The organism is Lentisalinibacter salinarum, from assembly GCF_040706555.1.
Classification (GTDB): Bacteria; Pseudomonadota; Gammaproteobacteria; order Steroidobacterales; family Woeseiaceae; genus Lentisalinibacter; species Lentisalinibacter salinarum.
In genome coordinates this window covers 622,496-737,838 of sequence record NZ_JAPDRH010000003.1, presented here as the reverse complement: position 1 = coordinate 737,838, position 115,343 = coordinate 622,496, and the positions used below count along the sequence as shown (strand labels likewise).

Sequence of the window (115,343 nt, the reverse complement as noted above, 5' to 3'; positions counted from 1 at the left end):
AGATCCGCGGCATCGGCGAGCGCAGTCAGTACGAGGGAGCGCCGAACCCCTCCGTCGGCTTCCTCATCGACGACATCGACTTCTCCGGCATCGGCGGCATCGCGCTCACCTGGGACGTGGCCCAGGTGGAGGTGCTGCGCGGTCCACAGGGCACCCGCTACGGCGCGAACGCGCTGGCCGGCCTCATCAACGTGCGCTCGGTGGAGCCGGGCCCGCAGACCGAGGGGCGTTTCCGCGTGCTCGCCGGCGGCGACGATGCCCGCGGCGCCAGCGCGGCTTTCGGCGGGGCGCTCACCGGCGCGTCGAGTTTCCGCGTCAGCGCCAACCACTACGAGAGCAATGGCTTCCGCGACAACGCATATCTCGGCCGCGACGACACGAACGGCCGCGACGAGACCGACGGCCGGGCGCGCTTCCGCTGGCAGCCGGCCGACGACCTGCAGGTGGACCTGAATCTGCTCTACGTGGACGTGGACAACGGCTACGACGCCTTCGCCGTCGACAACGGCTACACCACCTATTCCGACGAGCCGGGCCGCGATGCCCAGCGCAGCCGGGGCGGCGCGCTGAAGGTGCGGAAGGACTTCGGCGAGACCGCCAGCCTGACCAGCATCACCTCGGCGGCGCGCTCGGACATCACCTTCAGCTTCGACGCCGACTGGGGGAATCCGGACTTCTGGGCACCCTACACCTACGACTTCGTGACCCGCTTCCTGCGCGACCGGGAAACGATCAGCCAGGAGTTCCGGCTGATGTCCGGTCCGGACGGCGGCCTCGCCGACGGCGTCGTCTCCTGGCTGGCCGGCGTCTATGCGCTGCGTCTCTCCGAAGGCAACAGGGAGGACAGCACGGGCCTGTACGTCGATCCGGCCTTCGGCGCTTTCCCCCTGGAGAAGGACCTGCGCTCGGATTACGAGGCGCTCAGCACCGCCGCTTTCGGCCAGCTGGACTGGACGCCGGCCGACCGCCACGAAATCTCCCTGGGGCTGCGGGTGGAGCACCGGGGCGCCGACTACGTGGACACACTGGACGGCTCACGCCGCAACGACCTCACCGACAGCGAGACGATGCTGGGCGGGCAGCTGAGCTACCGCTACGCGCTCGGCGAGCGCCACGGCACCTACGTGAGCCTGTCCCGCGGCTACAAGGCCGGCGGCTTCAATCTGGGCAGCGTGCCGAGCGAGGACGAGCGCTACTTCGGTCCCGAGTCGCTGTGGAACCTGGAGACCGGTATCCGCTCCGAGTGGCGACCGGGCATCCTCGAATCCAGTCTGACACTGTTCGTCTCCCGCCGGGAGGACCAGCAGATCGGCACCTCGACTCAGCTGGTGCCGGGGGATCCTTCCTCGTTCATCTTCTTCACGGACAACGCCGCCAGCGGCCGCAGCATCGGCCTGGAAGGCGAGGTGCGCTGGGCGCCCCGCGGCGACCTCGAGCTCTGGGCCCGACTCGGCCTGATGCGTGTCGAGTTCGACGAGTACGCCACGCCGGACGGCCTGGACCTCTCCGGCCGCGAGCAGGCGCATGCGCCGAGCTACTCCTTCGCGCTCGGCGCGAGCTGGGAGCACCCGGCCGGCTGGTTCGCCCGGGCCGACGTCACCGGCAAGGACGAGTTCTATTTCTCCGACAGCCACGACCAGAGGTCCGACCCGTATCAACTCGTGAATCTGCGTCTCGGCTACGCGAAAGCCGGCTGGACAGCCAGCGTGTGGGCCCGCAATCTATTCGACGAGCGCTATGCGGTGCGCGGCTTCTTCTTCGGCAACGAGCCGCCGGACTTCCCGAACGAGCGTTACGTGCGGCTCGGCGACCCGCGGCAGATCGGCTTCACCCTGGAATACGGATTTTGAGCATGCAGACCACCATCGACGTGAGCCTCTATCCGCTGGCCGACGAGTTCATCCCGGCCATCGACGAATTCATCGCCCGGCTGAACGCCCGGCCGGAACTCGCCGTGCACACCAACCCCGTGAGCACCCGCGTCAGCGGTGACTACGACGCGGTCTGGGATGCGCTGAAGGCCGAGATACGCGGCACCTTCGAACGCGAGGGCAAGGCCGTGTTCGTGCTGAAGGTGCTGAACGCGGGCGGGGCGGACGCCGGGGCGTGAGCGGCTTCGTCGAGAGACTCGCCGCGCAGGCCGCCTCCATGTCGCCGGTGGAGGCTCTGGCGGTCGCGCTGGCAATCGGTTATCTCGTGCTCGCGGTGCGCCAGAACATCTGGTGCTGGGCCTGCGCCTTCGTCAGCACCGGGCTCTATATCTGGCTGTTCCATGGCGCGGCGCTGTTCATGGAATCCGCACTGAACGTGTTCTACCTGGTGATGGCTGTGTACGGCTGGTACGAATGGCGCTACGGAGGCGCCCGGCATGCCGGCCTGCCCGTCACCGTGTGGCCCCCGGCGCGCCATGGCGCCGCGCTCGGCGTGATTGCCGCGCTCACGGTCGCCAGCGGCGCCTGGCTGGCAGCGAACACGGCTGCGGCCTTTCCGTACCTGGACTCGCTGACGACCTGGTCCGCCGTGTGGGCCACCTTCCTGGTGGCGCGCAAGGTGTTGGAGAACTGGGTGTACTGGTTCGTGATCGACGGCCTCTCGGTGTACCTGTATCTCTCCCGGGGCCTGCCGCTCACCGCGCTTCTGTTCTGCTTCTACCTGGTGCTCATCCCCGTCGGCTTCCTGAGCTGGCGGAAGGACTATGCGAGGACCCGGGATGCTCTCGCGGCCGCCTGAACGGCTGCTGCAGCGCGTGCCGCTGTGGCGGGGAGCGCGCTCGCTCGAGTGCCGGCCCCTGACCGGCGGGCATTCCAACGAGAGCTGGCTGGTGGTGGCCGACGGGGAGGCGGTCGTGCTCCGCCGCGACCGGGAGCGCGTGCCGTCGCCGGTCGTGGATCGGCGCAGGGAGCTGGCGGTGCTCCGCTCGGCGGCCGCGGCGGGGCTCGCGCCGGAGATGCTGTACGCCGACCCCGCGGCGGGGATACTGGTCACCCGCTACCTGGAAGGCGAGAAGCCCGGTCCGGCGCAGATCGGCAGGCCCGAGGTCCTGACGGAGATTGCGGCGCTGCTGCGCCGGGTTCACGCGCTGCCCGATCCGGGGGTGACGTACGGGCTGGCAGAGGCCGGCGAGGTGTACCTGGCCTCCACCCGCAATCCGGCCTTGCGCCGGCGCGGAATGGAGCTGGCAGAGCAACTCGCCGAGCTGCCGGTCGTGCCGCCGGCCGAACGCCGTCTCTGCCACATGGACCCCGTCGCCGGCAACCTGATCCGCACGGCGGACGGGCTGCGGCTGATCGACTGGGAGTTCGCCGTGGCCGGCGATCCCCTGTTCGACCTGGCCGCGGTCATCGCCTATCACGACCTGGGTCCCGCCGCGGCGCTGCATTTGTTGCGGGCGTGGTCCGGGCGGGTGTCGCCGCGCCGTCGGCAGCGGCTGGCAGAACTCATCCGGGCCCACGACGCGCTGCACTGGCTGTGGCTGGCCGCCGGCGGCGACGGACCGAGGGAGCGTGAGAGGGTGGAGCGCCGTCTCGCCGCGGAACCACTGCCCTAGCCACCGCCCTAGCCACCGCCATGGCCACTGCCATGACCGGGGAGGGGCTGCCGGCGCGCGTAGGACTGCGCTCCCGCAGGCGGTAACATCCGCGTGTGAGCGCCTTCTACTGGATACTGGGTAGCGGCATCCTGATGAGCCTGATCGCGCTCGTCGGATCGTTGACGCTCGTGCTCAGCGAGGAGACGCTGCAGCGGCTGCTGCTGCCGCTGGTGGCGCTGGCCGCTGGTTCGCTGATCGGCGGCGCGTTCTTCCACATGCTGCCGGCCGGTCTTGCGCAGGCGGACTCCGTCGAGAGCGTGTTCGTTGCCGCCATTGCCGGATTCACGAGTTTCTTCCTGCTGGAACAGCTGCTGCACTGGCATCACTGTCACCGGGCGAGTTCGGAATGCCGGGCGCCGGTGACCTACCTGATCCTGATCGGCGACGGGCTGCACAATTTCATCGGCGGCCTGGCGGTGGCGAGCACCTTCCTGATCGATATCCGCCTCGGCATTACGGCCTGGATCGCGGCGGCCATGCACGAGGTGCCTCAGGAACTGGGCGACTTCGGCGTGCTGGTGCACGGCGGCTGGCCGAGACGCCGGGCGCTGCTCGTGAATCTGCTGTCGGGACTCGCGTTCCTGGCAGGCGGGCTCGTGACCTGGTTCGCCTCGTTCCGGATCGACGTGTCGCTGCTGGTGCCGTTCGCGGCGGGCAACTTCCTCTACATCGGCGCCGCCGATCTGATTCCCGAGGTCAACCGCCATGCCGTGACACGGTCCAACCTGGTCCACGTGGGCGCGTTCCTCACGGGTATCGCACTGCTTTGGACGGCGAGTCTGCTCAAGTGAGCGACGGACGCAAGGGCGGAGAGCCCGCATGAACGGCATCGTCTCTGCGCTGGTGCCGGTGCTGGTGCTGATCCTCGCCGGCTACGGACTCCGGCGGCTGGCATTCCTGCCCGATGGTGCCTGGGCGGGGATCGAACGGCTCACGTATTTCGTCCTGTTCCCGGCCTTGCTGATCCGCACTCTCGGCGGCCAGCGTCTCGAGGGTGCGCCCTGGCCCGAGGTCATGGCCGTGGTCGTGCCGACCGTGCTGGCGGCGGCCGTCATGCTCCTCGCCTGGCGCCGGCTGCGGCCGGCGACGCCGGGGCCCACGTTCACCTCGGTGTTCCAGGGCGGCGTGCGCTTCAACACCTATATCGCGCTGGCTGTGGCCCAGGCCTACTACGGCGAGGCCGGCCTGGCCATGGGCGCACTGGCCGCCGGGTTCATGATCGTGCTGATCAACCTGCTGTGTGTGACGACGCTGGCCGCGTGGGGAGCCGGAAGCGGCGGACCCGGCCGCCTCCTCCGTCTCGTGCGGGATGTCGCCGGGAACCCCCTGATCGTGGCCTGCGCGGTCGGCTGGTTCCTGAGTCTGAGCGGCATCGGCCTGCCGGGGCTCGCCGCGGACGTGCTCGAGGTGCCCGGCCGCGCCGCGCTGCCGCTGGGACTGCTGGCCGTCGGCGCTGCGCTGCGGCCGGCGGCGGTCCGCGGTCACGTCCGCCACGTCACGGTGGCCTCGGTCGTTCAGTTCGCCGTGAAACCGGCGCTGGCCTTCGCACTGGTCTCCCTGACGGGACTCGCAGGCGCCGCGGCCGGCGCCGTGCAGATCGCGCTCATGTCGCCCACTGCGCCGTCCGCCTACATCCTGGCGGGACAGCTCGGCGGCGACCGGGAGACCATGGCCTCGATCATCACCGCGCAGACGGTACTCGCGTTTCCCGTGATGCTCCTGCTGTCCGGCTTGCTGCCCGGCTGAGCCCTACCAGCTGTTCCTGAGTTCGCGGAGCTTCAGGAATACCTCTTTCGGCGAGGGTTCCGTGGGCAGGTCCGGGAACGCCTCGCGCAGGCGGTCGATGACCGTGCGGCTGCGCAGGCGGAAAAACGTATTGATCTCCTTCTCCTGCGCGAGGTCGGTGACCAGGGCGTCGGCCGGATCCATGTCCTCGACCTCCTGCAGCAGAGCGGCGGCGGCCTCGTTGTCGGGTTCCCTGTCGAGCGTGAAGCGCAGGTTGTTGATCAGATACTCGTGGCCCGGATAGACCCGAGTGCCCTCGTCCAGCCGGTCCAGCTGATTGACGAAGGTCTCGTAGAGTTCTTCCGGATGCCCGCCGTTGTGGCAGTTGCCGGCCCCGGCATTGAACAGCGTGTCGCCGCTGAACAGTGCGGGTGCGTCGGCATGCGCCAGCAGGCAGATGTGGCTCATGGTGTGGCCCGGCGTGTCCAGGCATTCCAGCTCCACGGTCCGGCCCACCCGGATGACGTCGCCGGCGCCGACGCCCCGGTCCATGCCGGGGATGCGGTCGGCGGCGTTGCGATGGGCGATTACTTTCGCGCCGGTGGCGGAGACCAGGCCCTTGTTGCCGCCGATATGGTCCGGGTGCTCGTGGGTATTCAGGAGCTGGGTGATCTCCCAGCCGCGCTCCCGCGCCCGGTCGAGGCACTGGCGGAACTCCAGTGGGTCCACGGCCAGGGCTTCGCCGGTCTCGGGGCAGGCGATCAGATAGTTGAAATTCCGGTAGGCGTTGCCGGTCCAGATCTGTTCGATAATCATCGCGGTCTTCCTTGCCGGCGGTATTGCCGCGGCGTGGGGTGTGGCTCGCCGCCGGCGGCCGGCTACGTCGAAAAGCGGATTGGTTCCCGGTACCATATCGCATTTGCCGCGCGCCATCCCAGGCGCACCGCCGCAGCGGGCGCGGTGCTATCACCGGTACGGAGATACTCGATGAAGAAATGGGGGCTGCTGACCCTGGCGGTCTGGCTGTCTTTCGGTTGCCAGGCATCCGTGGACGTGGAGACCAGCGAGAGCGCCGCCGCGCAGGGGCCCGCTCCCGTGAACGCCGCGGAGACGGGCGACGACGATCGCATCTTCGATCGGCCCTACCTCATGCGGGATCTGGAAAACGGCCTGCGCGTGATCATCGTGCCCACCGACTACCCCGACGTGGTTTCGCTGCAGATCCCGGTGCAGACCGGATCCCGCAACGAGGTGGAGCCCGGCAAGTCCGGCTTCGCCCATTTCTTCGAGCACATGATGTTCCGCGGCACGGAGCGTTTCCCGGCCGAAAGCTACCAGGAGATCCTGAAGAGCGCCGGCGCGGACCAGAACGCCTACACAACGGACGACTACACCAACTACCACGTCACCTTCACGAAGCAGGATCTGGAGACGCTGATCGAGCTGGAGGCCGACCGTTTCCGCAACCTGAGCTATTCGGAAGCGGACTTCCGCACCGAGGCTCTGGCGGTAAAGGGCGAGTACCTGAAGAATTACTCGAATCCCACCCAGAAGTTCTACGAGCGAACCCGCGCGCTCGCGTTCCAGCGCCACACCTACCGGCATACGACCATGGGCTTTTTCGAGGACATCGAGATGATGCCCGAGCAGAAGGAGTACGCCGATCTGTTCTTCGACCGGTGGTACCGGCCCGAGAAGACTTCCATCATCCTGGTCGGCGATCTGGACCCGGACGCCACCTTCGAGCTGGTGGAGAAATACTGGGGCGGCTGGGAGCGCGGGGACTACCAGGCCGAGATCCCGGTCGAGCCGCCGCTGGACGGCCCCGTCTACGAGCACATCACCTGGGAAGCTCAGACCCAGCCCTGGCTGGTAATGTCTTTCCGCGGGCCGGCCTTCGTGCCCACCGAGAAGGACATGCCGGCGCTGGACCTGGCTTCCATGCTGTATTTCTCGGAGTCGTCGGACCTGTATCAGCAGCTGGTCATCGAGGATCAGGTGGTCGACGAATTCTGGACCTACTTCCCCGACCGCAGGGACCCCAACCTGCTGATGATCGCGGCCCGCCTTACCGACGAGAGCCACGCGGCGGCCGTGCGCGACGCCATCGCCGACACGCTGGCCCGGGCGCGCAGCCGGACACCGTCGGCGGAGGAGGTGGACGAGGCCAAGTCGCGCCTGCGCTATTCCTTCGCCTCCGGCATGGACGACTCCGAGGGCATCGCCTCCATCCTGGCGAGCTACGTGCAGTTCGAGCGCACGCCGGAGACCATCAACAAGACCTTCCGCACCTATGCATCGCTGCAGCCGGAAGACGTGAGGCGCATGGCCGACCGTTACTTCACCGATGCCAACCGGGTGCTCGTGACGCTGGCCAGCGATGCCTCGCTGCCGGGCATCGACGGCAGCTTCTCGGTGGACGAGCGTGCGGCGGCGATGGCGCAGGCGGAGGCTCCTCCGGTCAGCCTGCTCGAGCGGCGCTCGGAGACCTCACCGCTGGTGGATGTCTCGTTCCTGTTCGCGACCGGCGCTGCCGACGACCCGCCGGGCAAGAAGGGTCTCGCCGCGCTGACCGCAGCCATGCTCGCCGACGGCGGCTCCCGCTCACGCACCATCCAGGAGATCAATCGCGCCATGTATCCGATGGCGGCCGGTCTCGAGGCCCAGGTGGACAAGGAGATGGTGCGGCTCGCCGGCACCGTGCACAGGGAGAAACTGGACGACTGGTACGAGCTCGCGAGCGCCCAGGTGCTGCAGCCCGGCTTTCGCGAGTCGGACCTGGAGCGGCTGCGCACCCGCGCCATCAACGCCATCCGTACGGGCCTGGTCGGCAACAACGACGAGGAGCTCGGCAAGGAGCTGCTGTATGCGGAGATCTACGGTCCCGAACATCCCTACGGGTCGCTGAACCAGGGCGATATCAGCGACATCGAGTCGATCACGCTGGAAGACGTCCGCGCCTTCTACCGCGACCACTACACGGTCGCCAACCTGACCGTCGGCCTCGCCGGCGGCTATCCGGAGGACTTCGCCGCCCGGGTGTCCGACGACATGGCGCGGCTACCCGCCGGCGAGCCGGATGCGGTCGAGGTGGCGGCGGCGCCGGCGCGGGACGACCGGCGCGCCGTGATCGTGCAGAAGGAGACGCCTGCGGTGGCGGTGTCCTTCGGCTTCCCGATAGACGTCCGCCGCGGCGACCCGGACTGGGTCGCCCTGTGGCTCGTACGCTCCTGGCTGGGCGAGCACCGGTCCGTGTACAGCCACCTGTACCAGCGCATCCGGGAAGCCCGCGGCATGAACTACGGCGACTACGCCTACATCGAGTACTTCCCGCGCGGCATGTTCCAGTTCCAGCCGGACGCCAACCTCGGCCGCCAGCAGCAGATTTTCCAGGTGTGGATCCGGCCGCTGCGGGACAACAACGATGCCCTGTTCGCCACCCGGACGGCGCTGTGGGAGATGGACCGGCTCATCGAACAGGGCATGAGCGAGACCGACTTCGAGGCCACCCGCGAGTTCCTCGGCAAATACGTCGCGCTGCTCGCCAGAAACCAGTCCCGCCGCCTGGGCTACGCCCTCGACAGCCGCTACTACGGCATCGACGAGTTCTCCGATTACGTACGTCGGGGCCTTGCCGAACTCACGCTGGACGACGTCAATCGGGTGATCCGGGAGCATCTCAGCACCGACGACGTGCAGTTCGTGTTCGTCTCGGCCGACGCCGCCGGCCTGGCGGAGGCCATCGCGGCCAATGCGCCGTCGCCCATGACCTACAACAGCGAGAAGCCCGAAGGGCTGTTGGCCGAGGACGAGATGATCGAGGCGCTGCCGCTCGGCATGAAGGCGGAGGACATCCGCATCATCGACGCCTCCGAGGTCTTCGAATGAGAGGCGCGGCAGGCGCGGGTGCGGCATGAGCCGGCTCTACGTCGTCAGGCACGGCCAGGCCCGCTTCTTCACGGACGATTACGATCGTTTGTCGGAGAAGGGTGAAGCCCAGTGCGCGGCGCTGGCTCGTCACTGGCTGGAGCAGGGTCTCGAGTTCCATGCGGCCTGGTGCGGCAGCCTGGTACGGCAGCGGCGATCCGGCGAAACGGTACGGGAGGTGTACCGGGAGGCAGGCCGGGACTTCCCGGAGATTGGCTGCATCCCGACTCTCGACGAGTATCCCGCCGACGACATCATGGACACGTTGCTGCCGCTGTTGCGCGAGAGTGTCCCATCCATCGACGACCTGGCGCGGGCCTTCGAGGCGGCGCGGGACGACCGGGAACGCTATCGCGGATTCCACCGCCTGCTCGAGGCGGTGATGGAGCGCTGGATCGCGCGCGCGTACCCGGACGAGGGCAGCGAGGGGCTCCTGCCCTGGGACGAATTCAGCGGGGGTGTGCGTGCGGCCTTGCGCGACATCATGGCGGACGCGGGCTCCGGCGAGAACGTCGCCGTGTTCACCTCCGGCGGCCCGGTGGGGATCAGCGTGCAGACGGTCCTGGGTGCCCCCGACCGGGCGGCGGCCGAGCTCAACTGGCGCGTGCACAACGGCAGCGTCACCTGCTTCACCTTCAGCGGATCGCGGGTCAGCCTGGATTGCTTCAATGCCACCGATCACCTGCAGGCGGAACTGCTGACGTATCGATGAGCATTGTCTATATTTTGTAGATATACGATTTGGTCATTAAGTTGACGAGGTGGCGTCGCACGGGCATGCTGGTTCGCGAGTGGAGTCGAATTCTCGCAGTCCCCCATACCTCGCTGGACGGCTCCACTCGTATGTCCCCAACCCGCCTCTTCCGCTGGAAGAGTGCACTGGCCGGCGGCGAGAGTCGCCGGCTTTTTTTTTGCCGGGGCGGGTGGCAAGCTTCCATGACGTTCGACAAAGAGGTAGCAACATGTCTGACAAGACCGAAACCGGGCGGCTTACGAACCGCCGTGCCTTTCTTCGCATGACGGCCACCGGGTTGCTCGCCATCCCGGCGGCGGCGCTGCTGCGCCCGGCGCCGGCGGCAGCACAGGAAATGCCGAAGCTCTCGCTGGACAACCCCCAGGCGAAGGCGCTGGGTTACGTTCACGACGCCGCCAACGTCGACAAGAGCAAGCAACCGCGTTACCAGGACGGCCAGAACTGTGCCAATTGCGCCCTGTTCCAGGCCAAGGGTGACGAGGAGTGGGCCGGCTGCTCCATCTTCCCGGGCAAGGCGGTCAACGCGGCCGGCTGGTGCAGCGCTTACGCACCGAAGGGCTGAGCGCCATCTGTCGGGCTTTCTGACCGGCAGGGCAGTCAGTCCATTGTCCGGCTGCAGAGCCGGATGCGTACGGGGCCGCGTGCGGTGGAGCCATCCACGACGCGGCCCTTCTGCGTTATCTCCACCCGGCCGCGGGCGGCGAGCCGTCTCGCGGCCGCGCGGCTCTGCTCCATCAGGGGTTTCCAGTCGTCCCCGCCGACCCGGCGCGCCGGCTCCGAGGGGCAGATGGTCTTGCCGCGGCCCCGGCCCTCCAGCAGCCCGAGGATGGCTGACTCGAGACGATCGTCCGTCGGCGTCAGTCGACGCGCGCGGCAGGCGCGCGAGCAGTAACGAACGTTCTCCCAGTCCCGAGCCCATTTCCGCCGCCATTCGATGCGGCGCCCGCATACGGCGCAGAATTTCTCGCGGGCATCACTCATCGCGCGGTGACGCGCCGGACGTTCGCGCGAGCGCAATCACCCGCGCGGCGGCGGCGATGCCGGACAGCCACGCGTTCTCCACCCGCGATTCGCCGGCACACCAGTCCCCGCACAGGACCAGCGAACGCGGTTCGTCGACCAGTGCGCCCGTCTTCCGCGGGGCGGAGGTCCGGGCGTAGCGCCAGCGGTGGAATACGGCCGTGGCGCGGTCCAGCGTGATGTCGGTCAGCGCCTCGAAACGGCCGCAGAGGGCGTCGATGGCTGCTGCAGGCTCGAGGTCGACGCTGGCCGCAGACCATTCGGCCGTGCCGTGCAGCACCCAGGTGGGACGGCCGGTGCGGCCCGGCTTGCTGTGGTCGGCTGCAGTCCAGGCGAGCACCTCGTCCGCGACGAAGGCCGCATCGAACGCTGCCCGCTCTTTGCCGACGGGGCTGGCCGCGACCGCCAGGCAGGGCGAGAACGGCACCGCCGCGGCCTGCCGCGCCAGTTCCGGAGACACCGGCCGGACAAGGTCCGCAGCCTGGGGTGCCGGTGCGCTGACGATCAGCGCATCGTACAGCGCGTCGTACTGACCGGTGTCCTGATCGCCATCGCCATGCAGGCGCCAGCCGCCGTCGGCATGCTCCAGCCCCTCGATCCGCGTGCGGAAACGCACGTCGAGGCCTGCGCCGAGATGCCCTGCCAGCGCATTCATGCCCGGGATCGCCACCAGGCGCTCGCCGCCGGATGCGGTCGTCAGGCAACCGTCGGCGGCGATATGGCCGAGGCGAGCGGCCCACGGCCCGACCACGCCGTCGTGCCGCCAGGAGCGGACGTGGCGGCGGAAAGCCGCGTCCCGCGACGTGAAATACTGCGCCCCGTGGTCGAAGCGTCTTTCTGCCTCGCGCCGGGTTGCCGTGCGGCCGCCGGGACCGCGGGCCTTCTCGAACACGGTCACGGCGTGGCCGGCGTCGGCCAGATTGCGGGCGGCCGCGAGCCCGGCGATACCGGCGCCGACGACCGCGACGCGGAGCCGCCGCCCGGAGGCCGGGCGATCGATGCGACGGGCGCAGGCCGCCAGATCCAGCCGGCGGGCGTGCGATTCAGTGTCCCTGGCACGGATACGGCCGAGCACCGCGCGCTCGGGACTGAAGGGGCGGTCCAGCGCGCCGAGTGCCCAGAGCAGGCCGCCGTAGGAGTTCGGGTCGTTGCCGTCCAGGGCGTAGCGGTGGTTGAGATCGATCAACGCCGCCATCGCGGTCTCCGGGGTGCGCGTCCAGAGCGGGATAGCCTTGGCCCAGGTCATGCGCAGATTGTTGTGCAGCTCTCCGTGGCGCAGCAGCGAGGCTTGTGCCGTGTCCCAGAGGGCGTCGCCCGAGCGGCCGCGGGCCAGCGTCTCCAGGGAGAAATCCCGGGCGCGCGGGTCTTGCCGGCGGGCTTCCAGCGTCGCCCGCGCCCAGCGGGGCAGTGCGTCCAGGGTCTCCAGCACCTCGCGGTGGTAGCAGAAGTTGTGCGCCAGCTCCCGCCAGACGAGCAATTCGTCCAGGAATTTGTCTGCGCCCTTACCGCCCTTCGCGGCGGCGTCCCGCGCCATCCGGAACGGCGATATCTGTCCGTAATGGAGATAGGCACTCATGCGCGAGACGCCGTGGGGCGGCTCGATGGCGGCATCGTTGCGCAGCGTGTCGTAGTCGTCCAGTCCCTGGTCGAGGAACCGCCGCCACCGTTCGGCCGCCGCCGTGGCGCCGCCGCGCGTGTGGAAGACGGGCCAGACGCCGTGATCGATGTCGCAGCCGGCGATCACTTCGAGCAGCTCCCGGTCGTCCCGGTCGGCGAGGCCGTCGATGCCGGCAATATCGCGGCAATCGGCGTCGGCGAGCCCGACGCTCGGCGCCGCCTTGCCCGGCCACGGTGCCTCGGCCCGGGCCGCCTGTTCCCGGCCCACCGCTTCGCGGAAGCGGAAGGCCCGGTCGAAGGGCCGCCCGACCAGCCGCATCGGGTACACGCAGCGACTGTCGACGGCCCATGCGGCGCAACCGCTCCGCGCCGCCAGCGCTGGTTGCCAGCGGTCGAACGGCGGCACTGGCATTTCCTCGAAGATGACCGCCGCCGCATGCCGGCAAAGCACCGGCAGCGGGGAAGTGGCGCCGGCCTGCCGGGGCAGATGGAAGACGTAGCGGATGCCGCGCCCGGCCAGGGCGCGGGCGACGTCCCGCGCCCCCTGCAGGATGAACAGGTGGTGCCGGTCGGAGTTGTAGCGGTGGCGGCCGGCCAGGCCCTGATAGACGAGGACCGGCAGCCCGTGCGCCGCGCCGACGGCCAGCGCCGCCTCCAGGGCCGGGTTCTCCGCGGCGCGCATGGCGTGATGCATCCAGTACAGGACGTAGCGCCCGCGGCGGACCGGGGCCGCGTTCAGCGCGCGCCGTCTTTCCTCGAGATAGGCCGGCAGCGCCGGCGCGTCGGGCTCCATGGGTATCTCCGTATGGGGAGGAGCGGGCAGGGAAGGCTAGCCGCAGGGCCCATCCGCTACAATCTCCCGGACGGCGGACGACGGCCGTGCCGAGCCTGTGACCAAGAATCCACCTCGGATGGGAAGGAGATGACGTGCATATAACCGCAGAAGACCTGGTCGGCGCCTGGAAACTCGAGCGCTGGGAGATCAGCTATCCTGCCACCGGCCGTGTGACCCGGCCTTTCGGCGAGGATGCCACCGGGATGATCCTGTACACGCCGGACGGCTACATGTCGGCCGTGCTGGCCGAGCGCGACCGGGGCTCGTTCTCCACCCCGGTCGTGCCGAAAGCGCCGGACGCGGAGAAGGTGCGGGCCTTCGACGGTTACATGCACTACGCGGGCCGCTACTTCGTGGTGCAGGGCGACGTCCACCACGAGGTCGAGTTCGCGCTGAACATGGACCTGATCGGCACCACCCAGATCCGCGAGGCCGAGCTCGACGGCGACCGTCTCACGCTGTCCGCCGAGGAGCCGCTGCAGGGCGGTGAGATGCGCCGCCACCGTCTGCAGTGGATCCGCGCCTCCATGGCCGGTGGACTGCCCGGGTGAGGATCGCGAGCTTCCGCCACCGGGGCCGGCCGAGCTACGGTGTCGTGCGCGCCGGCGGGATCGTGGATGCCGGCAGGAAGCTCGGCGTGGAGCTTCCCGACCTGAGAAGCGTCCTGGCTGCCGATGCTATCGACGAACTCCACGCGCTGGCCGCGGACGCCGAACCGGACCTGGCCCTGGCCGAGGTGGAATTGCTGCCCGTGATCACCGACCCGGACAAGATCCTCTGCGTCGGCATCAACTACCGGCCCCACGTGGAGGAGACCGGCCGCGACGCGCCGGAACACCCGGTACTCTTCACCCGCTTCCCCGGCTCCCAGGTCGGTCACGGCCAGCCGCTGGTGCGGCCGTCGGTGTCGCACAAGTTCGACTACGAGGGCGAGCTGGCCGTCATCATCGGGCGCCGCGGGCGCCATATCGCCCCGGAGGGGGCGCTGCGCCACGTAGCCGGTTACTCCTGTTTCAACGACGGCAGTGTGCGCGACTTCCAGCGCCACAGCTCCCAGTTCACCGCCGGCAAGAACTTCGCGCGCAGCGGCGGCTTCGGGCCCTGGCTCACCACGGCCGACGAGATCGGCGATCCGGCCCGGCTGACGCTGGAGACCCGGCTGAACGGGGCGGTGATGCAGTCCGCCGACGTGGCGGATCTCATCTTCGATGTGCCGGCGCTGATCGGCTACTGCTCCACCTTCACCGAGCTGCTGCCGGGGGACGTGATCGTCACCGGCACCCCGGGCGGCGTGGGCTACGTGCGCAAGCCGCCCGTCTATCTGCAGCCGGGCGACGTCGTGGAGGTCGATATCCCCGGCGTCGGCGTGCTGCGTAACGGCGTCGTGGACGAAGTCGACGTCCTCAGCGGCAGGGAACCCGACTGATCAGCCGAGGTGGCGTTTGAGGAAGTCGGTGGTCCGCCCGAAAGCGAGACACGCCGCCTCCGGGTCGTAGTCGCCGCGTTGGTCGCAGTTGAAGCCGTGCCCGACCCCCTCGTAGACGTGCACGACGGCCTCCGGGTTGGCCGCCCGCACCTGCTCCACCTGCTCCATGGGGATGTGGGCATCGCGTTCGCCGTAGTGGAGCATCACCGGGCAGGCGGGCGAGAGGTCGGTCATGTTGTGGATGCCGCCGCCGTAGTAGCCCACCGCCGCTGCCACCGGCAGCTCGGCAGCGCAGCGGTAGGCCTGTGCGCCGCCCCAGCAGAAACCGACCACGCCCACCTTGCCGCCGCGGGTCGCCTGCTCGAGGCCGGCGGCCAGGTCCAGGATGGTCTGACGCGGGTCCAGGCGCCCGACCAGCTCCCGCCCGCGTTCGACGTCCGAATAATCGACGGTGATGTCCTTGCCGAGCCGGTCGAATACCGCCGGCGCGACGGCCAGGAAGCCGGCCTCGGCGAACTGGTCGCACACGTCGCGGATGTGGCTGTTGACGCCGAAGATCTCCTGGATGACGAGCACTCCGCCGATGGGCGAGCCTCCCGGCGGTGCGATGGCCGCACCGAGAGCGTGACCGTCGGCGGCCGTCAGCTCGATGTCGTGCGCCATGCTCAGGCCTCCACGATCTTCTGGTCGATGGCGCCGAAGATGCTGTTGCCGTCGGCGTCGAACATCTCGATGCGGACCCGGTCGCCGAAGCGCAGGAAGGGCGTCTTCGGAGCGCCGTCCTCGATGGTCTCCAGCATGCGCCGCTCGGCGATGCAGCTGGAGCCGCGGCTGCGGTCGTAGTTCGAGATGGTGCCGGAACCGATGATGGTGCCCGCGCCGAGACGGCGGGTCTTCGTCACGTGCTCGATCAGCTGCAGGAAGTTGAAAGTCATGTCCACGCCGCACTCCGGCCGGCCGAATTCCTCGTCGTTCAGGGTGGTCACCAGCGGCAGGTTGAAGGTGCCGTCCTGCCAGGCCTCGCCCAGTTCGTCCGGCGTGACCGCCACCGGCGAGAAGGCGGTCGAGGGCTTGGACTGGTAGAAGCCGAAGCCCTTGGCCAGCTCGCCCGGTATCAGGTTGCGCAGAGAGACATCGTTCACCAGCATCAGCAGCCTGATGTGGCCCGCCGCCTCGTCGGCGCCGGTGCCCATCGGCACGTCGTCGGTGATCACCGCCGTCTCGGCCTCCATGTCGATGCCGTAGTCCTCGTCCGGCACCGGAACGTCTTCCAGCGGTCCGAGGAAGTCGTCGGAGCCGCCCTGATAGACGAGCGGGTCGTGCCAGAAACTCTCCGGCATCTCCGCGCCCCGCGCCTTGCGCACCAGTTCGACGTGATTGACGTAGGCGCTGCCGTCCACCCAGTGGTAGGCCCGCGGCAGCGGCGCGGCGAGGTCGGCCATATCCAGGTCGAAGGCGCCGTCTGCGCTGTCTTCGTGCAGCGCGTCGGAGAGCGCCTGCAGTCGCGGCGCCGTGGCCGCCCAGTCGTCCAGTGCGGCCTGGAGGGTGGCGGCGATGCCATCGGCTGCGACGGCCCGTTTCAGGTCGCGGCTGACGACGATCAACCGGCCGTCGCGTCCGCTCCTGAGGCTGGCGAGTTTCATGCTATTCCCCTGTCAGTCTGTAGCGTGATCGGTGTGTGTCGAATTGTCCGATTCGGGCGAAGCATGGTAGACAGGAAGCGGGACAGTCGCAATTGGATCACAACTTGCACCACAACCGGACGCCATGAGCAGACAGGACGCGCCCTGGATCGTGGGCTGGCGCGAATATCTCGATCTCCCGGATCTGGGCCTCACCCGCGTCAAGGCCAAGGTGGACACGGGTGCGCGCACCTCTTCCCTGCACGCGGTGGACATCGAGCACTATCACGAGGACGGCCGCGAGCGCGTGCGCTTCCTCGTGCATCCGCAGCATCGTTCGGACGATCTGGAAGTGGTCTGCAGCGCGAATGTGGTCGATCGCCGCGGTGTGCGCAGTTCCATCGGTCATCGCCAGCACCGCGTCGTGATCGAGACCACACTGCAGCTCTCGCCGGAACTCGTCTGGCCCATCGAGGTGACGCTGACCTCGCGTTCCGACATGCGTTTCCGTATGTTGTTGGGCAGGACGGCGCTGCGCGGGCATATGCTCGTCGACCCCGGACGCTCCTACCTCACCGGCGGGCGTCCTCCGCGGCTCGACGCAGCGCGGCGGCACCGAAAGAAAAGTTGAAGTGGCCGCAGGGGGCTGCCCCGGCGGCGGAGGAGGATCCGTATCTTGAAGATCGCAATACTCTCGCGCAGACGCTCGATCTACTCCACGCGACGGCTCGTGGAAGCGGGTGAGGAGCGTGGCCACGAGATGCAGGTCATAGATCACCAGCGCTGCTACATGGACATCACCTCGCACAAGCCGGCAGTGCATTACAAAGGCAACTCGCTGAAGGGATTCGATGCGGTGATACCACGCATCGGCGCCTCGGTGACGTTCTACGGCACCGCGGTGCTGCGCCAGTTCGAGATGATGGGCGTCTTCCCGCTGAACGAGTCGGTGGCGATCAGCCGCTCCCGGGACAAGCTGCGTTCCCTGCAGTTGCTGTCGCGGCGCGGTATCGGCCTGCCGGTCACCGGCTTCGCCAATTCGCCGGACGACACCGAGGATGTGCTGAAAATGACCGGCGGCGCGCCGGTGGTCATCAAGCTGCTCGAAGGCACCCAGGGCGTGGGCGTGGTGCTGGCGGAGACTCGCAAGGCGGCCACCAGTGTAATCGAGGCGTTTCGCGGACTGAACGCGAACTTCCTCGTGCAGGAGTTCATCGCCGAGGCGGGCGGTGCGGACATCCGTTGCCTCGTGGTGGGCGGCAAGGTGGTCGCGTCGATGAAGCGCCAGGGCAAGGAGGGCGAGTTCCGCTCCAACCTGCACAGGGGGGGCTCCGCCTCGCTGGTGCGTATCACGCCGGAGGAGCGCTCCACCGCCGTGCGTTCCGCGAAGATCATGGGGCTGAACGTCGCCGGCGTGGATATCCTGCGTTCCAACCACGGCCCGGTGGTGATGGAGGTGAACTCCTCGCCGGGTCTGGAAGGCATCGAAGCGGCAACCGGCAAGGACGTGGCCGGCCTGATCATCGGCTTCATCGAGAACAACGCGAAGCCCGGCAAGACGAAGACCAAAGGTGTCGGCTGAGCGGAGCGGGGCGGGCGGCCGTCCCATTGAGATCGGCGGCCATACCGTGCGTCCGGGCGAACGGGCGAGCATCGACCTGCCGGCGGCGGATCTCTACACCCACACGGAGATGACCATGCCCGTGCAGGTCATCAACGGCCGGCGGGCAGGACCCGTACTGTTCGTCTCGGCGGCAGTGCACGGCGACGAGATCAACGGGGTGGAGATCATCCGCCGCCTGCTGAAGCTGCGCACGCTGCGCAGCCTCCGGGGCACACTGCTGGCGGTGCCGGTGGTCAACGTGCTCGGTTTCCTGAACATGTCGCGCTACCTGCCGGACCGCCGCGATCTGAACCGCTCCTTCCCGGGCAGCGAGAGAGGGTCGGCGGCGGCGCGCCTCGCGAACCTCTTCGTCACCGAGATCGTCGACAAGGCCGACTACGGCATCGATCTGCATACGGGCGCCATCCATCGCGCCAACCTGCCGCAGATCCGTGCCGACCTGGATCACGAGGAGACCCGGGGACTCGCCAGCGCCTTCGGCGTACCGGTGATGGTCAACGCGTCGGTGCGGGAGGGTTCCCTGCGCGAGCTGGCGGCAAGCAGGGGCGTGCCCCTGCTCCTGTACGAGGCGGGCGAGGCGCTGCGCTTCGACGAGCTCGCCATCCGCGCCGGCGTGCGCGGCATCCAGCAGGTGATGCGCCGCCTCGGGATGCTGCCGGCCGGCAAGTCGAAGCGCCGCGAATCCAGACCGGTTACCGCACTCGACAGCGGCTGGATCCGCTCGCCCCAGAGCGGCATCGTGCACGCCGCCGTGCGCCTCGGCGACTACGTGAAGAAAGGCGACGTCATCGCCAACGTTCGCGATCCTCTCGGCTCCTCGGACACCGTCATCCGCGCGGCCGACGACGGGGTGGTCATCGGGCTGTCGAAACTGCCGCTGGCACACGAAGGCGACGCCATCGTGCACGTCGCGGCCTTCGATCAGCCCACGCGGGTCGCCCGCAGCGTGGAGGAGTTTCACCGCGGTCACGGGGGCGACGAATCGGCGACCGGGTGACCGACGGACGGGGTGCCGGCGTAGGTCGATTATGTTGCACTGCCGCGACAGAAATACGTCATTCTGTCCCTGAAATTTGACACTCCGTGGGGTTTCTGCCACCTTTCAAATTCCGACAATTTGATCGACCGTCGCGTGCCGGGTATACGACCTTCAGGTAAACACTGGGGCGGGGGAACACGATGCACTGATCCCGTCACGACGATGGACACCGCGGCCCCACTGGGGCCGCTTTTTTGTGGCGGAACGCGAACGGCCGCCAGGCCGCCAGGCCACCACCCACTCGATAGCGGCAGGCTGCTTCCTGACAGCGGATCGCCGCCCATTTGAATTGCCGCCGGCCGCAGCGCAGAATCCCGCGGATCGACGTCGGCAGCAAAGGGAGCAGGGGATGGGCAAATTCGGCACCGGACAGGCAATCAGGCGTGTCGAGGATCAGCGTTTCCTCACCGGTACCGGCCGTTACCTCGACGACGTGGTACCTGCGGATGCGGCCGTGCTGTATTTCCTGCGTTCGCCTTTTCCGCACGGCGTCATCAGCGAACTCGATCTGGACGAGGCGCGCGAGGCGCCGGGCGTGCTGGCGGTCTATACCGCCGCAGATCTGGCGGACGCCGGCTTCGGCGATCTGCCGGGATCGTCAGTGCCGAAGAGCGACGGGCATCCCGGACACGCCGCGGTGCAGCAGCCTCCGCTCGCGCGCGAGGTGGTGCGTTACGTCGGCGAACCCGTGGTCGCCATCGTGGCCGAGACTCTCGCCGCAGCCAAAGACGCCGCCGACCTGATCCTGTTCGACGTCGACGAACTCCCCGCGGTCACCGGCCTGGCCGATGCGCTGGCCGACGGCGCGCCGCGCGTGCACGACGACGTGGACGACAACCTGCTCGGCATCATGACCCACGGCAATGCGGCGGCCACGGACGAGGCGTTCGCCGGCGCCGAACACGTGGTCGAACTGGAACTCGTCAACAACCGGCTCGCGCCGACGGCCATGGAGCCGAGGGGCTGCGTGGCCGTGTACGACGGCGGCGAGGATGCCTACACGCTGTATCAGGGCTGCCAGGGCGTGCACAACCTGCGCAAGCACGTGAGGGCGGCCACCGGCATCCCGGAGGACCGGCTGCGCGTCGTCTCGCCGGACGTGGGCGGCGGCTTCGGCCTGAAGATGTTCCTGCAGTGCGAGACCGTTGCCGCGCTGCACGCGACGAAGGATCTCGGTCGGCCCGTGAAGTGGCTGGCGGAGCGCTCCGAGAGCTTTCTGTCCGACCTGCACGGCCGCGATCAGGTGTCCCGCGCCGAACTCGCCCTGGACGGCGAGGGTCGCTTCCTCGCCATGCGGGTGCGGACCGACGGCAACGTGGGCGCGTACACCTCCCAGGCGGGCGCGTTCATCCCGTGGTTCGGCGCGGTCATGCTTACCGGTGCCTATGCCATCCCGGCGGCTTACGCCGAGATCCGCCTGGCGGTGACGAATACCGTCCCGGTGGATGCCTACCGGGGCGCCGGCCGCCCCGAGGCGATCTACCTGGTCGAGCGCTTGGTGGACAAGGCGGCGCGTGAACTCGGCATCGATCCCGCCGATATCCGGCGGCGTAACTTCATCCCTCCCGAGGCCTTCCCGTACCAGACCGTGACGGGACAGGTGTACGACTCGGGCGAATACGCGCGTCTGCTGGATGCCGCGCTCGAGCGTGCCGACCGGGCGGGCTTCGAAGAGCGGCGCAAGGCCTCCGCGGCGAAGGGCCTGCTGCGGGGGATCGGACTCAGCTATTACGTCGAGATCTGCTCGGCCATGGGCGGGGAGGACACCCATGTGCGCTTCGAGGAGGACGGCACGGTGACCGTGCTCATGGGCACCCAGTCCACCGGTCAGGGCCACGAGACCAGCTACGGTCAGATGGTGGCGGCGGGGCTGGGCGTGCCGCTCGAGAGCATCCGCGTGCTGCAGGGCGACACGAAGACCATTCCCACGGGCCAGGGCACCGGCGGGTCACGATCCATGGCGATAGGCGGCTCGGCGCTGACGCGCACGGTGGAGACCGTGGTCGAGTCCGGCAGGAAGATCGCGGCAGGGCTGCTGGAGGCGGACGCCGAGGACATCGAGTTCGAGGACGGCGATTACCGGATCGTCGGCACCGATCGGGTGGTGGCGCTGCCGGAGGTGGCCAGCGCGTCGTTCGACGACGCGGCGCGGCCGGAAGACGCCCGGCCCGGTCTCGCCTCCAGCGAGCATTTCACGCCCGAGGCCGGCACGTTCCCGAACGGTTGCCACGTCTGCGAGCTCGAGGTGGATCCGGAGACCGGGATGATCGGGATCCTGCGCTACACCGTGGAGGACGACGTCGGCAACGTGATCAACCCGCTGATCCTGGAAGGACAGATCATGGGCGGCATCGCGCAGGGGCTCGGCCAGGCCCTGTTCGAGGAGGCCGTCTACGACCAGGACACCGGCCAGCTGCAGACGGCCACTTTCATGGACTACACGATGCCCCGCGCCGACCGACTGCCGGGCATCGATTTCCACTACACCGAGGTACCGTCGCCGCGCAATCCGCTGGGCGTGAAGGGAGCGGGGGAGGCCGGCACCATCGGCGCGCCGCCGGCCCTTGTGAACGCCGTGATCGACGCGCTGGCCCCTTACGGTATCGAGCATCTCGACATGCCGCTCACGCCCATGAAGGTGTGGCGGGCAATCCGGGCGGCGCGGCCGGCGGCGTGATAAGCCTGAGGTGATGCGGCGACCTTTGCGATGCGGCCTGTGGTATTTTCCACTTGGAAAGCGGGCGATCCCTGCCCGCTCCAAGGGAGAGAAGCGATGAGAACGATAAGAAAAGCACTCGGCGTTGCGGCACTCTGCGCCGCGTCCATGACCATGGCCACCGGTGCCTGGGCCGCCGAAGAGTGGCCGTTCACCTCGGGCGACTACTGGGAAGTGACGGGCATCGACATCAAGGACGGCGGCGGCTACAAGTATGCCAAGTGGCTCGCGAGCGAGTGGCGGGAGAATCTGGAATTCTCCAAGTCCAAGGGCTGGATCAAGGACTATATGATCCTTGCCAACGTGTACGAGCGCAGCGGCGAGCCGACGATCTATCTCATCCGCGTCATGGAGGACGTACCGACGGGCGCCGAGGGCGAGCAGCGCCAGAAGGAATACATGGCCTGGCGCAAGAAGAGTATCGAACAGATGCAGGGGGAGAGCGGTAATCGCGCCGAGTACCGCGAGGTCATGAGCACTTCGCTGCTGCAGGAACTGAATTTCCGGAACTAATCTCCGGCGCACGGGGCTCCCGGTCTGCGGGTCGGGAGCCCCGCTGCGTTGTGGCGGCCGGCAATGCCGCAGTGGCTAGTCTCCTGTGAGCTTCACGCGGCCCGGAAAATCGTTAGACTATCCGGATGCTTCGCCTCCGCGCACGATTCCTGGCCCGCTGCACGGCGATCGCGCTGGTCGCGATCCTGGCCGGGCAGTTTGCCGTCGCCGGTCATGCCGCGGTCGCCGATCACGGCATCGGCGAGCAGTGCGACGTCTGCGTCGGCGGCGATCGACTCGCCCATGGCTTGTCGGATACGCCGGCCGGGTCGCCGGCGGTCCATGCGTCCCCGGTGGTTCCCGTACCGGCGGTCGCCGGACACCCGGAATTCCCGCCCAGGCACGGTCACGCCCGCGCACCTCCCCGCCTCTGATCACAGTCGACCGACTATTGCTCGACCGTAGCCGTGTCGTCCAGCGACGGGCCGGCGCGGCATCTGCTGATCCGATCAGAGGAACGAGACATGCGAATTTCGCAACTGACTGCGGCGCTGACCGCAGCGATATTGTGTGCCGGAGCCCTGCAGGCGCAGGAAGCGGCTGACGAAGCGATCGAGGAGATCGTGGTTACCGCGGCGCCCCTCGGCGACGTGCTGCAGCCCACCAGCGTCTTCAAGGGCGACGAACTGCTCACCGACCGCGCGCCCACCCTTGGCGAGACCCTCGCCGCACAGCCCGGCGTGAGCTCCAGTTACTTCGGGCCGGCATCGTCCCGGCCTATCATCCGCGGCCTGGGCGGCTCCCAGGTCATCATGCTTTCCGACGGTATCTCGTCGCTGGATGCGGCGGACGTCAGCGCGGACCACGCCGTCAGCATCGAGCCGCTGCTGGCGGAGGCCATCGAGATTATCCGAGGCCCGACGACGCTGCTGTACGGCAATTCGGCCGCCGGCGGCGTGGTGAACGTGATCGACAACCGGATCCCGCGGCGTCCCGCGGAGGCGCCAGTCTCCGGCGCCGTCGAGGCCCGCGCGGATACGGCCGCCGGGGAGCGGGCCCTGGTCGGGCGCCTGGACGGTGGCGCCGGCGGCTTCGCCTGGCACCTCGATGCCTACACACGGGAGACCGACGACGTGGAGATCGACGGCTTCGCAACGGCCGATCCTGACGACCGGGAGCCCGACGAGGCGGCCGGGGTCCTGCCGAACAGCTACTCCGAATCCGACGGTTACTCCGCGGGCGCTTCCTGGGTGGGCGAGCGGGGCTTTCTCGGCTTCTCCTGGAGCGGCTCCGACATGACCTACGGCCTGCCCGGGCACAGCCACGAAGAGGAGCATGGCGAGGAGGAGCATGCCGGCGAGGAAGAGGGCGGTCCGTTCATCGACCTGGAGCAGTCGCGGTTCGACGTGCGCGGGGAATACGCGCTGAACGGCCAGTACTTCGAGGCCGTGAAATTCTCCTGGGGTATCAACGACTACGAGCACGCCGAGATCGAGCCATCCGGCGAGGTCGGTACCCTGTTCGAGAACGACGCCTGGCAGGCAAGGGTGGAGGCCATACATGCGCCGATCGCCGGGTGGCGGGGCGCCTTCGGCCTGCAGCTCGACGACCGGGATTTCTCCGCCGCGGGCGAGGAAGCTTTCATCTCGCCGACGAAGACCGAGTCGCTCGGCGTGTTCCTGGTGGAGGAGCGGGACTACGACTGGGGTCACGCGCACCTGGGCGGACGCGTGGAGTTCCTGGAGCACGACAACGAGCTTTCGGCGGATTTCGACGATACCTCCCTGTCGCTGGCCGCCGGCGTCGACTTCGAGATTGCGCCTGACTACACGCTGATGCTGAACGTCTCGCGCACGGAACGGCTGCCGGCAGCGGAGGAGCTCTACGCCAACGGTCCTCATCTCGCGACCGGCCAGTTCGAACTCGGTCTTGCCGTACTCGGCGCCGCGCCCGACAAGGAGGTCTCGGTGAACTACGACATCGGGCTCTCCGGCGGCGGGGAGCGTCTGCGCTGGGACGTCCACGTCTTCTACAACCGCATCGGGGACTACATCTTCCAGAACCTGACCGGCGCGGAAGAAGACGGCCTGCCGGTGGCGGAGTACGGCCAGGCCGACGCGGACTTCTATGGGGTCGAGGCCGAGGCCACGCTGATGCTGGGCCGCTTCGGCGGCTTCGAAGCGGAGCTCGGGCTGCTCGGCGATTTCGTCCATGCGGAACTGGAGGATGGCCGCTACCTGCCCCGCATACCGCCGATGCGCGTAGGCACGGGGCTCACGCTGCGAAATGATGCGCTGACCACGTCACTGGACGTTCTCTGGCATGCAGAGCAGGACAACATCGCCTCGTTCCGGACCGACAGCTACACCATGGTGGACCTGTCGGCGATCTATGCCATGACGCTGCAGGAGACCCGGCTCGACGTGTTCGTCCGCGGCACCAATCTGCTCGACGAGGCGGCGCGCCGGAGCACTTCATTCCTGGCGCCCTATGCGCCGCTGCCGGGCCGCTCGTTCCACGCGGGCGCGCGCCTGCGCTTCTGACCGGCGAGGGCCGCGCCGCCTGCGTGCGGCGCGGCCTTTCGCCGCCGGCGTCCTGCGCAGCCAGGCGTATCGTGTATATTGCCGGTCAGGGCAAGGAGACTTTTTCATGCAGCAACTGACCGGCCTCGACGCCTCTTTCCTCTATCTCGAAACGGCTGCCACGCCCATGCACGTGGGCAGTCTCTGCATCTACGACCAGTCGACGGCGGCCGGCGGCCACGTCACCTTCAAGCAGATCATCCGCTTCTTCGAGGAGCGCCTGCACAAGGCGAAGACCTTCCGGCGCCGACTGGCGAACGTGCCGCTCGGCCTGGCCCGTCCCTACTGGATCGAGGACCCGGAGTTCGATCTGGAATTTCACCTGCGCCACATCGCGCTGCCGAAGCCGGGCGACTGGCGTCAGCTCTGCATCCTGACCGCGCGGCTGCTTGCCCGTCCGCTGGACCTGAACCGCCCCCTGTGGGAGGCCTGGGTGATAGAAGGACTGGACAACGTCGACGGCATCCCGCCGGGCAGCTTCGGCCTCGTGACCAAGATCCACCACTCGGCCATCGACGGGATCTCCGGCGCCGAGATCGCCGCCGCGATCCACAGCCTGACTCCTCACGACCAGCCGGAGCCGCCTCCGCGGCCCTGGACGGCGGAGCGCGAACCCACCGACGTGGAGCTGCTCGCCCGCAGCGCCGCGGGCATGGCGGGCACGCCGCTGAAGATCGGCAAGCTGGTGCGCCACGTCGCGCCCACGCTGCCGAAGCTGGCCACGGGCCTGGTGCGGCGCGACATCAGCCTGCCCCGGTCGGTGCCGCGCACTCGTTTCAACGCCAATGTCTCGGCGCACCGGGTCTTCGATGCGCGCACCTTCGCGCTGGACGAGATCCGCGGTATGAAGGGTTTCGTGGAAGGCGCCACGGTGAACGACGTGATCGTCAGCGTCTGCGGCGGCGCGCTGCGCAAGTACCTCGAGGCGAAGGACGAGCTGCCCGACGAATCGCTGATCGCGATGGCGCCGATGAGCGTGCGCTCGGACCAGCAGCGCGGCGCGGAGGGCAACCGGGTCAGCGCCATGCGCCTGCCGGTGGGCAGCGACATCGAGGACCCTCTCGAGCGGCTGCGCGCCGTCCACGCGGCGAGCGACGAGGCCAAGCGGTTCACGCGCACCGCGGGTCCGGAGCTCAACATGGAGCTGGCGGAGTTCCTGCCCACGACCACCTCCGGGCTCATGGCCAAGGCCTATGGCCGCTGGCATATGGCCGAGCGCCTGCCGCCGGTCTTCAATACGGTGATCACGAACGTGCCCATCAGCAATCATCCGCTGTACTCCATGGGCACGAAGATGGTCGCCTATTACGGACTCGGGCCGGTGGTCCACGGCGTCGGTCTGTTCCAGCCGGTGATCGGCTATGACGGCAAGATCACCGTCAGCGCCATCTCCTGTCGCGAGATGATGCCGGACCCCGCGTTCTACTGTGAGTGCCTGCAGGAATCCTTCGACGAGCTGAAGGCGATGACCATCGCTACCGCAGGCAAGCGCGCGAAAGCCGTGATGGGTGACGGCGCGGAGGCGTCCTCGGAGGCCGCCGGCAAGAAGACGGCAGGGAAAAAGCCTGCCGGCAAGAAGTCCGCCGCGAAGAAGGCCGCCAGGAAGAAGAGCAAGCGCAAGAAGAAGACAGCGACGACGACGTCGCCGTCGGAGCCGCAGGCCGACTAGCGCTCCAGTGTCGGCACCAGTCCGGGGCGGAGGATGGCACGGGTCGCCTGCTCCAGGGCGTAGGCATAGCCGATCAGCTGCGGCTCGGACCACGGGCGGCCGAACAGGGTCACGCCCACGGGCAGACCGTGGACGCTCCCCGCCGGCAATGTCACCGCGGGATAGCCGGATACCGCGCCAAGCCGGGAGCTGGAGATCGAGTGGTTGTCGCCGGCGACGAAGTCGATGGGCCAGGCCGGCGAGTTCGTCGGCGCGATGATCGCATCCAGGGCGTGTTCGTTCATCACCGCGTCGATGAGTCGGCGCAGCGCCGGCCCGCTGTTCTCCCGTGCTTTCAGGTAGGCCTCGTCCGTCAGCGATCCCCGGGACTCGGCCTGCTCGAAGATCTCCTGGCCGAACCAGGGCATGGTCTCGTCGGCGCGCAGCTCGTTGTAACGAATCAGCGCGGCCAGGCTGCCCCTGTCGCCTTCCATGCCGGCGTTGCCGAGGTAGCGGTTCAGCCCGTCCCTGAACTCGTACAGGAGCACCTCGTATTCGGCCTCGCCGACGTCTGCGGGGATCTCGAGGCCGATCGGATCCACGATCTCGGCGCCGAGTTCGTCGAGCCGGGCGATCGTGGCGTCGAGGACGGCCTCCACCCGGGGATCCGAGCCGGCGCCGTAATACTGCCGCCAGACGCCGATGCGCGCGCCTTCGAGCGCGCCCGTGCCCAGCGCGGCGAGATAGTCCCGCGGCCCCGGGTGCGCCTGGGCCGCGGGGTCCGCATTATCCGGCGCCGCCATCGCGGCGAGCAGCAGCGCCGCGTCGCGGACGCTGCGCGCCATCGGGCCGGCCGTGTCCTGGCTGAGTGCGATGGGGATGATGCCGTCCCGGCTGACCAGCCCGATCGTGGGTTTGATGCCGACGACGCCGTTGGCGCCGGCGGGACAGACGATTGAGCCGTCGGTCTCGGTGCCGACCGCGAGCACGGCCAGCCCGGCAGCGACGGCCACCGCCGACCCGCTGGACGAGCCGCAGGGGTTGCGATCGAGCACGTGCGGATTGCGGGTCTGCCCGCCGATGCTGCTCCACCCGCTTACCGACCGGGTAGAGCGGAAATTCGCCCATTCGCTGAGGTTGGCCTTGCCCAGGATGACGGCGCCGGCTCGCCGGAGCGCGGCGACGTGGAAGGCGTCGTCCGGCGCGCGATGCAGTGCCAGCGCCACCGAGCCTGCGGAGGTGGCCATGCGGTCGCCCGTGTCGATGTTGGCTTTCAGGACCACGGGTATGCCGTGCAGGGGTCCGCGCTTCTCGCCGACGGCGCGTTCCTGATCCAGGTCCCGCGCGATCTCGATGGCGTCCGGATTCACCTCGATGATGGCGTTCAGCGTGGGGCCGGCGTCGTCCACGGCTTCGATGCGGTCGAGGAACAGACGTACCAGCTGTTCCGAGGTGAGGTCGCCCCGATCCATACGTTCCTGGAGGGCGGCCGTATCCGCGTAGTGCAGCACGGCTGCCGCATTGTCTGCGGGATCCGCGGCGGCGCAGGCTGCGCCCCCGGGCGGCAGGCCGGGGAACAGGCAGATCAGACTGAGGGTGAGCGTGCGAGTGAGTTCTCGCGGCAGGTAATGCGGCATGGAAGGCGCCCCGGCATGGTATGGCTGCCTATTGTACGGTTTCGGCCGCGATTGAGATGACTACAGGGCTGGTAGCCTCCGTCCGGTCAGGCGCTGCCGAATGCGCGACCGGCGGCGCGGGCGCTGCTGCCGTCGGCACCGTAGACCGGCGCGGTGCCTTCCGGCGCCCCGCGCAGCACGTCGAGCGCACGCCCGATCTGCCGCTGGCGCAGATGGACGATGGCCCCGTTGGCCGCATTCGCGTCCCGGCAGCGTCCGGCGACGTCGCCGAGTTGCCGCCACAGACCGTCCAGCGGATGCGCGGGCGCGCAGTCCGCGAGCACCGCCTCGACGCCGCCCTGATCCGGTGGGTAGCCATGGTTGGCGAGCAGGCGACGGCGTCTTTCGTCCAGACCATCGAGCCGGGACAGATGTTTCTGCTTGCCGGCGCCGGCGTTCTGCAACCCCTCGGCGTCCCGCTGCTCCAGCGCTGCGCGCTCGGCGGCGAGCGCCGACTCCAGCCGCTGCGTGATCGCGAGCGCCTCACGGATCACGGTCTCGAGTGCACCTGCGCAGGCTGTCGCGTCCGCCCGGCTCATGAGTCGCTGCCCAGGCTCCTCTCGAACATCATCAGACGCGCGGCGATCTTCTCCGCATCGATCTCGTAATCGCCGTTGGCGATGGACTCCATGATGGCGTCCAGGCGCTGGTTCTGCATTTCGAGACTTTCCAGCATCGAGCTCATGCGCTCCATCATCTGGGCGCCGCTGGTGAGCCGTACGGTCTCGCCGCCCGGTACCGTCACTTCCTTAGCCTGACCGGTGCGCTGCGCCGCCCCCGCGGTCGGCCGGCTGCCACCGACCCCGTTCGGGCCGATCGACTGCCCCTGATTCGTTCCGTCAATCTTATTGGACATAACTGGCTACCTCAGACATGAGTCTGTGTTATCCCGTGTATCGGCGATTCCGCGCGAAACTTTAGTGTCGGGCGACAATTTTTTTACCATGCCGTATATGGTCAATTCATCCTAATTTCAACGACTTCAGGGGACCTTACGACCCCCTCGACGACTCGCCGCGAGGAGACGTTCTCCACCCGGATGCGCTGGTCCAGGGCACCGTCGGACAGGGCGCGTCCCGCCATGCGGATCTGCATGCCGCCGTTGTCCACTACCAGGGTCACCTTCTGGCCTCGCCGCACGATCTGCTCGGCGTCCACCATGTTGTGGGTAAGCGGCGTGCCGGCGAGGACGGGCCGTTTCAGCCGCCGTCCCGGCAACTGGCGCAGGCTGCCCGCATAGGTTTTCAGGTGACTGGACAGGTCGCGCCTCTCCGTATGCACGTCTCCCGTTGTCAGCACGTGGCCGCGGGGCAGCGAGCGCGAGACCACCAGCACGTCGGCGTAGCGGGCGATTCGTACCGGCACGAAGAGCTTCCAGGGCTTCGTGCCCTCGCAGCGCACGCCCACCACCAGGCGGTTGCCGTTGCCCATCCCGTTCGGCAGGAAGCCGGACAGCGGCACGTCGCAGCGGTTCATCCGCAGGCGGGTGTCCAGCTCGCCTGCCTCCACGCGGACGTCGTCACCGTCCGCGCCCAGCTGGCTTGCCGCGTAGCGGGCTGCCGTCTCGCGGATGGACTCGACCGGCTGCCAGTCCGCCGCGGTGGCGCCGCCGGCGAACAGGACGAGGACCGGGACGAGGACGAGCGCGAGCGCGGCCGGTGCGGACAATCCGCGCCGGATTTCAGTCGCTGCCGTCAATGTCCCGTCACTCTGCATACGTGTTCCTGGTCATCCGGAAACCGGCCCGGAGGCCCCGGATACGCGCCGTGCGGCGTTTCGCCGGTTCGCGGTGCGACCGCTGCCGCCCTGGCTCCGTTTCCGCTCGCCTTCCTCTTGCCCTCCACTGATGCAAAAGCCGTGCCAGTGATTAGGCGGATCGCCGGGCCGTTTGGCTGCGCGCGGGACCTCACCCTTGCCGTCTCCGGCTGCAGTCCATTGCCGCCGGCAGCGGCAGCGCTTTGCCGCCCTGACGCATGCGTCGGGGCGACATACAGGAATATCAGTCACTTGCAGAGTTGGCACGGCATTTGCTGTGAATCCGGCGGAAGCGGGCAAAGTGCCTGCGAACCAGAGAGACACGATGAAGATCGACCCTTTCGGACAGCACGCACTCGCACTGAAGCTGCGCTCGATGCGCACCGAGGTGCTGGCGACAAACATCGCGAATGCGGACACGCCCAACTACAAGGCGCGTGATCTGGATTTCGGTGCGGCGCTGGAACGCGCGCAGTCCGGGCGGGTCGCCATGGCGAAGACCCACGCCGGCCATGTCGATGCGAGCAGCGGACCGGCGGGGGCCGAACTGAAATACCGGCTGCCGTATCAGCCGTCCCAGGACGGCAACACGGTGCAGCCGGACGTGGAACAGGCGGAGTTCGCCGAGAACGTGCTGCGCTACCGCGCCAGCCTCATGTTCCTGGACGGCAAGGTCCGCACGCTGAAGCTCGCGATCAAGGGGAGTGAGTGATGTCGATGTTCCGGATATTCGATACCGCGGGTAGCGCCATGAACGCGCAGTCCCTGCGCCTGAACACCACGGCCAGCAACCTGGCAAACGCTGAGAGCGTCAGCGGCGACCCGAACAAGGTCTATCGCGCCCGGCACCCGGTATTCGCCACGGCCATGCAGGAGGCCGCGGGCGCCGGCGAGAGTCATGCGGCGGGAGTCCGCGTGCTCGGCATCGTCGAGAGCCAGGCGCCGCTGACCGTCCAGCACCGGCCGGAACACCCGGAGGCCGACGAGAACGGCAAGGTGTATCTCAGCAACGTCAACGCGGTGGAGGAGATGGTCAACATGATGTCGGCCTCTCGTTCCTATCAGAACAACATCGAGATCCTGAAGACCACGCGCGACCTGATGCTGCAGACCCTGCAGCTCGGCCGCTAGCACCCGTCACCAGAGCCGGTAAGCCGGAGGAGAGCACATGGATTCCATCAACGGTTTCGAGGATCTGGGCAGCCTGGGGATAGCCACCCGGCGCGAGTCCCAGCCCACCACGGCAAAGGACGAGCTGGGCCAGGAGCAGTTCCTCGAGCTGATGATCGCCCAGTTCCGCAACCAGGATCCCATGGAGCCGATGAGTAACGGCGAGTTCCTGAGTCAGCTGGCCCAGTTCGGCACGGTGTCGGGCATCGGCGATCTGCAGAACTCGTTCAGCGCGCTGTCCGAGTCCATCTACTCGGACCAGGCGCTGCAGGCCGCAGGGCTCGTCGGTCACCAGGTGCTGGCCCGCACTGACCAGGGCCATCTGGCCGAGGGCGGGACGCTGAACGGCGCCGTCAATCTGTCGGCGGGCGCCTCCGCCGTGACCGTGGAGATCACCGACCAGACCGGCCAGCTGGTGCGCCGGCTCGAGCTGGGCGGCCGGGGTTCCGGCCTGACCCAGTGGCAGTGGGACGGCATGAACACCGAGGGCGAGCCGGCCGCGCCGGGCAATTACCGGGTGTCGACCATCGTCAGCCGGGGCAACCAGGTAGAGAACGCGCAGACGCTGGTCGGCGCCACCATCGAGAGCGTGACCCTGGGCCGTAACGGTCAGGGGCTGACGCTGAATATCGCGGGAGAGGGTTCGCTCAGGCTGAGCGAAGTCGACCGCATCCTCTGATTCGCTTAGCCATACGCATAGCCATTCGCACAGTCACCGTTATCGGGTTTTGGATTAAGGAGACAGCACCATGCCTTTTCGCATCGCACTCAGCGGCCTGAATGCCGCATCGGCTGACCTGGGGGTCACCGCCAACAACATCGCCAACGTGAACACCACGGGCTTCAAGGGCTCGCGGGCCGAGTTCGCCGAGGTCTTCGCCGTCGGCACCCAGAGCACCGGTTCCTCGGCGGTCGGCTCGGGCGTGCGCCTGTCGAACATCTCCCAGCAGTTCGCCCAGGGCAACGTGGACTTCACGGACAACGCACTGGACCTCGCCATCGGCGGCGAGGGCTTCTTCGTGCTCAGCGACAACGGCTCGCGGGTCTATACCCGCGCCGGCAACTTCAGCGTGGACAACAACGGCTTTGTGGTGAACCCCGCCGGCAAGCGCCTGCAGGCCTATCCGCCCTCCGGCGACGGCAACTTCAACACCGGCTCGCTGAACGACGTGCAGCTCAGCACCGGCGCGAATCCGCCCCAGTCCACCACGGCGATCGACTACGGCGTGAACCTGCCCGCGGATGCCGAGGTGCCGACGATCGTGCCCTTCGACCCCGCAGATCCGAATACCTTCAATCACACGACCTCGGTCACCATCTACGACTCGCTGGGCGCGGCCCACACCGGCACGCTGTACTTTCTGAAGGATGCCGCCACCAACACGTGGAACACCCAGTTCACCGTGGACGGCAACGTCGTGGGTGCCGGCGACCAGCTGGTGTTCGGCAACGACGGTCAGCTGCAGTCGCCGGCTGGCGGCGTGATCAGCCTGCCGGCGTACTCGCCGAGCAACGGCGCGGCGGACATCACCATGTCCCTGAATCTGGACGGAGCGACCCAGTTCGGCAGCAACTTCGGCGTGAACTCGCTGTCCCAGGACGGCTTCGCGACCGGCCGGCTGACAGGCATCGAGGTGACCTCCGAAGGCATCCTGTTCGCCCGCTTCACCAACGGCCAGTCGACGGAGCTCGGCAAGATCGCGCTGGCGGACTTCGCCAACCCGGGTGGCCTGCAGCAGCTTGAGGATACGGCCTGGGGCGAGAGCTTCACCTCTGGTGACGCGCGTCTCGGCGAGGCCGGTACCTCGAGCTTCGGCCTGATCCAGTCCGGCGCCCTGGAGGCGAGCAACGTGGATCTCACGGAGCAGCTGGTGAACATGATCACGGCGCAGCGCAACTTCCAGGCTAACTCGCAGATGATCTCCACGGCTGACACGGTGACCCAGACGGTCATCAACATCCGCTGATGACGAACATCGACCGACCGAATCCCGAACGATGGACATGAGCAATGGATGATCTCGTCTACGTGGCGATGACCGGCGCGAAGCAGACCGAACTCGCGCAGTCCGTCAACAGCCACAACCTGGCCAACGCCAGCACTACCGGTTTCCGGGCCGATCTGCACGCGTTCAGCGCGCTGCCGATCCAGGGCTTCGGCGAACCGACCCGGGTGAATGCCGTCGCCGAGAACTACGGTACGGATTACCGCCAGGGCGCGACGATGAGCACCGGCCGGGACCTTGACGTGGCCGTGCAGGGGGACGGATTCATCGCGGTGCAGGCGCCGGACGGTAGCGAGGCCTACACGCGGGCCGGCGACCTCCGGGTCAACTCGGTGGGCGTCATGACCAACGGCGCGGGCCATCCGGTGATGGGCAACGGCGGCCCCGTGGCCGTGCCGCCCCATGCCAGCATCACGGTCGGCGCCGACGGCACCATCTCCATCCGGCCCCTGGGACAGGGGCCGGAGACGCTGGCCACGGTGGACCGCATCAAGCTGGTGCGGCCGGACACCGGGCAGTTCGAGAAGGGCGCCGACGGTCTGCTGCGGCCGAAGGACGGCGCGGTGGCCGAGGCCGATGCGGAGGTGCGCCTGACCTCGGGCGCGCTCGAGTCCAGCAACGTCAACGTGGCGGAGACGCTGGTGAACATGATCGATCTGGCGCGCCGCTACGAGCTGCAGGTGAAGGTGATGACCACTGCCGCCGAGGATGCGGACAAGGCCGCGCAACTGCTCAGCATGAGCGGATGACAGCACAGGAAATCAGGAGCTAAACGATGAATCAGTCACTCTGGATCGCCAAGACGGGCCTGGACGCGCAGCAGACGCGCATGTCCGTGGTCTCCAACAACCTGGCGAACGTGAACACCACCGGCTTCAAGAAAGGCCGCGCGGTGTTCGAGGATCTCATGTACCAGAACGTGCGCCAGGCGGGCGGCCAGACCTCCCAGGACACCGAGCTGCCCTCGGGCATGATGCTCGGCACCGGCGTGCGGGTGGTGGCGACCGAGAAACTGTTCACCCAGGGCAACGTGCTGCAGAACGGCAATGCGCTCGACACGGCCATCCAGGGCCGCGGTTTCTTCCAGGTGCAGCTGCCGGACGGCACCACCTCCTATACCCGTGACGGCAGCTTCAAGCGCAACGCTCAGGGCGAGCTGGTGACGGCGAGCGGCTACCTGCTGCAGCCGGGCATCACCATCCCGGATGCGGCGCAGAGCATCACCATCGGTTCCGACGGCACGGTCTCCGTGCAGCTCGCCGGGCAGGCGTCGCCCGTCCAGGTGGGCACGCTGCAGCTGGTGGACTTCATCAATCCGGCAGGCCTGCAGCCCCGCGGCGAGAACCAGTATCTGGAGACCGCAGCCAGCGGTTCGCCCCAGCCGGGTACACCCGGACTGAACGGTCTGGGCACGGTGATCCAGGGCGCGCTCGAGGGATCGAACGTCAACGTGGTTGAGGAGCTGGTCAACATGATCGAGACCCAGCGCGCCTACGAGATGAATTCCAAGGCCATCTCGACCAGCGACCAGATGATGCAGTACGTGAACAACAACCTCTGAGCCTGAATGAACCCGGGCCCGGAGCCAGGACCAAGAGCGATCCCATGGATGCACTGAAACGAATCAAGACCGTCGCCGCCGTCGCCGCCGTGGCGGCGCTGCTGGCGGCCTGCGGCAGCGCGCCCCGATACCCGGAGAGCTATGCGCCGCCGCAACCGGTGCCGGCGCCGCAGCCCGCCGAGCCGGACGGCTCCATTTACCAGGCCGGCAGCGACGTGCGGCTGTTCGAGGATCTGCGCGCCGGGCGCGTGGGCGACATCCTCACCGTCCGGCTGGACGAGCAGACCGCGGCGAGCAAGAACGCGCAGACCTCGACGGACAAGAACACCAGCGCCGATTACTCGGGCCCCACGGTGTTCGGCCGACCGGTCACGAAGGACGGGGTGCCGATCCTCTCCGGTGCGCTGGACGGCAGCTCGGAGTTCTCGGGCGAGGGCGCCAGCAGCCAGTCGAACAGCCTGCAGGGCGACATCACGGTGACCGTGGTGGAGCGCATGGCCAACGGCAACCTGATGGTGAGGGGCGAGAAGTGGGTGACGCTGAACCAGGGCGAGGAGTTCATCCGCCTGTCCGGGATCATCCGGCCCTACGACATCGAGCCGGACAACTCGGTGTCCTCCCGCAAGGTGGCGGACGCCCGCATCACCTACTCCAGCAAGGGCGTGCTGGCTGCCGCGAACCGCATGGGGCTGCTGTCCCGGTTCTTCAACTCCATCCTGAATCCCTACTGAGGACGCCCCGCCATGAATAACCGCAACCGGTTTCCGACTATCCGCCAGGCAGCGGCCGCGGCGGCGGCCTGCGTCCTCGTGCTCGCGGCCGGCGCCGCCCAGGCCGAGCGGGTCAAGGACCTCGCCTCCGTCGCCGGCGTGCGTAACAACCAGATCGTCGGCTACGGCCTGGTGGTGGGCCTCGACGGCAGCGGCGACCAGACCAGCCAGACGCCGTTCACCGTGCAGAGCCTGAAGAACATGCTCACCCAGTTCGGCATCACCGTGCCGCCGAACGTAAACCCGCAGCTGAAGAACGTGGCGGCCGTGTCGGTGCATGCCGACCTGCCCCCCTTCGTGAAGCCGGGCCAGACCATCGACGTGACCGTCTCTTCCATCGGCAATGCCAAGAGCCTGCGCGGCGGCAGTCTGCTGATGACGCCGCTGCGCGGCGCCGACGGCCAGGTCTACGCCGTCGCCCAGGGCAACCTGGTGGTGGGCGGCTTCGGCGCGTCGGGCCGCGACGGCTCCAGCGTGACGGTGAACGTGCCGAGCGCGGGCCGTATCCCGAACGGCGCCACCGTCGAGCGCGAGGTGGCCACCGCCTTCGACCAGGGCGATGCCATCATGCTGAACCTGCATTCGCCGGACTTCACCACCGCCCACCGGCTGGCCGACGGCATCAACGAGCGGCTCGGTGCCGACATGGCGCGGGCCATCGACGCGGTCTCGGTGCGCGTACGCGCGCCGCAGGATGCGTCCCAGCGCACCTCCTTCGTCTCGGTGCTCGAGAACTTCGAGGTGGAGCCGGGGCAGGCGCCGGCGCGGGTGATCATCAACTCGCGCACCGGCACCGTCGTGATCGGCTCTCACGTGCGGGTGCGTCCGGCGGCCGTCTCCCACGGCTCGCTGGTGGTGACCATCAGCGAACAGCCCTTCGCCAGCCAGCCGCAGCCCTTCAGCGATGGCGAGACGGTGGTACTGCCGGACTCCGAGGTGGAGATCACCCAGGAGGCGAACCGCATGTTCCTGTTCCAGCCCGGCACCAGCCTGAACGAGATCGTGCAGGCGGTGAACCGGGTGGGCGCGGCACCGGGCGACCTGGTGGCCATCCTCGAGGCCCTGAAGCAGGCGGGCGCGCTGCGCGCCGAGCTGCTGGTCATCTGAGGCCGGAGCCATGAAGCCCGTCGTCACCGACTTCCAGCAATTCACGGCGCTGCGCACCGAGGCGCGCGGCGGCGGGGATGCCGCGCTGCGCGAGGCCGCCAATCAGTTCGAGGCGATCTTCCTGCAGACCATGCTGAAGTCCATGCGAGATGCCAGCATGGGCGACCCGATCTTCGGCGACAGCAATGCGTCGGAGACGTATCAGGACCTCTTCGACAAGCAGATGGCCATGGAGATCTCCGGCGGGCGGGGCCTCGGCTTCGCCGATCTGCTGGTGCGCCAGCTGGGTGGCAGGCAGCGTGCCGGCGGTGATGCGGACGAACCGGGCATCGGCAGAGAGCTGGGCAGGGCCATGGACCAGGCGCCGGCGCCGGCCATTGGCCGTCGGGTGCCCGTTGAAGGCAGCACCGAGCGGCCGTTGTGGCAGAGCCCGGCTGAGTTCGTGCGCAAGCTCTGGCCCTATGCGAGCCGGGCGGCGGACAGGCTGAACGTCGATCCCCGGGCCCTGATCGCCCAGGCCGCACTGGAGACGGGCTGGGGCAAACATGTCACCGCCGACGAGAACGGTCGCAGCTCGCTCAACCTCTTCGGCATCAAGGCCAGCGGCGGCTGGCAGGGCGATGCGGTCAGCGTGCGCACCATCGAATACCGGGGCGGGGCGGCCCGGCCGGAGGTGGCGAGCTTCCGGGCGTATCCCTCGCTGGCGGCCGGATTCGACGATTACGCCCGGCTGCTCGGCTCGAATCCGCGCTACGAGAACGTGCTGAACCGGGGCGACGACGTGGCGGGCTATGCCGAGGCGCTGCAGGCCTCCGGCTACGCCACCGACCCCGCCTATGCCGACAAGATCAAGTCGCTGCTCGGCTCCGAGACCATGGGCCGGGCGCTGGAATCACTCAAGTTCGGCGGATTGATGCCGATAGACAGGGAACGCTTCTCCTTCTGACGAGAGCGTGCTGACGAGGGACCATGTCGAATATCCTCTCCACAAGCGTCTCCGCCCTGCTGTCGTTCCAGCGCGGCATAGAGACCACCGGCCACAATATCGCCAACGCGAGTACGCCGGGCTACAGCCGCCAGCGGGTCGACCTGGAGACCCGTCAGCCCGGCCTGATCGGCAATCAGTACATCGGCTCCGGCGTCAACGTGGCGAACGTGCGCCGGATCTACGACGAGTTCCTCGGTAACGAGCTGTCGGCTGCGACCACCTCCCAGGCGCGGCTCGACACGCTGGCCGGGCTCTCCGGGCAGGTGGACAACCTGCTCTCGGACCCCAGCGTGGGACTCGCCCCGGCCATCCAGAATTTCTTCAACGCGGTGCAGGATGCGGCCGGCGATCCGGCGTCCGTGCCGGCGCGCCAGGCCCTGGTGAGTCAGGCGGATACGCTGGCCTCGAGCTTCGACTTCCTCGACGGCCGCCTGCAGTCGCTGGAGAAGGACATCAACGGGCGTCTGCGCCAATCGGTGACGGACGTCAACGAGTTCGCAACCGCGATTGCGGAGCTGAACCGCCGCATCGCCAGCGCCGAGGCGGGCGTCTCCGGCCAGCCGAACGACCTGCTGGACCAGCGCGATCTGTTGATCCGCAGGCTCTCCGAGCAGGTGGCGGTGACCACCGTGGCCCAGGGCGACGGCGCCCTCAACGTGTTCATCGGCAACGGCCAGACGCTGGTCACCGGCAGCCAGGCCCGGCAGCTCGCCACGCAGCCGAGCGAATTCGATCCGCGTCGCCTGGAAGTGGTCTACCAGGGCGACGCGGGCACCGGTGCCCTCGGCGGCGATCTGTCCGGCGGCGCTATCGGCGGCATGATGGACTTCCGCCGTCTGGTGCTCGACCCGACCCGCACGGCCATCGGCGAGACCGCGGTGGCGCTGGCCACGGCGTTCAACGAACAGCATGCGGCCGGCATGGACCTGAATGGCCGCCTCGGTGGCGAATTCTTCGGCATTGGAGATCCGGCGGTGCTGGTGTCGTCGCGCAACACCGGCACGGCCGATGTGGACGCGGTGGTCGCCGACGTGGCCGGCCTGCAGAGCGCCGATTACGTGATGAGCTACGACGGCAGCGCCTGGTCGCTGACCCGCGCCGACAACGGCCAGGCCATCCCGATGACCGGCAGCGGCACCGCGGGCGATCCGTTCCTGGCCGGCGGACTGGAAATCACGGCCGGCCCCGGCGCGGCCGCCGGCGACCGATACCTCATCCAGCCGGCGAAGGGCGCGGCGGGCACGCTCACCCGCACCGTCGCCGACGCCCAGTCAGTGGCGCTGGCGGCGCCCGTGCGCACCGCCACCGGCACGGACAACATCGGCGATGCGCAATTCTCGGCGGGCGAGGTGATCGATCCGGGCGATCCGGATCTGCTCGGCGGCGCGGTCATAGAGTTCACGGCACCGGATACCTATACCATCGACGGCGCCGGCTCCTTCGCCTATGCGAGCGGCGACGCCATCGACGTCAACGGCACCCGGGTGGTCATCAGCGGTACGCCCGCGGCCGGGGACGTCTTCCGCATCGAGGCCAATGCCGGCGGCACGGGCGACAACCGCAACGCGCTCGGCCTCGCCGAGGTGCAGACGCGGGGCCTGCTGGCCGGTGGCACGGTCGCGGTCTCCGAGAGCTACGGTCGTCTGGTCGCCGAGGTGGGCACCGTCAGCCGCCAGGCGCAGATCGGCCTCGATGCCCAGACCGTGGTCCGCGACGATGCCGAGCAGGCGCTGAGCAACAAGTCCGGGGTGAACCTGGACGAGGAGGCCGCCAACCTGATGCGTTATCAGCAGGCCTATCAGGCGGCCGCCCAGCTTATCGGCGTGACCAATACCCTGTTCGAGACCCTGATCGGGGCGTTCCGCCGCTAGGAGGCGAGACTGATGCGCATATCCACCGCAGGGATGTTCCGGGCGAGTCTCGCGCAGATGCAGGAGCTGCAGTCTGCGCTCGCCCGCACCCAGGAGCAGATCGCCAGCGGCAAGCGGCTGCTCGCGCCATCGGACGATGCGATCGGCGCGGCGCGCAGCATCGAGCTGCGTGAGCTGTCCTCGCGCATCGAGCAGTTCGACCGCAACGGCAACCTGGCGCGGAGCCGCCTGTCGGTGGAGGAGCAGGCGCTCGCGAGCGCCGGCGATCTGCTGCAGCGTGCCCGCGAACTCGCCGTGCAGGCGAGCAACGGCACCCAGAGCAACGAGACCCGCGCGTTCATCGCCACCGAGATCCGTCAGCTCAAGGATCAGATGATCCAGATCGCCAACACGCAGGACACCACCGGGCGTTATCTCTTCTCCGGCTACAGCGACAAGGTGCAGCCTTTCAGCGCCACCGCCGACGGTGCCCTGTACAACGGGGACGAAGGCCAGCGCTTCGTCGAGATCGCGGAAGGCCGGCGCATCGCCGACGGCGACTCCGGCGCGCGGGTGTTCCAGCGCATCTCTCGTGGCAACGGCACGTTCACGACCGTCGCGGCCGCCGGCAACGGCGGCTCCGGCATCATCGACTCCGGCGCGGTGACGAATCCTGTCGCCTGGAGCCGGGACACTTACACCGTCAGCTTCGTCGCCGACGATGCCTGGGAGGTGACCGACGGTTCCGGCGCCGTCCTGGCCTCCGGCGGCTTCGAGCCGGGTTCTGCCATCGAGTTCGCCGGCGTCGTCGTCAGCATCAGCGGCTCTCCGGCGGCGGGCGACGAGTTCACCGTCGAGCCCAGTCGTGACCAGAGCGTATTCGCGACGCTGGACCGGCTCGCCGACGCGCTGGAACGCCCGACCAATAACGACACCAGCCGGGCGGCCCTGACCAACGATCTGAACTCGAGCATGAGCGATCTCGACCAGGCCATCGGCAACCTGCTCGACGTGCGCGCGACCGTCGGCTCCCGCCTGGCGGCGATCGAGGACCAGCGCGATGCGAACGAGGGCTTCGCTATTACCGTGGAGCAGACCATCTCCGAGATCGAGGACCTGGACTACACCGAGGCGCTGACCCGCCTCGCCGAGCAGATCAACAGCCTGGAGGCGGCGCAGAAGTCCTTCGTGCGCATCCAGTCGCTGTCCCTGTTCAGCGTCCTGTAAACGTCCGCGGCGTCTTCCGGAGCCCCGTTTCGCTGTGCCGAAACGGGGCTTTTCTGTGCCGAATCGGTGGCCGATTTCATGGCGCTTTCTCCGGCCATCCCCGGAGTCTCTACGCAAAAGTGTGGACTGCTTCACGTCTGCGGGAATTTATGCCCGCAAATGGCGTCCAGGGCTCAAGTAAGGCCCGCTCCGACCGATAAAGAAGCTGTACTGCGGTGAGGCAGAGCCCGGACATGGTGTGCGGGAAGCTGAGCGGCAGACCAGCAAATATCGGAAGGAGTGTACGTAATGACACAGTCGATCAACACTAACGTTGCCTCGCTCAATGCGCAGCGCAACCTCAGCCAGTCGCAGGGTCTGCTGAACACGTCGCTGGAGCGGCTGTCCACGGGCCTCCGGATCAACAGCGCCAAAGACGACGCTGCCGGCCTTGCGATCTCCGAGCGTTTCACCACGCAGATCCGCGGCCTGAACCAGGCCGTGCGTAACGCGAGTGACGGCATCTCCCTGGCCCAGACCACGGAGAGCGCACTGGGTGAGCTCACCAACAACCTGCAGCGCATCCGCGAGCTGGCAGTGCAGTCGGCCAACGCCAGCAACTCCGCCTCCGACCGTGCGGCGCTGAACGCCGAGGTGGCAGAGCGCATCGCCGAGGTCGACCGCATCGCCAAGCAGACCAACTTCAACGGTCTGAAGGTGCTGGACGGTTCCTTTGGTTCGGCCACGTTCCAGGTGGGCGCCAACGTCGGTGAGACGATCAGCGTGAGCCTGAATACGGATGTCACCGCCAATGCGATTGGTACAGTCAATACGGTTGCCGGCGGCGGCTTCACGGACCTGACTGCTGATGTCACGCTGACGTTCACGGATGCATCAGCCGCCACTATCGGAACCGTGGATGTTGCTACGGGAGCGACGATTCAGGAGACTGTTGACGCTATCAACAGCGCCAACCTGGACGGTGTTGCTGCTTTCGTGAACGACGGCGGCACGATCCAGATTCTCTCGGACGAGGCGGGTGTGACGGTTGCCGATAGCGGCACCAACGAGACGGGCCTCGATGCTGCGGCCACCGTCGCTGAGACCGCATCCGCTGCGGCCTCCATTTCGGCAGCTGACGTCAGCACGGTCGCCGGCGCCAACTTCGCCATCGCCCGTGTCGACTCCGCTCTGACGGACGTGAACGGCCTCCGGGCGAATCTGGGTGCCATCCAGAACCGCTTCGAGTCCACCATTACCAACCTGCAGACGGTGAGCGAGAACCTGGCTGCTTCCCGCGGCCGGATTCTGGACGCCGACTTCGCTGCCGAGACCGCCAACCTGACCAAGGCGCAGGTCCTGCAGCAGGCCGGTGTGGCCGTGCTCGCACAGGCGAACGCGCAGCCCCAGCTGGCGCTGAGCCTCCTGCAGTAAGCGAGAGCCGGAGCGATAGCACCAGCGATCGCACTGGCAATCGGAGCATGGGGGAGGGGCGGCCGCGTGCCGCCCCTTCCTTCTCTCCTCCCGGACGGCGACTTCACGAACGAATGGGGCAAGCATGAGAACGCATGACGCCGGCTACCAGACTCATCCCGTCATCCGGCCGGCAGCGGCCGGCGAGGCGGATCTTCACGGCGGCAACGAGACGCCGGCGGCTGGCACGACCTTGCCGTTTTCTGCGCCCCGCGACGTGCGGCGTCAGCTGGAACTCGCCGTACATCAGCTGAACAGCGGCAGCATCCGCTCCGGGATGTATCTGCGCTTCGCCGTCGACTACAGCGAAAATCCCGCAACCGTGCGGGTTACGGATTCGAAAACCGGCGATCTGGTCCGCTCCATCCCCTGGGGGGAGCTGCTGCCGGAGCTGGACCGCTCGTCCAACGACAGCCGCGCCTGAAATGGCACGCTTCTTGGATTGCAGTAGCTGAGCTGCAGTGGGCCGGAGCGAGCCGGGCCGCCGGATACGAACCAAACAGCAGGAACGGGTAGCGACGAATATGGCGAGCATCACCTCCACGGGCATAGGATCGGGACTGGACGTCGGCGGCATCGTCGAGCAGCTGGTCGCGGCCGAAGGCCAGCCGGCCCGGCAGCGCTTCGCGCGGCAGGAGGCGCGGGCGCAGTCCGAGCTGTCCGCGTACGGCACGCTCAAGTCCGCACTGTCCGATTTCCGCGACCAGCTCGACGGCATGAAGTCGCTGAACTCGCTGCTGACCCGGAAGGCGAGCTCCGGCAACGAGGAGCTGTTCGCGGTGGTACCGGACGAGACCGCTATACCCGCGAGCTACTCCGTCGAGGTGGTGCAGCTGGCCCAGGCGGCGAAACTTACCTCCGGTGCCTTCGCCGACTCCGATGCCTTGGTGGGCACCGGCACGCTCACGATCGGCGTGGGCGCACTGAGCTTCGACATCGAGATCACCGAAGAGAACAACACGCTGGCCGGCATCCGCGACGCCATCAACGATGCGGTGGACAACGCCGGCGTCAGCGCGACGATAGTGAACGCCGATGCGGGCAGCTACCTGATCCTCTCGGGCACCAGGACGGGCGCGTCCCGCGAGGTATCGGTGAGCCAGGCCGGCGGCGACGGCGGCCTCGCGGCACTCACCTACGACGCCGTCGCCGGCACGGGCTCGCTGACCCTGTCCCAGGCGGCCCAGGACGCTCACGTGCGCATCGACGGCTTCGACGTCTACAGCGAGACCAATACGGTCACCGGGGCCATCGACGGCGTCTCCATCGATTTGCTCGACGCCGCGCCGGGCGAGACGAACGACGCGGTCATCGAATACGACGTGGCCGCGGTCCGCTCCACGATCACGGACTTCGTCGAGAGCTACAACGAGCTGGTCGATACGGTCGGTTCGCTGACCAGCTACAACCAGGAGACGCAGCAGGGGGGCCCGCTGCTCGGCGACGCCACGCTGCGCGGGCTCGAGGCACAGCTGCGCCGCGAGTTCTCCACTCCCGCCGGCAACAGCCAGAGTCCGTTCGGTACGCTCGCGGAGATCGGCGTGAGCCTGCAGATCGACGGCAAGCTCGCCGTCGACGACACCCGGCTGGACGAGGCGCTGGGTGCCAATTTCCAGGACGTCGGCCGATTGTTCGCTGCCGAGGACGGATTCGCGGTGCGACTGTTCGACCGGGTCGATCGGGCGCTGTCCGACGAAGGCGCCATCGAGACGCGCACGGAGGGTCTGAACAACCGCATCGAGCGCATCGAGGAACAGCGCGAGTCCCTGAACCGGCGCCTGGAGGCGCTGGAGACGCGGTTGCTGCGTCAGTTCAACGCCCTCGACTCGCTCGTGAGCCAGCTCAACAACACCAGCAGCTTCCTCGCGCAGCAGCTCGCCAACCTGCCCACGCCGGGCAAGGACTCCTAGGCAGCCCAGACACGAGCTCCCCATGCGGAGCCGACCAGAGAACCAGAGGACATACAGCAGATGACTTACGCAGCCGGTCCCAACGCACTCCGTGATTACCAGAAGATGCACGTCGAGCAGGAGGTAGCGGACGCGAGCCCCTACCAGCTGATCCAGCTCATGCTGGACCGCCTGCTGGCGAGAATCGCAATCGCCCGGGGCCATGTCGAGCGCGGCGATACCGCGGGCAAGGGACAGCATATCGGCAAGGCCATCTCCATCGTCGACGGGCTGCGGGTCAGCCTGGACGGCGACAAGGGCGGTGACATCGCGGCGAATCTGGCCGCACTCTACGATTACATGTCCCGTCGGCTGCTGCACGCGCAGCTGCATGACGATCCCTCCGCGCTGAACGAGGTCGCCTCGCTGGTGCGCGAGATCAAGAGCGCCTGGGAAGCCATTGCCGACCAGGTGGCAGACCAGACGGCCGGACAGGCCGGCGCCGCCACCGCCGGGAGCGCCGCGTGACTCGAGCGCTTGCCGAGATCGAATCACTCTCCGACGAGATGCGCCGCTGCGCGGGGCAGGGCGACTGGGAGGCCGTGGAAGCGGCATTGACCGCGCGCGACGGTCTGGTCCGCGAACTCCTCGCCGGACCCGGCGCGGCGGACCACGCCGAGGAACTGCGGCGGCTGCTGGACCAGGACGGCGAGATTCTGGCGCTGGCCCGCAAGGCGCGCGACGCCGTCGCGGCGGAGCTGCGCCAGCTCGACAACGGCCGCAAGGCCGTGCAGGCCTACGGCGGTCACAATCGCCAGAGCCGTCGCTCCATCGTCGGCTCGGCCGACTCGCTCGATTCCACCGAGGCCTGATTTCACATAAGCCGCTGAATTGTGACCGGCGTCACGACGTCGGCGGCGGTGGCGCCATTACCCTGTCGACCCTGTATCATCCCGCGTGCGCAACCGAGGAGCCATACAGGGCGTGACCGACAACAAGAACGAGAATACGGTAAGTCGCATATTGGTGGTCGAGCAAAACCCCGAGCGTCGCGAATCCCTGCTGAACCGGCTCGAATACCTGGGCTGCGAGCCGGTGGCAGCTGACCGGACGACCCGAGCGGACGACGAATGGACGGCGGTGCTGCTCGGCGATACCGGCGGCGATGACAATAGCGATAACGATCTGCAGACGCTGATCCGCTCGCTCCTCTCCGCCCGGCGCAAGATTCCCTTCCTCGTGCTGAACGACGGCGCGGACGGTGAGCCGCCCGCCGAGCTCACCGGCCATCCGGCCTGGCCGCTGGCGGCGAGCATGCGCCGCTCCGAACTGAATCGCCTGCTCCAGCGGGCGAGGCGCTACGGGGACGGCGACCGGCGTCAGCGCCTGACCGGCAGTTCTGCCAATATCCAGGCCGTCCGCCACGCGATCGAGCAGGTGGCGGACTTCGATACCAGCGTGCTGGTCACCGGTGAGTCCGGTACGGGCAAGGAGCTGGTGGCGCGCACCATCCACGACCTGTCGCCACGGCGGGACCAGCCGTTCGTTCCGGTCAATTGCGGCGCGATCCCCCCTGAATTGCTGGAGAGCGAGCTCTTCGGCCACGAGAAGGGGGCGTTCACCGGTGCGGTGAAGTCCCGTCCCGGCCGCTTCGAGTTCGCCGGCGCGGGCACCCTGTTCCTGGACGAGATCGGCGACATGAGCCTGGCCATGCAGGTGAAGCTCCTGCGCGTGCTGCAGGAGCGCCGCTTCGAGCGGGTGGGAGGCGCCGACTCGCTGGAATGCCGCTGCCGGATCATCTGCGCCACCCACCGGGACCTGCGCGCCGCCATCGACGCGGGCGAGTTCCGCGAGGACCTCTACTACCGCATCAATGTCTTCCCCATCGAGATGCCGCCGCTCAGGAAGCGGGCGGACGATCTGCCGTCGCTGCTCGACGAACTCATGGTCGCCCGCTCGCCGGAAGGCGGCGACGGCTTCCGCCTGACTACCGAGGCCATGGAGGCGCTGTCCGTCTATCCGTGGCCGGGCAACGTCCGCGAACTGGGCAATCTGGTCGAGCGTCTCGCCATCCTGCACCCCGCAGGCGTGATCGGCCTGGACGATCTGCCGGAGAAGTACCGGCAGGCGAGGCCCGCCGTCGACGCGGAAGCCGCCCTGTCGCCGGATCTCCCGGCCGACGGTCTGGACCTGCGTTCCTACCTGGCCGACATCGAGGTCCGGCTGATCAGCCGCGCCCTGCGCGAGGCGGGCGGCACCGTGGCGGAAGCCGCGCGCCGGCTGAACATGCAGCGCACCACGCTCGTCGAGAAACTGCGCAAGCACGGCCTGAATACCGACGCCCTGTCGGGAAATTGACGCCGGCCGCCCGGCGGCGTTCGCGTAACCCACTGTTTTAGCAAGCAATCCAAGTTGGCATAAGACTTGCTTGGATAACACCGGACCCTGTCCCGGGGCCGGCGGATACACAGCTCCGCCGGGGATCCGACGGTAACCCGACGGGACAGCGTGACGGAATGTTCGAGCAGTACGGAGCAGCGGATTGACGAGTGAAGCCAAAGCCAGTGCCGGACCCGAGACCGACGCAGCCGCGGATGCGCGCCGCGCCGGTCTCGAGGCGGTCTACGCTGCCCTGCAGCGCGAGGTGCTGAAGCTCAACCGGCAGCTCGCCGAGGCGCGCTCCGAGCGCGTGGAGCAGCTGCTGGAGAAGGAGCGCCTCGGCAACCGGCTGGCGCTGCTGCTCGAATCACTGCCGGGCGCGGTGATCGTGCTGGACGGCGACGGCATTATCGTCGAGTGCAACAACCGCGCCGTCGAGGTGCTGGGCCGCCCCCTGATCGGGCTGACCTGGGCCGAGGTCGTCGACCGGGAATTCGGCGCGGTACGCGATTCGACCGGCGAGCTCCGGCTGCCCGACGGACGCTGGCTGGCGCTGTCCCGCCGCCCGCTCGACCCGGAGCCGGGCGAGATCCTGCTGCTCACCGACGTGACCGAGACCCGCCGGCTGCAGGAGACGGCCGAGCGCCAGAGCCGGCTCTCCAGCATGGGCGAGATGACCGCGCGTCTCGCGCACCAGATCCGCACGCCGCTTGCCTCGGCGCTGCTGTACGTCTCCCAGATGGAGCAGGGTGCCACCGAGCCCGCGCTGACGCGTCGGTTCGCCGGCCGTGCCATCGCCAAGCTGCGCGAACTCGAGCAGATGATCAACGACATGGTGGTGTTCGCCGGCGGCGGCCGCGGCACGGCCGAGCAATTCCCCGTGGCCGGGCTTCTGGAGGACGTGGCCGAGGCCGCAGCGCCGCATGCGTCCGGCGATGCCGCGGCAGCCATGGTAACGGTGGTGATGGCCGAGCCGGGGCTCACGATGAGCGGCAATCGGCCCGCACTGGCGGGCGCGCTCACCAACCTCGTACAGAACGCCCTGCAGATGGCCGGCGACGCGGCGCGGGTGGAACTGGGCGCCGCGCGCACGGACGCCGGCGAGATCTGGCTCACCGTGACGGACAACGGGCCCGGCGTCGACGAGGCCGTTCGGGACCGCATCTTCGAGCCGTTCTTCACGACCCGCCGTCAGGGCACCGGGCTCGGCCTGGCCGTGGTCCGCTCGGTCGCAGGTGCCCACGGCGGCAGCGTCTCGGTGGAGAACCACGGCGACGGGGCCACCTTCCTGCTGCGCCTGCCCGCTGTGGCCGGTCAGCCGCTGCTCGCGAGCCGGACGGCCTTCGCCCGGGCGAGCGAGGCGGCCGCGGTCGGCGCACGCCGCCATACTGAGTTCAGGAGCCACCCATGAGCGAATCCCGTGTGACCCGTGTAATGATCGTCGAGGACGATGCCGATCTGTGCGAGGCGCTGACGGCGACGCTGGAGACGGCCGGCCACGACGTCATCACGGCCGATTGCGGCGAAAGCGCGCTCACGCTGCTCGAACTCGAAACCGTCGACCTGGTGGTCAGCGACGTCCAGATGGAACCGATGGACGGAGTGGCGCTGCTGGAGGCGCTGCGGCGTCGTCACGCCAGCCTGCCGGTAGTGCTGATGACGGCCTACGGCACCATCGAGAAAGCGGTCGAGGCCATGCGCCTCGGTGCGGCCTACTACATGGTGAAGCCGTTCGAGGCGCGGGAACTGGTCGAGACAGTCGGCCGCCACGTCCGCGCGACGCCGGGCGGCAACGGCCCGGTGGCCGGCGATCCGACGACACGGGTGCTGCTGAAGGTAGCCGAGCGCGTCGCCGCCAGCGAGGCCACGGTGACCATCAGCGGCGAGAGCGGCACGGGCAAGGAAGTGTTCGCCCGCTATATCCACAGGTGCTCGCCGCGGGCGGAGGCGCCATTCGTGGCCATCAACTGCGCCGCCATCCCCGAGAACATGCTGGAGGCGGTCCTGTTCGGCCACGAGAAGGGCGCTTTCACCGGTGCCACCAGTGCGAGCCCGGGCAAGTTCGAGCAGGCCCAGGGCGGCACGCTGCTGCTGGACGAGATCTCCGAGATGGCCCTGGGCCTGCAGGCGAAGCTCCTGCGCGTGCTGCAGGAACGCGAGGTCGAGCGGATCGGCGGCCGGCGCACTATCCCGCTGGACGTGCGGGTGCTCGCGACCACCAACCGGGATCTGCGCTCCCAGGTGCAGGAGGGGCGTTTCCGCGAGGACCTGTTTTATCGCCTGAACGTCTTCCCGCTGAACATCCCGCCGCTGCGCGAGCGCCGGGGCGACATCCTGCCGCTGGTGGCGAACGCCCTGGAAAACTATGCGGGCGGAATGCGCACCGTGCCCGCGCTGACCCCCGCAGCAGAGCAGAAGCTGGCCGGCCACCACTGGCCCGGCAACGTGCGCGAGCTCGAGAACCTGGTGCAGCGCACCCTGATCATGGCGGCGGCCGACACGATCGACGCGGACGATCTGATTTTCGAGGACGGCGGGCACATCGCCGCGCCCGGCGGCGGCGCCGACGGGGATCTGCAGGACGACCTCTGGCAGCGCGAGCAGCAGCTGATCCTGGAAGCGCTGCGCGAGGGCGACGGCAGCCGCAAGTTCGCCGCCGAGCGCCTCGGCATCAGCGCGAGGACGCTGCGCTACAAGCTGGCGAAGATGCGCGAGACCGGGGTCGACGTCCCCGGCGGCAACGGCCATGGAAACCGGGAGGTCGCGTGAGCGCGGCCGCCGCAACAGTCACAGGTAGCGAGCCATGAATGCGATCCGACCCGAACAACTGCTGGAACAGATCCGTGCGATGAGCCCGGGGCTGCAGCCCGAGTCCGTGCAGCCGCCGCCGACCGATCGTCCCGAATTCGGCGACGTCCTGCAGGACACGCTGAAGTCGGTCAACGAGGCACAGAAGGAGTCCGGCGACCTGGCCGCGCGCTTCGAGGCCGGCGATCCGAACACGAGCCTCGTCGACGTCATGCTCGCCCGGCAGAAGTCCGGGCTGGCTTTCCAGGCGGTGACCGAGGTACGCAACAAGCTGGTCAGCGCCTACCAGGACATCATGAACATGCCGGTGTGAGATTGACACTGGTGTTGACGGTAAAGCCCTATGGAAAATAATCCTCCGATCGAGAATCGCTTCGCCGCGGCCTCGCACCTGGACTTCGCGGGCGTGATGCGCATACCCGCCGTGCGCCAGGTGCTGCTGCTGGTGGGCGTCGCGGGCAGCGTGGCCATCGGCATCGCCCTGTTCCTGTGGTCGCAGTCGCCGGCCTACACCCAGCTGTACGGCGACCTGGCCGAGCGCGACAGGAGCCAGGTGGTGGAGGCCCTGCGCACGGCCGGCATCGACTTCCGGCTGGATCCGGGCACGGGTGCGGTGATGGTGCCGGACGCGCGGGTACACGACGCCCGCCTCGAGCTGGCGGCGAACGGACTGCCGGAAGGCACGGGCATGGGCCTGGAGATGATCAAGGAGCCCCAGGGCTTCGGCGTCAGTCAGTTCATGGAGAACGCCCGCTATCAGCACGCACTGGAGACGGAGCTGGCCCGCACCATCCGCAACGTGCGTTCGGTGCAGGAAGCCCGCGTGCATCTCGCCATGCCGAAGCAGACCGCGTTCGTGCGTGACCGGGAAGGCGCGAGCGCCTCGGTGATGCTGAGCCTCTACGGCGGACGCCAGCTCGAACCCGAGCAGGCGGATGCCATCGTGCACCTCGTGGCCTCCAGCGTGCCCAACCTGATGACGAAGGACGTCACGCTCATAGATCAGCACGGCCGCATGCTGAGCTCGAACGGCGAGCGCAACGGCTATGCGCTGACCGCGGCGCAGTTCGAGCACACGCGCACGGTCGAGCAGAGCTACCGTGAGCGCATCGTCGACCTCCTTACGCCGCTGGTCGGTGCCGGCAACGTCCGCGCCCAGGTGGTCGCCGACATCGACTTCACGGTGAAGGAGGAGACCCGCGAGAACTACGACCCCGAGAGCACGGTGGTGCGCAGCGAGACCGTCAGCGAGCGCCAGCGCAGCGGCGGCTCCGACGCGGCCCAGGGCATCCCGGGGGCGCTCAGCAACCAGCCGCCCGAGGCCGGCGGCGTGGCGCCGCAGGAAGGCGAGGCCGCGGCCGCCAGCGCCGTGAATACCTCGCGCGAGGCCACGCGCAACTTCGAGGTGGACAAGACGGTGAGCCGGGTGATCGCGCCCACGGGTGCCATCCGCCGCCTGTCCGTCGCCGTGCTGATCGACGACGTTGCCGCGGCCGGCGCCGCTGCCGAGGGAGCCGGAGACGGCGAGTCCGCCGGCGCCGCCAGCCTCGGCGAACAGGACATCGCCCGCATGACCGCGCTGGTGAAGGAGGCCGTCGGCTTCGACGAGGCGCGCGGTGACTCGGTGCAGCTGATCAACGCGCCGTTCCAGCCGGCCCCGGAAGTCGCGGAGCCGGATGGCCCGCCGATCTGGCAGCAGCCCCAGGTGCTCGCGATCGGCCGTCAGGTGCTGGGCGCGCTGCTGGTGCTCGCCCTGGGCTTCGGCGTCCTGCGCCCGATGTTGCGCGGCATCGTGCAGAGCCACCAGCAGTCGACGCCCCAGCTCGCCGCCGCGGGAGGCGCGGGTGCCCTCGGCGCCCCCGCGCAGCAACACCAGCCGCAGCTGAGCTACGAGCAGAAGATCGCCGCGGCGAGAAATATCACCACCTATGACCCGGGGCGCGTCGCCCAGGTCGTGAAGAAATGGGTAGCAGAGGATGTCTGAGCAACCGAATTACTCCGGGACCGAGCGCGCCGCCGTCCTGCTGATGACCCTGGGCGAGGCCGAGGCCTCCCAGGTGCTGAAGCACATGAGCGCCCGGGAGGTGCAGCGCCTGGGTGTGGCCATGGCGCAGATGAAGGACGTCTCCAGAGACGCCGCGGACAATGTGCTGAACCACTTCGTCTCCGTCGTCGAAGAGGAGACGTCCCTCGGCGTCGGCACCGAGGCCTACATCCGCAAGGTGCTCGTGAATGCCTTCGGCGAGTCCAAGGCCGACGCGTTCATCGACCGCATCCTCATCGGCGAGGACGCGAGCGGGCTCGAGGCGCTGAAGTGGATGAGCTCGGAGTCGGTGGCTGAGATGATCTCCGACGAGCACCCCCAGATCATCGCCATCGTGCTGGCGTATCTCGACGCGGACCAGGCCGCCCACGTGGTGGAGCTGCTGCCCGAGGAGATCCGCAGCGAGGTCGTCATGCGGGTGGCCAAGCTCGACGACGTCCAGCAGAGCGCGCTGGCCGAGATCGAGGCACTGATCGAGAAGAAGGCGAACATGGGCGAGCGCACGGCCACCGCGAAGATCGGTGGCGACAAGGTGGCGGCCGACATCCTGAACGCACTGACGCCTCAGGACGGCGATTCCATCCTGGGCTACATCAACGAGCAGAGCGAATCCCTGGGTCAGCGCATCTCGGAGAAGATGTTCATGTTCGAGAGCCTGCTTTCGGTGGACGACCGGGGGATACAGGCGCTGCTGCGCGAGGTGTCCAACGACCTGCTGGTGCTGGCGCTGAAGGGCACGGACCAGGCCATGCAGGACAAGATCTTCGGCAACATGTCGAAGCGCGCCGCCCAGCTGTTGCGCGAGGACCTGGAGGTGAAGGGTCCGGTGCGCGTGAGCGAAGTCGAGACCGCCCAGCGCGAGATCCTCACGGTCGCACGCCGCATGGCCGACGCCGGCGACCTCGATCTCGGCACCAGCGGAGAGGAGTATGTCTGAGTCCGCCACCGACAAGGCGGCCACCCGCTGGCAGCAGCCCGATATCGGCGACGAGGGACTGGTCACGGCCAGCCGGCTGGAGACCCTGCAGCGGGAGGCCTACGAGGAGGCCTGGCGCCAGGGTTACGAGGAAGGCCTGCAGGCCGGTGCCGACGAGGTCGGCGAGCGCGCGGCCAGGCTGCAGTCACTGCTCGGCGCGCTGTGCAAGCCCTTCGAGGAACTCGACGACGAGGTGGAGCAGCAGGTGCTGCGGCTGGTGACGCTGGCCGTGCGTCAGCTGCTGCGCCGGGAGCTGCAGAGTGATCCCGGCCACGTCATCGGGGTGGTCCGGGACGCGCTGCGCATGCTGCCGGTGGCCAGTCGCAGCATCGAGGTGCAGTTGCATCCGGAGGACGCGGCGCTGGTGCGCGAGGCGCTGACGGTTGCAGAGGAAGAGCGTCCCTGGCGGCTCACAGAGGACCCGCTGGTGACCCGCGGCGGCTGCCTGGTGAAGGCCGATAAATCCCGCATCGACGCCACGGTGGAGAGCCGCCTGAACCGCACGCTGGCGGGCCTGATCGAGGATGAGCGCACATGAGCGGCGGCGTCGGCACGGCGGTACCGTCGGCGAACCGATCCGCCCGCTGGGCCGAGCGCCTGCGCCACTACCAGGGCCGCATCGAGAACGCGCCGTCGATGGTGGTGGAGGGGACGCTGCGGCGCACGGTGGGCCTCACGCTGGAGGCGGAGGGCTGTCAGGCCGCGGTAGGCGGCCGCTGCGACGTGGTCTCGCTGGACGGCCATACCGTCGAGACGGAGGTGGTGGGGTTCGCGGGCGAGAGTCTCTACCTGATGCCGACCGGCCACATCCACGGCATCGCTCCCGACGCGCGGGTGATCCCCTCGCCGGGCGTGCGGGAAGTGGCGGCGGGCACGGAGCTGCTCGGCCGGGTCCTCGACGGTCGCGGCCGTCCCCTGGACGGGCTCCCGGCGCCGCGGGCGAGCGACCGCGTGCCGCTGACCGGCGCCCGCATGAATCCGCTGGAGCGCCGCCGGATCACGGAGCCGCTCGACGTGGGCGTGCGCTCCATCAACGCGTTGCTGACCGTGGGACGCGGCCAGCGCATGGGCCTGTTCGCCGGCAGCGGTGTCGGCAAGAGCATGCTGCTCGGCATGATGACCCGCTACACCAACGCCGACGTGGTGGTGGTCGGCATGATCGGCGAGCGGGGCCGCGAGGTGAAGGAGTTCGTGGACTCCACGCTGGGCGAAGAGGGCCTGGCCCGCTCGGTCGTCGTGGCGACGCCCGCGGACGACACGCCGCTCATGCGCCTGCACGGCGCCTGGCTCTGTACCGCCATCGCGGAGTACTTCCGTGACCAGGGGCTGCAGGTGCTGCTGCTCATGGACTCGCTGACCCGCTTCGCCCAGGCGCAGCGTGAGATCGCGCTCGCCATCGGCGAGCCGCCCGCCACCAAGGGCTATCCGCCGTCGGTCTTTGCCAAGCTGCCGCAGCTGGTCGAGCGCGCCGGCAACGGTGCGAGCGGCGAGGGCTCCATCACGGCGCTCTACACCGTGCTGACCGAAGGCGACGACCACAATGACCCCATCGCCGACGCGGCGCGGGCGATCCTGGACGGCCACATCGTGCTCTCCCGCCAGCTCGCGGAATCCGGCCTGTATCCGGCCATCGACGTCGAGGCCTCGGTGAGCCGCGCGATGCACCAGATCACGCCGAAGGACCAGCTGGCCCAGGTCAGCCGTTTCCGCCAGATCTATGCCACCTACCAGCACAACCGGGACCTGATCGCGGTGGGCGCCTACCAGCGCGGCTCGGACCGGCGGGTGGACGAGGCCATCGGCGTCTGGCCGGCAATGATGGAGTTCCTGCGCCAGGACTTCGAGCAGCGCGTGGACATGGGGACCAGCCTCAGGATGCTGGACAACCTGCTGCCGGCGGAGCCGACCGGTACGGTTCCGGTGCCGGCCGATGCCGCCGCCGCCGACGGAGGAAACTGATATGGCGAACAAGCGTTCCACCCGCATGCAGCCCGTGCATGACGTGGCCAGTGCCGAGGAGCAGGACCTCTCCCGCGAGATGGGCAGGGCCGAACGCACGCTCCAGGAGCAGATCGGCCGGCTGCAGGAGCTGAGGACGCACCGCGAGGAATACGCGGCGAAGAGCCGGGAGCGCGAGGCCGTGGGATCGAGCCGGTGGCGCGACTACCGGCTGTTCCTGGACCGCCTGAACCAGGCGATCGTCATGCAGGAAGGCATCATCGCCGACTGGCGCCGCCGGCGGGACGATCTGCGCCGGCAATGGCAGGTGAAGCGGCAACGGCTGGAGTCGCTGGACCGCATCATCGACCGCTACCGGCGCAACGAACTCCGGGAAGAGGAGCGTCGCGAGCAGCGGGCCGTCGATGCCGAGGCACGGCCCCGCCAGGTGTTCGGTGAAGACTAGCCCCTGGCACGCTTCTTGCTCCTGTCCGGGTGGATAACACAAGACGGGAGCGGTCCCTTGATCGAAAACATGCTGAACATGCGGCCCGGTGAGGGCTTCGCGGCGGGCTCCGGCCCCGTGAAACTGCGCGCTGCGGCCGCCGATGGGTCGGCCGGCACGCCCTTCCGGATCCCGGCGCTGGCGGACCCGGCCGCTCCCGGCTCGCCGGCAAACGGCTTCCGCCCGGTCGGCAACCGCTTGCCGCCCGGGGATGCCCCGGACGGAAGCCCGGGGAACCCGTTCCCGGCCGACGCCGGGGATCCGGCTGCGGTCCCCACCCGGCAGTTGCTCGGGCAGGCCGCGGCCCGCCTCGGCGGCGAGGCGGGCGGCATCCCGCTGGATGGCAGCAGCCCGAGCCGGATAACCGCCACCAGGATCGCCGCAGAGGAGGCCGCGGCCGGCGCGGACGGAACCGTCGAGTCCGGGGGCGCGCCGCTGCCGGCGGACCTGTTCCCCGACCTCGAACTGGAATTTCCGGCCGCGCCGCTCGAGGCACGATCCGGGGGCACCGGTCTGGTAGTACCGCCGCTGGACGGGTCTGCCACCATCCTCGATGCGGCCTCCCTGGTCGGCGGCCGGATCGCGTCGGGGCCGGCGGGTGCGCCGCATGGTCCGGTGAATCCCGCGCTCACCGATCCGGCGAGCGCATTGCCAGCAGGTGGCCGGCTACCGGAATGGGGCGGCGCACTTCCGGCGGGGTTCGCCGGATCGGGTTCCACCGGACTACCGGGAACCCGGGGATTCCACGGACTGCAGGGATTGCCTGCCGCGGTGGCGGCGGCCAATAGCGCGGCCAGTGCCCAGGCCGCCGCCGTGAGCCAATCCGCCGGGCTGACCGCAACAGACGGCCAGCCGTCCCTGCCTGCGGCGACCGGTGCGAACGGGTCGGCAGGCCAGGCGCCCGCGCCGGGGCTGCAGGCCGTGCCGCCGGGGATCGAGGTCATGGCCGGGCTGCGGCAGGCCATGGCGGATCTCGCCCGTGACGGCAGCGGCTCGTCCGGCGATCGCGGCCGGCCGGCGCCGGAGGCACTGACCCGCACGGACGGGGCAGGCTTCCTCTCGACTTTCGGTCTGGCGACGGCATCCCAGGCCTCGGCGGCCGACCGCCCGATGTTCATGCTGCCGTCGCCGCCGGGGACGCCGGAGTTCGCCGACCAGGTGGCAGAGCGGGTCGTCTGGATGGCCGGCCAGAAGCTGGACCGGGCCCAGATCAGGCTCAACCCGGCCCATCTCGGTCCCATCTCCGTCGACGTCAGTGTGGGCGAGGACGGGGCGAATATCACGTTCACCGCCCAGCACTCGGTGACCCGTGAGGCCCTGGAACAGGCGCTGCCGCGGCTGCGCGAGATGTTCAGCGGCTCGGGGCTGGCCCTGGCCGGTGCCGACGTGTCGGGCCAGGGCCCGGACACGCACCGGGGCGGTGACGAAGCCGGGACCGCCGCCGGAGGCGACACGGCGCCGGGTATCGGCGTGAGCGGCGCCGCGGATGCCGAGGCAGTGGCCGAGACGCCGGTGCGCTCCGGCTCCGCCGGCCGCGGACTGATAGACACGTATGTCTGACGGCCGACGCTGGATCGTTGACGCCGGCGCCAATTTCCCGGCGACGGAAATCCGACACGCCTGAAATTAAATTTAATAAAAACAGAAGCTTAATCGCCTAAATCCGGTTGGCATGTCCCTTGCATCCACTCCTGTGGTTTCTACAGGAGTGATGTCGATGGCAGACGAACAGAACGAGACCCCGGGCGGCGAGGAGGCCGCACCCAAGGGCAAGGGGTCCAAGCTGTTGATTATCGGCGGCGCCGTCGGGCTGCTGGTGGTGGGGCTCGCCGTCGGCGGCTTCATGTCCGGCATGTTCTCGTCGGAGGAGGCCGCCGGAGCCGGTGAAGAGACCGCCGAGGCCGCGGAAGACGACGGCCCGGCCTTCTACGTCGGCCTGCATCCCCCGCTCACCGTCAACTTCGGCGGCGAAGTGGGCCAGCGCCATTTCATGCAGGTCAGCCTGGAGTTCATGGCCCGTGAGCAGCGCATTGTCGATGCGTTCAAGGAGCATGACGCGGTGATCCGCAACAACCTCCTGCTGCTGCTCGGCGGCTACGACTACGAGACGGCCACCACCCGTTCCGGCAAGGAGCGGATGCTGGACGACGTCCTGGCCGAGGTGCAGGGCATCCTCAGCGATCGCATCGGCGAGCCCGGCGTCCGGGAAGCGTACTTCACGACGCTGGTAGTGCAGTAAGCCGATGAGCGAGAAGGTACTCAGCCAGGACGAGATGGACGCACTCATGGACGGGGTGTCGTCCGGCAAGGTCGAGGTCCAGACGGACACCGGACCGCTGGACGCGGAGGTCTACGACTACGAGATCCCTGCGCGTAACCAGATCCGTCGCGGCAGCCTGCCCCGGCTGGATCATCTCAACCGTCAGCTCGCCCGCCGCATGGAACGCACCCTCATGCGCCAGTTGCGCGTGGAGACCCGGGTGGTGACGCGCAGCATCGAGACGCTGCGTTTCGAGACCGTCTGCGACGGCTTCCCGACCCCGCCGCTGCTGATGCTGCTGGGCTTGCCGCCCCTGACCGGACCGGCGCTGATGTTCCTCGACCCGCCGCTGATCAATGCGCTGGTCGACCGCTACTTCGGCGGCGCCAACGGCAACGAATGCCGGAGCGACCGTGAGGGCTACACGCCGGGCGAGGTGCGCATCAGCGAGATCGTCATGAGCCGGTTTCTCGAGAACCTGAAAGACGTATGGCGGCCGGTGATCGAGCTCGAACCCGAGATCGTGCAGACGGAATCGGATCTGCAACAGCTGCAGGTCGCCGCGCCGAACGATCCGGTGGTGAGATGCGAATTCGGCGTGGAGCCGGGCGAGTCCAGCGGCCGTATCCAGCTCATCCTGCCGCTCGAGACCATTCTGCCTGTCTTCGACAGCCTCGACGGCGCCGAGCGCTCCGGCGGCGACGCCCAGGACGAGGCCTGGTCGGGGATGCTGCGCGAACACGTCCTCGCCTCTGTCGTGGAACTGACCACCGGCATCGGCGACAACGAACTCTCGCTGGGCGACGTGGCCCGACTCGCCCCCGGCGACATCATCCCCATCAACTCCCCCAAGACAGTGACGCTCAGCGTCGGCGACACGCCCGTACTCCAGGGCGAGTTCGGCCTGTCGCGTGGGCGCAATGCAGTGCGGACCGGCGTCTGGGTCGCCGCCCGCAAGGACTGAGAGCACGAGGAAGCATTATGAGTGAGAACACGGAAAACACCGGCGCCGAGGCGGCGGAGGACCAGGCGGCAGCGCCGCCCGCGGCGGAGACCGGCGAGCAGTATTCGCCCGACCGCTTCGAGAAGGGCGCATCGAGCCTCCCGGCCGACAGCGCGGATATCAAGCTGGACCTGGTGCTGGACGTGCCGGTCACCGTTTCGCTGCGGGTCGGCAACACCAGAATCAGCATCCGCGACCTGATGCGACTGGTGGAGGGCTCGATCATCGAGCTCGACCGGCCTGCCGGCGAGCCCATGGACGTGCTGGTGAACGGCACCCTGGTGGCTCACGGCGAGATCGTCGTGGTGAACGACAAGTTCGGCGTGCGCCTGACGGATGTCGTCAGCCCCAGCGAACGCATCCGCAAGCTGAATTGAGCCGGCAGGGAATCGCGCGCATGGAGACTCTTCCGACACCACGTCAGGCACGTCCGGTTCAGGCGGCGATCACAGCCGCCGTGCTGTGGCTTGCCGCGGCACCGGTGCTGGCGGCCGGCGACGGCAAGCCGGCGCCGATGCCCTCGCCGCTGTCGGGGACGGAGTTGCTCAGCATGAGTATGAATCTCCTGCTGGTGATAGGCGCCATCCTGCTGTTCGGCTGGATCTACAGCCGCTCCCAGGGGCTGCGCGCCGCGCGCAACGGCCACTTCCGGGTGCTGGCGGCCCAGCCGCTGGGCGCCAAGGAGAAGGTGGTGCTGCTGCAGGTGGGCGAGCAGCAGGTGGTCGTGGGCATCTCGCCCGGCGGCATGAATACCCTGCTGGTGCCCGAGAAGCCCGTCGTGCCGCTCACCCCCGCACCCGGCGACGGCGAGCGCAGCTTCACCGAGCGTCTGCGCGCCGCGGTGGCGGGCACCGCGAGGGAGCGGTCATGAAGCGGCTGGCCACACGAGTGACGATACACCCGGCAGCGTTGGCACTGACGCTGGCTATCGTGATTGCCGCGCTGATCGCCGCGCCCGTCACCGGCTTCGCGAACGAGGCGACGGCGGCGGACGTCATCGCCGCGGCGGCCGACTCGGTGAACGATTCGGTGAATGGCTCACCCGCCGGCGCCGGAGAGAGCTACAGCCTCAGTATCCAGATCCTGGTGCTGATGACGCTGCTGACCCTGCTGCCGGCGGGGCTGCTGTCCATGAGCGCCTTCGTGCGGATGATCATCGTGCTCTCGATCCTGCGCCAGGCGCTCGGCACGGCGCAGACGCCCCCGAATCAGGTTCTGATCGGCATCGCGCTGTTCATGACGTTCTTCGTGATGACGCCGGTGCTCGACCGCATCTACGACGAGGCCGCCAAACCGTACATCGACGGCGAGGTGAGCGCGGAGGTGGCGCTCAGCGCCGGCATGGAACCGCTGCGCGAGTTCATGCTGCACCAGACCCGCGAGGACGATATCGCACTGTTCGCCGGCATCGCCGGACGGACCGATTTCGCCTCGGCGGCGGAGGTACCTACCTCGGTGCTGGTGCCGAGCTTCATCGTGAGCGAGCTGAAGACCGCCTTCCAGATCGGCTTCCTCGTGTTCATACCCTTCCTGATCATCGACCTGGTCGTGTCCAGCGTGCTGATGTCGATGGGCATGATGATGCTCTCGCCCATGCTCATCTCGCTGCCCTTCAAGATCATGCTGTTCGTGCTGGTGGACGGCTGGGCCATGGTGCTCGGCACGCTGGCCTCGAGTTTCTACGTCTGAGGATGCGCCCATGACACCCGAGACAGTCACCACCATCGGACAGCAGGCCCTCTGGGTGACGATATTGCTCGCCTCGCCCCTGCTGCTCTCGGCGCTGGCCGTGGGCCTGCTGGTGGGCATGATCCAGGCCGCCACGCAGATCAACGAGATGACCCTGTCGTTCATCCCGAAACTGCTCATGCTGGTCGTCGCGCTGTCGGTGGCCGGCCCCTGGATGCTCGGCGTCATCATCGACTTCACGCGCCGCCTGATAACCGACATCCCCGGGATCATCGGGTGAGCCATGGACGGGAAGCAAGGTGAATACCCTCATACCGGTCGTCACGGACACGCTGCTGCCCTATCTCTGGCCGCTGATCCGCATCTCCGCGATGCTGATGGCGATGCCCTCGCTCGGCGGCGGGCTGGTGCCGAAGCGGGTGCGCATCCTGCTGGCGCTGGCGCTGTCGGCGGTGATCGCGCCGGTGGTGCCGCTGCCGCCCACGGAGCGCTTCCTGGAGCCGGCCATCGTGATCACGGTCTTCCACGAGATCCTGATCGGCGTCGCCATGGGTTTCTGCGTGCAGCTGATCTTCGATGCGGTGGTGCTGGGCGCACAGAACATCGCCATGAGCATGGGCCTCGGTTTCGCGGTGCTGGTGGACCAGCAGCGCGGCGTGAACGTGCCCGTGCTGTCCCAGTTCTTCCTGATGCTGACCACGCTGGTGTTCCTGGCACTGGACGGGCACCTGGTGATGATCCAGGTGCTGGCGGACAGTTTCCACAGCCTGCCCGTGGGCAGCGGCGGCCTCACGCGGGACGGGCTCGGCGGCCTGCTCGAATGGACGGCGTATCTGTTCGTGGGTGCGCTGACGGTGGCGCTGCCGGGCATCACGGCACTGCTGGTGGTGAACCTGGCGTTCGGCGTGATGAGCCGGGCCGCGCCCACGCTGAACCTGTTCGCCGTGGGCTTCCCGGTCTCGATGCTGCTCGGCTTCTTCGTGCTGCTGCTGTCCATGGACAGCCTGACCTCGGGCTTCGCGCGGCTGCTGGCGCAATCGCTGGAGATGACGCGCGCACTGGTGGGAGCGAACTGAGGTCATGAGCGGACAGCAGGAACAGTTCCAGGAGAAAACGGAACAAGCGACACCGAAGCGCCGCGAGGACGCGCGCAAGAAAGGTGACGTCGCCCGATCGAAGGAGCTCACCACCACGGGCGTGATGCTGTGCGGCTCCGCCGCGCTGGCGGTGCTGGCCGGGCCCATCGGCGGCGGCATCGTCGATGGCTTCACGGGGGCGCTGGTCACCGAGCGGGCGAAGATCATGGACGCGGGCTACGGGCCGCAGGCGCTGGCAGAGGCCGGTGTGGCGGCCGTCGGCGCGCTGGCGCCGTTCTTCCTGGTGGTGGTGGCCGCCGCGCTGCTGAGCTCCGTGGCACTGGGCGGCTGGGCGTTCAGCGTGGAGGCCATCGCCTTCAAGGGCGAGCGCCTGAGCGTTATCAAGGGCGTGAAGCGCATCTTCAGCATGAAGAGCCTGAACGAACTGCTGAAGGCCGTGGCCAAGTTTGCCGTGGTGGCGACGGCGGCCGTGATCTGGCTCTGGATCAGCTCCGACCGGCTGCTCGGCCTGGGCACCCAGACGCCGGGTGCCGCCCTCGGCGGTGCCGCCGAACTGCTGGTGCAGTCGCTGATCATCCTCAGCGCGTCGCTGCTGCTGATTGCAGCGGTCGACGTGCCGTTCCAGCTCTGGGATCACGCCAAGAAACTGCGCATGACCCGCCAGGAAGTGCGCGACGAGCAGAAAGACACCGAGGGCCGGCCGGAGGTGCGCTCGCGCATCCGCCAGCTGCAGCAGGAGGTGGCGACGCGTCGGATGATGGAGGCGGTGCCCGAGGCGGCCGTCATCATCACCAACCCCACCCATTACGCGGTGGCGCTGGCCTGGGATTCCGGGCGCATGTCGGCACCGCGGGTGGTGGCCAAGGGCCGGGACCTGATCGCGGCGCGCATCCGCGCACTCGGCGAGCAGCACGACGTGCCGCTGTTCTCCGCTCCGCCGCTGGCCCGCGCGCTGTATGCGAGCACCCGTATCGGCCAGGAGATCCCGGCGGCGCTGTATACGGCCGTCGCCCAGGTACTGGCGTACATCTTCCAGCTCAGGGATTTCGACGGTCCGGCCGCCGAGGCGCCCGAGGCGCCGGAGCCGGACGTGGACGAGAGTCTTTTCACCGGGCCCGTACGGCGCTCGTGACAGGAGAGTAGAACGTGGCAAGTGTCGCTGCAGTGAACGGATTCGCCCGCTTCAGTCGCGGGCTGGGCGTGCCGCTCCTCATGCTGACGATGCTCGGCATGATGATCGTGCCCATGCATCCGTTCGCGCTGGATACGCTGTTCACCTTCAATATCGCGCTGTCGCTGGCGATCCTGCTGACGGTGGTCTACGTGCAGCGGCCGCTGGAGTTCGCCGTGTTCCCGACGGTGCTCCTGATCGTGACGCTGCTCAGGCTCGCGCTGAACATCGCCTCCACCCGGGTGGTGCTGCTCGAGGGCCATACCGGCACCGGCGCGGCGGGACGGGTCATCGAGGCCTTCGGTAACTTCGTCATCGGTGGCGACTACGCGGTCGGCCTGGTCGTGTTCTCGATTCTGGTGATCATCAACTTCGTGGTCGTCACCAAGGGCGCCGGACGAGTCTCCGAGGTGACCGCCCGCTTCACCCTGGATTCCATGCCCGGCAAGCAGATGGCGATCGACGCCGATCTGAACGCCGGCCTGATCGACCAGAACGAGGCCCGCCAGCGCCGCCAGGAGGTCCGCGAGGAGGCCGACTTCTACGGCGCCATGGACGGCTCGAGCAAGTTCGTCCGCGGCGACGCCATCGCCGGCATCCTGATCCTGTTCATCAACATCATCGGCGGCCTGGTGATCGGCACGGTGCGCCACGACATGGGTCTGTCGGCGGCCATGCAGAACTACACGCTGCTGACCATCGGCGACGGCCTGGTGGCACAGATCCCCTCGCTGCTGCTCTCCACCGCCGTGGCCGTGATCATCACCCGGGTCTCCAAGCCCCAGGACATGGCCAGGCAGATGCTCTCCCAGATCTTCGCCGACCCCAGGGTGCTGGGCGTGACGGCCGGGGTGATGCTCACGCTCGGCCTCATCCCCGGCATGCCGAACTTCGCGTTCCTGACGCTGGCGGCCGGCGCGGGCTACGGCGCCTGGCGCTCCGCCCGGCGCCAGCCGGAGTCCGCCGAGCCCGCCGGAGAATCGGCCGAGCCGGTGCAGCCGGTCCAGCCGAAGGAACTCAGCTGGGACGACGTCTCCCCGGTGGACACCGTCGGCCTGGAAGTGGGCTACCGGCTGATCCCGCTGGTGGACCGGAACCGGGGCGGCCCGCTGGTCTCCCGCATCAAGGGCGTGCGCAAGAAGCTCACGGAGGAACTGGGCTTCCTGATTCCGGCCGTGCACATCCGGGACAACCTGGATCTGGCGCCGGTGGGCTACCGCATCTCGCTCATGGGCGTGCCCGTGGGCGAGGGCGAGGTGCACATGGACAAGGAGCTGGCGATCAACCCCGGCCAGGTCTTCGGCGAGCTGCAGGGCATCGCCACGAAGGACCCGGCTTTCGGCATGCAGGCGGTGTGGATTGACCCCTCCCAGAACGAGGAGGCGCAGATGCTCGGTTACACGGTGGTGGATGCGAGCACCGTGGTGGCCACCCACATCAGCCAGCTGCTCTCCACCCACGCCGCCGAGCTGCTCGGCCACGAGGAAGCCCAGCAGCTGCTGGACAAGCTGGGCGAGACCGCCCCGAAGCTGGTGGAGGAACTGACGCCGAAGACGCTGCCGATGGCCACCGTGGTCAGGGTGCTGCAGATGCTGCTCGCCGAGAACATCCCGGTGCGCAACATCCGCCGCATCGCCGAGACCCTCACGGAGCAGGGACCCAAGACCCAGGATCCGGAGCAGCTGGTGGCCGCGGTCCGCGTCGCGCTGGGCCGCTCGATCGTGCAGGGCGTCGCCGGCATGCGCGAGGAGCTGCCGGTGCTCACCCTGGAACCGGAGCTCGAGCAGCTGCTTACGGAGTCCACCCGCAACGGCGCCACCGCCGGCCTGGAGCCGGGCCTGGTGGAGCGCATCCACCGGGTGCTGTCCGAGAACGCGGAACGCCAGGAGGCGGCCGGCGAGCCGGCGGTGTTGCTGGTGGCGCCGGGCATCCGGCCGTGGCTTTCGAAGCTCATGCGCGGCATCCGCAACCTGCATGTGCTCGCCTACAACGAGATCCCCGAAGACAAACAGATAAGGATGGTCGGCGCCGTCGGCAACTGACCGAGCGCCTGAGCTGAGGAACCCACTATGAAGATCAAGCGATTCGTAGCACCGGACATGCGCCAGGCTCTGCGCCGGGTGCGGGAGGAGCAGGGGCCCGACGCGGTGATCCTCTCGAACAGCCGCGTGGCCGAGGGCGTGGAGATCATCGCCGCGCTGGACTACGACGAGGCACTGGTACGCGAGGCGCTCGGCAGCCTCCGGGCGGAAACCGGCAGTGCAGCCGCGGCGGCTGCGACGCCGACCGGGGACGCCGTGGCGGAGGCGCCCGCGGCGGCTGTCCGGGAGGAGGAGAGGTCCGCCGGCCCGCTCGTGCACCGCGCGCTGGCCGACCTGGCCGACCGCCCGGCCGCGGAGACCCCGGCCGCGGAGACCCCGGCCGCCGCCGGGGCGAGCCCGTCCCTCGATGCGGTCCACTCCGACATCCGCGAGCTGCGCGAGCTGCTGGAATCCCAGCTCTCCAGCCTCGCCTGGAACGACTACTCGCGCCGTCGGCCGGGCCGCGCACAGGTGCTGCGGAACCTGAGCCGTATCGGCGTGGCGCCGGACGTGGCCGCGCCCATCGCCGAGCAGCTGGAGGACGGGGCTGCGAGCGAACACGCCTGGCAGCTGCCGCTGCGGATCCTGGCGGAGACGCTGCCGATGGCGGAGGACCGGCTGCTCGAGAACGGCGGCATCGCCGCGTTCGTCGGCCCGACCGGGGTGGGCAAGACCACCACCATCGCCAAGCTCGCGGCCCGCTACGCCATGCGTCACGGCGCCGAGGGTATCGCTCTGGTCACCACGGACTGCTACCGCATCGGTGCCGAGGAACAGCTGGCCACCTACGCGCGCATCCTGGGTGCCCGCATGTACGTGGCCGAAGACGGCGAGGCGCTCGCCGCGCTGCTGCAGCGTCTCGGCTCCATGGACCTGGTGCTGATCGATACCACCGGCATGAACCAGCGCGACGTCCGCCTGGCCGATCAGCTCGCGGCACTGAAGATCGAGGGAACGCCGATCGAGGTGTTCCTGACCCTGTCCGCCACGGCCCAGGAAGCCTCGCTGGACGAGGCCGTGCGACGCTTCGGCCAGCTGCCGCTCGCCGGCTGCGCGCTGACCAAGATCGACGAGGCCGCCCAGCTCGGCTGCGCGCTCGGCGTGCTCATTCGTCACCGTCTGCCGCTGGTCTACATCGCCGACGGCCAGTCGGTGCCGCAGGATTTCTACCTGGCCGATGCGAAGCGGCTCTGGATCGCCACCCAGGCCGTCGAGTGCATGCGCCGCAGCGAAGCGGACGTCTCGGAGGAGGTCATGGCCCAGCGTTTCGGAGGCGGTGCCGATGCGCTCTCTTGAACACACCCAGGCGCGGGACATGCAGCGGGCGCTCGCCGGCACACCGGTGAAGGTGATCGCCGTCACCAGCGGCAAAGGCGGCGTCGGCAAGACCAACGTCTCGGCCAACCTGGCCGTCGCACTGGCCTCCTTCCAGCGCAACGTCATGCTGCTGGACGCGGATCTCGGGCTCGCGAACGTGGACGTGCTGTTCGGCCTGCAGCCGCGCTACAACCTGCAGCACGTGATCTCGGGCGAGACGGATCTGGAGAGCACCATCGTGCGCGGGCCGCGCGGCCTGTCCATCGTGCCGGCCGCCTCCGGCGACAAGGCCATGACCGATCTGGCGCCCGCCGCACAGGGCGAGATCATCCGGGCGTTCGGCGACCTCGCCTGTCCGCCGGAGGTACTGGTGATCGACACCGCGGCCGGGCTGTCCGACAACGTGCTGCGCTTCACCCAGGCCGCACAGCATGCGGTGGTCGTCGTCTGCGACGAGCCGGCTTCCATCACCGACGCCTACGCCGTGATCAAGGTGCTGAGCCGCGACTACGGCGTGAGCCGCTTCCAGGTGCTGACGAACATGACCCGCTCCGATGCCCAGGGGCGGCTGCTGTTCCGGAAGATCGAACGGGTGGCGGACCGCTACCTGGACGTGATCCTGCAGCACCTCGGTAACGTGCCTGCGGACGACACGTTGCGCCGCGCCGTGCAGCAGCAGGTGGCCGTCGTCGAGGCCTATCCGGCCAGCCGGGCGGCGCTCGCATTCCGCCGCATCGCGGACGCCGTGGACCGTTGGCCCGCGGCGGCGCAGGCGCCGGGCGGGCTCGCCTTCTTCTTCGAGTCCCTGCTGGGGCGGGACCTGACGGCAGCGGGGAGTCTCACCGGATGACCTACACCCAGCTCGCAGACGATCGACGCGTCGTGACCGACGATTTCGTGGAACAGCACCTGGTGCTGGTCAAGCGGATCGCTCATCACCTCGTGGCCCGGCTGCCGGCCTCGGTGGAGCTGGACGATCTCATGCAGGCCGGGCTCATGGGTCTGATCGAGGCGGCGGGCAATTTCGACGCATCCCGGGGCGCCAGCTTCGATACCTACGCCGGCATCCGCATCCGCGGCGCGATGCTGGACGAGGTGCGCAAGTCCGACTGGACGCCGCGCTCGGTGCATCAGCGCCATCGGCAGATCGTCGAGGCCATCCAGCGGGTGGAGGCGGCAACGGGTGCCGCGGCCGAAGACGCCGAGGTGGCCCGGGAGCTGGGTATCTCGCTGGACGAGTATCACGAGGTGCTGCGCGATGCGGCGAGCTGCCGCCTGTTCAGCCTCGAGCAGCCATTCACGACGCTGCAGGAACCGCTGGAGGTGCCGGCCGAGGGACAGGCCGGCCCCGAGGAACGGGCCCAGGCCAGCGAGATGCGCGGCCGGCTGGCCGGGGCCATACGCGGTCTGCCCGAGCGCGAGCAGCTGGTGCTGTCCCTGTACTACCACCAGGAGCTGAATCTGAGGGAGATCGGCACCGTCCTCGGCGTCACCGAGTCGCGGGTCAGCCAGATCCACAGCCAGGCGCTGCTGCGGCTGCGCGCCCGGCTGCAGGACGACGGGGCGTAGTCATGGTCGTAGCGATGGCGATAGGCAGCGGCGGCGGCAGGATCAGTGACGTGTATCCGATCGCGCCCTCCCGGCCGCTGAAGCCGGTGAATCCGGATACGCCGAAGCGGCCGCGCCGGGACGACGACGCCGAATCTGAGCGTGAGGAAAAAAATGAGAATTCAGACAAGGATAACGGTTCAATTATCGATGAGTATGCGTGATGGACTTCATTAGCGAAATCAATGTGATCTACGTGCTGGCATTCTCCAATGCCCTGATTCTGTTCGCCGTGGCGGCGATCCTGCGGGGCGAGCCCCGCCGCGAGCCGCTGCCGCTGGAAGGTGAAGGGCAGGGCGACGATGTCCTGGGCCAGGCGGTGCTGGAGCGTCTCGACGGGATCGGCCGGCGTCTGGAGCAATTGGAGGGGCAACTGGAGAGCGTGTCCGCGGCTGCCGCGCAGGCGCCTGCGCCGGCTGCGGCAGGCGGAACCGGTGGCCAGCGCTACGGCGAGGCGCTGCGCCTGGTCGGAGGCGGAGCCGCGCCGGACGACCTGGTGAGCCGCTGCGGGCTGAGCCGCGGCGAGGCGGACCTGTTTGTGCGGCTGCATGGTAACCGGCACCGGGGCGAGGCTGCGGCCGTCCGCCGGGTGTCCTGATCGGAGTAAGAAGAAAATGTCGAGTGCCGAATATTTCCGCTTCGTGCAGATGCTGGCGGACGAACTGACCCGCAAGGAGATCAGGCTGCCGTCGTTCCCGGACGTGGTGATCAAGATTCGCGAGGCGCTGGAGGACGGTGACTGCACCGCCGAGCGCGTCGCCGACGTGGTGAGCCTGGAACCCGTGCTGATGTCGCGCATCCTGGCGATGGCCAATTCCGCCTTCTACAACCCGGCGGGCGTGAAGATCACCAACCTGCGCGCTGCCATCAGCCGGCTCGGATTCAATATGGTGCGCAACACCGCGATCGCCATGGCCGTGGAGCAGTTGTTCCAGGCGGAGCAGCAGGCGGCCATCCGCGAACAGCTGAAAAGACTGTGGAAGGTCAGCCTGCGCAAGGCGGCCATGTCCGAGGTGCTGGCGGACCAGCATGCCGAGCTGGACGCCGACGGGGCGTTCCTGGCCGGCCTGCTGAACGAGATCGGCAAGCTCTACATCCTCACCAAGGCGAAGGAGTTCCCGACGCTCCTGGCGGACGAGGACTCGCGCCGCCAGATTCTCGAGGAGTGGAATCCGCAGGTCGGCAAGTCGATTCTGGAGAACTGGGAGTTCCCCGAGGATATCGTCGACACGGTGGCCGGCGACCAGACCCAACGGCGCAGCAGCAAGCCGACATTGCACGACGTGATCGTGGCGGCCTGTTACCTGTCGCTGCGGGAGCCGGGGGCGGAGGTGGACGAGGAGTTCCAGCCGGTCGTCCACAAGCTCGGTGTCGACGGGCCCCGTTATCCGCCGGTCTACCGGCGTTTCGAGGACAAGCTCGAGTCCCTGACCGCCGCGCTGGCCGGCTGACCGGCCGCCGGCCCGGCCGGCTATTCCTTCAGCGCGCGCAGCCGGGCCGTGCGGATGTCCTCGGCCTGGCGGCTGAGCATATGGCGGATGAGCATCTCGCTCTCCGCCTCGCGCATGCCGACGAATTCCACCGCGATCTTGTAGCCCTCGTCCTCCAGGTCGGACTCCTCGGGCGGCTGGCAGCGGACCACTTTGGCCAGCGTCTCGACGTAGTGCGAGTCGGAGACCAGCAGGAACTTCAGCATCAGCCGCGCGCCCTCGCTCATGCCGTGGGGTGCCGCGAAGGCCATGCCGGAGGAGCTGAGGTCGCAGAGCTGGGTGGGGCGCTTGTAGATCGGGTTACGCTGCTGCTCGAGCTCCATCACTTTGTCGGCCACGAGCTGGATCTTCTCGTTCAGCAGCTCCACGCACTCGGCACTGACCGGCGCCTTCTGGCGCAGCTTCAGCACGGCGGGTTTCAGGGAGGCCTCCACTTCCATCAGCTTGGCATCCAGGCCGGAGGTCCGGGACGTGCTGCCCAGGTTCTTCTCCAGCCGCTGTATCCACTCGTGCTCGTCCACCGTCGAGTAATCGATTCGCACGAGTTCCTTCAGGCGGAACACGCGGCGGCGGTTGGTGTCGCTGGTCTCGGTGTCGTTCTGCATTTCACTCATCGTCTTCGTCTCCCCCGGGCGCATCGGCCGCGGCCTCGCCGCCGTCGGCGCTCGTCCCGGTCTCTCCCCCTGCGTCGGCGTCCGGCTGGCGGGCTTCGGCGATGCGCAGCTGCCGGTCCTCACTGCCGCCGGACGGGTTGCGTATGATGCTGATGTCCACGCGCCGGTTGATGGCGCGATGCTCCGCGCTGTCGTTCGGATACAGCGGACGGGTATCCGCATGGCCGGTCACCACGATTCGGTTCTTGGCGATGTCGCCGCCCTTCAGCAGCGTGTGGGCGACGGACACCGCGCGCGCCGTCGACAGCTCCCAGTTGGAGCGGTAGCGCTCGTTGTAGATGGGCACGTCGTCGGTGTGGCCGGAGATCTTCAACTCGCCGGGCATCTCGCCGATGAGGCCGCGGATCTTCGTCAGTACCGGCAGGAAGCCGGGCTGTATGCTCGCGTCGCCGGAGGGGAAGGTGGCCTTCTCCAGTATGCGGATGATGATCCGGCGTCCGTCCAGCTCGACGTCCACGCTGCCCTGCTCGATCTCCTCCGCCAGCGCCCGGCGGAGCTTCTCGGCATCCTCCTTCGCGTTGTCGGCTTCCTCGTCGCCCACGCCGGGCTCGTCCACGCCCACGTCGAGGGTGTTCCTGGCCGAGTCGATGGTGTGCTGGCGGATCTCGTTCAGCGGCGTAGGCTGTGGCCGCCCCGGGCTGAATTCCCGCGCGATGACGCTGGTGCCTTTCGGTATGGTCTTCACCTCCACCTGGGCCTGCACGCCGAATGCTTCGCGTACCGATCCGGACAGCACCTTGAACTTCTGCACGTCCATCTCGGAGAACGCCAGCATGAGCACGAAGAAGCACATGAGCAGCGTCATGAGGTCGGCGAAGGTCATCACCCAGGCGGGTACGCCTTTCTTCTCCTCTTCCCTGACTCCCGGGGTCGCTTCTTCGTCCATGCCCGGCTACCTCAGGCCAGTTCTTCGTCGACGCTGCGGCGCGAACGGGGCAGATAGGCCTCCAGCATGCTCTCTATGATGCGCGGGTTCTGGCCCTCCTGGATGCCGATCAGAGCATCGATGACCAGCGATTTGTGGCGCTGCTCTTCCTTGCTGCGCAGGGCGAGTTTGTCGGCCACCGGGATGGCGATCACGTTGGCGAGGATCGCCCCGTACAGCGTCGTGAGCAGGGCCACGGCCATGGCCGGGCCGATCTGCTTCGGGTCGTCCATAACCGAGAGCATCTGCACCAGGCCGATCAGCGTACCGATCATGCCCATGGCCGGGCCGACGTCGCCGATGGCCTTGAAGATGCCCTGGCCGTCGCTGTGGCGCTGCAGGGTCTGGTTCAGGTCCTTGTTCAGCATGGAGCGGACCACCTCGGACGGATGGCCGTCGATCAGGAGGCCCACGCCCATCTTCATGAAATCGTCCGGCACCTCGGCGTCTTCCAGCGCGAGGATGCCGCCCTGGCGCGCCGTCTTCGCCAGTTCGACGGACTTCTCGATGATGGCCTCGGGGTTCGGCACGCGCTGGGTGAACGCCTTCACCGCGATCCCGGTGGCGCTGAAGAACTGCTTCAGGCTGAACTTCATCATCGTCACGAGGAACGTGCCGACCAGCACGATCAGCAGCGACGGGGTATTGAGGAAGACACCCGGCGCGCCGCCCAGGAAGATAGAGGTGACGACCACCCCGAGGGCGCCGAGCAAGCCTATCAGTGTTGCGAGATCCAACGCGTCGTCCTCCGTTCTTGTTCGGGATGCCGAAGGCGGCGCCGATTTGCGCATCCGCGCGCACGCGCCGCCCCGCTCCTGTGGCTACCCTCTGTATCGGCGGACCACGGGGAATCTTTAGCCCGTCGGCCGGATCCCGGGCGACGTCGTCCGGGCCGGCAGCTCCGTGGCGCAAGGGTATGAACCGGCTCGAATTATTCGGGTTTCGAGTTGCAATCGGCTGCTGTGCACCGCACAATCATCCGCGGTTGCGGCAGACGGCCGCTCGGGGCGCAAGGCACTGAATTGACAGGCGTGATCAGATCAGCGGCGACGGGGGCAACGGCTCCGGGCGCGATTCCCACGCGGCCCGGCAGGGGATGCCCGGCCGCGGAGGCGGCACGGTGAGCAGCGAACGGCTCATCCTGATCATCGCCGAGGACGCCGAGGCAGGCGCGACCCTGCGCGACAGCATCGAGTTCCTGGACGCACCGGCCACGGCGCTGGCGCCGCCGGAGCGCTGGCGCGAGAGCGCCGCGGGCCAGCGGCTGGCCGCGGTCTTCCTGCACCCCTCTCTCGGGCGCGCGGCCGTCGCTCACCTGGTCGCGGAGATCGGCAGCGCGGACGCCGCACTGCCGCTGGTGGTGGCGGGCCGTGCCGATCTGGCCGCGCTCGAGGCGGACTGCCCCGGCGCGAGACTCTTCGGCCTGGATCTGCCCGTGGACTTCAGTCAGCTGGCCGTATTGCTGGAGGAGATCTGGGCTGGCTACAGCCGCCACCGAACGGAGCACGCGGCCGACGGGGTCCAGTCCCGGCCGCTGGGCGAGAGCCTGGCGATGTGCGAGGCCCGGGGGCTGGCCGAGCGCGTGGCCGCCAGCGGCGCCTCCGTTCTGATCCTCGGCGAGTCGGGCACCGGCAAGGAGGTCGTCGCCCGCTACATCCACGAACTCAGCGCGAGGCAGGGGCCGTTCGTCGCGGTCAACTGCGGCGCCATCCCTGGCCAGCTGCTGGAGAGCGAGCTGTTCGGCCACGAGCGCGGCGCGTTCACCGGCGCCGTGGCACGGCGGACGGGGCGCTTCGAGCAGGCGGCCGGCGGTACCATTTTCCTAGACGAGATCGGCGACATGCCGCCGGCGATGCAGGTCAAGCTGTTGCGCGTGCTGCAGGAACGCGTGATCGACCGGATCGGCGGTCTGGAGAGCATCCCGGTCGACGTCAGGGTCATCGCCGCCACGCACAGGGATCTGCCCGAGGCGATCGAGGACGGCACCTTCCGCGAAGACCTTTACTATCGCCTGAACGTTTTCCCGATCGAGCTGCCGCCGCTACGCGAGCGCGCAGGCGACATCCCGCTGCTGCTCGGGGAGATGGTGCGGCGGGTCGACGCGCGGCTCGGCATCCGGGTGGATTTCGCCCCGGAGACGGTGCGCGCCCTGCAGGAGTACGACTGGCCCGGCAACGTGCGGGAGCTGGCCAACCTGGTGGAACGGCTGGCGGTGGTGCGTCCTCACGGCTGCATCATGGTCGGCGACCTGCCCGCGGCGCTGCGGCGCGAGTCCGCGGAGGCCGCCATCACGCCGGCCGCCGGCGACGAGCTGCCGCCTGACGGCAAGAGCCTGAAGGAGCACATGGGGGACATCGAGAGCAGCCTGATCCGCGACGCGCTGCGTTCCTGCGACGGCGTCGTCGCGAAGGCGGCCAGGATGCTGGGGATGGGCCGCACGACTCTGGTGGAGAAGATCCGGCGTTACGACATCGCGCTGGATGAGACCACGATCCGGGGCGAGACTACCCACGAATAGGAGCCATTCCATGAAACTGGAGAATCCCGACCTGTTGCGCAGCCGGTGCTACGTCGCCGGCAAGTGGGTCGACGCGGACGACGACGGCACCATCGCCGTCGAAAATCCCGCCACGGGCGAGAATATCGGGACCGTGCCTTCCCTGGGCGCGGACGAGACCCGCCGGGCGATCACCGCCGCCGGGGAGGCCATGGCCGACTGGAGCGCACGGCCGGCCGCGGATCGTGCCACCGTCCTGCGGCGCTGGCGCGACCTGATGATGGAGCATCAGGAGGATCTGGCCGTCATCATGACCGCGGAACAGGGCAAGCCGCTGAAGGAGTCCCGCGGGGAGATCGCCTATGCCGCCGGCTTCATCGAGTGGTTCGCGGAGGAAGGCAAGCGGGTGTACGGCGACATCATCCCGTCACCCCAGGCCGGCCGCCGCCTGCTGGTGCTGAAGCAGCCGGTGGGCGTGGTGGCGGCGATCACGCCGTGGAATTTCCCTGCCGCGATGATCACGCGCAAGGCGGGACCGGCGCTGGCGGCGGGCTGCACCTTCGTCTGCAAGCCGGCGTCGCAGACCCCGTACTCGGCGCTGGCGCTGGCCGCGCTGGCGGAGGAGGCCGGCATCCCGGTCGGGGTATTCAGCGTAGTCACCGGTTCGGCGTCCGCCATCGGCGGCGAGATGACCGGCAATCCGACAGTACGCAAGCTCTCGTTCACCGGATCCACGGAGATCGGCAAGCTGCTCATGGAGCAATGCGCCGGCACCATGAAGAAGGTGTCGCTGGAACTCGGCGGCAATGCGCCGTTCATCGTCTTCGACGACGCGGATCTTGACGCGGCCGTCGAGGGCGCCGTGGCCTCGAAGTACCGCAACACCGGCCAGACCTGCGTGTGCACGAACCGGTTCCTCGTTCAGGACTCGGTCATGGATGCCTTTGCCGACAAGCTGGCCGCCGCCGTCGACGACCTGGTGGTGGGCGACGGATTGCAGGGCGATACCGACCAGGGCCCTCTGATCGACGAGAGCGCGGTGGAAAAGGTGGAGGAGCACATCGCGGATGCGCTCGCCGGCGGCGCGGAGCTGGTCACCGGCGGCAAGCGTCACGCGCTCGGCGGGCGGTTCTTCCAGCCGACGGTGGTCAGGGGCGCCACGCCCGAGATGCTGGTGGCCGGGGAGGAGACCTTCGGTCCCCTGTCGCCGCTGTTCCCGTTCCGCGACGAGGCCGAGGCCATTGCCATGGCCAACGACACCCGCTTCGGGCTGGCGAGTTACTTCTACACCCGCGACCTGGCCCGCGCCTGGCGGGTCGGCGAGGCGCTGGAATACGGCATCGTCGGCCTGAACACCGGCCTGATCTCCACGCCGGTGGCGCCGTTCGGCGGGGTGAAGGAGTCGGGCATCGGCCGCGAGGGCTCGAAGTACGGCATCGACGATTACCTCGAGATCAAGTACTTCGCCATGGCGGGGCTCGACTGACGGATCAGGCGATTACGGACAGCGCGGCGGGCATGCAGCGGATCTCGAGCCGACTTACCGGTGCGGCGGCCTCGCCGTCGGCCTCCAGCGGTAGCGGCGCGGAGGTCTCGATGACGAGTTCGCGCGCGCTGAACAGCATGGCTTCCGGCGCGCTCATGTGGGTGCCTCGGATGGCCCGCGGCACCAGGGTCAGGACCCGGCGGCGGCTGAGCGGCGCGGCGACCACCACCGACAAAAGGCCGTCGTCCAGGCTGGCCGGCGGGGCGATGTGGAACAGGCCGCCGAACCAGGCGCCGTTGCAGGCGATCACCATCGATGCCGGCACTTGCAGGCGGCGGCCGTCGGCCTCGATGCGCACCTCGGCTGCGTCCACGCCGCTGCGGAGTACGAGCGCGAGGGCAGCCGGGTAGGCGAGCAGGCCCGGCAGCCAGCGCACCCGTTCGGCGGCGGCGACCACCATCCCGTCCAGCCCGATGCCGACGCTGTTGGCGAACCACTCCCCGTTGCAGAAGCCCGCGTCGATGCGCCGGCGACGGCGCTCGGCCAGCGCCACCGCGAGCGCGGTACAGGCGTTGCGCCAGCTCCGCGGCGTGCCCAGCGATTTGACGAAGTCGTTGCCGGTGCCGGCCGGGATCACGCCGAGGGCGAGGTCCAGCCCCTGGCCGAGAATCGCGTTCACGGCTTCCCGGACCGTGCCGTCGCCGCCGGCCACCAGGACCTCGCCGGACCCGGCCGCGGCGGCCTCTCGCAGCAGCGCCTCGATGTGGCCGGTTTCCCGGCTGTAACGGAGTGTGACGGGACGCCCGGCGGCCTCCAGCAGGCGGCGCATCGCCTCGCCGCGGCGGCCGGCCGCGCCGCGCCCGGCGGCCGGGTTCACGATGAGAGGAACGGGGCGGACGGCCGGGCGGGCGGTCCTGTCGTTCGCCGGGTCGCTGCTCATCACCCTCTCTGCCGAACCGCCCCTGCCGATGGATGTCCGGGAGCTTACACGCTTCGCCGCGCGCCGGCTGCATGAAGCGGCGCGGCGGCCGCGTTATCATGCGCCACTTTGACAGCTGACGGAGCCGGGATGGATCAGGAGACGGGCAGGCTTTTCGAAGTCGATATCCACTCGCTCAGCATGGACCGCTACGAAGGCCTCGCCGCGCCGGGGCTCCTCGCGGACCTCCGCGCCGAGGCCGCACGGCTCGCCCGGTCGCTGGACGGCCGTGTCTTCTGGCACCTGAATTCCACGGCGGAGGGCGGCGGGGTCGCCGAGATGCTGCCCTCGCTGCTCGGCTACTGCCGTCACTTCGACATCGACTCGCGCTGGCTGGTCATCGGCGGCAACCCCGCGTTCTTCCGCGTGACGAAACGCCTGCACCATGGCCTGCATGGAGAGCCGGGCGACGGCACGCCGCTGGATGCCGAGGCGCGGCGCATCTACGAGGAGACCCTCGAGGACAACGCGGCGGAGCTGCTGGCGCTGGTCAAGCCGGGCGACATCGTGTTGCTCCACGACCCGCAGACCCTGGGACTGGCCCGCCACCTGGTCGAGCACGGTGCCGCCGTCGCATGGCGCTGCCACATCGGCTACAGCGACTGGAACGAGGAATACGAGCAGGCCTGGCGATTCCTGAGCCCCTATCTCGCCTATCCCCGGCGGTTCGTGTTCTCCCGTCAGGCCTACGTGCCGCCGGTGATCGACCGGGAGCGCACCGTCATCATTCCGCCGAGTATCGATGCCTTCACGCCGAAGAATCAGGGCATGAGCGAGGACGCCGTACGCACGCTGCTCGTACATACCGGCCTGCTGTCGGTCCCGCTGCCTGCGACGCCGGACTATGAGTTCTTCCGCAGCGATGGCAGCCGCGGCCGCGTGGACCGGCACGCGGACCTCATCCGCTGCGGCGCGCCGACGCCGCCGGACGTCCCCATGGTGGTGCAGGTTTCGCGCTGGGATCCACTGAAGGACCCCAGCGGCGTCATCGAGGGTTTCGCGGCCTGGCTGCGCCACGGCGGGGATGGCGGCGCGGAACTGGTGATGGTGGGGCCCAGCGTGACCGGTGTGGCCGACGATCCGGAAGGCATCGAGGTGTTTCACGAGGTGTTCCGGGTCTGGCGTGAGCTGCCCCACGCCCAGCGCAGCCGCATTCACCTGGCCATGCTGCCGATGGTCGACGTCGAGGAGAATGCCGCCATCGTGAACGCCATCCAGCGTCACGCGGCCGTCATCGTGCAGAAGAGCCTGCACGAGGGCTTCGGACTCACGGTGACCGAAGCCATGTGGAAGGGCAGGGCCGTGCTCGCGACCCGGGTGGGCGGCATACAGGACCAGATCGACGACGGCCGCCACGGCCTGCTGCTCGACGACCCGCGCGACCTGGAATCGTTCGCCCGGCTGCTGGACCGCCTCGTCGGCGATACCGAGCTGCGCGACAGCCTAGGCGCCGCCGCCAGGGAACGGGTGAGCGAGCGCTTCCTCGAGCCGCGCAGTGTCGCCGACCACCTGCGCCTCGCCGAAGAGCTGCTGGAGGCGGTGCGCTGAACGCCAGGCTGCCGGCTGATCTGGTTTACGCCGCCGCCCTGTTCGCGGTCGCCGTCACGGCGATCGCCGCGGCTGCGACGGCGACGGGCGCCGCGATTACCGCCGATGAGCTGCCGCTGGCAGGCTTTTTCCTGTTGTTCGGGCTGTTCACGATCACCGTGGGTTATCCCCACCCGACCTTCGGCCATGTCTCCTTCGACCGTGTGGCCCAGGTATCCAGCCTGCTCTTGCTGGGGCCGGTGGATGCCGCAATCATCAACGGCCTGGCTTCTCTCCTCTGGCCGCTGCAGCGGCTGCGCAGCGGCAGCATCCGCCGCACCGTCACGGCCTCCCTGCACAACGCGGGTCTCATGTCGCTGATGATCCTCGTCTCGGGGCTGCTCTACGTCAGGCTCGGCGGCCCGGTGCCGCTGATCGCCATCGACTGGTACAGCGCAGCCGTAATCGCGCTGCTGGCGCTGGCGATGCAGGCTATCAACGAGATCGGCATGCGCATCTACGTGAGCCTGCGCGGCATGGATACGGCGGGAATGTTCAGCGCCTTCCAGACGATGATCGAGATCGGCTCGATCCCGGCCGCCGTCCTGGTGGCGATCGTCTTCAGCCGGATGGAGGTGGCCGTCATCATGACCCTGCTGTTCGTCCTCTCGCTGGGCATGCTGGCGCTGAAGGAGTTCGCGGACATGCGCCAGCGGCTGGAGGCGCTGGTGGAGGAGCGCACCCGCGAACTCAGGGCCAAGACACTGGAGCTCGAACGGCAGGCCACACGGGACAAGCTCACCGGGCTGTTCAACCGACGTTATGCCGACGGCTTCATCGACGGTCAGCTCGAGCTTGCGGAGCGCCTCGGGCGTCCGCTGGGCGTGGTCCTCGCCGACGTCGACCATTTCAAGCTGATCAACGACACGCATTCACACGCCGTGGGCGATGCGGTGCTGGAGCGGCTCTCGCGACTGCTGGAGTCGCATTGTCGGGAGACCGACATGGTAGCCCGCTACGGCGGAGAGGAGTTCCTGATCTGTCTGCCCGCCACGGACGCCACTGCGGCCGTCCGCATCGGCGAGGACATCCGCGCGGCGGTCGCGGCGCTCGACTGGAGCGATCTGGCTCCGTCGCTCAGGGTGACCGTCAGCATCGGGGTGGCGGCCAGCGGACGGGGAAAAGACCGGGCCGCCGTCCTCGGCAGGGCGGACGCAAACCTGTACCGCGCCAAGCGCGCGGGCAGAGATCGTGTCATGGGCTGACGCGCCGGGCGCACCATGGCCGTGCAAGATCGGCTCCCATACGTATATACTGCGCCCACAATCACAATACGGGCCGCTGCAGCGGCGGCCCGGACAAGGCGGGAGACCTCACATGGCGATAGCGGATCTCAGTAGCGTACTGAAGATTTTCGGCGGCTCGGAGCCGACCGAGGAAGAGCGGCGCACCCTGTTCAAGGAAGTGCTGCTGATGACCCTCTCCCGCGCCACGAGCGCCGATGCCAATATCGACCCGGCCGAGGTGGATACGGTGCAGACCACCCTCAAGCGTATCCTGGACGAGGAGATCGACGCCGCCGACATCCGCGTCGCGGCCAAGTCCGAAATCTACGAGAACGCACCGCTGCCCGACTATCTGTCCAGCGTGTCGAAGCGGCTGCAATCCTCGGAGCGGGTCGCCATCGCCAAGGCACTCGCCGACGTCATTCACAGCGACTGCCGCATCAGCGAGCGCGAGGTGAACTTCTTCGACATGGTGGCGAAGTCGCTGAAGATCACTCCCGCCGAACTGGCGGGTATCGTCCCCGGCTAGGAATTCGCCCGGGGCGCCGGGCCGCCGGCGGTCAGCGCCGACCAGAAGGCCCGCACCAGGCGGTCGCCGAGCCGCTTGCGGCGCGCGAACAGCCCCACCTCGAAAGGCGCCAGTGCGGGGCGGGCAGACACCTGCCGCACGCTGCCGGCGAGCGGACTGTTCTCCAGCACGATCAGCGGCACGACACCCACGCCGCCGCCGAGCCCGACCATGCTGACGATGGCCTCGTTGCCGGCCGCCTGGGCCAGCACCTGCGGACGTATCCCCTTGTCCCTGAACCAGCGCTCGACCCGGTCGCGGGCGAGTCCCCGCTCCGGCAATATCATGGGCACCTCGGCCCAGTCCGCAGGCCGCATGCGCGGCCGCAGGAATCGACCCACGTCCGGGTCCTCCCGCGAGGCGATGAATACCAGCGGCGAGACGGCCATGGGCTCGAAGGCGAGGGTTGCGGGCAGCCGCTCCGGGCGCGCGCCGATGGCCAGATCCTCGTCTCCCGCTCGGACCCGGGCGACGGCCTGCTCGGGGTCGCCGGTGTGCACCGTGATCCGTACCCGCCGATGGCGGCGCCGGAACTCGGCGACCGGGTCGTAAAGGAAGCTGTAGCTGGCCGTGACCGAGCAGTAGATGCTGATCTCGCCGGTCAGCTCGTCGCTGTCGGCGGCCAGGCCGGCGCGCAGCGCCTCCCACTCCTCCAGCGTCCCGCGGGCCCAGGCGCGGAAGCGCTCGCCCGCCGGGGTGAGGCTGACGCTGCGATTGTCCCGCTCGAACAGGCGGACGCCGAGTTCCTCCTCCAGGCCGCTGATGATCCGGCTGAGCGTTGACGGGCTCATGTGGCAGGCCCCGCTGGCCCGCCCGTAGTGCAGGGTGTCCGCCAGGCTCAGGCAGGCGCGCAGGCTGCGGTCGTCCATGCCGGCTCCTGTATTGCAGAAAACGCAACACAAGATTTTAAATATTTCATTTCAGAAAATACACCCGTTGCACTATGGTGCCCCCATCCGATGTAGGAGGGCCTTCAGGCCCGATCCAATAAACCAGGTCGGGCCTGAAGGCCCTCCTACATGATCATCACATGCCTCCACATCATCCACAGGAGCCCGCCATGAACATCTACTACGACAAGGACTGCGATCTCTCCATTGTCCAGGGCATGAAGGTCTCCGTGATCGGCTACGGCTCCCAGGGCCATGCCCATGCCCTGAATCTGCAGGACTCAGGCGTCGACGTCACCGTGGGGCTGCGGGAGGGCTCTTCATCCGTGGCGAAGGCCGAGAGGGCGGGGCTGCGGGTGCAGGGCGTGGCCGAGGCCGTCTCCGGCGCCGATCTCGTGATGATGCTGGCGCCGGACGAGTCCATGGCGGCGCTGTACCGGGATCAGGTCGAGCCGAACCTGAAGCAGGGCGCCACCCTCGCGTTCGCCCACGGCTTCGTCATCCATTACAACCAGGTGGTGCCGCGGGCGGATCTCGACGTCGTCATGATCGCGCCGAAGGCGCCCGGCCACACGGTGCGCAGCGAGTTCGCGAAAGGCGCCGGCATCCCGGATCTCGTGGCCATTTTCCAGGATGCGAGCGGTCGGGCGAAGGATGTCGCGCTGTCTTATGCCTGCGGCATCGGCGGCGGCCGCACGGCGATCATCGAGACCACCTTCCGCGACGAGACGGAGACCGATCTCTTCGGCGAGCAGACCGTGCTCTGCGGCGGCTGCGTGGAGCTGGTCAAGGCCGGCTTCGAGACGCTGGTCGAGGCGGGCTACGCACCGGAACTGGCGTACTTCGAGTGCCTGCACGAGCTGAAGCTGATCGTCGACCTGATGTACGAGGGCGGCATCGCCAACATGAACTACTCCATCTCCAATAACGCGGAGTACGGCGAGTACTTCACCGGCAAGGAAGTCATCAACGAGCAGTCCCGGGCCGCGATGCGCAATGCCCTGGATCGCATCCAGAGCGGCGAGTACGCCAAGTCGTTCATCGCCGAAGGCGCCATGAACTACCCGTCGATGACGGCGCAGCGGCGCAACACGGAGGCGCATCTCATCGAGACCACCGGCGCGCGGCTCAGGGAGATGATGCCCTGGATCACGGCCAACCGGCTGGTGGACCGGGAGAAGAACTGAAGCGCCGGCCGGCACGGCCATCCGGTCCATCCACGGCTGACGCCGCCCGGCGGCGGCGTTACATTGTGGGCAGATCCACCGACCGGAGCGAACGATGGGACACCGGAAGCCGCGCACCGAACTCGCGACCCACGAGGTCATCAACCAGGCGCCGCCGCTGGAGGGCGTCAACTGTTACGAGAACGATATCGCGCTGAAGGAGGCGGTGAGCCGTAACGGCGCCGCCTGGATGGACGCCGAACTCGGCCGGCTGGGCGCGCGGGTCGGCTCGGCCGAGGTCCAGGACTGGGCGGCACGGGCGAATGCCAGTCCGCCGGTGCTGAAGGCCTTCGACCGCTACGGCCAGCGTATCGACGAGGCGGATTTCCATCCCGACTACCACCGGCTGATGGCGCTGGGGCTGGAGAGCGGCGTGAGTTCGGTGGCCTGGACGGCGGAGCAGGGCGGGCACGTGGCGCACTCGGCGCTGATGTACGTCCTGAGCCAGGCGGATCAGGGCGTATGCTGCCCTTTCTCGATGACGTACGCCTGCATCCCCACGCTGCGCCATCAGCCGGACCTGGCGGCGGAGTGGGAGCCGCGGGTGACGGCGGCGGCCTATGATCCCCGCTGTATCCCGGCGGAGGAGAAGCGGGGCGTCACCCTCGGCATGGCGATGACGGAGAAGCAGGGCGGCTCCGACGTGCGCGCGAACACCACCCGGGCCGTGCCCCTCGGCGCGGAGGGAGAGTACGAGCTCGTCGGCCACAAGTGGTTCTGCTCGGCGCCGATGAGCGACGGCTTCCTCACGCTGGCGAAGACCGATGGCGGCCTGTCCTGCTTCTTCACGCCGAAGTGGCGCCCGGACGGGACGCGGAACACCATCCAGGTCGTGCGCCTGAAGGACAAGCTCGGCGATCGCTCCAATGCCTCCAGCGAGATCGAGTACCACAACGCGTGGGCGCGGATGGTGGGCGGGGAAGGCCGCGGCGTGCGCACCATCATCGAAATGGTGCAGGGCACCCGGCTCGACTGCATGGTGGGCTCGACGGCCATCATGCGTGCCGCGCTGTCCCAAGCGCTCTGGCACGCCGAGCACCGGCGCGCCTTCGGCCCGCGGCTCGTGGAACACCCGGCCATGGCCCAGGTGCTCGCGGATCTCGCGCTGGAGCAGGAGGCGGCGCTCGCCATGAGTTTCCGGGTGGCCCGCGCCTTCGACGACGCCCCGCACTCGGAGCATGCCGCAGCCATCGCGCGCATCCTCACGCCAATTGCGAAGTACTGGATCTGCAAGCGCACGCCCTCTCTCGTCTACGAGGCCATGGAGTGTCTCGGCGGCGCCGGCTACGTAGAGGAGACGCCGGTGCCGCGTTACTTCCGCCAGTCGCCGCTGAACAGCATCTGGGAAGGCTCCGGCAACGTGATCGCGCTGGATACCCTGCGCGCGATCCAGCGCGACCCGGGCGTGCTGGAAGCGCTGTTCGCGGAACTGGACGAGGCCCGCGGCGCGGACCGCCACCTCGACGGCCTGATCTACACGGTCAGGACGCTGAATGTGAAGGAGGCGCTGGGCGAAGCCACGGCCCGGCACTTCGTCGAGTCGCTGGCGCTCGCATTCCAGGGGGCGGAGCTCTTCCGCGCCGCGCCGCGGATCGTGGCCGAGGGTTTCGCCGCCACCCGCCTGCGCTCCGAGCGGGGCTACACCTGGGGCGCGTTTGCGCCGGGGCTGGAACTCGATGCCCGCGGGCTGATAGAGCGCGCGTCGCCCTCGAGTGCCTGACATGAGTGCCTGAGGTGGGCACCTGATACCGGGCCCACTGCCGTGTTATGTTGATAGCCGGCGCCGAGGCGCTTTGTTGCACCGCGACACAGGGAGTCTGGCATGGCGAGGGACATCGGATCGAGCATGGAATTGGACGGGGGACCGGAGATGGAAGCGGGGCCGCTCAGCTGGCGGCAGGACGATACCGGAGCACTCACGGAGATCCCCCTCGCGCGGGTCACCCGGCGGGACGTCCTCGCCGGCATCGCGGCGGGCACGGGCTTCGTATTCGCGCTGTCACTGACGGGCCGCGTGCGGGCCGACCAGACGGCCGGCGGCCTCAGCGCCTTGCGCGGCGGAGACGCCACGCCGAGCCTCTTCATCAGCATCGAGAAGGACGGCACCGTCAAGCTGACCTGCCACCGTTCCGAGATGGGTCAGCAGACCTGGACCGCCATGGCCCAGATCATGGCGGACGAGCTCGAGGCCGACTGGGGACGCATCGAGGTCGTGCAGGCGATCGGTCATCCGAAATACGGCGACCAGAACACCGACGGCTCGCGCTCCGTGCGCCGCAACCTCACCCGGCTGCGCTACGCCGGTGCCGGCATGCGCCACATGCTGGAGACCGCGGCGGCGAACCGCTGGGACGTGCCGGCCGAAGAGTGCAAGGCAGAGCTGCACGAGGTGGTGCACGGGCCCAGCGGGCGCACCCTCGGCTACGGCGAACTGGCCGCGGACGCCGCCGGCCTCGACATCCCCGGCAAGGACGCCGTCCGGCTGAAGGACCGCAGCGACTGGCGCTACATCGGCAAGGACATCGGTTCCCTGACAGTACCCGACATCGTGGTCGGCAAGGGCACGTTCGGCATCGACATGCAGGTGCCCGACATGGTCTACGCGGTCATCGCCCGGCCGCCGGTGGTGTTCGGCAGCGTGAAGAGCGTGAACGACGAGAAGGCGCTCGAGGTGCCCGGCGTGCTGCGTACCGTGCGGCTGGATTCGCCCGAACCGCCGGCGGCCTTCAAGCCCCTCGGCGGCGTCGCAGTGATCGCCGACAACACCTGGTCCGCCCTGCAGGGCCGCGAGGCGCTGGAGATCGAGTGGGAGGCGGGCCCGAACGGCGACTACGACTCCGACGCGTTCCGCGAACAGCTCCTGGAGACGGCCCGCAAGCCCGGCCAGGTGCGGCGCAGCCGTGGTGACGTGAAGAAAGCGCTGGAGTCAGCGGCGAAGCGGGTATCCGCCGACTACTACGTTCCGCATCTGTCCCAGGCACCCATGGAGCCGCCGGCGGCCACCGCGCGCTGGGACGGCGACAAGTGCGAGGTCTGGGCCTGCGTGCAGGCGCCCCAGGCCACCCGGTCCGCGGTGGCGGGGGCGCTGGACGTCGACCCGGAGAAGGTGATCGTGACGCCCACGTGGCTCGGCGGCGCGTTCGGCCGCAAGTCCAAGCCGGACTTCGCCGTGGAAGCCGCATTGCTCGCGCGGGAGATCGGCAGGCCGGTGAAAGTCACCTGGAGCCGGGAGGACGACCTCAAGCACGGCTACTTCCACTCGGTGAGCGGCCAGCATATGGAGGGCGGCCTGGACGAGGAGGGCCGCTGCACGGCGTTTCTGCACCGCACCGTATTCCCGCCCATCCCGTCGACTTTCCAGAAGGGCGTCACGGAGCCTTCCTGGGGCGAGCTGCGCCTGGGCGCCTCGGACAACCCCTTCATCGTGCCGAACCTGCAGCTGGAGACCGGGCCGGCCGAAGCGAAGGTGCGCATCGGCTGGCTGCGCTCGGTGGCCAACGTCTACCACGCCTTCGCCATCCAGAGCTTCGCCGCCGAACTCGCGGCGGCCGCCGGCCGCGACCAGAAAGACTTCCTGCTGGAGCTGATCGGACCGCCGCGGATCGTGGACCCGCGCGAGGAGGGCGCCGAGTACGACAACTACGGTGACCCGTTCGAGGAATATCCGATCGATACCGGCCGGCTGGCCAACGTGACCAAGATGGCCGCCGAGATGGCCGGCTGGGGCCGCACGATGGGCAGCGGCGGCGGGCTGGGCATCGCCGCGCATCGCTCCTTCCTGGCCTACGTGGCCACCGTGGTCGAAGTGAAGGTGGACGACGAGGGCCGGCTGACCATACCGGGCGTGTGGTCGGCCATCGACGCCGGCACCGTGGTGAATACCCGGCACGTGGAGGCGCAGATGGAAGGCGGTTGCCTGTACGGGCTCTCCAACGCGCTGTACGGGGAGATCACCGCGAAGAACGGCGTCATCCAGCAGGAGAACTTCCCCTCCTGGCGCATCATGAAGATGAGCGAGGCGCCGCGGAACTTCGAGGTGAAGATCATGGAATCCCACGCCCCGCCGTGCGGGGTGGGCGAGCCGCCGACACCGCCGGCCGCGCCGGCACTCACGAACGCGATCTACGCCGCCACCGGCAAGCGCATCCGCCGCCTGCCCGTCTTCGGGCCGAACGCGGACAGTCTGGACAGCCTCAGCAGCGGGAGTGAACAGTCATGAGCACCAAACTGACCGTCAACGGTGAAACCGTCGAACTCGACGTCCCGAGCGAGATGCCGCTGCTGTGGGCGCTGCGCGACCGGCTCCAGCTCACCGGCACGAAGTACGGCTGCGGCATCTCCCAGTGCGGCGCCTGCGTCGTCTACGTGGACGGTAAGGCGCGGCGTGCCTGCGTGACCCCGGTGGGCAGCGTCGCCGATTCGAGCGTCACCACCATCGAGGGCGTCGAGGGCCCCGAGGCCGACGCGGTCCGCGCGGCCTGGCAGGCGATTGACGTGCCGCAATGCGGCTACTGCCAGTCCGGCCAGATCATGTCTGCGGTCGACCTGCTGAAGAAGAACCCGAAGCCGAGCGACAAGGACATCGACGAGGCCATGGACGGCAACCTCTGCCGCTGCGCCACTTACGTGCGCATCCGGCGCGCCATCAAGGACGCGGCCGCCTCGCTGGGCTAGGTCCCGGAGAGCAGACGGACATCTGCACGCGATGTTCGACCGCCGCTCCTACAACACCCTGCAGGCGCAGACCCTGCACTACTTCGCGCGGCCCCACGAGGGTGTCCGGCGAGCGCCCGTGGACGGGCCGGCTGCCTGGCGGGGCCGCGAGCTGCGACATCGTTCCGACTGGGTGCACGAACTGACCGCGGCCGAGGTGGCCGAGATCCGCGCGGCCGTTGCAGCGGTGCAGGCCGCGGGGATCGAGGCGCGAACGCTGCGGCGGCGAGACTTCCCGCTGCCCCTGCTGACTCCGCGCATCGACGAATGGCGCCGGGAACTGACCGACGGCCGGGGCTTCCGGCTGATCCGCGGCGTGCCGGTCGCCGACTGGAGCGAGGAGGAGGCGGAGACCTTCTTCTGGGCGTTCGGCCTGCACCTGGGCATACCCGGCACCCAGAACCCGGAAGGCGACCTGCTCGGGCACGTCATCGATACCCGCTCCGACCGGGACCGGCAGTCGGGCCGCTACTACAAGACGGCGAAAAACATCGCCTATCACTGCGACGCGGCGGACGTGGTCGGGCTGCTGTGCCTGCGCAAGGCCAGGGCAGGCGGTCTCAGCCGCATCGTGAGTTCGGTGACGGTCTACAACGATTTGCTGTCGCGGCGGCCGGACCTGGTGGAGCGCCTCTACCGGCCCTTCCACCTCGATACCCACGGCGAAGGTGACGTCCGCACGGTGCCGATCGAGCCCTGCCGTTACCATGGCGGGCAGCTGCGCACCTTCTATCACAGCGACTATTTCCGCTCGGCGTTCGGCTACGAGCACGTGCCGTCGATGAGCGACACCGAGCGTGAACTGCTGGACCTGTACGAGAGCATTGCCGAGGATCCCGATAACCGCCTGGACATGGATCTGGCGCCCGGGGACATCCAGCTGGTCTCCAATCACACCGTGCTGCACGCCCGCACGGCCTACGAGGATTACGCGGACGCCGCGGAGCGGCGCCACCTGCTCAGGCTGTGGCTCTCGCTGCCGGGCAGCAGCCGCGGCGGCGGGCGCCTGTCACGCCTCGCCAGCCGCTTGCGCCTGCTCGCGCGGGTGGCGCCGCAGAAGCTGCAGGCTCGCCTGCGAGGTGCCCCGGACCGATCCGTGTGATCGGGCCCGGATCGGCGCCGATCGGCGCGGCGGGTCCGGGTGGCTCAGCGAGCCGCCGTCGCGGTCTCCGCTCCCCGCCGCCAGATCGTCTCGCCCTCCTTGATGGTCTCGAGCACGGCGAGCTCCATGAGTTCCTCCGGCGGGATCGTCAGCGGATTGCGGTCGACGATCACGAGATCGGCCAGTTTGCCCGGCTCGATGGTGCCCTTGCGCTCTTCCTCGAACAGCTGTCGTGCGGCGCTGCTCGTGATGGCCTCCAGGGCCTGCCTGGCCGTGACGCGCTGTTCGGCTCCCAGTACCTGGCCCGAACGGGTCAGCCGGTTCACCTGGCTGTAGAGGATCATCCGGCTGTTCGGCGGTGTCACCGGCGCATCGTTGTGGCTGGTGTAGACGATGCCGCGCTCGAGTGCCGAACGGGCCGGCGAGATGCGTGCCGCGCGCTCCGGCCCGAGCACGCTGTCGCGGTGCCAGTCGCCCCAGTAGAACGTGTGCACGGACATGAACGAGGGGATCACGCCGAGCTGTCCCATGGCATCCAGCTGGTCTTCGCGCGCGGTCTGGGCGTGGATGGCCACCGGTCGGCGGTCGCCCGGCCCGAGCGCTTCGGTGGCCTCGCCGACGGCCGCCAGGAACTGATCGATGGCGGCGTCGCCGTTGACGTGGGTCAGCACCTGCCAGCCGTTCTCGAAGGCACGCCGTACCTCGGTCGCGAGGTAATCGTCCTCGAGCTGGGGATAGCCCCGGTAGTCCTCGTCCTGGCCGTGCGGGGCCACGTGATAGGGCAGGCTCAGCCAGGCCGTCTTCGCCTGGGGCGAGCCGTCGAGCGACAGCTTGATGCCCGGGATGCGGAGGTGATTCTCGTACTGGCGTGATGCGTTCGCCATGAGGCCGTCGAACTCCGCGGCGTCGCGCGCGAAGGTGGGGTCCGGGTAGACATCGATGTCCAGCTGCAGCAGACCGCCTTTTGCCGCAGCCTGCAGGGCACGCACGTTGGCCGGGAGTGCGCGGCCTTCCTGGGCCGTCGTGAAGCCGGCGGCGGCGTAGGACTCCTGGGCGGCAGCCACCATGGCGGCGAAGCTCTCCGGGTCCTCCGGCAGCGGCAGCTTGTCGAGCGTGGCGAAGAAGGCGGTCTCCTCCAGCACGCCGTCCGGTTCGCGGCTGCCGGCCTTGCGCCGGATCACGCCCCCTGGCGGATCCTGGCTCGCGGCCGTGATGCCGAGTGCCTCGAGGCCTGCGCTGTTGACGGCGGCGACGTGGCCGGACTGGTGGATCAGCAGCACCGGCATGTCGGAGATCATGGCGTCGAGGTCCGCGGCGGTGGGATGGCGCTGCTCGGCGAGCTGGGCGTCGTCGTAGCCCATGCCGACGATCCAGCCCATTTTCTCCGCCTGGTCGCTGTCCCGGTGGCCCTGTAACGCGGCGGCCAGGGTGGCGAAGTCCGTCACGCCACCGTCCGGCGGCGGCAACAGGCTGGCGGACTGCGCCAGGAAGCCCACCTGCAGGAAATGACCGTGGGCATCGATGAAGCCGGGGAGCACCGTGCGGCCGCCGAGTTCCCGTACGACCGTCCCGGGGCCTTGCCAGGCGGCCGCGATGTCCTCGGCCGTGCCCACGGCCTGGATTCTGCCGTTCCGAATCGCGATGGCGCCGGCTTGGAGGGTCGGGTCCGTGAGGGTAACGATGGTGCCGCCGCTCAGGATAAGCTCGGCCGGTTCCGCGCCGGCGGCCGCGCGGGTGGCGGTTCCGGCGACCGGTTCCGGCGACGGGCTGCAACCCCAGGCGAGGGTGACCAGCGCCGCCGTGGCGGCGAGGCGATTGGCGAGTTTGCAAACGGTCGGCTTCATCGGTTGGCTCCCCTGCGTCGATATCCCGCGCGGCAGTATAAGCGAGCGGCAGGCGTTTCAGGAGCCGTCCGGCGCATCCCCGGTATCGCGTTCCCGCTTCCGGCCCAGCGACAGCAGGCGTCTAACGGTCTGCTCGCCGAACCAGATCGGTACGATGAACGAGCCCAGCGCCACAAGACGCAGGGTCGAGAACAGGGCCTCGAAGATGTCTTCGCTCACCGGCATCGTCAGCGGGAAGGTGAACTCGACGACCCCGGGCTCCGACCGGCGCACTTCCAGGCCCTCCGTATGCCGCTCCAGCAGCTCGCGCACGTCCGGGTTGTCAGCGAGCGCCACGGAGCGGATGCGGCGGATGCCCCGCTCGGCCGCCGCCCCGGCGATGCGTTCCAGCAGACGTTTGCCGACGCCACGGTGCTGCCAGTCGTCCACCACGACGATGGAGATCTCTGCTGTTTCCGGGTCCGACGTGCTGCGGACGAAGCGGGCGACGCCGATGCCCTCCGGTTCGCCGTCGCCGTCGGGCTCGCCGGCGGGGAGCATTGCGCCCAGCGCATAGTGGTCCGTGCCGTCGAACTCGGTGAGGTAGCGCAGTTCCTCGTCGCTCAGGCCGGTCTTGCTCGTGAAGAAGCGCCGGCGGCGGGATTCGGGCGAGAGGCGGGTGAACCCCTGCGCCAGCATCGCCTTGTGCGAGGGCTGCACGGCACGGAATTCGACGAGGGTGCCGTCGTCGAGCGTGTGCCGTTCCCGGTAATCCCGCGTGTACTTCATGGCGGAATGCTACCAGCAAGTGTGTTGCCGTCTTGTTGCGGAGCCGCAGCGACCGATCCGTAAAAGCCGAAGTTGACAATGAATACCGAAATAAGAAGTATTCGCATTTACATTCGGGAACACACGAGAGGAACGACGATGAGTTCATTCAGAATCGGCCCGGGGCTCCTTGCGTGCCTCGCAATGACGGCAGCGACCGCAATCCCCGAGTCTGCGGCCGCCCAGTCCGGCAATGACGCCGGGGAGGGCGTGATCGAGGAGATCGTGGTCAGCGCCAGCCGCGTCGAGCAGCCCGCGACGGCTATCCCGGGCACGCTGACCATCCTCGACGCGGAGACCATCGAACTCCAATCGGCCATCAGCGACGATCTCGCGAGCGTGCTGTCCAACTCGGTGCCCGGTTTCGCGCCCAGCTCCCAGAAGCTGATGGGACGCAGCGAGACCCTGCGCGGCCGCAACCCGCTGTACCTGATTGACGGCGTCCCGCAGCACAATGCCCTGCGGGACGGACAGCGCGACGGTCATACCATCGACCTTGCGTTCATCGAGCGCATCGAGGTGATCAACGGCTCGAACTCCATCCAGGGCGTGGGTGCCACGGGCGGCGTGGTGAATACCGTGACCCGCGCGCCGGTCTCCGCCGATTCCTGGCAGACCGACCTGGAGGCGCGGCTCACCACGGCGGACGACTTCGACTCCGACGCCTACGGTTACAAGATCGCGGCCAGCACCGGCCGCGGCACCGATGCCTTCGACTTCATCGTCGGTTTCGCGTACCACGACCGGGGCCTGTTCCTGGACGCGGACGGAGACGCGGTGGGCCTGTATCCCACCCAGGGCGACATCATGGACTCGACCTCCCTCGGCCTGTTCGGCAAGGGCGAATGGCGGGTGACCGGGGACGCCACGCTCACGCTGCTGGTGAACGACTTCGAGCTGGAGCGCAACGGCGACTTCCGCAGCGTGCCCGGCGACCGCTCTGCCGGCATACCCACGGGTACCGAGGAGGGCGATCCCTCGGCCGAAGTGGGCGATCCGGCCCGCAACGAGGTGACCACCGTCTCACTGACATGGCGTCAGGAGCGGGTGCTGGGAGGCAGCCTGGAGGCCCAGGTGTACGACCAGAGCTATGCCGCGCTGTTCGAGGGCGGCACCTTCGGCGGCTTCTTCCGGCTGACGCCGGACGGCGAGCCGTTCCTCGACCAGTCGGAGATCGTCTCCGACAAGAACGGACTGAAGACCACCTGGAACCGGGCTCTGGTCGACCCGGACCTGAACCTCACGGCCGGCATCGACTGGTTCCGCGACGACTCGGCGCAGGAGCTGGCGCGCAGCGGCCGCGAATGGGTGCCGGAGACACGGTTCGAGACCGTCTCGCCGTTCGTGCAGCTGGGCTGGACCATCAACGAGGTCGTGACGGTCACCGGCGGCGCCCGCCAGGAGAACGCCAGCCTCGAGGTGGACGACTACACCACCATCGCCTCGGCCGGCAGCACCTTTGTCGAGGGCGGCGAGCCGGAGTTCGACGAGACGCTGTTCAATGCCGGCGCGATCTGGCGGCTGACCGATAGCTGGACGCTCTACGCTGCCGCCGCCGAGGCGTTCACCATGCCCGACGTCGGCCGTGTGCTGCGCGGCGTGTCGACGCCCGGCCTGGACGTGGACAGCCTGCTGGAGGTGGAGCCGGTGGTCACCGACAACACCGAATTCGGCGTGGAATACGGGGACGGCCGCGTGACCGCCCGCGCCACGTATTACGAATCGACGGCCGACAACGGCTCGCGGCTGCTCAGCAACGAGGCCGGCATCTTCGAGGTGCAGCGCCAGCGCACCGAAATCGACGGCGTAGAGCTCTCCCTGGACTACGCGGTCAGCGAGTCGCTCAGCCTCGGTGCGAACTACAGCCGCATCGACGGCCGCTTCGATTCCGACGGCGACGGCTCGGTGGACAGTGACCTGGACGGACTGAATATCGGGCCGGACCGGCTGAACCTCTATGTCGAGGGGCGTGTCCGCGACGATATCCGCTGGCGCGTGCAGGCCGCACGACTGGAGGACCGCAGCTTCGACGGTCCGGGCGCGCCTGCGGACGCCGCGGACTTCGACGGCTACACCCTGGCCGATGCCTTCGTGAGCTGGCGGTCGGATTACGGCGTGTTCTCGGTGGCCGTCGAGAACCTGCTGAACGAGGACTACTTCACCTACTTCGCCCAGACCGAGCCCTTCCAGCGCTCCGATACCTACTTCGCCGGCAAGGGCCGCACCCTGACCTTCGGGTGGCAACGGGCGTTCTGAGCGGATGATCCGCCGGCTGCACCGCTGGCTCGGGGTCGTCATCGCCGCATGGCTGGCGGTGGCGACCCTCAGCGGGCTCGCGCTGCTCTGGGCCGACGAGTACGTCGACTGGCGCTACCCGCAGCTGCCGGAGACGCTGCCCGCGGAGACCCCGGACGCGGACGTCATCGCCCGGATCGTCGCCGCCACGGAAGGGCGGCTCTCGGCACTCGCCATGCCGCGGGCGGGGCGTCCCGCCTACCACGCCTACCTGACCGACGGCGGCGAAAGGCTCTATCACCCGGAGACCGGCGCGCTGGTTGCGGAGTGGGGCTGGAGCGACAGCCTGCCCGCCTTCCTGTTCGAGCTGCATGCGTATCTGCTGGCGGGAGAGCCGGGGCACACCCTCGTCGGGATCCTCGGCTGTCTGGTCATGGTCAGCCTGACCTCGGGCGCGTGGCTCTGGCTGCGCCGACGGGCGATATTCCGGCTGCGCTATTTCTGGCCCCGCAACGCCGAGTCCCGCTACCTGCTGCGCGGCCATGCCGCCCAGGGAGCGACGCTCGGCCCGCTGTTCGCGGGGCTGGTCGTCACCGGCGTGGCCATGGTGTTCCCGGGGCCATTCCAGTCGTCGCTGAACGCGGTGCTCGGGGCCAGCCCACCGCTCGCGCCGTCGGCGATGACCGTGGAGCCCGACTCCGACGAGACCGACTGGCAGCAGGTGCTCGATGCGGCCGGCAAGGCATTCCCGGCCGGCGTGGTGCGGTTCGTCTCGCCGCCGCGGGAGTCCGATGCACCGGTACTCGTCCGGCTGCGCAACGAGGGCGAGCTGCATCCGAACGGCCGCAGTTATCTGGTGTTGCATCCCGCGTCGGCCGAGATCCTCGAGACCATCGACGCGACCCGGCGTGGCGCGGGACCCGCCGTGTTCGATGCTCTCTATCCGCTGCATGCCGGCAAGACCGGATGGCCGGGCTATCGGCTGTTGCTCACTCTCCTGTCATTGTCCCTGCTGTTCATGGCGCTGAGCGGGTTGCGCCTGATGCTCGGACGCCGCCGCCTGCGGACGGGCGCCACCCGCGCTCTGGCCCGCTGCCCTTGACATAACGGCGGCTGCGGACGGTCAGCTTTCCGCCGACCCTGTCAATCGGTCCCGATTGGCCCACATAGATTTGCGAACCCCGTCACAGATTGGGGTGTGCGGTTGATCGACACTGCGCCCTCAGAACACGAGTCGGAGGGGACAGCGGAGGTCGCCTCCCCCTGCAAAGCCGATCCCCTCAGTCAGGACGGGTGCCGATCATGTACCAATTCATTCGAATCGCGTTGTTGAGCCTGGTTATGTGCAGTGCCGCGGGCGCTGCCGGCGACATCTCCGGCGAGCAGATGCGCGGACTCGACGAGCAGGTGCAGGAGATGAAGTCCGACGTGCTCGATATCGCCGCCGAACTCGGCCGCTTGGAAGAGCGTCTGCTGTATCCCTCGGGAACGCAGGTGGCGCTTTTCGTCGAGATCGCGGACGGCGATGCGCTGCGCCTGGATGCCGTGCAGGTCGAGATCAACGGCGAACTCGTCGCCCACTACATCTACAGCTTCAAGGAACTGGAGGCGCTGCAGGACGGCGGCGTCCAGCGCCTCTACACCGGCAACATCCCGACCGGCGAGCACAGCCTCAGCGTCAGTTACACGGGCAAGCTGAAGAACGGCAACGACGTGAACGGTTCGCAGCAGTTCGCCTTCGTGAAGGGCGTGGAGCCGAAGATGATCGGCATCACCCTGGACGGCTCCGACGACAGGATCGCGCTCGGAGACTGGTAGCCGTGAAACGCGCCTCGCTCCTCCCGATTGCCCTGGCCGCTGCCGTCGCCCTGACGGCGGCGCCGCTGCGCTGTGAGGAGCTGCGCGACCTGTGGTTCGGCGAGGCGCTCTATCACGCGAAGATGGGGCATTACTTCGATGCGCTGGAGCGGCTGGATACGGAGCTGGGCCAGCATTACGACCTCGACGAGCCCGAGCTCGATCCGCTGCACTATCACATCGACCGCGCCGAGTTCTCGGTGGGTGACTTCGAACTGCGTTACCGGATGCACCATCGCGCCGGCCGTGCCATTCGCGCCGTGCTGGAGGGCGACGTCGAGGAGCCGGTGCGCAACGAGGCCGCCTACCGTCTGGCGCGCATTCATTTCCAGAAGGGCCAGATGCCCGATGCGCTGGAGGCGCTCGACCGCATCGAGGGCGAAGTGCCGGCCGGAATACGCGACGACATCGGCTTCCTGCGCGCGAACGTCTACCTCGCGACGGGTCGGCCGGATGAGGCCATCCCGGTCCTCGAGGACCTGCGGGGCTCGCGCGATCTGGAGGCCTTCGTGGCCTACAACCTCGGTATCGCCTATCTGCAGGACGGCCGCGAGACGGCGGCCGTCGCGCAGCTGGAACGGGCGGGACGCGTGAAGGCCGACGACGAGGCGGCAGCCGCGATCCGCGACAAGGCCAACCTGGTGCTGGGCACGATGCTGCTCGAGTCCGGCCGCAACGAGGAGGCCGCCACCTACCTCGACCGCGTGAGCCTGGACGGCCCGTTCTCCAACCAGGCCCTGCTGAGTTCCGGCTGGGCGTCCACCCGCGCCGAGAACTACGAACGCGCCGTCGTGCCCTGGTCCATCCTCGCGGGCCGCGAGACGACGGACAAGGCGGCGCAGGAGGCCATGCTGGCGCTGCCGTATGCCTACGGCCAGCTGTCCGTGCACGGTCGCGCGGCGGAATACTACGGCCGTGCCCTGGATACCTACGGCGCCGAACTCGGCAAGCTGGATGCCTCCATCCTCAGCATCCGCGAGGGGCGTTTCCTGGAGGTACTGGTGCGCGAGGAGATCCGCAAGGACGAGGACTGGGTGATCCGGCTCCGGTCGCTGCCGGAGACGCCGGAAACCTACTACCTCATGGAACTGATGGCCTCCCACGACTTCCAGACGGGGCTGCAGAACTATCTGGATCTCGCCGATCTGCGCCGGAAACTCGAAGGCTGGCAGTCCGGCTTCGAGGCCTACGGAGAGATGGTCGAGATACGCCGGGATCACTACGAACCGCTGCTGCCGGGTATCGATAGCGAATTCCGCGAGCTCGATTCGCGCATGCGCCTGCGGCTCGAGCAGCACGAGATGCTGAAGAAGCGCCTGCAGTCGATGCTGACCGCGCCCAGGCCCGAATTCCTCGCCACCCGCGACGAGCAGCGGATGCTCGCGACACTCGAGGCGGTCGAGGAGCAACTCGACGAGCAGGGCGTGGCCGCGGACGACGTGGCGCGGGTCCGTGTGCGCCGTCTCGAAGGCAGGCTGCTGTGGGCCCTGCGCACCGAGTACCACGACCGCCTGGACGCGTTCCACCAGCATCTGCAGGAGCTCGACGGCGCCATGACGGCGCTGGAGGTCCGTTACCGGCAGTTCGTGCGCGTCCGCCAGGCTGCCTCGCACAGCTACGAGGGCTACGACACGCCGCTCGCCCGGCTGCAGACCCGGGTGGGCGAATCCATCGCGCAGCTGGACCGGCTCATGGCCCGCCAGGGGCGGCTCCTGGAGGTCGTAGCCATCGACGAACTGGTGGCACGGCGCGACCGGCTGGAGAAATTCCGGGACGACGCCCGTTATGCGCTGGCCGACAGCTACGACCGGGCCACACAGCTGCAGGCGCGGAGCGAGGCGGAATGAAAACGCGGTCCCGCAATCTCGCCGGCAACCTCACCGGCAACCTAACGATGATCTGGCTGGCGCTGCTCGCGGCCGGTTGCGCCGGCGTGCAGCAGCGCGACACGCTTGCCGATCTGCGTGCCGTGGAGCCGGATCTCGAGGACGTCCGCGTCGCCGACAGTCTGGAACGGGCGGAGCAGAGTTACCGTCGCTACCTGGAGGAGACCCCCTCCGGCGTCATGACTCCCGAGGCCATGCGCCGTCTCGCGGACCTGCAGATCGAGAAGGAATTCGGCGTGATCGGTTCCGGCGAACTCATCGAGATGGCCGTGGACGAGGATGCCGAGGCGATCGCCGCGGAGCGCGCACCCCGCGGGCCGGTTCCGAACGGCGCCGGAGCCGCGGCCGACGGCATCCGGATCGCCGAGTATGCGGAGAGCAGCGAGGCCTTCGAGGCGCGGGCGAGTGCGGCGACCCTGCCGGCCCCGGCGGCCGACGGGATGGCGCCTGCGCTGCCGGACGGGGTGGATGCCACTGCACTGGCCGGGCCGGTGGAGGCGATCCGGACCTATCGCCGCATCCTCGAGGAATATCCGGGCTACGAGCGGAACGACCAGGTCCTGTACCAGATGTCCCGCGCCTACGACGAACTCGGCCGCAGCGACGATGCGATGGCGGTGATGGACCGTTTCGTGCGCGAATATCCGGACTCGCGCTATGTCGACGAGGTCTGGTTCCGCCGGGGCGAGTACTTCTTCGTACGCAAGAAATATCTGGACGCCGAGGAATCCTACGGCGCCATCATCAACTTCGGCGAGACCTCGCCCTACTACGAACTCGCTCTCTACAAACTCGGCTGGACCTTCTACAAGCAGTCGCTGTACGAGGAGGCGCTGCACCGCTACATGGCGATGCTCGATCATCGCGTGGCGACGGGGTTCGACTTCGACCGGGCCTTCGACAACGGGGACGACGAGGAGGGGGATGACGAGAAGGGGGGCGACGATCACCGCATCGGCGATACCTTCCGGGTGATCTCCCTGAGCTTCTCCAACCTCGGCGGGCCGGAGGTGATCGATGATTACTTCGCCGCCAACGGCGCGCGGAGCTACGGCGACCGCATCTACAGCAACCTCGGCGAGTTCTATCTCGACAAGCTGCGCTTCCAGGACGCGGCGGCCGTTTACAACTCTTTCATCGACCTGAATCCCGCCCATCGCGTCGCGCCTCATTTCAGCATGCGCGTCGTCGAGATCTACGAGAAGGGGGAATTCCCCCGCCTGGTCGTGGAGGCGAAGAAGGAATTCGCGGAGCGCTACGCGCTGCAGGCGGACTACTGGCAGCACTACGATCCTGCGGCCTCGCCGGAGGTGATGGGCTTCCTGAAGACCAATCTCAAGGATCTGGCGAATCACTATCATGCGCTCTATCAGCAGGAAGAGCTCGCGGACGAGCGCCCGGACAACTATGCCGAGGCGCTGACCTGGTACGGCGAGTTCCTGTCCTCGTTCCCGGCGGACGAAGAGTCCCCGCCCATCAACTACCAGCTGGCCGACCTGCTGCTGGAGCACGAGGATTACGCCCGCGCCGCGCTGGAGTACGAGCGCACGGCCTACGACTACCCGCAGCACGAGCAGTCTGCGGCCGCCGGCTATGCGGCCGTGTACGCCCATCGCCAGGACCTGGAGCGGGCCACCGGTGCCGGGCAGCTGGAAGTCAAGGCGCGCACGGTGGAGAGTTCGCTGCGTTTCGCCGATGCTTTCCCCGGCCACGAGAAGGCGCCGACCGTGCTCGGCGCGGCGGCCGACGACCTCTACGCCATGAAGGACTACCGGCGCGCCATCGCCGCGGCAGACACCCTGATCGGGCGTTATCCAGAGACCGAGGTGGCCCTGCGGCGCTCCGCCTGGATCGTCGTGGGCCACTCGTCGATGGACATCACCGAGTATCCCCGCGCGGAGCAGGCCTACGCCCGTGTGCTCGAGCTCACGGCGGAAGATCACGAGTCGCGCCCGGCCATCATCGATGGTCTCGCGGCCGCCATCTACAAGCAGGGCGAGCAGGCCAATCTGCTCGAGGATTACCGGGCGGCGGCAGAGCATTTCCTGCGCGTGAAGACCGCTGCGCCGACGTCCGCTATCCGCACGGCGGCCGAATACGATGCCGCCGCCGCTCTCGTGAAACTCGAGGACTGGGAGGGCGCCGCCGGCGTCCTCGAGGAGTTCCGCGTGGATCATGCGGAACACGAGCTGGCGGACGATGCCACCAGACAGCTCGCGAACATCTACCGGGAGGACGGCCAGCTCGCCCGCTCCGCCGCCGAACACGAGCGCATCGCGACGGAGAGCGAGGATCCTGAGCTCGCGCGGCAAGCGCTGCTGGTCGCCGCGGATCTCTACGAGGAGGCGGAGCAGACCGACAGCGCACTGGCCGTCTACGAGAGGTACGTCGGCGAGTATCCCGCGCCGCTGGACGTCCACGTCGAGACCCGCAACCGCATCGCCGAGATCTACCGCGACCGGGGCGATACTGCGCGCTATCACGACGAACTGCGCGAGATCGTCGCACGGGATGCCGACGGCGGCGACGAACGCACGGAGCGAACCCGCTACCTGGCAGCCCGGGCGGGACTGGTGCTGGCGAAGCTCAGCTACGAACATTTCGCGGAACTCGAACTGACGCAGCCCTTCGAACGAAGCCTTGCCGAGAAGCAGGCCCGGATGGACGCTGCCATGGCCGCCTTCGAGGCGCTGGTGGACTACGAGGTGGGCGAGGTCACGGCGGCCGCCACTTACTACATCGCGGAGATCTACTACCGGTTCAGCGACGCGATCATGGCGTCGGAGCGGCCGGCGGGTCTCACCGAGGCCGAGCTCATGGATTACGAGATGGTCCTCGAGGAAGAGGCCTGGCCGTTCGAGGAGCAGGCGATTGCCGTGCACGAGAAGAACTTCGAGCTGCTGGCCATGGGCGTCTACAACGACTGGATACAGCAGAGTCTCGACCGGCTGGCCGTCATGATGCCGGGCCGCTACGCCAAGAACGAGATCTCGAGCGGGTTCCTCGGCGCCATCGACGTCTACGCCTATCGCATGCCGGTGGTGCCCGAGACGCCGGCAGACCCGGCCGTGGAATCGGTCGTGCTGCCGGAGGCGGAGGTCCAGGTGACCGGTGTATCCGGGCTGGCGCACGGCGCACCGCGGGGTGAGTCGCCATGAAAACGTTGTATCGTCCGCTGCAAGTGCTGCTGGCGCTGATTCTGGGCGGCTGCGCCGCCACGGCACCGGAGCAGCAGCCCGGCGCGCGCATCGAGATCCAGGAGGCCGTGGGTTTCACCATCACGGAAGAGGCGCGGATCGGCGCGGCCGTGCGCGAGGACTACCAGACCGCTCTCGATCTGCTCGAGAACGAGCGCGAGCAGCAGGGCATCGAGCTCCTCAGGCAGGTGGCGGAAGAGGCGCCGTCTCTCAGCGCGCCGCGTATCGACCTCGGCATCGCCTATCACCGCATGGGCGACCTGAAGGCTGCCGAGACGGAGCTGCTGGCCGCCCGTGCCCTGAATCCGGAACACCCGATCGTGCACAACGAACTCGGCATCGTGTATCGCAAGACCGGCCGCTTCGACGAGGCGAGGCGGAGCTACGAGACCGCGCTGGAGATCTACCCGGGGTTCCATTACGCGCGCCGCAACCTCGCGATCCTCTGTGACCTCTACCTCGCCGATCCCGAGTGCGCGCTGGCCAATTACGAGGCCTACATGAAGACGGTGACGGCAGACGAGGAGGCCGCCATATGGATCGCCGACATCCGCAATCGTCTCGGGGAGACCACGCAATGAATCTCGCTAAGCTTGCGCCGTGGTTCGCGCTCGCGCTGCTCGGCATCGCTCTGCAGGCCGCTGCCGAGGACGAGGCTACGGAGTCTTCAGAGGAGGCCGAGGCCATGACTGCGGCGGCAGAGGATACCGCCGGCACGACACCGGACAACCCGCACACCATGTCGGGCATGTCGATCCTCGGCAACGAGGAGGCGCCGAAGGCGCTCGTGATCGTGCCCTGGAAGAGTTCGGAGCTCGGCGACGATCCGTCCCTCGCGGACTCGCTCGACGAGCGCGCCCGTCCGGTGGACCCGGAAGTGTTCGCGCGGGAACTCCGTTATTACGGCATCCGCTCCGGCGGGGAGGGTGCGGAATGAGCCGCGAACGTGCACTGGATCACCGTTGTGACCGTGACACCCATTTACGCTAGCAAGTCCCCGTGAGTTATCTCACGAAGTTCTGTCAGATGAGGAAAAGGTGATGGACATTTTTTATTCGATCGTAGGTTTCTTCGCCTCGGGCGGAGCGTTCATGTACCCGATACTGATCGTGTTCGCGGTGGGTGCCGCCATCGCGATCGAGCGCTACATCACGCTGGACCGGGTCACCCGGAAGAACCAGCGCGTGTGGGACGAGGTGCAGCCGCTGCTCGCGAAAGGCGATTTCGACAAGGCCCGCGAGGTCACGGCGAAGGACGAGTCCACCGTGGCCCAGGTGCTGAACATGGGTCTCTCCCTGCAGGGCGCGGTGCGCCGTCGCGAGGATATAGAAATCGCCATGGAAGAGAACATGATGGAGATCGTGCCGCGGCTCGAGAAGCGCACCGCCTATGTGGCGCTGGCTTCCAGTATCGCGACCCTGCTCGGCCTGCTAGGCACCATCATGGGCCTCATCCAGGCCTTCACGGCCGTCGCGAATGCGAACCCCGCCGAGAAGGCCGACCTGTTGTCCGCCAGCATCTCCGTGGCCATGAACACGACCGCGTTCGGCCTGATGGTGGCGATCCCGCTGCTGATCACCCATGCGGTGCTCACGAGCAAGACGGGCGACATCGTCGACAGCCTCGAGATGGCGACCGTGAAGGCCCTGAACGTGATCAGCAAGAAGGCCAAGCGTCAGTACGAGGTCGCCGCCTGAGGAGGCAAGTGCCATGATCAGAAAACGGCATCATTACAGGCGACGCACCAAAGAGACGCCAGAGCTGGACGTCACCACCTTCCTCAATCTCATGGTGGTCCTGGTGCCGTTTCTGCTCATCACGGCGGTCTTCTCGCGGCTGACCATCGTGGAGCTCGATCTCCCGTCCTCCTCGGGGGGCGCCGCCACGACAGAGCCAAACTTCCGCCTGGAGGTGATCGTGCGCGAGAGCGGTTTCGAGCTCACCAACGGACGGTCGGTCATCGCCGCCATCCCGAAGGTCGAGGAGGAGTACGACTTCGAGACGCTGTCCGAGCACGTGGTCTCCCTGAAGCGGCAGTACCGCAGCGAGAACGCCGCCTCGGTCCTGCTCGAGCCGTTCATACCCTATGACTACCTGATCCAGGTGATGGACGTGGTCAGAAGCCGGCCGATGGAGGCCGAGGAGAGCGGGGAGATCCAGCTGGTGGCCCTGTTCCCGGAGATCTCGGTAGGAGAGGCGCCATGATGACGAACACCCGACGTCTGAAGCGGATGACGCGCAACCGGACGAAGGTGACGAAGATGAACCTCACGTCGCTGATGGACGTGTTCACCATCCTCGTCTTCTTCCTGCTGGTGAATTCGGGATCCGTGGAGGTCATGGAAGCGCCGAAGCAGGTCACGCTGCCCGAGTCCATGGTGGAGGAGAAGCCGCGGGAGACGGTCGTGATCTTCGTGAGCCCCGACGAGGTGCTCGTCCAGGGGCGGGCGGTCATCCGGGTCAGCGAGATCCTGGCGTCGGAGACGGCGACCATCGAGCCCATCACGGCGCGGCTGGAGGAGATCAGTCAGCGCGTGGTGGGGCCGAAGACGCGCTCCGTCGCGAAGAGCCAGGAGGTCACGATCCTGGCCGACAAATCGGTCCCGTTCACCGTGATCAAGCGGATCATGACGACGTGCACGGGCGAGGGTTACGGCCAGGTGTCGCTGGCCGTCGTACAGAAGCCCGCCGACAGCGCCGCCACCTAGCCGCGGCTTCATCGGGGTGATGCAGTGAGTCTCGAGAAAACCTGGGAAGAACAGGCGCTCCTGGACCAGATCGATGCCGAGCAGCAGAAGCTCGGTGATCTGGAGGAGCTGCTGCGCGCCGCCAGCGGGGAATTGCAGTCCCTCGCGGGCGAGCGCGAGAAATACGAACTCCTCGATGCGGTCACCGGCTCGCTGGAGCAGCTGGAGCGCCTCGGTGCAGCGGACCTTTTCTGGCGCGATACGCTGCCGGCCGACGCCCGCAGCACGCACCTGGCCGAGGTCCGCAGGCAGGCCACGGCGTTCTGCGATCGTGTGGCCGGCATAGAGGAGCGGCGCGACCAGCTGGCGCGGGAACTCGAGGAGCGCGACGACGTGCTCGAGTATCTGCAGGCCGAATTGCACGACCTTCGGGACGAGCAGGAGCGCAAGCTGAACGAGTGGGTGCTGGAACGCGACCCCTCGCCGCTGCCGTTCCGCCGCATGATCATGCCCTGGACGCGGGGCGTGGAAGAGGACCGGCGTTTCCGCCAGTCGCTGGCCGCCACGGTGGCTGCGAGCGTACTGGTGGCGCTGGTCCTGCGCATGATCGATCTGCCCATCCCCGAGCACGAGGAGCTGATCGAGGTCCCCGAGCGTGTGGCCAGACTCATCCAGCCCGAGCCGCCGCCGCCGGCGCGTACGGTGGAGACGGAGCCGGAGCCGGTGATCGAGGAGCCGCCCGAGCCGGAGGAGCAGGTGGTGGAGGAATCGCCGCCCGAGGAGATGCCCGAGATTACCGAACCCGCTAAAGTGGCGGAGCAGTCCGCGCCGAAGCAGGAGGTCCGCTCGAAGGGCATCCTCGCTTTCCGGGAGAGCTTCGCGCAGCGGGCGCGTTCCGGACCGTCGGCCGATCTCGGCGCAAGCGCGCGGGTCGGCAACCGCGGCGAGTCCGCTGTGGGCCGCCCGACGCGGGCCATGGTCACGACCGACGCGCCCGGGTCGAGCGGCGGCATCAATCTGGCGAGCGTCAGTCGGGACGTCGGCGGGGGCGCCGGCGGCCAGGGCATCGAGGGCGTCCGCGTCACGCAGGTCGCGACTTCCATCGGCGGCGACGGCTCCGCGGACCGGCCGCGGGCCGGCGGGCCGTCGGCCGGGCGCACGGACGAAGAGATCCAGATCGTGTTCGACCGCTACAAGGCGGCGCTGTACCGCCTGTACAACCGGGAGCTGCGGCGCGACCCGACGCTGCGCGGCCAGCTCGTGCTGAAGCTCACCATCGAACCCGACGGCAGCGTCTCGATGTGCCGCCTCCACTCCAGTGACATGGGCGCGCCGGACCTGGCCGACCAGATCGTGGCCAGGGTGAGCGGTTTCGATTTCGGCGCCAAGGAGGACATCGCGGCGATGACGATCATCTACCCGATCGATTTCCTCCCGGCGACTACCTGAACGAACGACGAGTAACCGACAAAGAAGAGATTCTGACAAAGGCAAAACCACCGAAAGGTGGCGACGCAAAGTCTCCGGTCTACAGAGCCCCGACGGCTCCATGACAGCGGGACCGCCCGAATCCGGACCCGGGATCACGCCAGGGTCCAGGCCTCTCAGGCAACGCGATCGCCGCCGGTGGAACAGGCACCACATGGCGAGCAGCAGAACATCCAACACATCGGCAAGCGCCCGGACGGTACTCCGGCTGCTGGCCTTCGCCGTGCTCGTGCTGGCCGCCGCGCCGTCCTGGGCCGTGGACTGCTCGGAGTTCCCGAACGGCACCATCGACGGCTTCGCCGGCGACGTCGCGCCCGCCCAGATCCAGATCGACCGCAACTGCACCATCCGGAACTTCCCGGCGTCCAATCCGCTGGACACCAACTTCAGCTTCCTGACCCAGCCGGGCCAGACGGACGAGCGCTGGCTGATCGTCTTCGACAACGTCGTCCATACCGGCGAGATGGCCTGCAACAGCGTCGCGGGCCATCGCATCTGGTTCGTCAACGGCTCCTCCAGCTCCATCCAGGAGGGCTGCCAGAACCTGCTGATCCCGGTCGAGAAGATCGAGAAGGACAACCCGCCGGGCACGACGACGGCGTCGATCGGCGTGCCGTTCACCTACACGCTGACGATGCCGGTGCTGTTCGACGCCGGCACCGGCACGGTCATCGACGAATTCGGATCCCTGAACGACCTACACGGCGTCACCCTGATCGACGACCTGAACGCGACCGGGGTCGATCTCACCTACGTGAGCCACACGGCCTACTGGGAGAGCACGGGACTGCCGGTGGCACACACCTTCGACAACGACGGCGGCGTGCTCACCTTCGACAACTTCCCGATCATCCCGTCGAACGAGCAGATCGTGATCGAGCTGACCGTGGTGCTGGAGGACTCGCCGGCGAACGCGATCGGCACCCAGTTCGTGAACACCGCCAAGTGGGATTTCGGACGGCTGATCGACGGCATCTTCTACGAGCCGCTGCCGGGCGAGTGGGGCATCTCCGATCCGCTGACCATTGCCGGTCCCGATATCGTGGTCACCAAGACCGGGCCGGCGACCCTCGGCCGGACGCTGAACCTCGGCCAGTGGGGCGAGTTCGCCATCGACGTGCACAACACGGGACTGGGCGAGGCCTGGGACGTGGCGCTGGTGGACCGGCTGCCCGACGGACCCCAGGGCGGCATGTGCGACATCCAGCCGGAGATCCTGGACGCGCAGGTGTATGCCGCGGACGGCGTCACGCCGGTGCCGGGCAAGGGTCCGCTGACGCCGGGCGTGGACTTCGATCTGGTCTGGCAGGGCAGCCCGCGCTGCGAACTCACACTCGACATGCTTACCCCGGCGGCCATGATCGGCCCGGACGAGCATCTGATCATCCGCTACCGCAGCCGGCTCGACGCGGACACCGACGACGGCGTCCAGCTCACCAATGTCGCCGGCGCCACCCGGTGGTACAACGGAGCGGCCGGCAACCCGGACCGGCTGGAGTTCGCGCGCCCCGTGACCAATGGGACGGTCGGCACGGCGGACCACCAGGACGCGCACACGGTCACCACGGCGCTGTACGGTTATTTCTTCGAGAAGACCGTGGCGAACGTCACCAGCGGCGCGGATCCGGCGGAGAGCGCCGCGCCCGGCGACCGGCTCCGCTACACGCTGCGGCTGCAGACCACCGACGGCCCCCTCGAGGACGTCGCGATCCGCGACGATCTCGGCTCGCTGAATGCGGCACCGGTGTTCGTGCCCGGCTCGCTGCAGGTACTGCCCGGCTCGCTGCCCGCCGGCGCCACCACCGCCGCGACGGATCCCTTCGGTGGCACCAACGGCACCGGCCAGCTGGTGGTCACCAATATCGATCTGCCGGCGGACGGCGAGCTCGTAGTGGAGTTCGAGGTGACCCTGGCCGAAGCCATACTGGACGGCACCGTGGTCGCGAACCAGTCGGAGCTGATCGGTGCCGTGAAACTCGCCGACAGCGACGACCCCACCGTCAACGGCCAGGCCGATCCGGACGTGCCCGGCGACGAGGATCCGACGACGGTGGTGATCGAGGCCGAGCCGCCGCCGGCGCTAGCGAAGGCGACCACGCAGCCGACCGCGGCCATCGGCGAGGCTTTCAGTTACCGGCTCACGGTGCCGACCACGCCGCACAGCGCGCCGCTGTATGACGTGCGCATCGTGGACGATCTGACGGCTTCCGCCGCGGACCTGGAGTTCGTGAGTGTCGCCCGGGTGTCCGGGCCGGCCGGGTGGGCGCCGCAGAATACGGGCACCGCCACCTCGCTGGTCATCGAGGATCCGGCGAACGGCATCGATATCCCCGCGGGCGAGCAGGTGGTGGTCGAGATCACGGTGGCGCTCAGCGACACGCCGACCAACGTCGCCGGCCTGGAGTTCACCAACACCGCGGCCTATACCTACAACCAGCTCGACGGGCAGGGGGCGACCGAACGACCCGGCGATGGCGCCGTCAGCGGCCCGATGACCATCGTCGAGCCCGAGCTCACGCTGGAGAAATACGGGCCGCTGCGCCTGCGCGCGGGCGAGACCGGCGTCTTCACGCTGGATGTGCACAACGTCGGCACCTCGACGGCCTGGAACGTCTATCTGACCGATCTGCTGCCGGATACCGCCGACGGCGGGCTCTGCGACGCCGCACCGGCGCAGGTCACCGCGCAGCTGTTCGAGGCGGACGGCACCACCGCGGTGGCCGCACCGCTCACCGCCGGCGCGGACTACGCGGTGTCCTTCACCGGCCGGCCCGGGTGCACGTTCACACTCGAGGTGCTGTCGCCGGCAGGCGGCATCGCCCCGGATCAGCGGCTCCTCGTTACCTACGAGGCCGGCCTGGACGCGGACACGGTGGCCGATGCGGCATTCACCAATATTGCGGGTGCCACCGAATGGTCCAGCGTGGACGTCTCCACCCCGGACGACCGCGCGCGCACCTACAGCCGTACCATTACCGACGGCACGGTGGACGTGCTCGACCACGAGGACGCCCACACGGTGGTCGAGTTCTCGCCGGAGCTGCTGTTCGAGAAGACCGTGGTCAACGTGACCACCGGCGAAGACCCTGCCGCCGTGGCCACGCCGGGCGACACGCTGCGCTACAGCCTCTACGTCGAGAACCTGGGCGACACGCCGGTCGACGAGTTCCGTCTCGTGGACGAGCTGGACCGGCTGAACGACGTGCCCGCATTCCAGCCCGGCACGCTGACTGTGGTCACGCTGCCCGCCGGCGCCGTTGCCGCCAATACGGATGCCGCGGGCGGTGCTGCCGGCACCGGCCTCCTCGACGTGGGCGGCCTCAGTCTCGGCGGTGTCGGGGACACGGTGCGCGTGGAATTCGAGGTGACGCTGGCGTCGGTGATCCGCGACGGCACCTACGTAACCAACCAGTCCGAGCTGGTCTACCAGGGCAACCCGGTGGCCGTCAGCGACGATCCCCTGGTCAACGGGCCGGCGGATCCGAACGTGACCGGCGACGAGGATCCCACCCGCGTGCTGATCGAGTCGGCGCCTTATTTCACGGTGGAGAAAGTCTCGTCCTACGTCACGGGCGATCCCGACGTGCTGCTCGCCGGCGAGACCCTGCGCTACACCATCACGGTGCGGAACACGGGCACCGACGATGCCAGGGACGCGGTAATCGCCGACGCCGTGCCGGCCAACACCACCTACGTCGCCGGCAGCACGACGCTGAACGGTGTCGGCGTCGCGGACGCCGACGGCGGCGTCTCGCCGCTGGCCGACGGCATCCCGATCAACGCCCCCGGCGACGCCACGCCGGGACTGCTGCCCGCCGCCGCCGCCGCCCCGGACGCCGACGATACCGCGACGATCGTCTTCGACGTCGTGGTCGACCCGGACGCCGCGGACGGTACCGTCATCTCGAACCAGGCCTTCGTGAGCGCGCCGGACGGCGGCGTGATCGACCGACCGTCAGACGACCCGCGCACACCGGTGGCCGACGATCCCACCCGCGACGTGGTCGGCCGCCTGCCGCTTCTCTACGCCGAGAAGTCGGCGGCGCTGCAGGACGACCTGGGCACGCCGGGCATCGTCGATCCGGGCGATACGCTGCGCTACACGATCACGGTCTACAACAACGGCACCGTGCCCGCCACGGTCGTGGAACTGGTGGACCAGGTGCCCGAGTGGACGACGTACGTGGCCGATACCACCACACTGAACGGCCTGGCCGCCGGACAGCCGGACGGCGGCAACTTCCCGCTGGCGGCCGGATTGCCCCTGTCCTCTGCGGACCTCACGCCGCCGCTGCCCGGCGCCGGCGAGGGAACGCTGAGCCCCGGCGCCTCGGCCACCGTGCAGTTCTACCTGCTGGTGAACGCCGATGCGGTGCCGGGCACGCTGATAGAGAACCAGGCCACGGTCTCGAGCTACGAACTGCCGGACCTCCTCACCGACGGCGACGGCGACCCGGCGACGGGCCCGGAGCCCACCGTCGTAGTCGTGGGCGACGCCCAGCAGCTCGCCATCAGCAAGCAGGTGACGGTGGTCGGCGGCGGCGTCGCCGAGGCGGGCTCCACGCTGGAGTATCTGGTGACGGTCCGGAACATCGCCTCGGTGCCGGCCTACGATGTCGTGATCTACGACGACCTGGATCTGCCCGAACCCGCACAGCTGATCTACGTGGACGGCTCTGCCGCGATGAACGGCTCCGACGAGGGCGTGGCTTTCGCCGGCACGCTGCTGACGGCCGACTACGGCTCCCTGTACGGCGCGCTCCAGCCCGACGAGACCGTCGAACTCCGTTTCCGCGCGGTGATAGAGCCTACCCTGCCGATCGGAACTACGGTGACGAACATCGCCGAGGTGCGCTGGAACCAGGCGACCCAGAGCGCCACGGCCTCCGTGTCCGTGGACGTGGGCGGCACACCGGGCTCCGCGGCGGTGAACGGCACGGTGTGGCACGACGCGGACTTCGACGACGTCGACGGCGCCGGGGAGCGCCGGCTCGAGGGCTGGTCCGTCGAGGTCTGGCGCAACGACACGCGCGTGCGCTCTGTACTGACGGACGCGGACGGCAACTACCGGGTGAGCGGCCTCGTGCCCAACTATCTCACCGACGACGTCTACGAGATCCGCTTCGTCGCGCCGGGCGCGGGACCCCGCAGCGCCGCGCTCGGGCTCGCGTATTCTGCAGATTTCACGAACTATCCGCAGCGCATCGCCGGTATCGAACTGGTGAAGGGCAACAACCTGCAGGACCTCAACCTGCCCATCGATCCGGCCGGTGTCGTCTACAACTCGGTGTCGCGGGCGCCCGTGGCCGGCGCGGTGGTCACGCTGCTGGACGGCCCGGGCGGGACGCCGGTGCCGGCTGCCTGCTTCGAGGACCCGGTGCAGCAGAATCAGGTGACGTTGTCGGATGGCTGGTACAAGTTCGACCTGAACTTCGGCGATCCGGGCTGTCCGGACGGTGCCGACTACGTGATCAGCGTGACGCCGCCGGGTGCGGGCTACGTGCCCGGACCCTCCGAGATCATCCCGGCGAGCAACGACGCGACGGGTGCCGCGTTCGACGTCCCGTCCTGCCCGGGCTCGACCGACGACGCCGTCCCGGGCACCAGCGAACACTGCGAGGTGCAGGCCTCGGAGACCGCTCCGCCGGCCTCCGTACGGGCACGCACCGCCGGGACGACCTGGTACGAACGGCTGACGCTCGACGGGACGTCGGTGCCCGGATCCAGCCAGCTGTTCAACAACCACATCCCGGTGGATCCGGAGCTCTCCGGGGCCGTGTCGGTCACCAAGAGCACGCCGATGGTGAACGTGAACCGGGGGCAGCTGGTGCCTTATCTGATCACGGTGAACAACACCATCGAGATCGAGCTCACCGATGTGAACGTGGTGGACCGCTATCCGGCGGGCTTCGCCTACGTCGAGGGGTCGGCGCGCATCGACGGCGTCGCCGTGGAGCCCGTCATGAACGGGCGCGAACTGGTGTGGGAGAACCTGATCCTCGATGCCTCGGGACGGCACGAGATCCAGCTGCTGCTGGCGGTCGGCGCCGGCGTGAGCGAGGGCGAATTCGTCAACCGGGCACAGGTGATGAACGGCATCACCGGCAATGCCATGTCCGGCGAAGCCACGGCTACGGTGCGCCTGGTGCCGGACCCGACCTTCGACTGCACGGACGTGACGGGCAAGGTCTTCGACGATCGCAACCGCAACGGCTTCCAGGACGAGCAGGAGACCGGTCTCGCCGGTGTGCGTCTGGTGACGCCGCGGGGGCTCGCGGCCACCACCGATGCCCACGGACGCTTCCACATCACCTGCGCGGTGACGCCGAACGAGACCCGCGGCAGCAACTTCGTCCTGAAGCTGGACGACCGTACGCTGCCCTCGGGCTATCGGCCCTCGACCCGCTCGGTGCAGATCAAGCGGGCCACCCGGGGCAAGGCGCTGGACTTCGACTTCGGCGCGTCGATCCACCGCGTGGTCGGGCTGGATCTCGCCGATGCCGCGTTCGAGGCCGATTCGGTGGAGCTGCGCAGCCTCTGGCAACCGAGGCTCGAACTCCTGATCAATGAACTGCGCAAGGCACCGTCCGTGCTGCGCCTGTCGTACCTGGCCGACGTGGAGTCGCCCCGGCTGGTCGAGCGGCGGCTCGAGGCGATCCGGCGCCGGATTCTCGAGGACTGGGCCGCGCTCGACTGCTGCTACGAACTGGCGGTGGAACCCGAGGTGCACTGGCGCCTGGGCAGCCCGCCCGAGCGGCCGCGCAGCCGGGGGGAGGAGCGCCCGTGAGAACCTTCGTGAGGAGAATCGCCTGTCTCGCGCTCGGCGCCACGCTGGCGTCGTCCGCGGTCCTTGCAGCGGATATCCGGCCGCTGGGCGAGGCGGTGGAGCGTCATCTGCCGCTGGATGTCCCGTTCCGCGAGTGGGTGCAGGATCCCGAGCGGCTGACGGAGGAGGCGGGGGACCGCATCGAGACGCGCGAGGTGCTCGCGGACCGGCCCGAGACGGTCAAGCTCACCGGCGTCGTGCCGGCGATCCGCTTCGAGTCCGGCGTCGCCGATATCCCGGAGAGTACCGTCGCCGAACTCGGCCGGGTACTCGACAGCCTCAGCCATCGGCGCAACGTGCGTCTGCACCTGGTCGGGCATGCCGACAACCAGCCTCTCTCGGTACGCCTCGCCGCCGTCTACGGCGACAACGCCGGGCTGTCGCGGGAGCGAGCCGGTCAGGTCGCCGAGTATTTCCAGACCCGCCTCGCGCTGCCGCCGGAATCGATTTCCTTCGAATGGGCCGGCGACACCGATCCGGTAGCGAGCAACGACACCGAGGCCGGGCGAGCGCTGAATCGCCGGGTCGAGGTGGAGGTCTGGTACGACGAAATGCGCGAGGCCGTGGTGGAGGAAGAGATTCTCGTGCCTCACGAGATCCGTCGTGTGAAGGTCTGCCGCATGGAGACGGTGTGCAAGCTGCGCTACGTCGACGGCCATGCCCATCGGGCCCGCCTGCAGAACCTGATCCCGCCGCTGCGCTGGAATGAGGAAGGCGTCGAGATCGGCGAGCGGCACGTCGGTCAGATACGCCAGGCGCTGGCGAACCTCGCCGACAAGCAGAACGTGGTGGTGAAATTCATCGGCCACTCGGACGACGCTCCGCTCAGCGGTGCCACCGAGCGCATCTACGGCACCCATCTCGGCCTGTCCAAGGCGCGCGCGCGCCGGGTCGCGCTGGCAATACAGGACCGCCTTGGCCTGCCCAGCGCCGCCGTTGCCAGTGACGGCCGCGGCACGGACAAGCCGCTGGCCTCCAACGACACGCCGCGGGGCCGCGCGCTGAACCGGCGGGTCGAGCTGGAGTTCTGGTACGACGATCCGCTGCAGGAGTTGCCCGACGAGCCGCAGCTCTGCCCCGACGCGCCGGGTGCCGAGCTGGTCACGCGGGTCTACGACCCGCCCTGGGGCAGCATCCCGCGCGTGGAGATCGTGGGCGGACAGATGGCGGTGCCGCCGGAACTTGCGGCGGATCTCCGGCGCGCCATGCAGGACGTCGCGGACGAGCGCAACGCGCGTATCCGTTTCGTCGGCTATACGCGCAACGAGCGTCTGGAGCGTCGCACGGCGATGGTCTACGGCGACGATATCGGACTGTCCGCCGCCCGGGCCCGCCGCGTCATGGAGGCCGTCGGCGAGGATCTGGCGGATGCGGCCATGGAATTCGAAGGCCGTGGCTTCGTGCATACCGACGATCCCGTGAACGCCGGATTCGTCCAGGGCGACGACTCCTACGTCGTGGCCCAGGTGGTCTATGACGAACTCGCGGTGCTGGACGACTACGAGGGCGTGGACGTGACACGGCTCACCCGGGAGCTCGAGCCGAAGAACCCCCTCGGCCTGAACCTGATGCGCATCACGGTCGATGGCGAGCCCATCGACGATCCGGAACGCAGCTCCGCCGACATCCAGCGCTGCACCGACGTGGCGCTCGACGAGGCGGATATCCGCTTCGGCTTCGACAATCTGCGCTCCGCGCCCCGTCTGGCGGTGACCGCCAGTCCGTCCACGGTGGCGATCCCGGCCGACCTCGGCGACATCTGCATACCGCCGAGCGTGCGACCCATCCGCTTCCGGATGTATGCGAACTACACCCATTTCATCGAGCGGGCGGAAGTCCGCATCTTCGAGAACGGCCAGTCCCTGGAGTCCGCGCCGCTGGCGGTGGTCCGCCTCGACGATCCGGACGGCGTGGCCGAGTGGCGGCCGCCGATGGATCACTTCCGCGGCCCCTCGCGCAAGCTCGCCTACGTGGTCCGTGCCTACGGCGCGGACGGCAACTTCGACGAGACCGCACCGCAGCCGCTGTGGCTGGTCTACGGCGACACTCCTTCGGCCTCGCCGGTGGATGCGGATGCACCGCCATTACTCGCCGCGTTCGGCGAGAGCGATCTCGCGACGCAGAACATCCAGCTCGCGAGCGGCACGGTGGGCGTGCGCGGCAGCGGCATCCCCGACGGCCACACCGTCTGGGTTGCCGGCCGGCAGGTACCCGTAGACGCGCAGGGCAACTTCGTGGCGGAGGAGGTGCTGCCGCAGGGCACGCACACGGTCGAGGTGGCCGTACTGGACGATCAGGGCAACGGCGAGCTGTTCCTGCGCGATCTGGAGCTCAAATCCAGCGACTGGTTCTACGTCGGCATGGCGGACGTCACCGTCGCCGAGAACGATGCCACCGGGCCCATCGACCTCATGAGCGGCGACGAGCCGCTGCGCGACCCGACCTCCAGTGCGGACGGCCGCCTCGCCTTCTACGTCGACGGCAAGTTCGGCGAGCACTGGCGCCTGGTGGCCAGCGCCGACACGCGCGAAGAGCCGCTCGACGAGCTGTTCAGCAATTTCATGAGCAAGTCGCCTGACTCGCTGCTGCGCCGCATCGACCCGGACTACTACTATCCCACCTTCGGCGACGACGGCACCGTCGAGGAGCTGGCGCCGACCATGGGCAAGTTCTACGTGAAGCTGTCGGAGGACGAAAACCACGCCATGTGGGGCAACTTCAAGGTCGGCTACATGCAGAACGAACTGGCCCGGGTGGACCGGGGCCTGTACGGCGCCAACCTGCGCTACCAGTCCGACGAGGCGACCGACTCGGGTGAACGCCGTTTCGGCGCCGATCTGTTCGCGGCCGAGCCGGGTACGGTGCCCAGTCGCGAGGAGTTCCGCGGCACCGGCGGCTCGCTGTACTACCTGCGCCGCCAGGACATCCTCACCGGCTCCGAGCGCGTCCGCGTGGAGATCCGGGACAAGGCGTCCGGGCTCGTCACGGGCGTGGTCAACCTCACGCCGTCGCTGGACTACGACATCGATTACCTGCAGGGCCGCGTCATGCTGACGGAACCCCTGTCGGCGACGGCAGACGACCAACTGCTGGTGCGCTCCAATGCAGCCGGTGGGGACGAGGTCTACCTGGTGGTACGTTACGAATACACGCCCGGCTTCGACGAGATCGACGCGCTCGCCACCGGCGGCCAGGCCCACTACTGGGTCGGGGATCACGTGCGCTTCGGTCTCACGGCCAGCCAGAATGACCAGGACGGCCAGGACTCGAGCCTGAACGCCGCCGACGTCACGCTGCGCAAGAGTGCCGGCACCTGGGTGAAGCTGCAGGGCGCGCAGAGTGAGGGCGCGGTCTCCACGACCCTGCGTTCCGATGACGGCGGCTTCGGCTTCTACGGCCAGGACCCGCTGGCCTGGGCCGGCGTCGACGCCGGCGCCTGGCGGGCCGACGTGAGCCTGGATACCGACGAGATGTTCGAGCTGGGCGATGCGCGCATCACCCTGTACCTGCAGGAGATGGAGGCGGGCTATTCGGCGCCCGGCCTGAGTGCGCTCACCGCCACGCGCCATTACGGCGGCACGGTGAGCATGCCGATCCTGCGCGACTGGTCGTTCACGGCCAAGACGGATAACCGCAGCCAGGATCAGGGGCTCGAGATCCGGGCCATGGAGTACAACCTGACCTACCGGCTCGACGAGCGCTGGGACATCAGCACCGGCTACCGACAGGACGAGCGCGCCGACGCGACCGCCGTGCCGGTGCTGACCCAGACGACCGGCGAGCGCACCGACGCCGTGGTGCAGGTCGGCTACAACTCACGCTCCGACTGGACGGCTTATGGCTTCGCCCAGGAGACGCTGTCCACGACGGGCAACCGGGAAGAGAACGGGCGTCTCGGTGTGGGCGGCTCTTACCAGGTCTTCGACAACCTGCGGGTGAATGCAGAAGTCTCCGGCGGCGATCTCGGGCCCGGCGGCCGCGTCGGTACGAACTACCTCCACTCCGACCGCACCAGCCTGTATCTGAATTACACGCTGGAGAACGAGCGCACCGACAACGGCCTGCGCAGCTACCGGGGCGAGGAGGGCAACCTGGTCGCCGGCGTGAAGACCCGCTTCTCCGACTCCACCAGCGTGTTCCTGGAGGAGCGCTACCGGCACAGCACCGTCATGACGGGGCTGACGCATGCCACGGGTGTGAGTCTTGCGCCGACCGAGCGGCTGAATATCGGCATGCACACGGACATCGGTACCCTCGAGGATCTGGAGACCGGCGCCGAGACCGACCGCCGGGCCGCCAGCATCCAGGTGGGCTACGGCTTCGAAAAGCTCACGCTGTCGAGCGGCATCGAGTACCGCGCGGACGAGGTACAGCAGCTCGACCTCGGCATCTCCGAGCGCACGACCTGGCTGTTCCGGAACCACTTCCGCTATCAGCATTCGCCCGGCGCCAGGCTGCTCGGCAAGCTGAACCACTCCGCGAGCGACAGCTCTCTGGGCAATTTCTACGACGGCGGCTTCACAGAGGCCGTGCTCGGCTACGCGCTGCGCCCGGTTACCCATGACCGCTGGAACGCGCTGGTGAAGTACACCTATTTCTACAACGTACCGACCACGGACCAGGTGACGCTGAAGAACACGGCCGCGGAGTTCATCCAGAAGAGCCACGTGGCGGCGGTGGACGTCACCTACGATCTGACGCCGGACCTCTCTCTGGGCGGCAAGTACGCGTACCGCCTGGGCCAGATCAGCCTCGACCGCGAGGACCGGGAGTTCTTCGACAACAGCGCGGCGCTGTACGTGCTGCGACTCGACTGGCGCTTCCTGGAGAACTGGGAGGCGATGGGCGAGTCCCGGCTGCTGGACATGGCGGATCTCGATCAGCGTCGCACCGGTGCGCTGCTGGCGGTGTCACGCTACTTCGGGGACAACGTGAAGCTCGGCCTCGGCTACAGCTTCGCCGATTTCTCCGACGACCTCACGGACCTGGACTACGATCACCGGGGCTTCTTCCTGAACCTGACCGGCGCGATGTAGGCGTCGGCCTTAACACAGTCCTTCCAGGCTCGCATAGACACGCTTCCCCGGTGCGCGCAGGCAGTAGCCCGCGGCGGGCGGGTAGCCGTCGAGCACGGAGCGCTCGATCCAGTGGTGCTCGAGCAGACCCTTCAGCCCGAGTGTGATGGCCCGCGGGGTAGCGCTCGTCAGCGACCGGCGCAGGTCGCGGAATCGAACCCGGCCGTCGCCGATGACCGCGATCAGGGGCAGCGACCACTTCCGGTATGCGACGTCGGCGTTGCCCCCTTCTCCGACGACGCGCGCCAGTCCGGCGCAGTGGTATGCCGCCCGCCGTCCCCGATCGGTGAGCAGGTATTCCGGCCGCATCGGGTGCCCGTGGCCGGGATTGCGGCAGACCAGACCGAGTTCGATCAGGTGGGTGAGGGTGGCGCTGAGCGAGCCCCGGCCCACGTCGAGTCGATGCGCCAGAGTCACGAATTTCGCGCCGGAGCCGCGATGGAGTTCGGCAAGCACCGGGATGCTCCAGCGGCGTTCCACCAGATCGAGCAGCGGCGTGAGCCGTTCACGACGGCCTCCCCGTGATTCGTCGTCCATGGCCATTTGACAAATTATATACTAAGTATAAAAATCGAACCTCAATAACAAAAAGGGGGAGCCGCACATGGCCGCCGAAATCGAATTCGATGGGGGACTGACGCTGTCCGTGCCGGTATCGGACCTGGACCGGTCCATCGCGTGGTACCGGGACACTCTGGGTCTCGAACTGATCTATCGGCTGGAGGATATGGGCTGGTGCGAGATGGTGTCGCCGGTCACCCGGGTGAACGTGGGACTCAGCGTCGTGGAGGCCCCGAGTCCGGGCGGAGCCACGCCCACATTCGGAGTGAAGGATATACGTGCCGCGAAAGCGTCGCTGGAGGAGCGGGGCGTCCGCATCGACGGAGATGTCTTCACCATCGAGGGCATGGTGCATCTGCTGACGTTCTATGATCCGGACGATAATTCGCTGATGTTCTATCAGGATATCGGCGAGTCGGCCTGAGCTTGCAGCCGCTCGTTCGGAAAGCAGTTAGCGGGAAGCAGGGAGCGCCCGCCCGGCGGCGGGCGCTCCTGCGTCGGACTACCGAAAGAACCAGCGTCCGCCGACGGTGATGACGTCGCTGTCGCCGGCGAACTCCAGGCTGATCCCTGC

Annotated in this window: 101 protein-coding genes, 1 pseudogene and 1 riboswitch (2 of these 103 running past the window's edge); of the genes and pseudogenes, 83 read left to right on the top strand and 19 right to left on the bottom strand. The window is 68.4% G+C overall.

All coding sequences use genetic code 11. The features are described from left to right. The 6 genes from ACJMKZ_RS13910 to ACJMKZ_RS13885 form a co-directional block, all read left to right on the top strand. A protein-coding gene (locus ACJMKZ_RS13910; protein ID WP_405233802.1) for a TonB-dependent receptor crosses the window boundary here: on the top strand, positions 1–1,850 show its 3' portion. The gene continues 274 nt to the left of window position 1, outside the view; only the last 1,850 of its 2,124 coding nucleotides appear in the window; its start codon lies off the left edge, out of view; its stop codon occupies positions 1,848–1,850. A gap of 2 nt (positions 1,851–1,852) precedes the next feature. Further along, on the top strand, positions 1,853–2,110 hold the full coding sequence (locus tag ACJMKZ_RS13905; protein WP_405233801.1) for a YkoF family thiamine/hydroxymethylpyrimidine-binding protein: 258 nt from the start codon (positions 1,853–1,855) through the stop codon (positions 2,108–2,110). Next, on the top strand, positions 2,107–2,730 hold the full coding sequence (gene pnuC / locus ACJMKZ_RS13900) for a nicotinamide riboside transporter PnuC (protein ID WP_405233800.1): 624 nt from the start codon (positions 2,107–2,109) through the stop codon (positions 2,728–2,730). The genes ACJMKZ_RS13905 and pnuC overlap by 4 nt, the downstream gene beginning before the upstream one ends. After that, a complete protein-coding gene (locus ACJMKZ_RS13895; protein ID WP_405233799.1) occupies positions 2,696–3,547 on the top strand; it encodes a phosphotransferase in 852 nt (283 codons plus the stop codon). The genes pnuC and ACJMKZ_RS13895 overlap by 35 nt, the downstream gene beginning before the upstream one ends. A 95-nt stretch (positions 3,548–3,642) precedes the next feature. Beyond that, entirely contained in the window at positions 3,643–4,380 is a 738-nt protein-coding gene (locus tag ACJMKZ_RS13890; protein WP_405233798.1) for a ZIP family metal transporter, read from the top strand. Between the two features lie 28 nt (positions 4,381–4,408). Further along, on the top strand, positions 4,409–5,335 hold the full coding sequence (locus tag ACJMKZ_RS13885) for an AEC family transporter (protein ID WP_405233797.1): 927 nt from the start codon (positions 4,409–4,411) through the stop codon (positions 5,333–5,335). A gap of 3 nt (positions 5,336–5,338) precedes the next feature. Here the strand turns inward: ACJMKZ_RS13885 and ACJMKZ_RS13880 are convergent, their stop codons facing one another. Next, a complete protein-coding gene (locus ACJMKZ_RS13880; protein WP_405233796.1) occupies positions 5,339–6,130 on the bottom strand; it encodes a hydroxyacylglutathione hydrolase in 792 nt (263 codons plus the stop codon). Between the two features lie 171 nt (positions 6,131–6,301). Here ACJMKZ_RS13880 and ACJMKZ_RS13875 point away from each other — a divergent pair, with 171 nt between their 5' ends. From ACJMKZ_RS13875 to ACJMKZ_RS13865, 3 genes are all read left to right on the top strand, one after another. Further along, a complete protein-coding gene (locus ACJMKZ_RS13875; RefSeq protein WP_405233795.1) occupies positions 6,302–9,202 on the top strand; it encodes a M16 family metallopeptidase in 2,901 nt (966 codons plus the stop codon). Positions 9,203–9,227: 25 nt separating this feature from the next. Next, complete coding sequence (locus ACJMKZ_RS13870) at positions 9,228–9,953, top strand: histidine phosphatase family protein (RefSeq protein ID WP_405233794.1); 726 nt, start codon at positions 9,228–9,230, stop codon at positions 9,951–9,953. A gap of 250 nt (positions 9,954–10,203) precedes the next feature. Next, positions 10,204–10,557: a high-potential iron-sulfur protein gene (locus ACJMKZ_RS13865; RefSeq protein WP_405233793.1), complete on the top strand. Its 354-nt coding sequence runs from the start codon at positions 10,204–10,206 to the stop codon at positions 10,555–10,557. 35 nt (positions 10,558–10,592) lie between these two features. Here the strand turns inward: ACJMKZ_RS13865 and ACJMKZ_RS13860 are convergent, their stop codons facing one another. Together ACJMKZ_RS13860 and ACJMKZ_RS13855 are read right to left on the bottom strand one after the other, a co-directional pair. Continuing rightward, complete coding sequence (locus tag ACJMKZ_RS13860) at positions 10,593–10,976, bottom strand: DUF3253 domain-containing protein (protein WP_405233792.1); 384 nt, start codon at positions 10,974–10,976, stop codon at positions 10,593–10,595. Beyond that, on the bottom strand, positions 10,969–13,425 hold the full coding sequence (locus tag ACJMKZ_RS13855; protein ID WP_405233791.1) for an FAD-dependent oxidoreductase: 2,457 nt from the start codon (positions 13,423–13,425) through the stop codon (positions 10,969–10,971). Before ACJMKZ_RS13855 ends, ACJMKZ_RS13860 begins: the two co-directional genes overlap by 8 nt. 134 nt (positions 13,426–13,559) lie before the next feature. On the opposite strand from ACJMKZ_RS13855, the gene ACJMKZ_RS13850 reads away from it, so the two are divergent. Beyond that, positions 13,560–14,018 (top strand): lipocalin-like domain-containing protein, encoded by a 459-nt coding sequence (locus ACJMKZ_RS13850; RefSeq protein ID WP_405233790.1) that lies wholly within the window; start codon positions 13,560–13,562, stop codon positions 14,016–14,018. Continuing rightward, positions 14,015–14,893, top strand: coding sequence for a fumarylacetoacetate hydrolase family protein (locus ACJMKZ_RS13845; RefSeq protein WP_405233789.1), 879 nt, complete (start codon positions 14,015–14,017; stop codon positions 14,891–14,893). The genes ACJMKZ_RS13850 and ACJMKZ_RS13845 overlap by 4 nt, the downstream gene beginning before the upstream one ends. Here the strand turns inward: ACJMKZ_RS13845 and ACJMKZ_RS13840 are convergent, their stop codons facing one another. Beyond that, positions 14,894–15,556: a dienelactone hydrolase family protein gene (locus tag ACJMKZ_RS13840; protein ID WP_405233788.1), complete on the bottom strand. Its 663-nt coding sequence runs from the start codon at positions 15,554–15,556 to the stop codon at positions 14,894–14,896. A 2-nt stretch (positions 15,557–15,558) separates the two neighbouring features. After that, positions 15,559–16,536: a fumarylacetoacetate hydrolase family protein gene (locus ACJMKZ_RS13835; RefSeq protein ID WP_405233787.1), complete on the bottom strand. Its 978-nt coding sequence runs from the start codon at positions 16,534–16,536 to the stop codon at positions 15,559–15,561. A 124-nt stretch (positions 16,537–16,660) separates the two neighbouring features. On the opposite strand from ACJMKZ_RS13835, the gene ACJMKZ_RS13830 reads away from it, so the two are divergent. From ACJMKZ_RS13830 to ACJMKZ_RS13810, 5 genes are all read left to right on the top strand, one after another. Continuing rightward, positions 16,661–17,146, top strand: coding sequence for an ATP-dependent zinc protease family protein (locus ACJMKZ_RS13830; RefSeq protein WP_405233786.1), 486 nt, complete (start codon positions 16,661–16,663; stop codon positions 17,144–17,146). Between the two features lie 45 nt (positions 17,147–17,191). Next, a complete protein-coding gene (gene rimK, locus ACJMKZ_RS13825) occupies positions 17,192–18,097 on the top strand; it encodes a 30S ribosomal protein S6--L-glutamate ligase (RefSeq protein ID WP_405233785.1) in 906 nt (301 codons plus the stop codon). Continuing rightward, a complete protein-coding gene (locus ACJMKZ_RS13820; RefSeq protein WP_405233784.1) occupies positions 18,087–19,136 on the top strand; it encodes a succinylglutamate desuccinylase/aspartoacylase family protein in 1,050 nt (349 codons plus the stop codon). The genes rimK and ACJMKZ_RS13820 overlap by 11 nt, the downstream gene beginning before the upstream one ends. A gap of 391 nt (positions 19,137–19,527) precedes the next feature. Then, the gene (locus ACJMKZ_RS13815; RefSeq protein ID WP_405233783.1) at positions 19,528–21,855 is read left to right on the top strand and encodes a xanthine dehydrogenase family protein molybdopterin-binding subunit; all 2,328 of its coding nucleotides are present in this window, start codon (positions 19,528–19,530) and stop codon (positions 21,853–21,855) included. A 96-nt stretch (positions 21,856–21,951) separates the two neighbouring features. Continuing rightward, complete coding sequence (locus ACJMKZ_RS13810; RefSeq protein WP_405233782.1) at positions 21,952–22,407, top strand: hypothetical protein; 456 nt, start codon at positions 21,952–21,954, stop codon at positions 22,405–22,407. A gap of 92 nt (positions 22,408–22,499) precedes the next feature. Here the strand turns inward: ACJMKZ_RS13810 and ACJMKZ_RS13805 are convergent, their stop codons facing one another. Continuing rightward, positions 22,500–22,691 carry a hypothetical protein gene (locus tag ACJMKZ_RS13805; RefSeq protein WP_405233781.1) on the bottom strand — a complete coding sequence of 64 codons (192 nt, stop codon included), beginning with the start codon at positions 22,689–22,691 and terminating at the stop codon, positions 22,500–22,502. Positions 22,692–22,910: 219 nt separating this feature from the next. Between ACJMKZ_RS13805 and ACJMKZ_RS13800 the strand changes: the two genes are divergently transcribed. Next, complete coding sequence (locus tag ACJMKZ_RS13800; RefSeq protein WP_405233780.1) at positions 22,911–24,929, top strand: TonB-dependent receptor; 2,019 nt, start codon at positions 22,911–22,913, stop codon at positions 24,927–24,929. 106 nt (positions 24,930–25,035) lie between these two features. Further along, complete coding sequence (locus tag ACJMKZ_RS13795; RefSeq protein WP_405233779.1) at positions 25,036–26,637, top strand: WS/DGAT/MGAT family O-acyltransferase; 1,602 nt, start codon at positions 25,036–25,038, stop codon at positions 26,635–26,637. Here ACJMKZ_RS13795 and ACJMKZ_RS13790 read toward each other — a convergent pair. The 4 genes from ACJMKZ_RS13790 to flgA form a co-directional block, all read right to left on the bottom strand. Further along, positions 26,634–28,253 (bottom strand): amidase, encoded by a 1,620-nt coding sequence (locus ACJMKZ_RS13790; protein ID WP_405233778.1) that lies wholly within the window; start codon positions 28,251–28,253, stop codon positions 26,634–26,636. The genes ACJMKZ_RS13795 and ACJMKZ_RS13790 overlap by 4 nt on opposite strands. Before the next feature lie 86 nt (positions 28,254–28,339). Then, the gene (locus ACJMKZ_RS13785; protein ID WP_405233777.1) at positions 28,340–28,831 is read right to left on the bottom strand and encodes a flagella synthesis protein FlgN; all 492 of its coding nucleotides are present in this window, start codon (positions 28,829–28,831) and stop codon (positions 28,340–28,342) included. Continuing rightward, positions 28,828–29,148 carry a flagellar biosynthesis anti-sigma factor FlgM gene (gene flgM, locus ACJMKZ_RS13780; protein ID WP_405233776.1) on the bottom strand — a complete coding sequence of 107 codons (321 nt, stop codon included), beginning with the start codon at positions 29,146–29,148 and terminating at the stop codon, positions 28,828–28,830. Before flgM ends, ACJMKZ_RS13785 begins: the two co-directional genes overlap by 4 nt. Before the next feature lie 101 nt (positions 29,149–29,249). Next, positions 29,250–30,008 carry a flagellar basal body P-ring formation chaperone FlgA gene (gene flgA / locus ACJMKZ_RS13775; protein WP_405233775.1) on the bottom strand — a complete coding sequence of 253 codons (759 nt, stop codon included), beginning with the start codon at positions 30,006–30,008 and terminating at the stop codon, positions 29,250–29,252. Between the two features lie 364 nt (positions 30,009–30,372). Here flgA and flgB point away from each other — a divergent pair, with 364 nt between their 5' ends. The 41 genes and pseudogenes from flgB to ACJMKZ_RS13570 all read left to right on the top strand — a co-directional run bounded on the left by flgB (position 30,373) and on the right by ACJMKZ_RS13570 (position 68,394). Beyond that, complete coding sequence (gene flgB / locus ACJMKZ_RS13770) at positions 30,373–30,759, top strand: flagellar basal body rod protein FlgB (RefSeq protein WP_405233774.1); 387 nt, start codon at positions 30,373–30,375, stop codon at positions 30,757–30,759. Continuing rightward, the gene (flgC, locus tag ACJMKZ_RS13765; protein ID WP_405233773.1) at positions 30,759–31,178 is read left to right on the top strand and encodes a flagellar basal body rod protein FlgC; all 420 of its coding nucleotides are present in this window, start codon (positions 30,759–30,761) and stop codon (positions 31,176–31,178) included. The genes flgB and flgC overlap by 1 nt, the downstream gene beginning before the upstream one ends. Before the next feature lie 37 nt (positions 31,179–31,215). Next, positions 31,216–31,896, top strand: a complete 681-nt coding sequence (locus ACJMKZ_RS13760; protein WP_405233772.1) for a flagellar hook assembly protein FlgD — start codon at positions 31,216–31,218, stop codon at positions 31,894–31,896. A gap of 70 nt (positions 31,897–31,966) precedes the next feature. Next, positions 31,967–33,184 (top strand): flagellar hook protein FlgE, encoded by a 1,218-nt coding sequence (gene flgE / locus ACJMKZ_RS13755; RefSeq protein ID WP_405233771.1) that lies wholly within the window; start codon positions 31,967–31,969, stop codon positions 33,182–33,184. Positions 33,185–33,228: 44 nt separating this feature from the next. Next, on the top strand, positions 33,229–33,972 hold the full coding sequence (gene flgF, locus ACJMKZ_RS13750; RefSeq protein ID WP_405233770.1) for a flagellar basal-body rod protein FlgF: 744 nt from the start codon (positions 33,229–33,231) through the stop codon (positions 33,970–33,972). 26 nt (positions 33,973–33,998) lie between these two features. After that, the gene (flgG, locus tag ACJMKZ_RS13745) at positions 33,999–34,784 is read left to right on the top strand and encodes a flagellar basal-body rod protein FlgG (protein WP_405222797.1); all 786 of its coding nucleotides are present in this window, start codon (positions 33,999–34,001) and stop codon (positions 34,782–34,784) included. A 44-nt stretch (positions 34,785–34,828) separates the two neighbouring features. After that, positions 34,829–35,515, top strand: a complete 687-nt coding sequence (flgH, locus tag ACJMKZ_RS13740) for a flagellar basal body L-ring protein FlgH (protein WP_405233769.1) — start codon at positions 34,829–34,831, stop codon at positions 35,513–35,515. 12 nt (positions 35,516–35,527) lie between these two features. After that, the gene (locus ACJMKZ_RS13735; protein WP_405233768.1) at positions 35,528–36,661 is read left to right on the top strand and encodes a flagellar basal body P-ring protein FlgI; all 1,134 of its coding nucleotides are present in this window, start codon (positions 35,528–35,530) and stop codon (positions 36,659–36,661) included. 10 nt (positions 36,662–36,671) lie between these two features. Then, the gene (gene flgJ, locus ACJMKZ_RS13730; RefSeq protein ID WP_405233767.1) at positions 36,672–37,607 is read left to right on the top strand and encodes a flagellar assembly peptidoglycan hydrolase FlgJ; all 936 of its coding nucleotides are present in this window, start codon (positions 36,672–36,674) and stop codon (positions 37,605–37,607) included. 23 nt (positions 37,608–37,630) lie between these two features. Next, positions 37,631–39,520 carry a flagellar hook-associated protein FlgK gene (flgK, locus tag ACJMKZ_RS13725; RefSeq protein ID WP_405233766.1) on the top strand — a complete coding sequence of 630 codons (1,890 nt, stop codon included), beginning with the start codon at positions 37,631–37,633 and terminating at the stop codon, positions 39,518–39,520. Between the two features lie 12 nt (positions 39,521–39,532). Beyond that, the gene (flgL, locus tag ACJMKZ_RS13720; RefSeq protein ID WP_405233765.1) at positions 39,533–40,726 is read left to right on the top strand and encodes a flagellar hook-associated protein FlgL; all 1,194 of its coding nucleotides are present in this window, start codon (positions 39,533–39,535) and stop codon (positions 40,724–40,726) included. Positions 40,727–41,014: 288 nt separating this feature from the next. Then, the gene (locus ACJMKZ_RS13715; protein ID WP_405233764.1) at positions 41,015–42,139 is read left to right on the top strand and encodes a flagellin; all 1,125 of its coding nucleotides are present in this window, start codon (positions 41,015–41,017) and stop codon (positions 42,137–42,139) included. Between the two features lie 124 nt (positions 42,140–42,263). Next, a complete protein-coding gene (locus ACJMKZ_RS13710) occupies positions 42,264–42,602 on the top strand; it encodes a flagellar protein FlaG (RefSeq protein ID WP_405233763.1) in 339 nt (112 codons plus the stop codon). Between the two features lie 100 nt (positions 42,603–42,702). Next, entirely contained in the window at positions 42,703–44,088 is a 1,386-nt protein-coding gene (gene fliD / locus ACJMKZ_RS13705) for a flagellar filament capping protein FliD (protein WP_405233762.1), read from the top strand. 60 nt (positions 44,089–44,148) lie between these two features. Continuing rightward, positions 44,149–44,595 (top strand): flagellar export chaperone FliS, encoded by a 447-nt coding sequence (gene fliS, locus ACJMKZ_RS13700; RefSeq protein WP_405233761.1) that lies wholly within the window; start codon positions 44,149–44,151, stop codon positions 44,593–44,595. Continuing rightward, positions 44,592–44,939: a flagellar protein FliT gene (locus ACJMKZ_RS13695; protein WP_405233760.1), complete on the top strand. Its 348-nt coding sequence runs from the start codon at positions 44,592–44,594 to the stop codon at positions 44,937–44,939. The genes fliS and ACJMKZ_RS13695 overlap by 4 nt, the downstream gene beginning before the upstream one ends. A 112-nt stretch (positions 44,940–45,051) precedes the next feature. Further along, the gene (locus tag ACJMKZ_RS13690) at positions 45,052–46,425 is read left to right on the top strand and encodes a sigma-54 dependent transcriptional regulator (RefSeq protein ID WP_405233759.1); all 1,374 of its coding nucleotides are present in this window, start codon (positions 45,052–45,054) and stop codon (positions 46,423–46,425) included. 184 nt (positions 46,426–46,609) lie between these two features. Then, positions 46,610–47,857, top strand: a complete 1,248-nt coding sequence (locus ACJMKZ_RS13685) for a sensor histidine kinase (protein WP_405233758.1) — start codon at positions 46,610–46,612, stop codon at positions 47,855–47,857. Then, entirely contained in the window at positions 47,854–49,215 is a 1,362-nt protein-coding gene (locus ACJMKZ_RS13680; RefSeq protein ID WP_405233757.1) for a sigma-54-dependent transcriptional regulator, read from the top strand. The genes ACJMKZ_RS13685 and ACJMKZ_RS13680 overlap by 4 nt, the downstream gene beginning before the upstream one ends. A gap of 34 nt (positions 49,216–49,249) precedes the next feature. After that, positions 49,250–49,567: a flagellar hook-basal body complex protein FliE gene (gene fliE / locus ACJMKZ_RS13675; RefSeq protein WP_405233756.1), complete on the top strand. Its 318-nt coding sequence runs from the start codon at positions 49,250–49,252 to the stop codon at positions 49,565–49,567. A gap of 30 nt (positions 49,568–49,597) precedes the next feature. Then, entirely contained in the window at positions 49,598–51,238 is a 1,641-nt protein-coding gene (gene fliF / locus ACJMKZ_RS13670; protein ID WP_405233755.1) for a flagellar basal-body MS-ring/collar protein FliF, read from the top strand. Next, entirely contained in the window at positions 51,231–52,235 is a 1,005-nt protein-coding gene (gene fliG, locus ACJMKZ_RS13665) for a flagellar motor switch protein FliG (RefSeq protein WP_405233754.1), read from the top strand. The genes fliF and fliG overlap by 8 nt, the downstream gene beginning before the upstream one ends. Beyond that, positions 52,228–52,812, top strand: coding sequence for a FliH/SctL family protein (locus ACJMKZ_RS13660; protein ID WP_405233753.1), 585 nt, complete (start codon positions 52,228–52,230; stop codon positions 52,810–52,812). Before fliG ends, ACJMKZ_RS13660 begins: the two co-directional genes overlap by 8 nt. After that, positions 52,809–54,233, top strand: coding sequence for a flagellar protein export ATPase FliI (fliI, locus tag ACJMKZ_RS13655; RefSeq protein WP_405233752.1), 1,425 nt, complete (start codon positions 52,809–52,811; stop codon positions 54,231–54,233). The genes ACJMKZ_RS13660 and fliI overlap by 4 nt, the downstream gene beginning before the upstream one ends. A 1-nt stretch (position 54,234) precedes the next feature. Continuing rightward, positions 54,235–54,678 carry a flagellar export protein FliJ gene (fliJ, locus tag ACJMKZ_RS13650; RefSeq protein WP_405233751.1) on the top strand — a complete coding sequence of 148 codons (444 nt, stop codon included), beginning with the start codon at positions 54,235–54,237 and terminating at the stop codon, positions 54,676–54,678. Between the two features lie 57 nt (positions 54,679–54,735). After that, on the top strand, positions 54,736–56,277 hold the full coding sequence (locus ACJMKZ_RS13645) for a flagellar hook-length control protein FliK (RefSeq protein ID WP_405233750.1): 1,542 nt from the start codon (positions 54,736–54,738) through the stop codon (positions 56,275–56,277). A 157-nt stretch (positions 56,278–56,434) separates the two neighbouring features. After that, positions 56,435–56,956: a flagellar basal body-associated FliL family protein gene (locus ACJMKZ_RS13640; protein ID WP_405233749.1), complete on the top strand. Its 522-nt coding sequence runs from the start codon at positions 56,435–56,437 to the stop codon at positions 56,954–56,956. A gap of 4 nt (positions 56,957–56,960) precedes the next feature. Further along, positions 56,961–57,941, top strand: coding sequence for a flagellar motor switch protein FliM (locus tag ACJMKZ_RS13635; RefSeq protein WP_405233748.1), 981 nt, complete (start codon positions 56,961–56,963; stop codon positions 57,939–57,941). 164 nt (positions 57,942–58,105) lie between these two features. Continuing rightward, positions 58,106–58,357 (top strand): annotated as a pseudogene (gene fliN / locus ACJMKZ_RS13630) (flagellar motor switch protein FliN); the annotation flags it as partial. A 173-nt stretch (positions 58,358–58,530) separates the two neighbouring features. Then, entirely contained in the window at positions 58,531–58,851 is a 321-nt protein-coding gene (gene fliO / locus ACJMKZ_RS13625) for a flagellar biosynthetic protein FliO (RefSeq protein WP_405233747.1), read from the top strand. Beyond that, positions 58,848–59,669 (top strand): flagellar type III secretion system pore protein FliP, encoded by an 822-nt coding sequence (gene fliP, locus ACJMKZ_RS13620; RefSeq protein WP_405233746.1) that lies wholly within the window; start codon positions 58,848–58,850, stop codon positions 59,667–59,669. Before fliO ends, fliP begins: the two co-directional genes overlap by 4 nt. A 10-nt stretch (positions 59,670–59,679) precedes the next feature. Further along, positions 59,680–59,949, top strand: a complete 270-nt coding sequence (gene fliQ / locus ACJMKZ_RS13615; protein WP_405233745.1) for a flagellar biosynthesis protein FliQ — start codon at positions 59,680–59,682, stop codon at positions 59,947–59,949. A gap of 19 nt (positions 59,950–59,968) precedes the next feature. Continuing rightward, a complete protein-coding gene (fliR, locus tag ACJMKZ_RS13610) occupies positions 59,969–60,745 on the top strand; it encodes a flagellar biosynthetic protein FliR (RefSeq protein ID WP_405233744.1) in 777 nt (258 codons plus the stop codon). A 4-nt stretch (positions 60,746–60,749) separates the two neighbouring features. Continuing rightward, a complete protein-coding gene (gene flhB, locus ACJMKZ_RS13605; RefSeq protein WP_405233743.1) occupies positions 60,750–61,898 on the top strand; it encodes a flagellar biosynthesis protein FlhB in 1,149 nt (382 codons plus the stop codon). 14 nt (positions 61,899–61,912) lie between these two features. Further along, entirely contained in the window at positions 61,913–63,979 is a 2,067-nt protein-coding gene (gene flhA, locus ACJMKZ_RS13600) for a flagellar biosynthesis protein FlhA (RefSeq protein ID WP_405233742.1), read from the top strand. Positions 63,980–64,006: 27 nt separating this feature from the next. Then, complete coding sequence (gene flhF, locus ACJMKZ_RS13595; RefSeq protein WP_405233741.1) at positions 64,007–65,314, top strand: flagellar biosynthesis protein FlhF; 1,308 nt, start codon at positions 64,007–64,009, stop codon at positions 65,312–65,314. Then, positions 65,301–66,185 carry a MinD/ParA family protein gene (locus ACJMKZ_RS13590; RefSeq protein WP_405233740.1) on the top strand — a complete coding sequence of 295 codons (885 nt, stop codon included), beginning with the start codon at positions 65,301–65,303 and terminating at the stop codon, positions 66,183–66,185. Before flhF ends, ACJMKZ_RS13590 begins: the two co-directional genes overlap by 14 nt. Beyond that, positions 66,182–66,904 carry an RNA polymerase sigma factor FliA gene (locus ACJMKZ_RS13585; protein ID WP_405233739.1) on the top strand — a complete coding sequence of 241 codons (723 nt, stop codon included), beginning with the start codon at positions 66,182–66,184 and terminating at the stop codon, positions 66,902–66,904. The genes ACJMKZ_RS13590 and ACJMKZ_RS13585 overlap by 4 nt, the downstream gene beginning before the upstream one ends. 2 nt (positions 66,905–66,906) lie before the next feature. Next, the gene (locus tag ACJMKZ_RS13580; protein WP_405233738.1) at positions 66,907–67,107 is read left to right on the top strand and encodes a hypothetical protein; all 201 of its coding nucleotides are present in this window, start codon (positions 66,907–66,909) and stop codon (positions 67,105–67,107) included. Further along, positions 67,107–67,541 (top strand): DUF2802 domain-containing protein, encoded by a 435-nt coding sequence (locus ACJMKZ_RS13575; protein ID WP_405233737.1) that lies wholly within the window; start codon positions 67,107–67,109, stop codon positions 67,539–67,541. The genes ACJMKZ_RS13580 and ACJMKZ_RS13575 overlap by 1 nt, the downstream gene beginning before the upstream one ends. A gap of 16 nt (positions 67,542–67,557) precedes the next feature. Continuing rightward, a complete protein-coding gene (locus tag ACJMKZ_RS13570; RefSeq protein WP_405233736.1) occupies positions 67,558–68,394 on the top strand; it encodes an HDOD domain-containing protein in 837 nt (278 codons plus the stop codon). Between the two features lie 20 nt (positions 68,395–68,414). On the opposite strand, the gene ACJMKZ_RS13565 is transcribed toward ACJMKZ_RS13570, so the two are convergent. The 3 genes from ACJMKZ_RS13565 to pomA are packed head-to-tail and all read right to left on the bottom strand — an operon-like array spanning position 68,415 to position 70,769. Beyond that, positions 68,415–69,047 (bottom strand): PilZ domain-containing protein, encoded by a 633-nt coding sequence (locus ACJMKZ_RS13565; RefSeq protein ID WP_405233735.1) that lies wholly within the window; start codon positions 69,045–69,047, stop codon positions 68,415–68,417. Continuing rightward, complete coding sequence (locus ACJMKZ_RS13560; protein ID WP_405233734.1) at positions 69,040–69,993, bottom strand: flagellar motor protein MotB; 954 nt, start codon at positions 69,991–69,993, stop codon at positions 69,040–69,042. The genes ACJMKZ_RS13565 and ACJMKZ_RS13560 overlap by 8 nt, the downstream gene beginning before the upstream one ends. Positions 69,994–70,004: 11 nt before the next feature. Further along, the gene (gene pomA, locus ACJMKZ_RS13555; protein WP_405233733.1) at positions 70,005–70,769 is read right to left on the bottom strand and encodes a flagellar motor protein PomA; all 765 of its coding nucleotides are present in this window, start codon (positions 70,767–70,769) and stop codon (positions 70,005–70,007) included. A 383-nt stretch (positions 70,770–71,152) separates the two neighbouring features. On the opposite strand from pomA, the gene ACJMKZ_RS13550 reads away from it, so the two are divergent. Continuing rightward, positions 71,153–72,550, top strand: a complete 1,398-nt coding sequence (locus ACJMKZ_RS13550) for a sigma-54 interaction domain-containing protein (RefSeq protein WP_452233300.1) — start codon at positions 71,153–71,155, stop codon at positions 72,548–72,550. Positions 72,551–72,560: 10 nt separating this feature from the next. After that, entirely contained in the window at positions 72,561–74,015 is a 1,455-nt protein-coding gene (locus ACJMKZ_RS13545) for an NAD-dependent succinate-semialdehyde dehydrogenase (RefSeq protein ID WP_405233731.1), read from the top strand. A 4-nt stretch (positions 74,016–74,019) separates the two neighbouring features. On the opposite strand, the gene ACJMKZ_RS13540 is transcribed toward ACJMKZ_RS13545, so the two are convergent. After that, complete coding sequence (locus ACJMKZ_RS13540; RefSeq protein ID WP_405233730.1) at positions 74,020–74,955, bottom strand: diacylglycerol/lipid kinase family protein; 936 nt, start codon at positions 74,953–74,955, stop codon at positions 74,020–74,022. Between the two features lie 129 nt (positions 74,956–75,084). Between ACJMKZ_RS13540 and ACJMKZ_RS13535 the strand changes: the two genes are divergently transcribed. The 3 genes from ACJMKZ_RS13535 to ACJMKZ_RS13525 all read left to right on the top strand — a co-directional run bounded on the left by ACJMKZ_RS13535 (position 75,085) and on the right by ACJMKZ_RS13525 (position 78,336). Continuing rightward, the gene (locus tag ACJMKZ_RS13535; protein ID WP_405233729.1) at positions 75,085–76,542 is read left to right on the top strand and encodes a glycosyltransferase; all 1,458 of its coding nucleotides are present in this window, start codon (positions 75,085–75,087) and stop codon (positions 76,540–76,542) included. 134 nt (positions 76,543–76,676) lie between these two features. Further along, entirely contained in the window at positions 76,677–77,786 is a 1,110-nt protein-coding gene (locus tag ACJMKZ_RS13530) for a GGDEF domain-containing protein (protein ID WP_405233728.1), read from the top strand. Between the two features lie 112 nt (positions 77,787–77,898). Further along, complete coding sequence (locus ACJMKZ_RS13525; RefSeq protein WP_405233727.1) at positions 77,899–78,336, top strand: TerB family tellurite resistance protein; 438 nt, start codon at positions 77,899–77,901, stop codon at positions 78,334–78,336. Here ACJMKZ_RS13525 and ilvY read toward each other — a convergent pair. After that, entirely contained in the window at positions 78,333–79,244 is a 912-nt protein-coding gene (ilvY, locus tag ACJMKZ_RS13520) for an HTH-type transcriptional activator IlvY (protein ID WP_405233726.1), read from the bottom strand. The genes ACJMKZ_RS13525 and ilvY overlap by 4 nt on opposite strands. 191 nt (positions 79,245–79,435) lie before the next feature. Here ilvY and ilvC point away from each other — a divergent pair, with 191 nt between their 5' ends. From ilvC to ACJMKZ_RS13495, 5 genes are all read left to right on the top strand, one after another. Then, complete coding sequence (gene ilvC, locus ACJMKZ_RS13515) at positions 79,436–80,452, top strand: ketol-acid reductoisomerase (protein ID WP_405233725.1); 1,017 nt, start codon at positions 79,436–79,438, stop codon at positions 80,450–80,452. 94 nt (positions 80,453–80,546) lie between these two features. Then, complete coding sequence (locus ACJMKZ_RS13510) at positions 80,547–82,211, top strand: acyl-CoA dehydrogenase family protein (RefSeq protein WP_405233724.1); 1,665 nt, start codon at positions 80,547–80,549, stop codon at positions 82,209–82,211. 150 nt (positions 82,212–82,361) lie between these two features. Further along, positions 82,362–84,710, top strand: coding sequence for a xanthine dehydrogenase family protein molybdopterin-binding subunit (locus ACJMKZ_RS13505; protein ID WP_405234170.1), 2,349 nt, complete (start codon positions 82,362–82,364; stop codon positions 84,708–84,710). Further along, positions 84,707–85,165, top strand: coding sequence for a (2Fe-2S)-binding protein (locus ACJMKZ_RS13500; RefSeq protein ID WP_405233723.1), 459 nt, complete (start codon positions 84,707–84,709; stop codon positions 85,163–85,165). Before ACJMKZ_RS13505 ends, ACJMKZ_RS13500 begins: the two co-directional genes overlap by 4 nt. A 31-nt stretch (positions 85,166–85,196) precedes the next feature. Further along, positions 85,197–86,306 (top strand): TauD/TfdA family dioxygenase, encoded by a 1,110-nt coding sequence (locus ACJMKZ_RS13495; protein WP_405233722.1) that lies wholly within the window; start codon positions 85,197–85,199, stop codon positions 86,304–86,306. Positions 86,307–86,350: 44 nt separating this feature from the next. On the opposite strand, the gene ACJMKZ_RS13490 is transcribed toward ACJMKZ_RS13495, so the two are convergent. Both ACJMKZ_RS13490 and ACJMKZ_RS13485 read right to left on the bottom strand, forming a co-directional pair. Continuing rightward, entirely contained in the window at positions 86,351–88,150 is a 1,800-nt protein-coding gene (locus ACJMKZ_RS13490) for an amidohydrolase (RefSeq protein ID WP_405233721.1), read from the bottom strand. 57 nt (positions 88,151–88,207) lie between these two features. Beyond that, positions 88,208–88,918, bottom strand: a complete 711-nt coding sequence (locus ACJMKZ_RS13485; protein ID WP_405233720.1) for a GNAT family N-acetyltransferase — start codon at positions 88,916–88,918, stop codon at positions 88,208–88,210. A gap of 138 nt (positions 88,919–89,056) precedes the next feature. Here ACJMKZ_RS13485 and ACJMKZ_RS13480 point away from each other — a divergent pair, with 138 nt between their 5' ends. From ACJMKZ_RS13480 to ACJMKZ_RS13420, 13 genes are all read left to right on the top strand, one after another. Further along, positions 89,057–91,213 carry a TonB-dependent receptor gene (locus ACJMKZ_RS13480; protein ID WP_405233719.1) on the top strand — a complete coding sequence of 719 codons (2,157 nt, stop codon included), beginning with the start codon at positions 89,057–89,059 and terminating at the stop codon, positions 91,211–91,213. Positions 91,214–91,217: 4 nt separating this feature from the next. Continuing rightward, positions 91,218–92,294, top strand: coding sequence for a PepSY-associated TM helix domain-containing protein (locus ACJMKZ_RS13475; RefSeq protein WP_405233718.1), 1,077 nt, complete (start codon positions 91,218–91,220; stop codon positions 92,292–92,294). Between the two features lie 239 nt (positions 92,295–92,533). Next, positions 92,534–93,010: a hypothetical protein gene (locus ACJMKZ_RS13470; protein ID WP_405233717.1), complete on the top strand. Its 477-nt coding sequence runs from the start codon at positions 92,534–92,536 to the stop codon at positions 93,008–93,010. A 2-nt stretch (positions 93,011–93,012) separates the two neighbouring features. After that, positions 93,013–94,896, top strand: a complete 1,884-nt coding sequence (locus tag ACJMKZ_RS13465) for a tetratricopeptide repeat protein (protein ID WP_405233716.1) — start codon at positions 93,013–93,015, stop codon at positions 94,894–94,896. After that, positions 94,893–98,093, top strand: coding sequence for a tetratricopeptide repeat protein (locus tag ACJMKZ_RS13460; RefSeq protein ID WP_405233715.1), 3,201 nt, complete (start codon positions 94,893–94,895; stop codon positions 98,091–98,093). Before ACJMKZ_RS13465 ends, ACJMKZ_RS13460 begins: the two co-directional genes overlap by 4 nt. Then, positions 98,090–98,713 carry a tetratricopeptide repeat protein gene (locus ACJMKZ_RS13455; protein WP_405233714.1) on the top strand — a complete coding sequence of 208 codons (624 nt, stop codon included), beginning with the start codon at positions 98,090–98,092 and terminating at the stop codon, positions 98,711–98,713. Before ACJMKZ_RS13460 ends, ACJMKZ_RS13455 begins: the two co-directional genes overlap by 4 nt. Continuing rightward, a complete protein-coding gene (locus tag ACJMKZ_RS13450) occupies positions 98,710–99,069 on the top strand; it encodes a hypothetical protein (RefSeq protein WP_405233713.1) in 360 nt (119 codons plus the stop codon). Before ACJMKZ_RS13455 ends, ACJMKZ_RS13450 begins: the two co-directional genes overlap by 4 nt. Before the next feature lie 103 nt (positions 99,070–99,172). Next, the gene (locus ACJMKZ_RS13445; RefSeq protein ID WP_405233712.1) at positions 99,173–99,829 is read left to right on the top strand and encodes a MotA/TolQ/ExbB proton channel family protein; all 657 of its coding nucleotides are present in this window, start codon (positions 99,173–99,175) and stop codon (positions 99,827–99,829) included. A gap of 13 nt (positions 99,830–99,842) precedes the next feature. Beyond that, on the top strand, positions 99,843–100,337 hold the full coding sequence (locus ACJMKZ_RS13440; RefSeq protein WP_405233711.1) for an ExbD/TolR family protein: 495 nt from the start codon (positions 99,843–99,845) through the stop codon (positions 100,335–100,337). After that, on the top strand, positions 100,334–100,840 hold the full coding sequence (locus ACJMKZ_RS13435) for an ExbD/TolR family protein (protein ID WP_405233710.1): 507 nt from the start codon (positions 100,334–100,336) through the stop codon (positions 100,838–100,840). The genes ACJMKZ_RS13440 and ACJMKZ_RS13435 overlap by 4 nt, the downstream gene beginning before the upstream one ends. Before the next feature lie 24 nt (positions 100,841–100,864). Continuing rightward, positions 100,865–102,268, top strand: a complete 1,404-nt coding sequence (locus tag ACJMKZ_RS13430) for an AgmX/PglI C-terminal domain-containing protein (RefSeq protein ID WP_405233709.1) — start codon at positions 100,865–100,867, stop codon at positions 102,266–102,268. 30 nt (positions 102,269–102,298) lie between these two features. Further along, a riboswitch (cyclic di-GMP riboswitch) is annotated at positions 102,299–102,388 on the top strand. Between the two features lie 73 nt (positions 102,389–102,461). Continuing rightward, complete coding sequence (locus tag ACJMKZ_RS13425) at positions 102,462–109,094, top strand: hypothetical protein (RefSeq protein ID WP_405233708.1); 6,633 nt, start codon at positions 102,462–102,464, stop codon at positions 109,092–109,094. Beyond that, positions 109,091–114,169, top strand: coding sequence for an OmpA family protein (locus ACJMKZ_RS13420; protein WP_405233707.1), 5,079 nt, complete (start codon positions 109,091–109,093; stop codon positions 114,167–114,169). Before ACJMKZ_RS13425 ends, ACJMKZ_RS13420 begins: the two co-directional genes overlap by 4 nt. Positions 114,170–114,178: 9 nt before the next feature. Here the strand turns inward: ACJMKZ_RS13420 and ACJMKZ_RS13415 are convergent, their stop codons facing one another. Further along, complete coding sequence (locus ACJMKZ_RS13415) at positions 114,179–114,745, bottom strand: winged helix-turn-helix transcriptional regulator (RefSeq protein ID WP_405233706.1); 567 nt, start codon at positions 114,743–114,745, stop codon at positions 114,179–114,181. A gap of 67 nt (positions 114,746–114,812) precedes the next feature. Here ACJMKZ_RS13415 and ACJMKZ_RS13410 point away from each other — a divergent pair, with 67 nt between their 5' ends. Beyond that, complete coding sequence (locus tag ACJMKZ_RS13410; protein ID WP_405233705.1) at positions 114,813–115,193, top strand: VOC family protein; 381 nt, start codon at positions 114,813–114,815, stop codon at positions 115,191–115,193. Positions 115,194–115,271: 78 nt separating this feature from the next. Here the strand turns inward: ACJMKZ_RS13410 and ACJMKZ_RS13405 are convergent, their stop codons facing one another. Then, positions 115,272–115,343 carry the end of an outer membrane beta-barrel protein gene (locus ACJMKZ_RS13405; protein WP_405233704.1) on the bottom strand. The gene runs 486 nt beyond the window's last position, so 72 of the gene's 558 nt are visible here — the last part of the coding sequence; its start codon lies off the right edge, out of view — the gene reads right to left on this strand; its stop codon occupies positions 115,272–115,274.

Coding starts and splice junctions, on each gene's coding strand:
- ACJMKZ_RS13905 (WP_405233801.1), top strand. CDS start 1,853: ATGCAGACCACCATCGACGTGAGCCTCTATCCGCTGGCCGACGAGTTC.
- ACJMKZ_RS13895 (WP_405233799.1), top strand. CDS start 2,696: ATGCGAGGACCCGGGATGCTCTCGCGGCCGCCTGAACGGCTGCTGCAG.
- ACJMKZ_RS13885 (WP_405233797.1), top strand. CDS start 4,409: ATGAACGGCATCGTCTCTGCGCTGGTGCCGGTGCTGGTGCTGATCCTC.
- ACJMKZ_RS13880 (WP_405233796.1), bottom strand. CDS start 6,130: ATGATTATCGAACAGATCTGGACCGGCAACGCCTACCGGAATTTCAAC.
- ACJMKZ_RS13875 (WP_405233795.1), top strand. CDS start 6,302: ATGAAGAAATGGGGGCTGCTGACCCTGGCGGTCTGGCTGTCTTTCGGT.
- ACJMKZ_RS13870 (WP_405233794.1), top strand. CDS start 9,228: ATGAGCCGGCTCTACGTCGTCAGGCACGGCCAGGCCCGCTTCTTCACG.
- ACJMKZ_RS13865 (WP_405233793.1), top strand. CDS start 10,204: ATGTCTGACAAGACCGAAACCGGGCGGCTTACGAACCGCCGTGCCTTT.
- ACJMKZ_RS13860 (WP_405233792.1), bottom strand. CDS start 10,976: ATGAGTGATGCCCGCGAGAAATTCTGCGCCGTATGCGGGCGCCGCATC.
- ACJMKZ_RS13855 (WP_405233791.1), bottom strand. CDS start 13,425: ATGGAGCCCGACGCGCCGGCGCTGCCGGCCTATCTCGAGGAAAGACGG.
- ACJMKZ_RS13840 (WP_405233788.1), bottom strand. CDS start 15,556: ATGGCGCACGACATCGAGCTGACGGCCGCCGACGGTCACGCTCTCGGT.
- ACJMKZ_RS13835 (WP_405233787.1), bottom strand. CDS start 16,536: ATGAAACTCGCCAGCCTCAGGAGCGGACGCGACGGCCGGTTGATCGTC.
- ACJMKZ_RS13830 (WP_405233786.1), top strand. CDS start 16,661: ATGAGCAGACAGGACGCGCCCTGGATCGTGGGCTGGCGCGAATATCTC.
- ACJMKZ_RS13815 (WP_405233783.1), top strand. CDS start 19,528: ATGGGCAAATTCGGCACCGGACAGGCAATCAGGCGTGTCGAGGATCAG.
- ACJMKZ_RS13810 (WP_405233782.1), top strand. CDS start 21,952: ATGAGAACGATAAGAAAAGCACTCGGCGTTGCGGCACTCTGCGCCGCG.
- ACJMKZ_RS13805 (WP_405233781.1), bottom strand. CDS start 22,691: ATGGGCGAGTCGATCGCCGCCGACGCAGACGTCGCACTGCTCGCCGAT.
- ACJMKZ_RS13800 (WP_405233780.1), top strand. CDS start 22,911: ATGCGAATTTCGCAACTGACTGCGGCGCTGACCGCAGCGATATTGTGT.
- ACJMKZ_RS13795 (WP_405233779.1), top strand. CDS start 25,036: ATGCAGCAACTGACCGGCCTCGACGCCTCTTTCCTCTATCTCGAAACG.
- ACJMKZ_RS13790 (WP_405233778.1), bottom strand. CDS start 28,253: ATGCCGCATTACCTGCCGCGAGAACTCACTCGCACGCTCACCCTCAGT.
- ACJMKZ_RS13785 (WP_405233777.1), bottom strand. CDS start 28,831: ATGAGCCGGGCGGACGCGACAGCCTGCGCAGGTGCACTCGAGACCGTG.
- flgM (WP_405233776.1), bottom strand. CDS start 29,148: ATGTCCAATAAGATTGACGGAACGAATCAGGGGCAGTCGATCGGCCCG.
- flgA (WP_405233775.1), bottom strand. CDS start 30,008: ATGCAGAGTGACGGGACATTGACGGCAGCGACTGAAATCCGGCGCGGA.
- flgB (WP_405233774.1), top strand. CDS start 30,373: ATGAAGATCGACCCTTTCGGACAGCACGCACTCGCACTGAAGCTGCGC.
- flgC (WP_405233773.1), top strand. CDS start 30,759: ATGTCGATGTTCCGGATATTCGATACCGCGGGTAGCGCCATGAACGCG.
- ACJMKZ_RS13760 (WP_405233772.1), top strand. CDS start 31,216: ATGGATTCCATCAACGGTTTCGAGGATCTGGGCAGCCTGGGGATAGCC.
- flgE (WP_405233771.1), top strand. CDS start 31,967: ATGCCTTTTCGCATCGCACTCAGCGGCCTGAATGCCGCATCGGCTGAC.
- flgF (WP_405233770.1), top strand. CDS start 33,229: ATGGATGATCTCGTCTACGTGGCGATGACCGGCGCGAAGCAGACCGAA.
- flgG (WP_405222797.1), top strand. CDS start 33,999: ATGAATCAGTCACTCTGGATCGCCAAGACGGGCCTGGACGCGCAGCAG.
- flgH (WP_405233769.1), top strand. CDS start 34,829: ATGGATGCACTGAAACGAATCAAGACCGTCGCCGCCGTCGCCGCCGTG.
- ACJMKZ_RS13735 (WP_405233768.1), top strand. CDS start 35,528: ATGAATAACCGCAACCGGTTTCCGACTATCCGCCAGGCAGCGGCCGCG.
- flgJ (WP_405233767.1), top strand. CDS start 36,672: ATGAAGCCCGTCGTCACCGACTTCCAGCAATTCACGGCGCTGCGCACC.
- flgK (WP_405233766.1), top strand. CDS start 37,631: ATGTCGAATATCCTCTCCACAAGCGTCTCCGCCCTGCTGTCGTTCCAG.
- flgL (WP_405233765.1), top strand. CDS start 39,533: ATGCGCATATCCACCGCAGGGATGTTCCGGGCGAGTCTCGCGCAGATG.
- ACJMKZ_RS13715 (WP_405233764.1), top strand. CDS start 41,015: ATGACACAGTCGATCAACACTAACGTTGCCTCGCTCAATGCGCAGCGC.
- ACJMKZ_RS13710 (WP_405233763.1), top strand. CDS start 42,264: ATGAGAACGCATGACGCCGGCTACCAGACTCATCCCGTCATCCGGCCG.
- fliD (WP_405233762.1), top strand. CDS start 42,703: ATGGCGAGCATCACCTCCACGGGCATAGGATCGGGACTGGACGTCGGC.
- fliS (WP_405233761.1), top strand. CDS start 44,149: ATGACTTACGCAGCCGGTCCCAACGCACTCCGTGATTACCAGAAGATG.
- ACJMKZ_RS13680 (WP_405233757.1), top strand. CDS start 47,854: ATGAGCGAATCCCGTGTGACCCGTGTAATGATCGTCGAGGACGATGCC.
- fliE (WP_405233756.1), top strand. CDS start 49,250: ATGAATGCGATCCGACCCGAACAACTGCTGGAACAGATCCGTGCGATG.
- fliF (WP_405233755.1), top strand. CDS start 49,598: ATGGAAAATAATCCTCCGATCGAGAATCGCTTCGCCGCGGCCTCGCAC.
- fliG (WP_405233754.1), top strand. CDS start 51,231: ATGTCTGAGCAACCGAATTACTCCGGGACCGAGCGCGCCGCCGTCCTG.
- ACJMKZ_RS13660 (WP_405233753.1), top strand. CDS start 52,228: ATGTCTGAGTCCGCCACCGACAAGGCGGCCACCCGCTGGCAGCAGCCC.
- fliI (WP_405233752.1), top strand. CDS start 52,809: ATGAGCGGCGGCGTCGGCACGGCGGTACCGTCGGCGAACCGATCCGCC.
- fliJ (WP_405233751.1), top strand. CDS start 54,235: ATGGCGAACAAGCGTTCCACCCGCATGCAGCCCGTGCATGACGTGGCC.
- ACJMKZ_RS13640 (WP_405233749.1), top strand. CDS start 56,435: ATGGCAGACGAACAGAACGAGACCCCGGGCGGCGAGGAGGCCGCACCC.
- ACJMKZ_RS13635 (WP_405233748.1), top strand. CDS start 56,961: ATGAGCGAGAAGGTACTCAGCCAGGACGAGATGGACGCACTCATGGAC.
- fliO (WP_405233747.1), top strand. CDS start 58,531: ATGAGTATGAATCTCCTGCTGGTGATAGGCGCCATCCTGCTGTTCGGC.
- fliP (WP_405233746.1), top strand. CDS start 58,848: ATGAAGCGGCTGGCCACACGAGTGACGATACACCCGGCAGCGTTGGCA.
- fliQ (WP_405233745.1), top strand. CDS start 59,680: ATGACACCCGAGACAGTCACCACCATCGGACAGCAGGCCCTCTGGGTG.
- flhB (WP_405233743.1), top strand. CDS start 60,750: ATGAGCGGACAGCAGGAACAGTTCCAGGAGAAAACGGAACAAGCGACA.
- flhF (WP_405233741.1), top strand. CDS start 64,007: ATGAAGATCAAGCGATTCGTAGCACCGGACATGCGCCAGGCTCTGCGC.
- ACJMKZ_RS13590 (WP_405233740.1), top strand. CDS start 65,301: ATGCGCTCTCTTGAACACACCCAGGCGCGGGACATGCAGCGGGCGCTC.
- ACJMKZ_RS13585 (WP_405233739.1), top strand. CDS start 66,182: ATGACCTACACCCAGCTCGCAGACGATCGACGCGTCGTGACCGACGAT.
- ACJMKZ_RS13580 (WP_405233738.1), top strand. CDS start 66,907: ATGGTCGTAGCGATGGCGATAGGCAGCGGCGGCGGCAGGATCAGTGAC.
- ACJMKZ_RS13575 (WP_405233737.1), top strand. CDS start 67,107: ATGGACTTCATTAGCGAAATCAATGTGATCTACGTGCTGGCATTCTCC.
- ACJMKZ_RS13570 (WP_405233736.1), top strand. CDS start 67,558: ATGTCGAGTGCCGAATATTTCCGCTTCGTGCAGATGCTGGCGGACGAA.
- ACJMKZ_RS13565 (WP_405233735.1), bottom strand. CDS start 69,047: ATGAGTGAAATGCAGAACGACACCGAGACCAGCGACACCAACCGCCGC.
- ACJMKZ_RS13560 (WP_405233734.1), bottom strand. CDS start 69,993: ATGGACGAAGAAGCGACCCCGGGAGTCAGGGAAGAGGAGAAGAAAGGC.
- ACJMKZ_RS13545 (WP_405233731.1), top strand. CDS start 72,561: ATGAAACTGGAGAATCCCGACCTGTTGCGCAGCCGGTGCTACGTCGCC.
- ACJMKZ_RS13540 (WP_405233730.1), bottom strand. CDS start 74,955: ATGAGCAGCGACCCGGCGAACGACAGGACCGCCCGCCCGGCCGTCCGC.
- ACJMKZ_RS13535 (WP_405233729.1), top strand. CDS start 75,085: ATGGATCAGGAGACGGGCAGGCTTTTCGAAGTCGATATCCACTCGCTC.
- ACJMKZ_RS13525 (WP_405233727.1), top strand. CDS start 77,899: ATGGCGATAGCGGATCTCAGTAGCGTACTGAAGATTTTCGGCGGCTCG.
- ilvY (WP_405233726.1), bottom strand. CDS start 79,244: ATGGACGACCGCAGCCTGCGCGCCTGCCTGAGCCTGGCGGACACCCTG.
- ilvC (WP_405233725.1), top strand. CDS start 79,436: ATGAACATCTACTACGACAAGGACTGCGATCTCTCCATTGTCCAGGGC.
- ACJMKZ_RS13510 (WP_405233724.1), top strand. CDS start 80,547: ATGGGACACCGGAAGCCGCGCACCGAACTCGCGACCCACGAGGTCATC.
- ACJMKZ_RS13505 (WP_405234170.1), top strand. CDS start 82,362: ATGGAAGCGGGGCCGCTCAGCTGGCGGCAGGACGATACCGGAGCACTC.
- ACJMKZ_RS13500 (WP_405233723.1), top strand. CDS start 84,707: ATGAGCACCAAACTGACCGTCAACGGTGAAACCGTCGAACTCGACGTC.
- ACJMKZ_RS13495 (WP_405233722.1), top strand. CDS start 85,197: ATGTTCGACCGCCGCTCCTACAACACCCTGCAGGCGCAGACCCTGCAC.
- ACJMKZ_RS13490 (WP_405233721.1), bottom strand. CDS start 88,150: ATGAAGCCGACCGTTTGCAAACTCGCCAATCGCCTCGCCGCCACGGCG.
- ACJMKZ_RS13485 (WP_405233720.1), bottom strand. CDS start 88,918: ATGAAGTACACGCGGGATTACCGGGAACGGCACACGCTCGACGACGGC.
- ACJMKZ_RS13480 (WP_405233719.1), top strand. CDS start 89,057: ATGAGTTCATTCAGAATCGGCCCGGGGCTCCTTGCGTGCCTCGCAATG.
- ACJMKZ_RS13475 (WP_405233718.1), top strand. CDS start 91,218: ATGATCCGCCGGCTGCACCGCTGGCTCGGGGTCGTCATCGCCGCATGG.
- ACJMKZ_RS13470 (WP_405233717.1), top strand. CDS start 92,534: ATGTGCAGTGCCGCGGGCGCTGCCGGCGACATCTCCGGCGAGCAGATG.
- ACJMKZ_RS13460 (WP_405233715.1), top strand. CDS start 94,893: ATGAAAACGCGGTCCCGCAATCTCGCCGGCAACCTCACCGGCAACCTA.
- ACJMKZ_RS13455 (WP_405233714.1), top strand. CDS start 98,090: ATGAAAACGTTGTATCGTCCGCTGCAAGTGCTGCTGGCGCTGATTCTG.
- ACJMKZ_RS13450 (WP_405233713.1), top strand. CDS start 98,710: ATGAATCTCGCTAAGCTTGCGCCGTGGTTCGCGCTCGCGCTGCTCGGC.
- ACJMKZ_RS13445 (WP_405233712.1), top strand. CDS start 99,173: ATGGACATTTTTTATTCGATCGTAGGTTTCTTCGCCTCGGGCGGAGCG.
- ACJMKZ_RS13440 (WP_405233711.1), top strand. CDS start 99,843: ATGATCAGAAAACGGCATCATTACAGGCGACGCACCAAAGAGACGCCA.
- ACJMKZ_RS13435 (WP_405233710.1), top strand. CDS start 100,334: ATGATGACGAACACCCGACGTCTGAAGCGGATGACGCGCAACCGGACG.
- ACJMKZ_RS13425 (WP_405233708.1), top strand. CDS start 102,462: ATGGCGAGCAGCAGAACATCCAACACATCGGCAAGCGCCCGGACGGTA.
- ACJMKZ_RS13415 (WP_405233706.1), bottom strand. CDS start 114,745: ATGGACGACGAATCACGGGGAGGCCGTCGTGAACGGCTCACGCCGCTG.
- ACJMKZ_RS13410 (WP_405233705.1), top strand. CDS start 114,813: ATGGCCGCCGAAATCGAATTCGATGGGGGACTGACGCTGTCCGTGCCG.